At 67.1% G+C, this 112,472-nt stretch carries 104 protein-coding genes (1 of these 104 only partly in view); 55 read left to right on the forward strand and 49 right to left on the reverse strand.

Annotated elements, in window-relative coordinates; translation table 11 throughout:
• Nucleotides 1–24: 24 nt before the first annotated feature.
• The 3 genes from ftsA (at nt 25) to BM436_RS01305 (ending at nt 3,215) form a co-directional block, all read left to right on the forward strand.
• Nucleotides 25–1,257: a cell division protein FtsA gene (gene ftsA / locus BM436_RS01295; protein WP_093552653.1), complete on the forward strand. Its 1,233-nt coding sequence runs from the start codon at nt 25–27 to the stop codon at nt 1,255–1,257.
• A 111-nt stretch (nt 1,258–1,368) separates the two neighbouring features.
• Nucleotides 1,369–2,592 (forward strand): cell division protein FtsZ, encoded by a 1,224-nt coding sequence (gene ftsZ / locus BM436_RS01300; RefSeq protein ID WP_093552655.1) that lies wholly within the window; start codon nt 1,369–1,371, stop codon nt 2,590–2,592.
• Nucleotides 2,593–2,711: 119 nt separating this feature from the next.
• The gene (locus BM436_RS01305) at nt 2,712–3,215 is read left to right on the forward strand and encodes a peroxiredoxin (RefSeq protein WP_093552657.1); all 504 of its coding nucleotides are present in this window, start codon (nt 2,712–2,714) and stop codon (nt 3,213–3,215) included.
• A 106-nt stretch (nt 3,216–3,321) separates the two neighbouring features.
• Here the strand turns inward: BM436_RS01305 and BM436_RS01310 are convergent, their stop codons facing one another.
• The gene (locus BM436_RS01310; RefSeq protein WP_093552659.1) at nt 3,322–4,119 is read right to left on the reverse strand and encodes a hypothetical protein; all 798 of its coding nucleotides are present in this window, start codon (nt 4,117–4,119) and stop codon (nt 3,322–3,324) included.
• A gap of 188 nt (nt 4,120–4,307) precedes the next feature.
• Entirely contained in the window at nt 4,308–4,790 is a 483-nt protein-coding gene (locus BM436_RS01315; RefSeq protein WP_093552661.1) for an SET domain-containing protein, read from the reverse strand.
• 90 nt (nt 4,791–4,880) lie between these two features.
• Between BM436_RS01315 and BM436_RS01320 the strand changes: the two genes are divergently transcribed.
• Together BM436_RS01320 and BM436_RS01325 are read left to right on the forward strand one after the other, a co-directional pair.
• Complete coding sequence (locus BM436_RS01320) at nt 4,881–5,297, forward strand: hypothetical protein (protein ID WP_093552663.1); 417 nt, start codon at nt 4,881–4,883, stop codon at nt 5,295–5,297.
• A complete protein-coding gene (locus BM436_RS01325; RefSeq protein ID WP_143132885.1) occupies nt 5,276–5,683 on the forward strand; it encodes a hypothetical protein in 408 nt (135 codons plus the stop codon). The genes BM436_RS01320 and BM436_RS01325 overlap by 22 nt, the downstream gene beginning before the upstream one ends.
• On the opposite strand, the gene BM436_RS01330 is transcribed toward BM436_RS01325, so the two are convergent.
• Both BM436_RS01330 and BM436_RS01335 read right to left on the reverse strand, forming a co-directional pair.
• Complete coding sequence (locus tag BM436_RS01330; protein ID WP_093552667.1) at nt 5,680–6,876, reverse strand: DUF4214 domain-containing protein; 1,197 nt, start codon at nt 6,874–6,876, stop codon at nt 5,680–5,682. The genes BM436_RS01325 and BM436_RS01330 overlap by 4 nt on opposite strands.
• An 85-nt stretch (nt 6,877–6,961) precedes the next feature.
• Complete coding sequence (locus BM436_RS01335; RefSeq protein WP_093552669.1) at nt 6,962–7,447, reverse strand: DUF2628 domain-containing protein; 486 nt, start codon at nt 7,445–7,447, stop codon at nt 6,962–6,964.
• Nucleotides 7,448–7,642: 195 nt separating this feature from the next.
• Between BM436_RS01335 and BM436_RS01340 the strand changes: the two genes are divergently transcribed.
• Complete coding sequence (locus BM436_RS01340) at nt 7,643–8,485, forward strand: DMT family transporter (protein ID WP_093552671.1); 843 nt, start codon at nt 7,643–7,645, stop codon at nt 8,483–8,485.
• A gap of 52 nt (nt 8,486–8,537) precedes the next feature.
• Nucleotides 8,538–9,473, forward strand: a complete 936-nt coding sequence (lpxC, locus tag BM436_RS01345; protein WP_093552673.1) for a UDP-3-O-acyl-N-acetylglucosamine deacetylase — start codon at nt 8,538–8,540, stop codon at nt 9,471–9,473.
• A gap of 4 nt (nt 9,474–9,477) precedes the next feature.
• Here the strand turns inward: lpxC and BM436_RS01350 are convergent, their stop codons facing one another.
• Nucleotides 9,478–9,960: a DciA family protein gene (locus tag BM436_RS01350; RefSeq protein ID WP_093552675.1), complete on the reverse strand. Its 483-nt coding sequence runs from the start codon at nt 9,958–9,960 to the stop codon at nt 9,478–9,480.
• A 213-nt stretch (nt 9,961–10,173) separates the two neighbouring features.
• Between BM436_RS01350 and secA the strand changes: the two genes are divergently transcribed.
• Nucleotides 10,174–12,939, forward strand: coding sequence for a preprotein translocase subunit SecA (gene secA, locus BM436_RS01355; protein WP_093552677.1), 2,766 nt, complete (start codon nt 10,174–10,176; stop codon nt 12,937–12,939).
• Between the two features lie 42 nt (nt 12,940–12,981).
• Here the strand turns inward: secA and BM436_RS01360 are convergent, their stop codons facing one another.
• Nucleotides 12,982–13,917, reverse strand: a complete 936-nt coding sequence (locus BM436_RS01360; protein ID WP_093552679.1) for an HDOD domain-containing protein — start codon at nt 13,915–13,917, stop codon at nt 12,982–12,984.
• 188 nt (nt 13,918–14,105) lie between these two features.
• On the opposite strand from BM436_RS01360, the gene BM436_RS01365 reads away from it, so the two are divergent.
• Together BM436_RS01365 and BM436_RS01370 are read left to right on the forward strand one after the other, a co-directional pair.
• Nucleotides 14,106–14,714, forward strand: coding sequence for an excisionase family DNA-binding protein (locus tag BM436_RS01365; RefSeq protein WP_229488730.1), 609 nt, complete (start codon nt 14,106–14,108; stop codon nt 14,712–14,714).
• On the forward strand, nt 14,711–15,085 hold the full coding sequence (locus tag BM436_RS01370) for an Hpt domain-containing protein (RefSeq protein ID WP_093552683.1): 375 nt from the start codon (nt 14,711–14,713) through the stop codon (nt 15,083–15,085). The genes BM436_RS01365 and BM436_RS01370 overlap by 4 nt, the downstream gene beginning before the upstream one ends.
• Here the strand turns inward: BM436_RS01370 and BM436_RS01375 are convergent.
• The 3 genes from BM436_RS01375 to BM436_RS01385 all read right to left on the reverse strand — a co-directional run bounded on the left by BM436_RS01375 (nt 15,079) and on the right by BM436_RS01385 (nt 18,817).
• Nucleotides 15,079–17,061: an ATP-binding protein gene (locus BM436_RS01375; protein ID WP_093552685.1), complete on the reverse strand. Its 1,983-nt coding sequence runs from the start codon at nt 17,059–17,061 to the stop codon at nt 15,079–15,081. The genes BM436_RS01370 and BM436_RS01375 overlap by 7 nt on opposite strands.
• A 105-nt stretch (nt 17,062–17,166) precedes the next feature.
• Nucleotides 17,167–17,571, reverse strand: a complete 405-nt coding sequence (locus tag BM436_RS01380; protein ID WP_093553002.1) for a type 2 periplasmic-binding domain-containing protein — start codon at nt 17,569–17,571, stop codon at nt 17,167–17,169.
• A gap of 31 nt (nt 17,572–17,602) precedes the next feature.
• Nucleotides 17,603–18,817 (reverse strand): hypothetical protein, encoded by a 1,215-nt coding sequence (locus BM436_RS01385; RefSeq protein ID WP_093552687.1) that lies wholly within the window; start codon nt 18,815–18,817, stop codon nt 17,603–17,605.
• 243 nt (nt 18,818–19,060) lie between these two features.
• Between BM436_RS01385 and argJ the strand changes: the two genes are divergently transcribed.
• Genes argJ through BM436_RS01400 form a run of 3 tightly spaced genes read left to right on the forward strand, consistent with a single transcriptional unit; the run spans nt 19,061 to nt 21,610 of the window.
• On the forward strand, nt 19,061–20,296 hold the full coding sequence (argJ, locus tag BM436_RS01390; protein WP_093552689.1) for a bifunctional glutamate N-acetyltransferase/amino-acid acetyltransferase ArgJ: 1,236 nt from the start codon (nt 19,061–19,063) through the stop codon (nt 20,294–20,296).
• A gap of 1 nt (nt 20,297) precedes the next feature.
• Complete coding sequence (locus BM436_RS01395; protein ID WP_093552691.1) at nt 20,298–21,182, forward strand: ATP-binding protein; 885 nt, start codon at nt 20,298–20,300, stop codon at nt 21,180–21,182.
• Nucleotides 21,179–21,610 carry an NUDIX domain-containing protein gene (locus tag BM436_RS01400; protein WP_371859614.1) on the forward strand — a complete coding sequence of 144 codons (432 nt, stop codon included), beginning with the start codon at nt 21,179–21,181 and terminating at the stop codon, nt 21,608–21,610. Before BM436_RS01395 ends, BM436_RS01400 begins: the two co-directional genes overlap by 4 nt.
• 183 nt (nt 21,611–21,793) lie before the next feature.
• Here the strand turns inward: BM436_RS01400 and yacG are convergent, their stop codons facing one another.
• The 4 genes from yacG to BM436_RS01420 all read right to left on the reverse strand — a co-directional run bounded on the left by yacG (nt 21,794) and on the right by BM436_RS01420 (nt 24,307).
• Nucleotides 21,794–21,964: a DNA gyrase inhibitor YacG gene (gene yacG, locus BM436_RS01405; protein ID WP_093553006.1), complete on the reverse strand. Its 171-nt coding sequence runs from the start codon at nt 21,962–21,964 to the stop codon at nt 21,794–21,796.
• A gap of 10 nt (nt 21,965–21,974) precedes the next feature.
• Entirely contained in the window at nt 21,975–22,730 is a 756-nt protein-coding gene (zapD, locus tag BM436_RS01410; protein WP_093552693.1) for a cell division protein ZapD, read from the reverse strand.
• 63 nt (nt 22,731–22,793) lie between these two features.
• Nucleotides 22,794–23,438 carry a dephospho-CoA kinase gene (coaE, locus tag BM436_RS01415; protein WP_093552695.1) on the reverse strand — a complete coding sequence of 215 codons (645 nt, stop codon included), beginning with the start codon at nt 23,436–23,438 and terminating at the stop codon, nt 22,794–22,796.
• Nucleotides 23,438–24,307: a prepilin peptidase gene (locus BM436_RS01420; RefSeq protein WP_093552697.1), complete on the reverse strand. Its 870-nt coding sequence runs from the start codon at nt 24,305–24,307 to the stop codon at nt 23,438–23,440. Before BM436_RS01420 ends, coaE begins: the two co-directional genes overlap by 1 nt.
• A gap of 99 nt (nt 24,308–24,406) precedes the next feature.
• Here BM436_RS01420 and pcaC point away from each other — a divergent pair, with 99 nt between their 5' ends.
• The gene (gene pcaC, locus BM436_RS01425) at nt 24,407–24,778 is read left to right on the forward strand and encodes a 4-carboxymuconolactone decarboxylase (protein ID WP_093552699.1); all 372 of its coding nucleotides are present in this window, start codon (nt 24,407–24,409) and stop codon (nt 24,776–24,778) included.
• 6 nt (nt 24,779–24,784) lie between these two features.
• Here pcaC and BM436_RS01430 read toward each other — a convergent pair whose 3' ends face one another.
• From BM436_RS01430 to BM436_RS01440, 3 genes are all read right to left on the reverse strand, one after another.
• Nucleotides 24,785–25,501, reverse strand: coding sequence for a hypothetical protein (locus tag BM436_RS01430; RefSeq protein ID WP_093552701.1), 717 nt, complete (start codon nt 25,499–25,501; stop codon nt 24,785–24,787).
• Nucleotides 25,502–25,504: 3 nt separating this feature from the next.
• Entirely contained in the window at nt 25,505–26,467 is a 963-nt protein-coding gene (locus BM436_RS01435) for a hypothetical protein (protein WP_093552703.1), read from the reverse strand.
• A 95-nt stretch (nt 26,468–26,562) separates the two neighbouring features.
• Nucleotides 26,563–27,006 carry a hypothetical protein gene (locus BM436_RS01440; RefSeq protein ID WP_093552705.1) on the reverse strand — a complete coding sequence of 148 codons (444 nt, stop codon included), beginning with the start codon at nt 27,004–27,006 and terminating at the stop codon, nt 26,563–26,565.
• 222 nt (nt 27,007–27,228) lie between these two features.
• Between BM436_RS01440 and BM436_RS01445 the strand changes: the two genes are divergently transcribed.
• On the forward strand, nt 27,229–28,797 hold the full coding sequence (locus BM436_RS01445; RefSeq protein ID WP_093552707.1) for a sigma-54-dependent transcriptional regulator: 1,569 nt from the start codon (nt 27,229–27,231) through the stop codon (nt 28,795–28,797).
• A 21-nt stretch (nt 28,798–28,818) separates the two neighbouring features.
• On the opposite strand, the gene BM436_RS01450 is transcribed toward BM436_RS01445, so the two are convergent.
• Complete coding sequence (locus tag BM436_RS01450) at nt 28,819–29,427, reverse strand: hypothetical protein (protein ID WP_093552709.1); 609 nt, start codon at nt 29,425–29,427, stop codon at nt 28,819–28,821.
• The gene (locus tag BM436_RS01455; protein ID WP_093552711.1) at nt 29,424–31,676 is read right to left on the reverse strand and encodes a serine/threonine-protein kinase; all 2,253 of its coding nucleotides are present in this window, start codon (nt 31,674–31,676) and stop codon (nt 29,424–29,426) included. The genes BM436_RS01450 and BM436_RS01455 overlap by 4 nt, the downstream gene beginning before the upstream one ends.
• A gap of 194 nt (nt 31,677–31,870) precedes the next feature.
• Here BM436_RS01455 and cynS point away from each other — a divergent pair, with 194 nt between their 5' ends.
• Both cynS and BM436_RS37650 read left to right on the forward strand, forming a co-directional pair.
• The gene (gene cynS / locus BM436_RS01460) at nt 31,871–32,341 is read left to right on the forward strand and encodes a cyanase (protein WP_093552713.1); all 471 of its coding nucleotides are present in this window, start codon (nt 31,871–31,873) and stop codon (nt 32,339–32,341) included.
• 175 nt (nt 32,342–32,516) lie between these two features.
• Nucleotides 32,517–34,286 (forward strand): extracellular catalytic domain type 2 short-chain-length polyhydroxyalkanoate depolymerase, encoded by a 1,770-nt coding sequence (locus BM436_RS37650; RefSeq protein WP_093552715.1) that lies wholly within the window; start codon nt 32,517–32,519, stop codon nt 34,284–34,286.
• A 26-nt stretch (nt 34,287–34,312) separates the two neighbouring features.
• Here BM436_RS37650 and BM436_RS01470 read toward each other — a convergent pair whose 3' ends face one another.
• Nucleotides 34,313–35,728, reverse strand: a complete 1,416-nt coding sequence (locus BM436_RS01470) for a sigma-54 interaction domain-containing protein (protein ID WP_093552717.1) — start codon at nt 35,726–35,728, stop codon at nt 34,313–34,315.
• A gap of 19 nt (nt 35,729–35,747) precedes the next feature.
• Nucleotides 35,748–35,891 (reverse strand): hypothetical protein, encoded by a 144-nt coding sequence (locus BM436_RS36895; protein WP_177306876.1) that lies wholly within the window; start codon nt 35,889–35,891, stop codon nt 35,748–35,750.
• 118 nt (nt 35,892–36,009) lie between these two features.
• Here BM436_RS36895 and BM436_RS01475 point away from each other — a divergent pair, with 118 nt between their 5' ends.
• The 5 genes from BM436_RS01475 (at nt 36,010) to BM436_RS01495 (ending at nt 40,611) form a co-directional block, all read left to right on the forward strand.
• Complete coding sequence (locus tag BM436_RS01475; RefSeq protein WP_093552719.1) at nt 36,010–37,398, forward strand: GntP family permease; 1,389 nt, start codon at nt 36,010–36,012, stop codon at nt 37,396–37,398.
• 31 nt (nt 37,399–37,429) lie between these two features.
• Nucleotides 37,430–38,212: a 3-hydroxybutyrate dehydrogenase gene (locus BM436_RS01480; protein ID WP_093552721.1), complete on the forward strand. Its 783-nt coding sequence runs from the start codon at nt 37,430–37,432 to the stop codon at nt 38,210–38,212.
• A gap of 17 nt (nt 38,213–38,229) precedes the next feature.
• On the forward strand, nt 38,230–38,787 hold the full coding sequence (locus tag BM436_RS01485; protein ID WP_093552723.1) for a PAS and helix-turn-helix domain-containing protein: 558 nt from the start codon (nt 38,230–38,232) through the stop codon (nt 38,785–38,787).
• 33 nt (nt 38,788–38,820) lie between these two features.
• Nucleotides 38,821–39,282, forward strand: a complete 462-nt coding sequence (locus tag BM436_RS01490) for a cache domain-containing protein (protein ID WP_093552725.1) — start codon at nt 38,821–38,823, stop codon at nt 39,280–39,282.
• A gap of 99 nt (nt 39,283–39,381) precedes the next feature.
• Nucleotides 39,382–40,611, forward strand: coding sequence for an extracellular catalytic domain type 2 short-chain-length polyhydroxyalkanoate depolymerase (locus tag BM436_RS01495; RefSeq protein ID WP_093552727.1), 1,230 nt, complete (start codon nt 39,382–39,384; stop codon nt 40,609–40,611).
• Nucleotides 40,612–40,653: 42 nt separating this feature from the next.
• Here the strand turns inward: BM436_RS01495 and pdxR are convergent, their stop codons facing one another.
• The gene (gene pdxR / locus BM436_RS01500) at nt 40,654–42,222 is read right to left on the reverse strand and encodes a MocR-like pyridoxine biosynthesis transcription factor PdxR (RefSeq protein ID WP_093552729.1); all 1,569 of its coding nucleotides are present in this window, start codon (nt 42,220–42,222) and stop codon (nt 40,654–40,656) included.
• Between the two features lie 105 nt (nt 42,223–42,327).
• On the opposite strand from pdxR, the gene gabT reads away from it, so the two are divergent.
• The 8 genes from gabT (at nt 42,328) to BM436_RS01540 (ending at nt 52,290) form a co-directional block, all read left to right on the forward strand.
• On the forward strand, nt 42,328–43,596 hold the full coding sequence (gene gabT, locus BM436_RS01505) for a 4-aminobutyrate--2-oxoglutarate transaminase (protein WP_093552731.1): 1,269 nt from the start codon (nt 42,328–42,330) through the stop codon (nt 43,594–43,596).
• A gap of 52 nt (nt 43,597–43,648) precedes the next feature.
• Nucleotides 43,649–44,749, forward strand: a complete 1,101-nt coding sequence (locus BM436_RS01510) for an ABC transporter ATP-binding protein (protein WP_093552733.1) — start codon at nt 43,649–43,651, stop codon at nt 44,747–44,749.
• A gap of 35 nt (nt 44,750–44,784) precedes the next feature.
• Nucleotides 44,785–45,810 (forward strand): ABC transporter substrate-binding protein, encoded by a 1,026-nt coding sequence (locus BM436_RS01515; protein ID WP_093552735.1) that lies wholly within the window; start codon nt 44,785–44,787, stop codon nt 45,808–45,810.
• A 97-nt stretch (nt 45,811–45,907) separates the two neighbouring features.
• Nucleotides 45,908–47,188 (forward strand): ABC transporter permease, encoded by a 1,281-nt coding sequence (locus tag BM436_RS01520; protein WP_093552737.1) that lies wholly within the window; start codon nt 45,908–45,910, stop codon nt 47,186–47,188.
• A gap of 9 nt (nt 47,189–47,197) precedes the next feature.
• The gene (locus BM436_RS01525) at nt 47,198–48,034 is read left to right on the forward strand and encodes an ABC transporter permease (RefSeq protein WP_093552739.1); all 837 of its coding nucleotides are present in this window, start codon (nt 47,198–47,200) and stop codon (nt 48,032–48,034) included.
• A 55-nt stretch (nt 48,035–48,089) separates the two neighbouring features.
• Nucleotides 48,090–49,544: an NAD-dependent succinate-semialdehyde dehydrogenase gene (locus BM436_RS01530; RefSeq protein WP_093552741.1), complete on the forward strand. Its 1,455-nt coding sequence runs from the start codon at nt 48,090–48,092 to the stop codon at nt 49,542–49,544.
• 71 nt (nt 49,545–49,615) lie between these two features.
• Complete coding sequence (locus BM436_RS01535; protein ID WP_093552743.1) at nt 49,616–50,575, forward strand: porin; 960 nt, start codon at nt 49,616–49,618, stop codon at nt 50,573–50,575.
• Between the two features lie 104 nt (nt 50,576–50,679).
• Nucleotides 50,680–52,290 carry a methyl-accepting chemotaxis protein gene (locus BM436_RS01540; RefSeq protein ID WP_093552745.1) on the forward strand — a complete coding sequence of 537 codons (1,611 nt, stop codon included), beginning with the start codon at nt 50,680–50,682 and terminating at the stop codon, nt 52,288–52,290.
• Here BM436_RS01540 and BM436_RS01545 read toward each other — a convergent pair.
• From BM436_RS01545 to BM436_RS01555, 3 genes are all read right to left on the reverse strand, one after another.
• Nucleotides 52,287–53,507: a type II secretion system F family protein gene (locus BM436_RS01545; protein ID WP_093552747.1), complete on the reverse strand. Its 1,221-nt coding sequence runs from the start codon at nt 53,505–53,507 to the stop codon at nt 52,287–52,289. The genes BM436_RS01540 and BM436_RS01545 overlap by 4 nt on opposite strands.
• Nucleotides 53,508–53,533: 26 nt before the next feature.
• Nucleotides 53,534–55,273: a type IV-A pilus assembly ATPase PilB gene (gene pilB / locus BM436_RS01550; RefSeq protein ID WP_093552749.1), complete on the reverse strand. Its 1,740-nt coding sequence runs from the start codon at nt 55,271–55,273 to the stop codon at nt 53,534–53,536.
• Nucleotides 55,274–55,395: 122 nt separating this feature from the next.
• Nucleotides 55,396–56,673 (reverse strand): HlyC/CorC family transporter, encoded by a 1,278-nt coding sequence (locus BM436_RS01555; protein WP_093552751.1) that lies wholly within the window; start codon nt 56,671–56,673, stop codon nt 55,396–55,398.
• A 173-nt stretch (nt 56,674–56,846) separates the two neighbouring features.
• On the opposite strand from BM436_RS01555, the gene BM436_RS01560 reads away from it, so the two are divergent.
• Entirely contained in the window at nt 56,847–58,064 is a 1,218-nt protein-coding gene (locus BM436_RS01560) for a right-handed parallel beta-helix repeat-containing protein (protein WP_093552753.1), read from the forward strand.
• 94 nt (nt 58,065–58,158) lie between these two features.
• Here the strand turns inward: BM436_RS01560 and BM436_RS01565 are convergent, their stop codons facing one another.
• Complete coding sequence (locus BM436_RS01565; RefSeq protein ID WP_093552755.1) at nt 58,159–58,458, reverse strand: PsiF family protein; 300 nt, start codon at nt 58,456–58,458, stop codon at nt 58,159–58,161.
• A gap of 102 nt (nt 58,459–58,560) precedes the next feature.
• Nucleotides 58,561–58,914: a hydroxyisourate hydrolase gene (gene uraH, locus BM436_RS01570; RefSeq protein WP_093552757.1), complete on the reverse strand. Its 354-nt coding sequence runs from the start codon at nt 58,912–58,914 to the stop codon at nt 58,561–58,563.
• A gap of 120 nt (nt 58,915–59,034) precedes the next feature.
• Between uraH and puuE the strand changes: the two genes are divergently transcribed.
• From puuE to BM436_RS01620, 10 genes are all read left to right on the forward strand, one after another.
• Nucleotides 59,035–59,988 (forward strand): allantoinase PuuE, encoded by a 954-nt coding sequence (gene puuE, locus BM436_RS01575; RefSeq protein ID WP_093552759.1) that lies wholly within the window; start codon nt 59,035–59,037, stop codon nt 59,986–59,988.
• A gap of 118 nt (nt 59,989–60,106) precedes the next feature.
• Complete coding sequence (gene xdhA / locus BM436_RS01580) at nt 60,107–61,582, forward strand: xanthine dehydrogenase small subunit (protein WP_093552761.1); 1,476 nt, start codon at nt 60,107–60,109, stop codon at nt 61,580–61,582.
• Between the two features lie 11 nt (nt 61,583–61,593).
• The gene (xdhB, locus tag BM436_RS01585; protein WP_093552763.1) at nt 61,594–63,978 is read left to right on the forward strand and encodes a xanthine dehydrogenase molybdopterin binding subunit; all 2,385 of its coding nucleotides are present in this window, start codon (nt 61,594–61,596) and stop codon (nt 63,976–63,978) included.
• A gap of 89 nt (nt 63,979–64,067) precedes the next feature.
• A complete protein-coding gene (xdhC, locus tag BM436_RS01590) occupies nt 64,068–65,102 on the forward strand; it encodes a xanthine dehydrogenase accessory protein XdhC (RefSeq protein WP_093552765.1) in 1,035 nt (344 codons plus the stop codon).
• 25 nt (nt 65,103–65,127) lie between these two features.
• Nucleotides 65,128–66,432, forward strand: coding sequence for a guanine deaminase (gene guaD, locus BM436_RS01595; RefSeq protein WP_093552767.1), 1,305 nt, complete (start codon nt 65,128–65,130; stop codon nt 66,430–66,432).
• A 69-nt stretch (nt 66,433–66,501) separates the two neighbouring features.
• A complete protein-coding gene (locus tag BM436_RS01600; RefSeq protein WP_093552769.1) occupies nt 66,502–67,974 on the forward strand; it encodes an adenosine deaminase family protein in 1,473 nt (490 codons plus the stop codon).
• 509 nt (nt 67,975–68,483) lie between these two features.
• Complete coding sequence (locus BM436_RS01605; RefSeq protein ID WP_093552771.1) at nt 68,484–71,921, forward strand: TonB-dependent receptor; 3,438 nt, start codon at nt 68,484–68,486, stop codon at nt 71,919–71,921.
• 154 nt (nt 71,922–72,075) lie between these two features.
• Entirely contained in the window at nt 72,076–73,770 is a 1,695-nt protein-coding gene (locus BM436_RS01610) for a bifunctional metallophosphatase/5'-nucleotidase (protein WP_093552773.1), read from the forward strand.
• 13 nt (nt 73,771–73,783) lie between these two features.
• Nucleotides 73,784–75,022, forward strand: a complete 1,239-nt coding sequence (locus BM436_RS01615; RefSeq protein WP_093552775.1) for a phospholipase D-like domain-containing protein — start codon at nt 73,784–73,786, stop codon at nt 75,020–75,022.
• On the forward strand, nt 75,019–76,089 hold the full coding sequence (locus tag BM436_RS01620) for a S1/P1 nuclease (RefSeq protein WP_229488734.1): 1,071 nt from the start codon (nt 75,019–75,021) through the stop codon (nt 76,087–76,089). The genes BM436_RS01615 and BM436_RS01620 overlap by 4 nt, the downstream gene beginning before the upstream one ends.
• A 91-nt stretch (nt 76,090–76,180) precedes the next feature.
• On the opposite strand, the gene BM436_RS01625 is transcribed toward BM436_RS01620, so the two are convergent.
• Nucleotides 76,181–77,089, reverse strand: coding sequence for a hypothetical protein (locus tag BM436_RS01625; RefSeq protein WP_229488736.1), 909 nt, complete (start codon nt 77,087–77,089; stop codon nt 76,181–76,183).
• Between the two features lie 49 nt (nt 77,090–77,138).
• Complete coding sequence (locus BM436_RS01630) at nt 77,139–77,897, reverse strand: DeoR/GlpR family DNA-binding transcription regulator (protein WP_093552777.1); 759 nt, start codon at nt 77,895–77,897, stop codon at nt 77,139–77,141.
• Nucleotides 77,898–77,974: 77 nt separating this feature from the next.
• Between BM436_RS01630 and BM436_RS01635 the strand changes: the two genes are divergently transcribed.
• Nucleotides 77,975–78,565: an NUDIX domain-containing protein gene (locus BM436_RS01635; protein WP_093552779.1), complete on the forward strand. Its 591-nt coding sequence runs from the start codon at nt 77,975–77,977 to the stop codon at nt 78,563–78,565.
• Here BM436_RS01635 and BM436_RS01640 read toward each other — a convergent pair.
• The 12 genes from BM436_RS01640 to BM436_RS01695 all read right to left on the reverse strand — a co-directional run bounded on the left by BM436_RS01640 (nt 78,556) and on the right by BM436_RS01695 (nt 88,503).
• Nucleotides 78,556–79,737, reverse strand: a complete 1,182-nt coding sequence (locus BM436_RS01640; protein WP_093552781.1) for a DesA family fatty acid desaturase — start codon at nt 79,735–79,737, stop codon at nt 78,556–78,558. The genes BM436_RS01635 and BM436_RS01640 overlap by 10 nt on opposite strands.
• Before the next feature lie 59 nt (nt 79,738–79,796).
• Complete coding sequence (locus tag BM436_RS01645; protein ID WP_093552783.1) at nt 79,797–80,210, reverse strand: VOC family protein; 414 nt, start codon at nt 80,208–80,210, stop codon at nt 79,797–79,799.
• A gap of 46 nt (nt 80,211–80,256) precedes the next feature.
• Nucleotides 80,257–80,649: a DUF6713 family protein gene (locus BM436_RS01650; RefSeq protein ID WP_229488738.1), complete on the reverse strand. Its 393-nt coding sequence runs from the start codon at nt 80,647–80,649 to the stop codon at nt 80,257–80,259.
• Between the two features lie 56 nt (nt 80,650–80,705).
• Nucleotides 80,706–81,014 carry a hypothetical protein gene (locus BM436_RS01655; RefSeq protein ID WP_093552785.1) on the reverse strand — a complete coding sequence of 103 codons (309 nt, stop codon included), beginning with the start codon at nt 81,012–81,014 and terminating at the stop codon, nt 80,706–80,708.
• 108 nt (nt 81,015–81,122) lie between these two features.
• The gene (locus tag BM436_RS36900) at nt 81,123–81,827 is read right to left on the reverse strand and encodes a glycine-rich domain-containing protein (protein WP_093552787.1); all 705 of its coding nucleotides are present in this window, start codon (nt 81,825–81,827) and stop codon (nt 81,123–81,125) included.
• Nucleotides 81,828–81,862: 35 nt separating this feature from the next.
• Nucleotides 81,863–82,432, reverse strand: coding sequence for a DUF1569 domain-containing protein (locus BM436_RS01665; RefSeq protein ID WP_093552789.1), 570 nt, complete (start codon nt 82,430–82,432; stop codon nt 81,863–81,865).
• 85 nt (nt 82,433–82,517) lie between these two features.
• The gene (locus tag BM436_RS01670; RefSeq protein WP_093552791.1) at nt 82,518–82,991 is read right to left on the reverse strand and encodes a hypothetical protein; all 474 of its coding nucleotides are present in this window, start codon (nt 82,989–82,991) and stop codon (nt 82,518–82,520) included.
• 10 nt (nt 82,992–83,001) lie between these two features.
• A complete protein-coding gene (locus BM436_RS01675; protein ID WP_229488740.1) occupies nt 83,002–83,763 on the reverse strand; it encodes a transporter in 762 nt (253 codons plus the stop codon).
• Between the two features lie 69 nt (nt 83,764–83,832).
• The gene (locus BM436_RS01680; protein ID WP_093552793.1) at nt 83,833–84,804 is read right to left on the reverse strand and encodes an ABC transporter permease; all 972 of its coding nucleotides are present in this window, start codon (nt 84,802–84,804) and stop codon (nt 83,833–83,835) included.
• Between the two features lie 12 nt (nt 84,805–84,816).
• The gene (locus tag BM436_RS01685) at nt 84,817–85,896 is read right to left on the reverse strand and encodes an ABC transporter permease (RefSeq protein WP_093552795.1); all 1,080 of its coding nucleotides are present in this window, start codon (nt 85,894–85,896) and stop codon (nt 84,817–84,819) included.
• Nucleotides 85,893–87,422: an ABC transporter ATP-binding protein gene (locus tag BM436_RS01690; RefSeq protein WP_093552797.1), complete on the reverse strand. Its 1,530-nt coding sequence runs from the start codon at nt 87,420–87,422 to the stop codon at nt 85,893–85,895. Before BM436_RS01690 ends, BM436_RS01685 begins: the two co-directional genes overlap by 4 nt.
• Before the next feature lie 85 nt (nt 87,423–87,507).
• A complete protein-coding gene (locus BM436_RS01695; RefSeq protein ID WP_093552799.1) occupies nt 87,508–88,503 on the reverse strand; it encodes a BMP family lipoprotein in 996 nt (331 codons plus the stop codon).
• Nucleotides 88,504–89,033: 530 nt separating this feature from the next.
• Here BM436_RS01695 and BM436_RS01700 point away from each other — a divergent pair.
• From BM436_RS01700 to pcp, 4 genes are all read left to right on the forward strand, one after another.
• Nucleotides 89,034–91,301 carry a TonB-dependent receptor gene (locus BM436_RS01700; RefSeq protein ID WP_371859616.1) on the forward strand — a complete coding sequence of 756 codons (2,268 nt, stop codon included), beginning with the start codon at nt 89,034–89,036 and terminating at the stop codon, nt 91,299–91,301.
• A 102-nt stretch (nt 91,302–91,403) separates the two neighbouring features.
• Nucleotides 91,404–92,138, forward strand: a complete 735-nt coding sequence (locus BM436_RS01705) for a DUF969 domain-containing protein (protein ID WP_093552803.1) — start codon at nt 91,404–91,406, stop codon at nt 92,136–92,138.
• Nucleotides 92,135–93,091: a DUF979 domain-containing protein gene (locus BM436_RS01710; RefSeq protein ID WP_093552805.1), complete on the forward strand. Its 957-nt coding sequence runs from the start codon at nt 92,135–92,137 to the stop codon at nt 93,089–93,091. Before BM436_RS01705 ends, BM436_RS01710 begins: the two co-directional genes overlap by 4 nt.
• 13 nt (nt 93,092–93,104) lie before the next feature.
• The gene (gene pcp / locus BM436_RS01715; protein ID WP_093552807.1) at nt 93,105–93,773 is read left to right on the forward strand and encodes a pyroglutamyl-peptidase I; all 669 of its coding nucleotides are present in this window, start codon (nt 93,105–93,107) and stop codon (nt 93,771–93,773) included.
• 60 nt (nt 93,774–93,833) lie between these two features.
• Here pcp and BM436_RS01720 read toward each other — a convergent pair whose 3' ends face one another.
• Genes BM436_RS01720 through BM436_RS01730 form a run of 3 tightly spaced genes read right to left on the reverse strand, consistent with a single transcriptional unit; the run spans nt 93,834 to nt 96,827 of the window.
• The gene (locus tag BM436_RS01720) at nt 93,834–94,733 is read right to left on the reverse strand and encodes a LysR family transcriptional regulator (RefSeq protein WP_093552809.1); all 900 of its coding nucleotides are present in this window, start codon (nt 94,731–94,733) and stop codon (nt 93,834–93,836) included.
• A gap of 29 nt (nt 94,734–94,762) precedes the next feature.
• Nucleotides 94,763–95,683 carry a pseudouridine-5'-phosphate glycosidase gene (locus tag BM436_RS01725; protein ID WP_093552811.1) on the reverse strand — a complete coding sequence of 307 codons (921 nt, stop codon included), beginning with the start codon at nt 95,681–95,683 and terminating at the stop codon, nt 94,763–94,765.
• A 4-nt stretch (nt 95,684–95,687) separates the two neighbouring features.
• Nucleotides 95,688–96,827: a carbohydrate kinase gene (locus tag BM436_RS01730; protein WP_093552813.1), complete on the reverse strand. Its 1,140-nt coding sequence runs from the start codon at nt 96,825–96,827 to the stop codon at nt 95,688–95,690.
• A gap of 229 nt (nt 96,828–97,056) precedes the next feature.
• Here BM436_RS01730 and xapA point away from each other — a divergent pair, with 229 nt between their 5' ends.
• The 7 genes from xapA to BM436_RS01765 all read left to right on the forward strand — a co-directional run bounded on the left by xapA (nt 97,057) and on the right by BM436_RS01765 (nt 105,648).
• Nucleotides 97,057–97,896 carry a xanthosine phosphorylase gene (gene xapA, locus BM436_RS01735; RefSeq protein WP_093552815.1) on the forward strand — a complete coding sequence of 280 codons (840 nt, stop codon included), beginning with the start codon at nt 97,057–97,059 and terminating at the stop codon, nt 97,894–97,896.
• Between the two features lie 71 nt (nt 97,897–97,967).
• Nucleotides 97,968–99,161, forward strand: a complete 1,194-nt coding sequence (locus BM436_RS01740; protein WP_093552816.1) for a phosphopentomutase — start codon at nt 97,968–97,970, stop codon at nt 99,159–99,161.
• Nucleotides 99,158–100,114, forward strand: a complete 957-nt coding sequence (gene deoC, locus BM436_RS01745; RefSeq protein ID WP_093552818.1) for a deoxyribose-phosphate aldolase — start codon at nt 99,158–99,160, stop codon at nt 100,112–100,114. The genes BM436_RS01740 and deoC overlap by 4 nt, the downstream gene beginning before the upstream one ends.
• A 13-nt stretch (nt 100,115–100,127) precedes the next feature.
• Nucleotides 100,128–102,512: an aldehyde dehydrogenase family protein gene (locus tag BM436_RS01750; RefSeq protein WP_371859615.1), complete on the forward strand. Its 2,385-nt coding sequence runs from the start codon at nt 100,128–100,130 to the stop codon at nt 102,510–102,512.
• 120 nt (nt 102,513–102,632) lie between these two features.
• Nucleotides 102,633–103,955, forward strand: a complete 1,323-nt coding sequence (gene deoA, locus BM436_RS01755) for a thymidine phosphorylase (protein ID WP_093552820.1) — start codon at nt 102,633–102,635, stop codon at nt 103,953–103,955.
• 74 nt (nt 103,956–104,029) lie between these two features.
• Nucleotides 104,030–104,437: a cytidine deaminase gene (locus BM436_RS01760; RefSeq protein ID WP_093552822.1), complete on the forward strand. Its 408-nt coding sequence runs from the start codon at nt 104,030–104,032 to the stop codon at nt 104,435–104,437.
• Nucleotides 104,434–105,648 carry a cytidine/deoxycytidylate deaminase family protein gene (locus tag BM436_RS01765; RefSeq protein ID WP_093552824.1) on the forward strand — a complete coding sequence of 405 codons (1,215 nt, stop codon included), beginning with the start codon at nt 104,434–104,436 and terminating at the stop codon, nt 105,646–105,648. Before BM436_RS01760 ends, BM436_RS01765 begins: the two co-directional genes overlap by 4 nt.
• Before the next feature lie 84 nt (nt 105,649–105,732).
• Here the strand turns inward: BM436_RS01765 and BM436_RS01770 are convergent, their stop codons facing one another.
• The 6 genes from BM436_RS01770 to cuyB all read right to left on the reverse strand — a co-directional run bounded on the left by BM436_RS01770 (nt 105,733) and on the right by cuyB (nt 110,401).
• The gene (locus BM436_RS01770) at nt 105,733–106,161 is read right to left on the reverse strand and encodes a VOC family protein (protein WP_093552826.1); all 429 of its coding nucleotides are present in this window, start codon (nt 106,159–106,161) and stop codon (nt 105,733–105,735) included.
• A 93-nt stretch (nt 106,162–106,254) separates the two neighbouring features.
• Complete coding sequence (locus BM436_RS01775; RefSeq protein ID WP_093552828.1) at nt 106,255–107,031, reverse strand: LytR/AlgR family response regulator transcription factor; 777 nt, start codon at nt 107,029–107,031, stop codon at nt 106,255–106,257.
• Nucleotides 107,031–107,957, reverse strand: coding sequence for a sensor histidine kinase (locus BM436_RS01780; RefSeq protein WP_093552830.1), 927 nt, complete (start codon nt 107,955–107,957; stop codon nt 107,031–107,033). Before BM436_RS01780 ends, BM436_RS01775 begins: the two co-directional genes overlap by 1 nt.
• 1 nt (nt 107,958) lies before the next feature.
• Nucleotides 107,959–108,231, reverse strand: coding sequence for a hypothetical protein (locus BM436_RS01785; protein ID WP_093552832.1), 273 nt, complete (start codon nt 108,229–108,231; stop codon nt 107,959–107,961).
• Nucleotides 108,232–108,329: 98 nt separating this feature from the next.
• On the reverse strand, nt 108,330–108,893 hold the full coding sequence (locus BM436_RS01790; RefSeq protein WP_093552834.1) for a GNAT family N-acetyltransferase: 564 nt from the start codon (nt 108,891–108,893) through the stop codon (nt 108,330–108,332).
• Between the two features lie 59 nt (nt 108,894–108,952).
• Complete coding sequence (cuyB, locus tag BM436_RS01795; protein ID WP_093552836.1) at nt 108,953–110,401, reverse strand: cysteate racemase; 1,449 nt, start codon at nt 110,399–110,401, stop codon at nt 108,953–108,955.
• A 151-nt stretch (nt 110,402–110,552) separates the two neighbouring features.
• Here cuyB and BM436_RS01800 point away from each other — a divergent pair, with 151 nt between their 5' ends.
• Together BM436_RS01800 and BM436_RS01805 are read left to right on the forward strand one after the other, a co-directional pair.
• Nucleotides 110,553–111,443, forward strand: coding sequence for a LysR substrate-binding domain-containing protein (locus BM436_RS01800; protein ID WP_093552838.1), 891 nt, complete (start codon nt 110,553–110,555; stop codon nt 111,441–111,443).
• Between the two features lie 114 nt (nt 111,444–111,557).
• Nucleotides 111,558–112,472: the 5' portion of an aspartate ammonia-lyase gene (locus BM436_RS01805; protein ID WP_093552840.1), read on the forward strand. Its footprint extends 501 nt past the window's final position; only the first 915 of its 1,416 coding nucleotides appear in the window; the start codon lies at nt 111,558–111,560; the stop codon falls past the right edge of the window.

A 112,472-nucleotide genomic window follows, 5' to 3' on the forward strand; every position in this document is an offset into this window, starting at 1 on the left:
ACAGGCAAATACAGGCAAACAGAGATGACTAAAGACGCGAAAAACCTGATCGTCGGCCTCGACATCGGCACCTCCAAGGTGGTGGCCGTGGTGGCCGAAGTGATGGCGGACGGCCGCCACGAAGTGATCGGGCTGGGCCAGCACGAATCCAAGGGCCTGAAAAAAGGCGTGGTCGTCAACATCGAAGCCACCGTGGAATCGATCCAGCGCGCGCTGGAGGAAGCGGAGTTGATGGCCGACTGCAAGATCCGCAATGTCTACGCCGGCATCGCGGGCAGCCATATCCGCAGCTTCAATTCGAGCGGCATGGTGGCCATCAAGGACAAGGAAGTGACCGCCACCGACGTGGCGCGCGTCATCGAAACGGCGAAGGCGGTTAACATCCCGACCGACCAGCAATTGCTGCACACGGTGCCGCAGGAATTCATCGTCGACAGCCAGGAGGATGTGCGCGAGCCGATCGGCATGAGCGGCATCCGCCTGGAGGTCAAGGTGCACATCGTGACGGGGGCGGTGAGCGCGGTGCAGAACATCGTCAAGTGCGTGCGCCGCTGCGGGCTGGAGGTGTCGGACCTGATCCTGCAGCCGATGGCCTCGGCCGACGCGGTGCTGACGCCGGACGAGAAGGAGCTGGGCGTGGTGCTGATCGACATCGGCGGCGGCACCACCGACGTGGCGGTGTTCTCGGACGGCGCGATCCGCCACACGGCGGTGATCCCGATCGCCGGCGACCAGATCACCAACGACATCGCGATGGCGCTGCGCACGCCGACCTCGGAGGCGGAGGAGATCAAGATACGCTACGGCGTGGCCAAGCAGGTGCTGGCCGACCCGGGCGAACACCTGGAAGTGCCGGGACTGGGGGACCGCGGTCCCCGCAACCTGTCGCGCCAGGCGCTGGCGGCCGTCGTCGAGCCGCGTGTGGAAGAGCTGTTCGCCATGGTGCACCAGGTGGTGCGCGAATCCGGCTATGAAGGCGTCCTGTCGTCGGGCATCGTGCTCACCGGCGGCACCTCCATCATGCCGGGCATGGTCGAGATGGCGGAGGACATCTTCCTCAAACCGGCGCGCCTGGGCACGCCGGACTATCGCGGCCAGTTGGCGGACGTGGTGCGCTCCCCGCGCTACGCCACCGTGCTCGGTCTGCTGCTGGAGGCAAAAAAACAGTACCTGCGCGGCCACATCGTGACGCGACAGGACGGTTCGGTGAAGGCGGTGTGGCAACGCATGAAAGAGTGGTTCCTCGGGAACTTCTAGGGTCCGTTTTTCCAAGTACAGATTTTTTTAATTAAACCGCAGTTTTCAATCCCCAGTTCTCCCATGGACGAGGGTTGGCGATTGAAAACGGCATTCTGATAGGAGCACATCATGGAGTTTGATATGGTCGATAACGCATCTTTGGGTACTGTCATCAAGGTCGTCGGCGTCGGCGGAGCAGGTGGCAACGCGGTTCAACACATGATCAACAAGGGCATGAGCGGCGTCGAATTCATCGCCGCCAACACCGACGCCCAGGCCCTGTCGACGTCCAAGGCGCACAACATCATCCAGATCGGCGAGACCGGCCTGGGCGCGGGCATGAAGCCGGACGTCGGCCGCAAGCTGGCCGAGGAATCGCGCGCCCGCATCGAGGACGCGCTGCGCGGCGCGCACATGGTGTTCATCGCCGCCGGCATGGGCGGCGGCACCGGCACCGGCGCCGCGCCCATCGTGGCCGAGGTGGCCAAGGCGCAGGGCGCGCTGACCGTGGCCGTGGTCTCCAAGCCGTTCTCGCACGAGGGCCAGAAGTGCATGGACATCGCCGACGAGGGCCTGGAGCAGTTGTCGCAGAACGTCGACTCGCTGATCGTGATCCTGAACGAGAAGCTGGAGGAGATCTACGAGGACGAGTCGCTGCTGGAATGGCTGCAGCACGCCGACGACGTGTTGAACAACGCGGTGGCCGGCATCGCCGAGATCATCAACGTGCCGGGCCACATCAACGTCGACTTCAACGACGTCAAGACCATCATGGGCGAGCAGGGCAAGGCCATGATGGGCACCGCCACCGCCTCCGGCGTGGACCGCGCCCGCATCGCCGCCGAGCAGGCCGTGGCCTCGCCGCTGCTGGACGGCGTGGACCTGTCCGGCGCGCGCGGCGTGCTGGTCAACGTGACCGCCTCGCGCGGCCTGAAGGGCAAGGAGATCAAGGAAGTCATGGCCGCCGTGCGCGCCTTCGCCGCGCCGGACGCGTCGATCGCGCAGGGCATCGCCTACGACGAGACCATGGGCGATGCGATCCGCGTGACCGTGGTGGCGACCGGCCTGGGCAAGACCAAGAAGCACGTGCAACTGGTGCCGCAGCAGATGCTGCGCACCGGCACCCACAACAGCCCGCTGACGCCGTCGGCGGCGCTGGGCGGCGGCGCGGCCACCTCGACCGTGACGATGGGCGCCGGCGGCGTCGGCGGTGGCGGCGCGCAGGCCTTCGACGGCATGAAGGCGCCGGCCGTGTGGCGCCGCGAATCGGCCTCCGAGCAGGTGCGCGCGATGGAGAAGAACGGCATGGAGACCTACGACATCCCGGCCTTCCTGCGCAAACAAGCCGACTGAGGCCGCGTAAAAAACGGGCATCCGACATGTTCCCTTGACCTCTGGCATACTGCGTCTCTGTGCCAGGGGCATGCCGCGCTTAGCGCGGCTTTTTTTCAACCATACATAACGGAGTCATCATGACCATCAAGATTGGCGACAAACTGCCGGAAGGCACCCTGTCCGAATTCATCGAAACCGAAACCGAGGGCTGCTCCCTCGGCCCGAACACCTTCAAGGTGGAAGACCTGGTCAAGGGCAAGAAGATCGCGATCTTCGGCCTGCCGGGCGCCTACACCCCGACCTGCTCGGCGCAGCACGTGCCCGGCTACGTGAAAAACGCCGAGGCGCTGAAAGCCAAGGGCGTGGACGAGATCTGGTGCATCTCCGTGAACGACGCGTTCGTGATGGGCGCCTGGGGCCGCGACCAGAAAGCCACCGGCACCGTGCGCATGATGGCCGACGGCAATGCCGCCTACTCCAAGGCCCTGGGCCTGGACGCCGACTTCAGCAAGTTCGGCATGGGCACCCGCTCCCAGCGCTACTCGCTGCTGGTGGAAGACGGCGTGGTCACGCAGCTGAACATCGAGGAAGGCGGCAAGTTCGAGAAGTCGAACGCCGAGACGCTGCTGGGCCAGCTGTAATCCGCGGCCCCCTGCGGTAGGAGGAAACGGCGCCGAGTGCGCCGTTTTTCATGGTCTGGCGGCGCCGAAGGCCGCAGCGCCTGAGCGGCGGGTTATCGATCGGCGCTCATTTCGCGTCGAGATACTTCGTCAGGCGATCCGAGAACACGCGGGCCGTTGAATAGACGGGGCCGTTGCATGAAATGACCTTGATCTCACCGCAATACATTGAACAGTAATAGCCATCGGGCGTAGTGAGATGCACCTCGTCCTCGTTGCGCCTGCCAACGACATTGAGCTTGGTGGCCGCGTCCAGGGCCGCCGCTGTGCACTCCCCAAAACTCGTACGTCGAAGGTGCGCGTTGATGTAATACGTGTTCAGCGGGGCGGGTTGACGCACCTTCAGTGCGTTGACTTCGTTGGTGCAGGCCGTAAGCGCGCTCTGTGTCGCGCTTTCTTGGGCGGGAATGAACGGCGCGGCGGCCTTGGAAGGCATGTTTCGCTCCGTCCGCAAATCGACGAGGCAGGCGTTGAGCTTTTCATTGGCTTCGCGCGCTTTGCTGCTCAAGTCGGCGACCTTGTCGGCGCCGGGGCGTTGCGCATCAATAATCTCCTGTTTGCACAGGTCCCGCGTGGCGGGTGGGGTTCCCGGCCTCATCCCGATCAGCGTGGCGTTCGCCTTCTCCAATTCCTTGGTGCGCTTGCCGCAATCCTCCAGCAGCTCGGCCTTCTGCGCCGCCAGCGCGCTACCGCCGCTAATGCCGTTCAAATGGTAGCCGGCGGTGAACCCCGCCGCGATCATCGCGAGGACCGAGGCGAGGACCGCGAAAAGCTGTCCCAGCTTCGCTCTCTGCAGCAGCGCGACGAGAGAAAGATTCGCCAAATCGATGGGCTCGTGGTCGTTCGTGTTTCGCGCATTTGCCATTGATGCATCCTGAGTCCGGGTTGGTGATGACTGCTAACGGGTGCTGACGAAAACCGCCGGCGTCATGTCGTGCGGGGACGCGCGGGACCGACTGCCGTTCTATCGCGATGGTTTCCTCGGCTTCGGTCAGGCTGTCGAACCAGTGCGCGTTGCGGCGCGCCCACGCCGCACCGGATCGGCCGCCGATGTCAGGCCCCCGCCCTTGCGCGCGCCTTGCGGCCGCGCTTCTTCGGCGCCAGCATCACGCCGCTGCAGCTGGGCGCGCCGCAATGGCAGGCGAAGGCGCGCTTGACGGCCGGCGTGTGGCGCGCCTCGTAGACCAGCGCGTAGTTGTAGTTCAGTTCCTCGTCCTGTTCGATGTCGCGCAGCGCGTGGATGTAGACGCGGCCGTCCTCCTCGTAGGCCTCGCAGTTCGGCTCGCAGGCGTGGTTGATGAAGCGCGCGTCGTTGCCGCCGCTGCCGCCGTCGATCAGGTTGCCGTCGGCCAGGCTGAAGAAGAAGGTGTGGCCGATCGGCCCGCCGGACGCCTCCGCCCGCCGCGTCGACTCGTCGCCGCTGATGATCTCGCCGGTGTACTCGATGATGCGGCTGCCGGCCGGTATGGGCCGCCGCGCGAACACGCCGCGGCCGTGGATGGGGGATTCTTTAACGATGTAGGATGGCGTAGTCATACCGCAATATTACCGCGTCCCGCGCGCGGCGTTAATTCCTCCGGTGACGGGACACAAGGCGCCGGCCGTTGTTCCAGCTATTGTTTGCGGATGAATCGCTACGACTTCCAGAGATTATCCGACATTCGCATTCGCGAGGCTGGAGTCCTGCTCGACGCGGGTTGCTACGCGGGCAGCTACTATTTGGCTGGCTACGCGGTCGAGTGTGCGCTGAAAGCCTGTGTTGCGCAGACGACTCGACGTTATGAGTTTCCGAACAAGGCGCTTGCGAACCAGGTTCATACGCGCAAGCTGGAGGTCTTGCTCACCGCTGCGGGGCTGGCCGAATCCATGGAGCGGATGGCCTCCGTCAACAAGCCACTTTTTGCGAACTGGGAACGGACATTGGCGTGGAACGAGACCGCGCGCTATAGTTTGCATATCAAGGCGCCCGAAGCGCGCAAGCTCTATGACGCTTGCGGAATGACGGAGAATGGAGTTTTGCCATGGCTGAAGATTATGTGGTGACGCGAGAGCTAACACGGGACATGCGTGAGGCCGGTGCGCGGCTGCTGAGGGAACTGGACAAAGAGAATGTGCCGGTCACCGCCGCGTACGGGAGCTTTGACTACGAAAGCCATCGCTGGATGCTTTTTCTTGTCGGCCCGGGAATTATCGAACGGGACGATCCCGATACGTATCTTGAAATCCGCCGCGTCCTCGACAGGCTGGAGGAGGACGGCGTCGACACCTACGGCGTGAATTATCGATTGCTGGACGACAGCCGCGCGCAGTATCGCGAACTGCGCGACGATGTGAACTTTTTCCGCGACAAGTTTTCTGCCCCCCTCCCTCCACGGCCGCCGTTGGGCCGCAAGTTCAGGGATGACATCCATATCTATCGCATGCCTTAGCACTTGCGCCAATAGCCGCTGACATAGGTTCCATTGCTTCGCCTGTAGCCGTTGACCCAGCATTTGCCGGTGGTCGTCGGCGGCGTGACTGGCGCCGTGACCGGTGTCTCCGCCGTTTTGTCGGTCGCCTCGCAAGGTTTTCCGTCATGGTCGCGGTCAAGGTAGGTATGGCCCTGGCTGTACAGGGAAAGCGCCAGGTCGTGGTCAATGGCTGTGCACTTGTACACGCCGGTGTCCGCAATCGGCGCGACGGCCCTGGCCTTCGCCAGAACAAGATGCTGGAAAGGCTGGCTGACCAACTTGCCGTCGTTGGCAAGCAGCGTGACCGAGTAACTTCCAGCCATATCGGCGATGAATGTGGCCTTGCCGGCTGGTAGTGGCGTCACGATGGCCTTGCCGCCGTTGGGGTTGGTTACCGACCAGTCGTAGAGCAGCCTGTCCCCGTTGGCGTCCGAACTCGCACTGCCGTCCAGCATGACGGCTGCGCCCGCTGTCACGTCGCTTTGCGTGGCTGACTTGGCGACCGGCCGGTAGGCGACACCGGTTTCTGCATAGGCGATTCCCGCTTCGATGGCGGACGCGGTTTGCGTCCGATTCTCCGTGCTCGCCGCGAACGCGATCAGCACGGCGGGACGGCTCACCCCGGCTTGCAGCGATTTCATCCAGTAATCGAGCCCGCCGGCATCGGGAACCCGGTGCAGTACGTTCGCGTACAACGCGGTGATGAATTGCTGGTCGGTCGGTGTCGCGCCGTACAAACGGCTGAATTCTTCGCTGGCGACGAACGCGGCGGCAATCTGTTCCAGCTGGGTGCCGCCGTCGAATTGCCCAAGCCAATAGCCCAGACCCGCGACGTCCGGGGTACGGTTGAAGGCCGCCTGGTAGAGCCGATACACATTGCCCGCGACCTCGCCGTCCAGCGCGAGCGACACGTCCGCAAAGCGGATGCGTTTCACCGATGTGGCCGCCGCGATCGATTCTCCACCGGCGCCTGCGATGCGATATCCCGCGCCCGTGTTCGAGATTGCATAGCTGTCGCGGTCGCCCGCAAGCGTTAGGGGTTCAATTGCGCGCGCGGGCGCACCTAACGCTAGACGTTGCTGGACAGGAGAAGAAGTGTCGGTATAGTCGCCACCGCATCCTGCGATGACAGCGAAACAACACGCGGACAAGACGCGTGACAGCGAGCGCATATAAGCCTGGGATTTCTAAAAGGCAATAATTTTACACCTTATCGCCCCTTGGCATCGCGCAACTTGTCACTCGTTTGGAGGGCGGCTACAGCCAGCCGTCGTCCCGCAGCACCATCTTGGTGAAGTAGTCGACGTTCGCGCGGGTGGCGAACAGGGCGGGGGCGATCAGGTAGGCGGTGTGCACAAAGCCGCTGCCGCCCAGGCCGACGCCGGCCAGCAGCATACGGAACAGCAGCATCAAGACCAGCGACAGCGCGCACAAGGTCAGCGCCTTGCGCCACATGCCCTTGACGGCGTAATAGGCCGGACCGAACAGGAAGGCCAGCAGGTTGAAGCGCACCATCGCGCGCTCGCCCATCGTCAGTGCGATGGACTGCGGCATGTCCACGCCGCCCGCCTTTTGCAGCACCGCGAAGCGCGCTTTCCAGCCGGGCGAGATGCCGGGCAGGGCGATCGCGGTCGACGCGACGTCCGCGCCGCAGTTGAAACAGAAGTCCGCGGTGTCCGACGCCTGGGAACCGCATTGCTGGCAAAACGGCATGTCTTCCTCGCTAGGTGGTGATGACTCCATGATACCGGCGCCGACCCGCGCACAAACCCTCGCATTCTCACACTCATCAATAAATAGCGCGCCCGCGCCACAGTTTCGCGCGCCCGCCCGCCATTGCCGGGCTTGTCTATACGGGCTTGCTATAATTCAGCGCTCCCCATTCCGCCTGGAGCCGTTCTGAGCAAGCCTTCCGAAAACCTGCGCAGCATTTACGCGATGCTGATCGCCGTCGCCATGTTCGCCCTGATGGACACGGCGATGAAGCTGCTGTCCGCCACCTATCCCGCCATGCAGGTGACCGCCCTGCGCGCGCTGTCGTCGCTGCCGCTGGTGTGCGCCTACATGGCCTACCGCCGCAAGTTCGGCGCGTTGCTCAAGGTGCGCTGGCCGCTGCAACTGCTGCGCGGCGCCTTGGGCATCGGCATGCTGACCCTGTTCGCCTACGCGCTGAAAACGCTGCCGCTGGCCGACACCTACGCCATCTTCTTCATCGCGCCGGCGCTGATCACGGCGCTGTCGGTGTTCATCCTGAAGGAGCGGGTGGACGCGATGCAGTGGGTGGCGATCGTGGTCGGCCTGACCGGCGTGCTGGTGGTGCTGCGCCCGAGCGGCGCCAGCTTCATCTCGGTGGCCGGCCTGGCGGTGCTGGGCTCGGCCGTGTGTTACGCGGTGTCGGCCATCGCCAGCCGCATCCTGAGCCGCACGGACTCCAGCGAGCACATCATGTTTTGGCTGTTGGTGATGATGGCGCTCGGGTCCCTGGCGCTGGGGTGGCGGAACTGGGTGGCGGTGCGCCCGCAGGACGTGCTGGTGATCGTCTGGCTGGCCGTGTCCGGCTTCCTCGGCCAGCTCGCCATCACCGTCGCCTTCAGCACCGGCAAGGCCTCCACCGTGGCGCCGTTCGAATACTCGGCGCTGGCCTGGGGCGTGGCGATCGACTGGCTGCTGTGGCAGACCTTGCCGGACTTCTACACCCTGCTGGGCGCGGCCATCATCATCGGCAGCGGCATCTACCTGGTGCGGCGCGAAGCCGTCCACGCCGAGTCCGAGCATCCCTGACCAGCCGCGGGCCCGGCGGGAAGCGGCGGGCGTTCTCCGATATAATCGGGGGATGTTAAAACAGCGCACCATCAAAGAAAAAGTCTGCACCACCGGCGTCGGCCTGCACTCGGGCACCAAGGTCGTGCTGACCCTGCGGCCGGCCGCCATCGGCACCGGCATCGTGTTCCGCCGCGTGGACCTGGACCCGGTGGTCGAGTTCCCGTCCAGCGCGATGGCGGTCGGCGACACCCGCATGGCCTCGGTCCTGATCCAGGACGGCGCCCGCGTCTCCACCGTCGAGCACCTGATGTCGGCCTGCGCCGGCCTGGGTATCGACAACCTGTACGTGGATGTCAGCGCCGAGGAGATCCCCATCATGGACGGCTCGGCCTCGTCCTTCGTGTATTTGTTGCAACAGGCCGGCGTGCAGGAGCAGGACGCGGCCAAGAAGTTCATCCGCGTGGTCAAGCCGGTGGAGGTGCGCGACGGCAAGGGCGCCAACGAGAAGTGGGCGCGCCTGGTGCCGCACGACGGCTTCAAGCTGGACTTCTTCATCGAATTCAACCACCCGGCGGTCGACGGCACGGCGCAGCGCGCCACGGTCGACTTCGGCGACGTCACCTATGTGCAGGCGATCGCCCGCGCGCGCACCTTCGGCTTCATGCAGGACGTGGAAATGCTGCGCGGCATAGGCCTGGCGCGCGGCGGCTCGCTGGAAAACGCCATCGTGATGGACGAGTACCGCATCCTGAACGCGGACGGCCTGCGCTACGACGACGAGTTCGTGCGCCACAAGATCCTGGACGCGATCGGCGACCTGTACCTGGTCGGCCATCCGCTGGTGGCGGGCTACGAGGCGCACAAGTCCGGCCACGCGCTGAACAACCTGCTGCTGCGCGAGCTGCTGGCGCATCCGGACGCGTACGAGATCGTCACCTACGACAACCTGGCGTCGGCGCCGGAATCCTATGTGCGCCAGATGACCCACGAGTGGGCGTTGAATTAACTGATTAGTAATCCGGCCGGTCCCGGCGGCGCCGCACCATCAGCCGCAGCGCCTGGATCAGGTCGCTGTTCTGCTTGCTCTGCTCCAGCGACACGCTGAGCGCCTCGAACGCGTCCACCGCCGCCGGCGGCAGCGACAGCGCCCGCATCTCCTCCTTGATCTCGGCGGCCTTCATCATCTGCACCCGCAGCTTGATGTTGTGGATTTGCCAGCCTTTCCTTTGCAGCATCTCCTGCAGTTTCGGCAACTGCTGCTTCAGCTTGGCCGCCAGCGCCGCGCTGGGCGTGGACAGCAGCAACTGGCCGTCCTCGAAGGCCAGGATGTCGCAGTGGGCGAACATGGAGGGCAGGGCGGCGGCGCAGTCCTTTTGCAGGGCGGCCATGCGCTCCACCGCCGGCAGCAGGGCCGCCAGCTTGTGGTCTTTTTTGAGGAAGTCCGTGGCGCCGGCCGGGATCCGGCCATGGCTGTAGGATTTGAAGAAGCGCATGGCCGAAACATACCACAGGCCGCCAGGCCGTGCAGGCCGGAAATTCCGCGCCGCCGGGATTTTTCCAACTTAGTTACCGTACAGGCACTTGTTATACAAGCCAATAACCCAATCTTGGCCGGATCGCATGATAAAATCACCGGTCTTTTGCCCCTGGCAAGCTGTGCACCCAACGAAGTACCTACAGATAGCTTATTTTAACGGCGTTAACCAATGTCCTTACTGACCCAGATTTTCGGCAGCCGCAATCAGCGACTGCTCAAGCAATATCAAAAAACGGTACGCGAAATCAATGCGCTTGAGCCGGCGATGGAAAAGTTGTCGGATGCCGAGTTGCAAGCCAAGACCCCCGCCTTCAAGGAACGCATCGCCGCCGGCGAGGCGCTCGACGCGCTGCTGCCCGAGGCGTTCGCAGTGTGCCGCGAGGCGTCCAAGCGGGTGTTCAAGATGCGCCACTTCGATGTGCAGCTGATCGGCGGCATGGTGCTGCACTTCGGTAAGATCGCCGAAATGGGCACCGGCGAGGGCAAGACCCTGACCGCGACCCTGCCGGCCTACCTGAACGCGCTGTCCGGCAAGGGCGTGCACATCGTCACGGTCAACGACTACCTGGCCCAGCGCGACGCCGAGACCATGGGCAAGCTGTACAACTGGCTGGGCCTGTCGACCGGCATCAACCTGTCGCAGATGGAGCACGCCGCCAAGCAGGAGGCCTACGCCTCCGACATCACCTACGGCACCAACAACGAGTTCGGCTTCGACTACCTGCGCGACAACATGGTGTTCGAGGCCCGCGACCGCGTGCAGCGCGCGCTGAACTTCGGCATCGTCGACGAGGTCGACTCGATCCTGATCGACGAGGCCCGCACCCCGCTGATCATTTCCGGCCAGGCCGAGAACCACACCGACCTGTACCACAAGATCAACGAAGTGCCGAAGATGCTGATCCAGCAGATCGGCGAGGAAACCCCGGACGGCAAGGGCAAGATCGAGGTGCCGGGCGACTACACCAAGGACGAGAAGGCGCACTCGGTGCTGCTGACCGAGGCCGGCCACGAGAAGGCCGAGGGCATCCTGGTCAAGATGGGCCTGCTGCCCGAGGGCGCCTCGCTGTACGACTCGGCCAACATCACGCTGGTGCACCACCTGTACGCCGCGCTGCGCGCGCACGCGCTGTACTTCAAGGACCAGCACTACGTGGTGCAGAACAACGAGGTGGTGATCGTCGACGAATTCACCGGCCGCCTGATGACGGGCCGCCGCTGGTCGGACGGCCTGCACCAGGCCGTCGAGGCGAAAGAGGGCGTGAAGATCCAGAACGAGAACCAGACGCTGGCCTCGATCACCTTCCAGAACTACTTCCGCATGTACGCCAAGCTGGCCGGCATGACCGGCACCGCCGACACCGAGGCCTACGAGTTCCAGGAGATCTACGGCCTGGAAACGGTGGTGATCCCGCCCAACCGCCCGTCCCAGCGCAAGGACAAGCAGGACCAGGTCTACAAGACCAACGGCGAGAAGTACAACGCCATGGTGACCGACATCCGCGACTGCTACGACCGCGGCCAGCCGGTGCTGGTGGGCACCACCTCGATCGAGAATTCGGAACTGCTGTCGGGCATCCTGACCAAGGCCAAGCTGCCGCACAACGTGCTGAACGCCAAGCAGCACGCCCGCGAGGCGGAGATCATCGCCCAGGCCGGCAGCCCGCGGGCGATCACCATCGCCACCAACATGGCCGGCCGCGGCACCGACATCGTGTTGGGCGGCAACGTTGAAAACCAGATCAAGTTCATCGACGCCAACCCCGCGCTGAGCGACGCCGACAAGGCAGGCCAGGCCAAGGCGCTGCGCGACGGCTGGCAGGCGCTGCACGAGCAGGTGGTGGCGGCCGGCGGCCTGCACATCGTCGGCACCGAGCGCCACGAATCGCGCCGGGTCGACAACCAGCTGCGCGGCCGCGCCGCCCGCCAGGGCGACCCGGGCTCCTCGCGCTTCTACCTGTCGCTGGACGACCCCTTGCTGCGCATCTTCGCGGGCGACCGCGTGCGCGCCGTGATGGACCGCCTGAAGATGCCGGAAGGCGAGCCGATCGAGGCGGGCATCGTGTCCCGTTCGATCGAGTCGGCGCAGCGCAAGGTCGAGGCCCGCAACTTCGACATCCGCAAGCAGCTGCTGGAGTACGACGACGTCGCCAACGACCAGCGCAAGGTGATCTACCAGCAGCGCAACGAGCTGCTGGAAAGCACCGACATCTCGGAGATGATCCAGTCCCTGCGCCACGGCCTGTTCACCGACGTCGTGCGCGAGTACGTGCCGGAGGAATCGGTCGAGGAGCAATGGAACATCAAGGGCCTGGAAGCGGCGCTGGCCGGCGAATGGCAGGTCGAGGTGCCGCTGCGCGCCATGCTGGAGGCCGAACCGACGCTGAACGACGAGGACTTGCTGGAACGCGTGCTGGCCGCGGCCGACGCCGTGTACCAGGCCAAGATCGACGTCGTCGGCAAGGACGCCTTCGGCGGCTTCGAGCGCAACGTCATGCTGCAAAGCGTGGACAGCCACTGGCGCGAGCACCTGGCCGCGCTGGACCACCTGCGCCAGGGCATCCACCTGCGCGGCTACGCGCAGAAGAACCCGAAGCAGGAATACAAGCGCGAGGCGTTCGAGCTGTTCGGCCAGATGCTGGACATGATCAAGAACGAGGTCGTCAAGCTGGTCATGACGGTGCGCATCCAGTCGCGCGAGGAGATCGACGCGGCCGAGGCGGCGATGCAGGCCTCGCACGTGGAGAACGTGTCCTACCAGCACGCCGACTTCAACCCGAACGCGGCGCCGGAAGACCTGCTGTCGCCGGCCCCGCAGGGCGGCCTGAACGAGATCGAGGCGCAGCTCAGCATGGGCGTCAAGGTGGGCCGCAACGATCCATGCCCTTGCGGCAGCGGCAAGAAGTTCAAGGCTTGCCACGGCAAGCTGGCCTGAGCGGCCCGAACCAAAAAAAACCGGGCCGCGAGCCCGGTTTTTTTACGCCCGCGCCATGCTTTCCCGCGCGGCTTGCGGTTCCCGCGCCGGCGCGGCGTCCGCGGCATCCGCAGCGGCCGTCGGCGGCGCCGCGCTTGTGTCGAGCTCCAGCGCCTCGCACCACTGCCGCCAGTTCATATTGGCCTCGTCCACCAGGTCCAGCAGCGTGCGCATGTCGAGCGGCAGCCTGGAGCCCATCTCCGCCAGCGCGCGCAGCGCCGCGGCGCGCTGTTCCTGGCCCGCGAGGAACAGGTCGGCGACGCAGGACGCGGTCTGCAGGATGCGCGCCATCTGGCGCACGCGGCGCTCCACGGCCATGTGCGGCGCCTCCTGGCACTGCACCGCCTCGCTGTAATCGCGCCCGAGCTGCCAGCCGCGCGCCAGCGCCGCGCCCATGTTCAGGTGGCTGTAACCGTAGTGGACCGACTCGGCCCGCAGCAGCTGGCTCGCCGGCCGCTCGCCGCAATCGCGCAGCAGGCGGGCATAGGAACGGGGACGCGCGGTGGCCAGGGCCAGGCGTCCGACGTCGGCCAGCAGGGCGAGGGAGAATATCTCGGACGCGGACGCGACCGGCAGCTCGGCCGCCAGCACCTGCGCCGCGCAGGCCATCGCGAAGGAGTGCGACCAGTGACGGCCGTAGTCGAAGCCCGCGCACGCGCCGCGCTGGTGGCCCGCGTACAGGTCCAGCCCCAGCGCCATCTGGCGCACCACCAGCGGACCCGCCGCCGCGACCACGCTGGCCGCGCCGTCCTCCGCCGCGGCGCCGGCGAGGCGCCGCAACGCCAGCAGCAGCACGGGGTCGGCGGCGACCCGCTCGGCCACGGCGCCGGACGGGCTGTCCGGACGCTCGCACAGCAGCATCAGCGACTGCGCGGCGGGAGTGGGGGAGGGCAGCAGCCCGGCGGCTTTTAATTCGGCGAAATCGATCAATTCGAGCATGGTGGTCGGGGCGGTGGGAAGCGGAGACGCGGCTTTGCCGTCGGCCGTTTCGGGTTCATAATGGATGCGGTGGTTTCTGGTTGGAATTGATTTTAACCAAAATTCCTTAAATTTATTAAATTTGATTAATTTGATTTTTCTATCGATGCCATTGATTTCTATCTGGCAAATTTATGGCGAGGGCGCGGATGGCGGCTGAAGAGGTATGCACCACGCAAAAGGCGGCGGAATTGCTGGGGATTTCAGTCTCGTCCGTGCAACAGTTGGTGGAGGCCGGCGTCATCGAGGCGTGGAAGACCAAGGGCGGGCACCGCCGCATCCCGCTGGCGGCGGTGCAGGCCTACAAGAGCGCGCCCCAAGCGGGGACGCAGGCCGCGCAGGCCGCCTCCCCGCAGCGCCGCAACGACACCGTGCAGGTGCTGGTGGTGGAGGACAATCCCATGCAGCGCGCCCTGTACCAACGCCAGTTCGCCATGTGGGGGCTGCCCATCGCCGCGCGCTTCTGCGAGAACGGCTACCAGGCGCTGATCGAGATCTCGCGCCTGCATCCGCACGTGCTGCTGGCCGACATCGTGATGGAGGGCATGGACGGCTACGAGATGATCAAGACCATCTTCGGCTATCCGGAGCTGGCCGGCATGAACATCGCCATCCTGTCCGGCCTGTCGCCGGGGGAGCTGGAGGAGCGCGGCGGCGTGCCGCCCGGCGTGGTGTTCTTCGGCAAACCCGTCAATTTCGACGAATTGCGCGGCTATATGCGGGCCTGTTGCGCCCAGCAGGCGCGCCCGCCGGCATGAGCGGCCCGCGGGGCGGCGAGGCGGGCTACGGCCACATCGATCCGGCCGTGCTGATGCGCGCCGTCGGCGGCGACGCGGCCAGCTACCGCGCGCTGGCGGCCATCTACCTGGACAACACGCCGCGGCTGCACGCGGACCTGCAGCGGGCGCTGGCGGCGGGCGACTGCAAGGCCGCCGCGTTCTGCTGCCACGCGCTGAAATCGAACACGCTGCTGATCGGCGCCGTCGAGCTGACCGACCTGCTGAAGGCGCTCGAGGATTTCGCGCGCGACGGCGAGGACGCCGCGCTGCCGCTGGCGCGAGCCGAGCTGGCGCGGCTGTTCGCGCTGGTGGAGGCCGAGCTGCGCGCCAGCGTCGCGGCGCTTCAGTAGCCGGGCCGCGAGCCGTCCCGCTGCGGCGAACTGCGCGGCATGGTGATGCGCACCGTGGTGCCATGTTCCGGCCGCGAGGCGATCGACACGCGCCCGCCCAGCACCCCGGTGACGATGTTGTACACGATGTTCATGCCCAGCCCGGTGCCGCCCTTGCCCATCTTGGTGGTGAAGAAGGGATCGAACACGTGGCGCCGCACCTCCTCCGGCATGCCGACGCCGTTGTCGCTGAAGACGATCTCCACCATGCCATCCGGCAGCTCGGCCGCGCGCACCGTGATGGCGCCGCTCGCGCGGTGCTCGAAGGCGTGCGCCAGCGCGTTGTTGATGAGGTTGGTGAACACCTGGTACAGGCTGCCGGGATAGGAATCCAGCGCCAGCTCCGGCGGCACGTCGAAATCGGTGTCGCAGTTGGCGCGGCGCAGCCGGGGCAGGTAGGTGGCGACCGTGTCCGTCACCACCCCCAGCAGCATGAATTCGCGGCGCTGGTCGTTGGTCTGGTCGACCGCGATCTGCTTGAACGAGGCGATCAGGTTGGCCGCCTTTTGCAGCGAGCCGCTGATCAGCCCCGAGGCCAGCTTGACCTCCTCGTTGTAGCTCGACAGCGCCGAGCGGCGCAGCGTGGCGCCGCTCAGCATGGCCTCGAACTCGTTCACCTTGTCCGACAGCGCCGTGGCCGCCAGCAGGCTGTTGCCGATGGGCGTGTTCAGCTCGTGCGCGATGCCGGCCACCAGCGAGCCCAGCGAGGCCATCTTCTCCGCCGCGATCAGGTCGTGCTGGGTCTGCTGCAGCGTCTCCAGCGCGTGCTGCAGGTCGGCCGAGCGCTCGCGCACCCGGCTCTCCAGCGACGCGTTCAATTCCTCCAGTTGCTGTTTCGCCTTGACCTCGGCGGTCAGGTCCAGCAGCGCCCAGATCACGGCGTCCACGCCGTCCAGCGTCAGGCTGGACGACCAGATCGCCACCTTGCCCGGGATGCCGCCCTCGAGAACGATGCCGGCCACCTCGCCCCGCACCACGCCGTCGCGCATGAACATCTGCCAGACGCGCTCGCGCTCCCCGGGCGGCGACCAGAACGTGAAATCGCTGGAGCGGTGGCCCACCAGCTGGTGCTCGGCGTAGCCGAAATTGCGCATCAGCGCCTGGTTGGCGCCGATGATGCGGCCGGCCCGGTCGGTCACGGTGAGCGGCAGCGGCGCCATGTCGAACAGCGTCTTGAAGCGCGCCTCCGATTCGGACAGGCGGCGCTCGGACGCCTCCAGCTGCGCCACGCGCTCGCGCAGCGCGGCGCCCATGGTGTTCAGCGAGCGGGCGTAGACCTCGATCTCGTCGCCCGTCGTGTCCGGCAGGGGCTGGCCGAAGGCGCTCTTGAACATCTGCCGGGCCTGGGCGGTGAGGGTGCGCAGGCGCTTGCCTATGCCCTGGGTGAAGGCGTAGAACAGCAGCATGCCCATGCTCAGCCCGGCCAGCGAGATCACGCTCGACTGCAGCAGCACCTCGTCGCGCGCCTGCGCCAGTTCGCTGGTGGACAGGCCGAAGTTGAGCGAGCCGACCTGGTTGTCCTTGAGCAGCATGGGCGCGCGCGCGTGCAGCATGTCGTCCTTGCGCCAGGTGCGCACGCCGTTGCGCGTGCCCGTTTCCGGGCTGCGCAGCGCCTCCGGCAGCACGGCCGGACGCACGCCGACGGTGCTCACGGCCTGCTCGTGCTGGTCCAGCACCACGATGTAGCGCACGAAGCTGTCCTTGGGGTCGGACAGCATCTCGGCCCAGTAGTCGCTCAGTTCGTTGAGGCGGCCCGACATCGCGTAGGGGCTGAGCGACAGGTTCAGCGTCACCGCGTACTCGTGCGCGACGCGCTCGGCGTTCTTGCGCACGGCGTCGTCCATCACGCGCAGGCTGTTGCCGATCAACAGCGCCACCAGCAGCAATTGGACGAAGGCGCTCAGCACCAGAAACTTCGCGCGCAGCGATAGGCTCACTTGCTCTCCTTGCGGGCGGGGGGAAAACAGCAATATAACCGATGCAACTTTCGGATAGAAAGAAAAACGCCGGCTGGGGCCGGCGTCTGGGGGAGGGGAGGGGGCTTAGGGCAGGGTCAGGATGACCTTGACGGTGTCGTCCACCGCCGACTTGTCGATGTAGCCGATGGCCTTGGGATCGTCCGCCACCGCCTTCTTGACGTCGGCGTTGGATTTGTACTCCCTGGGCGGCGTGGCCTTGCCGGTGAACACCAGCTTGGACCAGATGGCCTTGACCTGGGCCGCGTCCTTGTCCGTGACCTTCTGGTAGAAGTCGTTGCGGATGGCCGAGCCCTCGGCCTGGTCCACCGGCGTGAACATGGTCGATTTGCCGAGGAAGAACTGGGCGGCCTGCTCGGAGAACATGCGGGTGGCCGGGTTTTTCGGGCTGACGATGACCACCGTCTCGGCCATGGCCGGCACGGTGGCCGCGATCAGCGCTGCCAACGAGAAGCGCAGCAGGGACGTCATCGGTTTGTTCTGTATTTTCATGTCGGTCACCTTAGAAAACGAAGTCCAGGCCGGCGGCCACGACAGTCACGCCGTCCTTCTGGCCGGTCGCGGGAGGGAAGATCAGCGAGCCCGATTTGACCTTGGGCTTGACGCGGTCGACCTGCACCTTCAGGGCCAGCGACTTGGCGAAGTCCCAGCGCACGCCGACCAGGTCGGACGACTGCTCGGCCGACAGCAGCACATTGGCGACGGCCGCGTTCAGCGGCGGGATGCGGCCCAGCGCGGCGGGCACCGTCACGCTGCCGCCCGCGCCCCGGTAGGCGGCGTGGCTGTAGTAGGGCAGCACCTTGCCGAAGCGGTAGCCGGCCATCACGTACCAGGAATCGGTCTGCGGGATGTAGACCGCCTCCTTGGCGCGGCGCTGCGCGTACTCGGACTGCACCAGCACGTTGTTCCAGTCCACCGTCAGGCCCAGCGAGGTGAAGGTCATTTTCTTGCCGCCCACCAGGCCCAGGTCCTGGCCCAGCTGGGCGAAGCCCACCGAGCGCAGGGTGGCGGCCAGCGCGTTCAGCGGCGCCAAGTCGTCGCTGTGCATATTGGCGCGCACATGGCTGAAGCGCAGCATCACCGGGCCGTGCTCGCCGGACACGCTGACACCCTGCACCGGCGCGCGGTACTTGGCGACGGAGCCGCCGCCGGTCGGCACGAACAGCTTGCCGCGGCTGGTGCCGGCGAAGGCCTGCACGGTGAGGTTGGTGTCGCCGAAGGCGTGCTGGTAGTTCACGTCCGCGCCGTCCATGTTCTCGATCGGCGCCTGGCCGTACATCTCGATCGGCGGCCGTATCATGGTGTTGGCGTAGCCCACGTTCTGGTAGTCCGAGATCAGGAAGCCGGGCAGCACCACGCGGCCCACGCGCACGTTGACCTCGTCGTTGATCTTGGCCTTCAGGAAGCCCCAGGTCAGGTCGGTGGTGAAGCTGGGGCTGGTGTTCTTGCGGGTCAGCACTTGCGCGGTGCCGGACAGCCAGTCGTTGAGTTTGTAGGTCGCCTGCAGGCCCAGGTTGGAATCGAGGCCGATGCGCGGGCTATCCTTCACGCCCACGGCCTGGTTGTAGCGCGCGAACTGGACGGTGTCGGTGTCGCTTCGCGCCACGCCCAGGGTGCCGAAGCCGCTGACGCTCAGGTTGCCATCGGCCAGCGCGCCGGCCTGCGCCAGCGAGCCGCAGGCCGCCAGCACGGATGCTGCCAAAAGATGCTTTTTCATTAAGAAGTCCATTCCCGTTATTGTTTTATCGAGGCGGCGTCCCCTCCGGTACCGCGCGGACATCACCTTAGTGGAAATTGCTGTCGAGTAAAACGGGAGGGAGGGGAAACCGAACGAACGTTCTAATTTATGTGGCTTTTTGGCCGCAAAAGCGTGGCGGAAAAGCAAGGGCGTCGCGTGGCCGCGGACGGGGGCCAGTGGTATTACAATAACGCCTCCTCTACCCTTGCACGAGAACAAAAAATGGCCGTCAATTCCCCCATCCCAGTCGCAGCCGACCTGAAGCCCGTCGCCGGTATCGAAATCGGCTTCGCCGAAGCCGGCATCAAGAAGCCGAACCGCAAGGATCTGCTGGTGCTGCGCCTGGCGCCCGGCGCCACCGTGTCCGGCGTGTTCACGCTGAACCGCTTCTGCGCCGCGCCGGTGCAGATCTCCAAGGCCAACCTGGCCAAGGTGAACGCCGGCGGCGAGCCGATCCGCGCGCTGCTGGTCAACACCGGCAACGCCAACGCGGGCACGGGGGAGGCCGGCATGGCCAACGCGTTGAAAACCTGCGGCGCGCTGGCCGACCTGCTGGGCTGCCAGCCGGAACAGATCCTGCCGTTCTCGACCGGCGTGATCCTGGAGCCGCTGCCGGTGGACCGCATCACGGCCGGCCTGCCGCAAGCGGTGGCCAACCTGACGGTGGACAACTGGTTCAACGCCGCCGAGGCCATCATGACCACCGACACCCAGCCGAAGGCGGGATCGCGCACGGTCGACATCGCCGGCCATCGCGTGACGCTGACCGGCATCAGCAAGGGCGCCGGCATGATCAAGCCCAACATGGCCACCATGCTGGGCTACCTGGCCTTCGACGCCAAGGTCGCGCAGCCGGTGCTGGACGTGCTGGTCAAGCAGGCCGCCGACCAGTCCTTCAACTGCATCACCATCGACGGCGACACCTCCACCAACGACTCCTTCATGCTGATCGCCACCGGCGCCGGCACGCTGGAGGTGAACTCGGTGGACTCGCCCGAATACAAGGCGCTGGCCGCCGCCGTCACCGAGCTGTCCGTGTTCCTCGCGCAAGCCATCGTGCGGGACGGCGAGGGCGCCACCAAGTTCATGACGATCACCGTGGAGGACGGCGCGGACGTGGAGGAATGCCGCAAGATCGCGTACTCCATCGGCCACTCGCCGCTGGTCAAGACGGCCTTCTTCGCCTCCGACCCCAACCTGGGCCGCATCCTGGCCGCGGTCGGCTACGCGGGCGTGGACCTGGACGTCAGCAAGATCAACCTCTACCTGGACGACGTGTGGGTGGCCAAGGACGGCGGCCGCAACCCGGACTACAAGGAGGAGGACGGCCAGCGCGTGATGAAGCAGAGCGAGATCACGGTGCGCGTGAAACTGGCGCGCGGCGCCGCGGCGGCCACCGTGTACACCTGCGACCTGTCGCACGACTACGTCAGCATCAACGCCGACTACCGTTCCTGACATGGCGACCCCACTCGAACATTTCCTGGTGCGCGCCGAGGCCCTGCTGCAGCGCGTGGAGGCCATCCTGCCGCAGGCGCCGCGCGAGCCGGACTGGAAACTGGGCCACGCCTACCGCTGGCGCAAGCGCGCCGGCGGCGTCAGCCACCTGCAGGCGGTGACGCACGTGTCGAGGATCGCGCTGGACGACCTGCACAACATCGCGCCGCAAAAGCTGGCGATCGAGCAGAACACGCGCCAGTTCGTGCAGGGGCGCCCGGCCAACAACGTGCTGTTGACGGGCGCGCGCGGCACCGGCAAGAGCTCGCTGATCAAGGCTTGCCTGAACCAGTTCGCCGATGACGGGCTGCGCCTGATCGAGGTCGACAAGGCCGACCTGGCCGAGCTGCCCGACATCGTCGACCTGGTGGCGGGGCGTCCCGAGCGTTTCATCATCTTCTGCGACGACCTGTCGTTCGAGGAGGGCGAGAGCGGCTACAAGGCGCTGAAGGTGGCGCTGGACGGCTCGATCTCGGCGCAGTCCAACAACGTGCTGATCTATGCCACCTCCAACCGGCGCCACCTGATGCCGGAGCGCATGTCCGACAACGCCACCTACACGCACGACGAGGACGGCGACCTGCATCCGGGCGAAACGGTGGAGGAAAAGATCTCGCTGTCCGAGCGTTTCGGGCTGTGGCTGTCGTTCTACGCCTTCAAGCAGGACGACTACCTGAACATCGTCGGCCACTGGCTGCGCAGCTTCGGCTGCACGGACGCGCAGGTGGCCGAGGCGCGCGGCGACGCGCTGCGCTGGGCGCTGTCGCGCGGCTCGCGCTCCGGCCGGGTCGCCTGGCAGTTCGCCAAGGACTATGCCGGCAAGCTGCCGGACGGAAGCGCCGCGTGAGCGTGGGCGAGGTGAAAGTCAAACCGGTGGACGTCGCGGTGGGCATCCTGATCAAGCCCAACGGCGACGTGCTGCTGGGCCAGCGCCCGGCGGGCAAGCCCTACGACGGCTACTGGGAATTCCCCGGCGGCAAAGTCGATCCCGGCGAAACGGTGCTGGAGGCGCTGAAGCGCGAATTCGTCGAAGAGTTGGGGATGAACATCCACAGCGCGCAGGAATGGTGCGGCGTCGAATATGTCTACCCGCACGCCCACGTCCGGCTGCACTTCTACATCAGCCGCGACTGGAGCGGCGAAGCGCAGAGCCTCGAAGGTCAAGCGTTCGCGTGGCAAGGCACGGTCGGCGTCGAGCCGCTGCTGCCGGCCACGATCCCGCTGCTCGAATGGCTGGACCAGATCCGCCACGACCCCACGGCCCTGCCCGCCTAAAAAAGCGCCCAGGGCTATTTTTCCCGTCAAGCAATAATAGCCCAGGGCGCTTTTCGCCGCGCGGCAACGCCTTCCCAGTGGGACGCGGCTGTCCGCGGCGGAAAAACGCCCTGGGCTTTTATTGCCGCATGGGAAAAATAGCCCTGGGCGCTTATTGGGGCGCCTAGTGGGCGGGGCGGTGGCTTATTCTTCGTCGAGAGGATCGACGGGGGGCGGGACGGGGATGGCGTATTTTTCCTCGGCCCAGGCGCCCAGGTCGATTTGCTTGCAGCGCTCGGAACAGAAGGGGCGGTATTTGTTCTTTTCGGTCCACTCCACCTTGGCGGAGCAGGTCGGGCATTCAACTACGGTCATGGCGTTCACTTCAAAAATTGCAGAGCGTGAGCTCGAACGGGACATCCTCTTCCAGCGGCTTGGGCTTCAGGTCGCCGCCTTGCGTGGTGAACCTCACCCACAGCATGTATTTGTTGGCGGAGATCTCCGGGATCGCCCCCGTCGCCTCGTCCAGCGTCAGCCTCAGCATTTGATAGACCTTGCCTTGGAGCATTTGCTGGTAGCTGCCGGTGTTGGCGATCATTTTCACAGGACCGCCGGAATCGCGCAATAGCCGCAGCACCAGCGCCAGCGCGTCGAACAGCGGCGCCAGCGGACCGAACCAGCCGGCGATGTCGTTGAAGCGCTGCTCGGCGCCGCGCTTTTGCCAGGCGTAGTAGGACGGCAGGTCGAATTCGCAGGCGCCGCCGGGGATGATGGTGCGGCCCCGTATGCTCATCAGCCATTCGTTGTCGCGGATGTTTTGCCCAGTCTTGCCTTGCGCCGCCACCAGCGCGCCGCTGACGGCGTCCAGCTCGGACAGGATGGCGTCCAAGGTCTCGGCCTGCACATTGGGATTGGAGCGGTAGCCCAGCAGGCTTTGCCGCTGGCGCTCCAGCTCCTGCAGCAGGTCCGACTTCAGGTCGGCGCGGCCGGCCACTTCGAGCATGTCGAAGATCGTCGCCAGGGCGACGTGATGCTGCATCGGATGTTCTTGATGGACAAAGAACTTGAATTTCTCATACAGGTCTTCCAGCCGCAACAACGTGCGTATGCGCTCGTTGAAAGGGTATTCGTAGACAATCAAAATGACTTCCCTCTAAAGATGGGCCTGAAAGAATTCCGTGATTCTGAACCAAGCGAAGCAAAATTACAAACGTTGCGCAGGTATTGTTATCGTTCCTGCGGAAATTGCCAGGTATAAATCGTGTAATCGCGCAATTTGCGGTGCCAATGCCGCGATTTCGCCGCCATTGTCTATGACATCGTCCGCCGCCGCCAGGCGCGTCGGGCGCGTTACCTGGGCCGCCATGATGGCCAGCACCTGGCTTTCCGGCAGGCCGTTGCGCGCCATCACGCGCGCCACTTGCACTTCTTCCGGGCAATCTACCACCAGCACGCGGTTTACCCGCGCACGCCAGTTGCCGGACTCGACCAGCAGCGGCACCGCGAAGATCACGTAGGGACCGGTGGCCGCCGCGCCGGCCGCGTCGGTGGCCTCGCGGATGCGCGGGTGCAGGATGGCCTCCAGCCGCGCCTTGGCGCCGCTGTCGGAGAACACCAGCGCGCGCATTTTCGCACGGTCCATGGCGCCATGCGCGTCCGCGTAGCCGGGGCCGAACTCGGCCAGGATGGCCGGCATGGCTGGACCGTTCGGGCCGGTCAGCGCGTGGGCGATGCGGTCGGTGTCGACGATGCTGGCGCCGCGCTCGGCGAACATGTCGGCCACCAGGCTTTTGCCGCTGCCGATGCCGCCGGTCAGGCCGATGTGAAGTTTACCCGCCCCGCTGGCCATCAGTGCCCCAGCAGGCTTTGCGTGAACCCGGCCAGCGGGCCGCCGAACAGCAGCGCGATCATGCCGGCGGCCGCCAGGTAGGGGCCGAAGGGGATCGGGTTGTTGCGTCCGCGCTTGGCGAACACCATCAGGCAGATGCCGACCACGGCGCCCACGATCGAGGACAGCAGGATGATGGTCGGCAGCATGGTCCAGCCCAGCCAGGCGCCCAGCGCGGCCAGCAGTTTGAAGTCGCCGTAGCCCATGCCCTCCTTGCCGGTCACCAGCTTGAACAGCCAGTAGACGCTCCACAGCGCCAGGTAGCCGGCCGCCGCGCCGATCACGGCGTCCTGCAGCGGCACGAACAGGCCGTTGATGTTGAGCAGCAGGCCGGCCCACAGCAGGGGCAGCGTGAGGTCGTCCGGCAGCAGCTGGGTGTCGGCGTCGATGAAGGTCATGGCGATCAGCATATAGGCGAAGCACAGCGAGGCCAGCCCCATCCAGCCGCTGCCGAAGTGCCACACCAGCACCGCCGACAGCGCGCCCGTCAGCGCCTCGATGACGGGGTAGCGCGGCGAGATCTTCGCCTTGCAGTTGCTGCACTTGCCGCCCAGGACCAGGTAGCTCACCACGGGGATGTTTTCCAGCGCCGTGATCTGGTGCTGGCAATGCGGGCAGGCCGAGCGCGGCGCCACCAGGTTGTAGCGCGTCGTGTGCGGCAACTCCTTGCCCGATTCGGAGGCGACATAGTTGTCCGACTCGCGCTGCATCATGATGGGGATGCGGTGGATCACCACGTTCAGGAAACTGCCGATCAGCAGACCGAATATGCCGGCCACGATGGCCGGAAGCAGGGACGCGGGCGGGGCGAACAACAGGATGTCTTGCATCGATCAGGTTCCGTTTGGGGATGGTTGCAGTAGTATAAGGCAGTGCCTGCCGCCAAGGGAGGCTTACTCGCAACTAACACGACCAAGAGGGGAGCCAGGATGGATCAGCAGTATGAAGAGGGTTTGAAGACGCGCCAGCGGGTGATGGGCGAGCCCTTCGTCGAGCGCGCGTTCGCCGCCGCCACCGATTTCACGCGGCCGCTGCAGGACTACATCACGCGCGAGGCCTGGGGCACGGTGTGGCAGCGCGACGGCCTGGACCTGAAGACGCGCAGCATCGTCACCGTCTCCATGCTGGTGGCGATGGGCCGCGCCCACGAGCTGAAAGGCCATGTGCGCGGCGCCCTGAACAACGGGGTGACGGTGGCGGAACTGCAGGAGATCCTGCTGCACGCCACCGTGTATTGCGGGGTGCCGGTGGCGGCCGAGGCCTTCCGCGCCGCGCAGGAGGTGCTGGAACAGGCGGCTTGAGCGTCCTCAGCCGTTGTTGATCAGCAGCGGCGCCAGCTCGTCTCCCGCGCCCACGCCCTGGCCCCACGCCCAGCAGCCCCAGTCCCAGCCTTGGTTGATGTCGAAGCCCACGGCGTGGGCCGTTTCGCCGTCGGCCATGCGCACCAACAGGCCGGCCGACGAGCCCGGCGCTCCGCCCGCCGGCGCGGTGCCGGCCAGCTTGGGCACCGCCTGGCCGGGTTGCCACGCCTCGGTCGAGAAGGCCAGCAACACGAGCCCGGACGGCCGCAGCGCCTGCGACGTTTCGCCGTACAGGTGGAAGCGCGCCAGCCGCCGGTAGCCGCCATCCCCGGCCGGCTCCGCCAGCCCGGTGTACAGCGAGCTGGTGGTGTAGTTCAGGACGCTGATGGCGTCCGCCGCGCCGGCCCGGGCGACGCTGCCATCCCCGTCGTCTTGGGTGACGCTGACCGTGTCGCCGGGCGCCGTGTCGAAATAGAACACGGACGGCGCGTCGTCGCCGGCCACGCAAGTCCAGGCGGCCAGCCCGGCCCCCCAGGTGATGACCATCTCCTGGGCGAGCTCGGCGAAGGCGCGCCAGACCAGCACCTGCCCTTCCGGGCCGCCGGCGTCCGCGCCCCGGAAGGCGTAGAGGCGGAAGTCCGACTGCCGCAGCGCGGCGACGGTGGCGTCGGACAGCTGGAGGGAGATCTGGTACACGCTGGCCTCGCCGTCAAGGACCGGCATGGCTCAGGCCGCCAGCGCCAGGCGGCGGCCGGGCAGGGCGCGCACCTCGGACTGGGAGGTGTCCACCAGCAGCGGCGCCAGCGCATAGTTGGCCGGGAACTGTTGGCCCCAGCTGAAACCGCCCCAGCTCCAGCCGTTGTTGCTGTCGTAGCTGATGCCGGCGCGGCTTTCCACGCCCGTCAGGTCGACCAGGATGCCGCGGCTGAGCGAGCGCTCCAGCACCACGCCGGTGTCGACGGTGCCGCTGGCGAACATCAGGAACACCTTTTCCTCGGGGATGATGATGTCCAGCATGCCGCCCATCAGATTGAAGGCGCAGATGGGCTGGGCCGCGCCGCCGATGTCGGGCGCTTGCGAAATGCCGCAGGTGAACGAACGGTTGCTCATGTTCTGGACCGAAATGGCGTTGGGCTGGCCGCTGGACACCACGGTCCCGATGCCCGAATCGGCCACCTGCATGGACTCGCCGATCGTGATGGGCTGGGAGTTGCTGCTGTCGATCTGGCCCTTGGGAACGAAGGCTTGCAGCGAGGCGTAGGCCTCGTAGTCCTCGGTCCAGTTCAGCGTGTTGGTGGTGATGAAGTCGGTGGTGCTGAACCAGGTGACCGGCACCGCGCCCCCGGGCGGCGTGCCGGGCGACTTCACGCCCTTGAACGCCACCAGCGAATAGCCCTGCATGGCGTTCACCGTGGCCTCGCTCATGGTGAAGCTGAGGCTGTAGGGCGTGCCGTCGTCGCGGACGCTGAGCGCGCCGTTGGGCGACGAGATCCGCACCTTGATTTTCAGTTTGGTGGCGGCCCGTTGCAGGTTCAGCAGGTACATGGCTGTGTCGCCGTCGGCGCGGTAGCCGCCGTTGCCGGCCAGGCGGTCGTAGACGAAGGCGTTGTCGTGGTAGCCCGCCGTCTGGATGATGAGCTTGACCTGGTTCAGTTCGATGGTGTTGGAAAAGAAATCATAGGTGTGCATGATGTGCTCCTTCAGTGTGGTTGTTGGTCGGCCGGCTGTGGGGCGCCGGTGAACACATGGTGCGCCGCGCCCGGCCGGCGAGCCATGACGGCCGCTTACGCCGCATTACAGGCGATGACGTCGGGCCCGCACACGCCCTCCAGGCGCGAGCCGCGCAGGATCTGGAACGGCACCGAGCCCAGCCGCAGCTCGCCGCGGCGGCGCTCGACCACGTCCGGCAGCGTGGCGCCGTCGGGCAGGGCGCGCGCGATCTGGCTGCGCGCGCGGTGGATCTGGATGTTCAGGTGGGACGGGTCGAGGCCCAGCATGCGCGACAGCTGGTCCAGCTGTATCCAGCCCTGGCTGCTGGGGTCCAGGCCCTGGCGCGCGTCGTCCATGCGGCGCCGCGCCAGCGTGAGCAGGCTGTAGTGGTGGGCGCGCTCGCCCAGGTCCAGCTCGGCGCGGGCGCCCAGCGCGATCCTGAGGTAGGCGTGTTCTTCGTTGAGGCTGACCTGGAAGCGCAGCAGCGGCTGCGCGGTGGTGCTGTCGTCGGTGTTCATGGCGAGCTCCTGTAATGGGAAGGGAACCGGGCGGGCCGGGCTTGCCCTTGTCGCTACAAGTTCCATGCCAGGCCGTCCACGCCGGCGCGCACGGGCTCGCGGGGCGCGGCGGGCCTGGGCGAGGGCGCACGGCGTGTCAGCGGGCGTGTCAACCGCGGGCCGTTGACACGCCCGCTGACACGCGTGCCATAATCGAAAGACCAGCCCCTTTCCCATGCGCGCATGCCGATTCCCGACGATCCGGACGACACCCTGACCCAGCCGCTGTGGACGGCCGCGCCCGCCGCCGCGCCGCTGCTGGGCGTGACGGTGTTGTGGCATCCGGAATGGACGCGCGTGGGCGAGCAGTTTGTCGGCCTGGGCGGCGCGGGCGAACTGGAGCTCAGCCGCTACGCGCCCGTGTTCTCCCGGCCCGGCGCGCCGGGCTTGCCGCTGGGGCACCGCGGTGTCACGCGCGAGCCGCTCACGCTGCGCCGCGACCGCGCCGGCAATGTCACCCTGGTTCCGCCGCCGTCCGCGCGCATGCTGATCGAATTGAACGGCGCTCCGCTGGCCGGACCGCGCGTGCTGGCCGAGGCCGATATCGGGGCGGGCGTCGTGCTTTGCCTGGGCGGCGCGGTGCTGCTGTGCCTGCATTGGATGCCGGCGCTGCCGCGCGCCGGCGGCGTGCCCGGCATGCTGGGCGTCGGCGGGTGCGCGCTGCGCGTGCGCGCCCAGATCGCGCAGGCGGCGGCCACCGACCTGCCGGTGCTGCTGCTGGGGGAAACCGGCAGCGGCAAGGAGGTGGCCGCGCGCGCCATCCACGCCGCCAGCGCGCGCCGGGGCGGGCCGCTGGTGGCGGTCAACATGGCGACGCTGCAGGAGACGCTGGCCGCCGCCGAGCTGTTCGGCGCCAGCAAGGGCGCCTATACCGGCGCGCAGCAGGCGCGCGGCGGCCTGTTCGGCGCGGCGGCTGGCGGCACCCTGTTCCTGGACGAGATCGGCGCGACGCCGGCGGCGGTGCAGCCCATGCTGCTGCGGGTGCTGGAAAGCGGCGAGTACCGCGCGGTCGGCAGCGCCCAGGCGCAACGCTCGTCGGCGCGGCTGGTGGCGGCCACCGACCTGCGGCTCGACGCGGAGGAGGGCGCGGGCTTCAGCCAGCCCTTGCTGCGCAGGCTGGAGGGCTATGTGCTGCACATGCCGCCGTTGCGGCGGCGGCGCGAGGACATCGGCTTGCTGGTCGCGCATTTCGCGGCCGCGCGCCTGGAGCGCCACGGGGTCGCGGGCTTGCCGCTGCAAGCGGTGGGCGCGTGGTGCCTGGCGGACTGGCCCGGCAATGTGCGCCAGCTGGAGAACGTGGTGCGGCGCGCGCTGCTGGCGCTGGACGCGGGCGAGGCGCTGCCGCCGGAGCTGCTGCCGGCGCCGCGCGGCCCGGGAGCCGCGCCGGAATCGACGCCGCAATCGACGCGGGAGCCGGTCGCGGAATCGGCGCCGGCATCGGCCGCGGCGCCGTCGCGCACGGTGCTGGAGGAGGTCAGCGAACAGGCGGTGCTGGAGGCGATGCGCCGGGGCGGCTGGCAGATACGGGCCGCCGCGCAGGCGCTGGGCGTGTCGCGCCCGTCCATGTACAAGCTGCTGGCGCGCCATCCGCAGATCCGTCCGGCGCACGCCATCCCGCGCGCGGAACTGGAGCAGGCCCTGCTGCGCAACGGCCAGGACCTGGCGCGCTGCGCGGCCGAACTGCAGACGCCCGGCGAGCCGCTGCGCCGGCACCTTCGCGCACAGGGACTGGCCGCCCGGGGCCGTGGCTGAAGCCGCCCCCGCCCCCGCTTTCTACTTGCGCGGCTGCGTGCGGCGCCCGCCGCCGTCGGTGGGATGGCCGCCGTCGCCGACCTCGCTCTCGGGATCGAAGTAATACACCCGCCGCACCGGCTCCCGTCCCGCGAAGGCCAGCTCCACCGTCAGGTAGAACGACAGGTCCCAGCGGCCCGGCGCCTTCGCCACCGTCAGGAAGCCGTCCGATTGCAGCCCGTACATGCTGTAGCCGGGCTGCCGCAGGCGCTCGGCGAACGCGGACTGGCCCAGCGCGGGTTCGGGGCTGAAGCCCTCCATCAGCACGCAGGCGCCGGTGGCGCCGTCGAACGGCGAAGGCGAGGCGAAGCGGACCGCCTCGCCGGGCGTCAGCCGCGTGATCTGCGGCCGGGTCAGGATGGCGCACTCGATCACCTTGAAGCCATCGAAGCCGGACGCCTTGCTGCCGAAGGCCAGTATCTCCACCGACAGCTGCTCCTTGGGATTGAACAGGATGGCGCCGGCGTTGCCGCCATACCAGGGCAGCGAATTCGGCTCGAATTGCCAGTTCAGTTGGCTGCTGAGCTGCTGCGCGTCGAACGACACGCTCAGGGTGCATTGCTCGGGATCTTGGCTCGATTCTTGGGTCATTTTGCGCTTTCCAGTAGGTGTGACAGGTAACGGGCATCGCGCCGCGGCGCGATGAGGTCGGGTTCGGCGTCGATCAGCTTGCCGGGATATCCAAGCGTCCGCGCGCGCACCAGGCAGGCGACGGCGGCGTCGCGCCGGCCCGCCAGCTCGTACGCGACGGCCGCCCGAAACTGGATGTCGGCGCTGGCCGGGGCGCGTTCGAGCGCGCCGTCGGTCCACGCCAGCGCCGCCGCCGGCGGCGGCAAATGGGCCAGGTACAGTCCCATGCGCGACAGCAGCACGGCGTCGGCCCGCGGCCTGGACGCCTCCGGCGCCAGCAGCGCCACCGCGCGCCGGTACGCCTGTTGCGAATCGGCCTGGCGTCCCGGCAGCCAGCGCAGCGCGTCGGCCAGGTTGGCCCATTTCAGGTAGTCGCCCGGATTGCCCTTGGCGCCGGAGGCCGCGTGCTGGAAGGCCTGCGCGGCGCCGGCGTAGTCGCCGCGCGCGAACAGCGTCGTGCCCAGGTTGCTGTAGAGGCGGCCGTTCGGACGCAGCTGCAGGCCCTGCTGCAGCACTTGCAGCGCCTCCTCGTCGCGGCCCAGGCGCAACAGGGCCGCGTTCAGGTTGGCGTAGGCGTACACGGCGTCCGGCTCGAGCCGCAGGCTGTGGCGGAAGGCCGCCTCCGCGCGGGCATAGTCGCCCTGCTGGAAATACAGCGTGCCCAGCTGGTCGGCGAAGCGGCGCTCGCGCGGCCAGCGCCGCTGCGCCTCCAGCAGCAACTCCTCCGCCTCGCCGTGGCGCCGCATGGCCAGCAGCAGGTTGCCCTGGCCGGCCAGCGCGTGCGGCGCGCCGGGATCGAGCTTCAGCGCGCGCGCGTAGCTGGCGGCGGCGGCCTGGTGCTCGCCGGCCAGCCGGGCCGCGTCGCCCGCCGCGGCGTGGGCCAGCGCCAGCTGGTCGTCCAGCAGCAAGGCCTGTTGCGCGCCGGCGCGCGCCAGTTGCAGCCAGGCCGGGTCGCGCCCGTCGCCGCTGTAGCGCAGGCTGTGGGCCAGCGACAGCGCGGCCGCGGCGGCGGCGTGCCTGGGATTGTGCCGCAGCACGGACGAGAACGATGCGACGGCGGTGTCGAGGCTGCCGTCGCGGTCGAAGCCGTGCAGCGCCGCCATGCCCGCCCGCATGGCGGCCGTTTCGCTGAACGGCGCCGCCGCCGGTCGCTCCGGCGCAGACGGCGCGCGCCACGGCGCCAACGCCAGCAGGCCCGCCGTCAACGCGACCGCCGCCAGCGCCAGCGCGGCGCGCGGCGGCCAGGACCGCCGCCCTTGTAAAGCGGCCAGGAATGCGGCCGGCGCGGTGGCCAGGGCGGTGGCCGGCGAGGGGGCGAGGGGGGAGGCAAGGGGACCTGCGAGGGGGACTGCGAGGGGGCCTCCGAAAGCGGCCCGGCCCCGCAGCGCCGCGATGCGCGACCACGCCTCCCGCATCGTCGGGGGACGGTGGGCGGGATCGTGCGCAGTCAGTTCGCGTATCAGGCGCGCCAGCGCGGGATCGGCGCCGTCCGGTATGGGCCAGGCGTCCGGCGCCGGCTGCATCAGCGCGGCCGCGAGGGCCAGGCCCTGCAGCTCGGGATAGGGGCGGGCGCCGGTGGCCAGTTCGTACAGCACCACGCCCAGCGCGTAGATGTCGGACCGCACGCTGGACGGTTTGCCGGCCAGCCGCTCCGGCGCCATGTAGGCGATGGTGCCTTGCGGGTCGGCGCCGGCGGTGGAGCCGGTCGCCAGCGGGTCGAGGTGGCGGGCCAAGCCGAAGTCGAGGATGCGCGGCGCGCCGCCCGGCTCGAGGATGATGTTGGAGGGTTTGAGGTCGCCATGGATCAGGCCGGACGCGTGCGCCACCGCCATGGCCTCGGCGATCTGCGCCGCCACGGCCAGCGGGTCGGCGCCGTCCAGCGTGCGCTCGCGCAGGCACTGGCGCAGCGTTTTGCCGCGCACCAGCTCCATCACGATATAGGGATTGTCCTCCTGCCCGCCCACGTCGAACACGTGCACGAAGGCGCGGTGCGCCAGCGACGCGCTGAGCCTGGCCTCGCGCAGCAGCGCGCCGGGCGGCAGCGCCGCGGCCTGCTTGAGCCGCTTGATCGCCACGCAGCGCTGCAGGCGCTCGTCCCAGGCCTCGAACACCTGGCCATAGCCCCCTTCGCCGAGCGGCCGGCGCAGCTGGTAGTGACCCAGCATGACCGCGTCCGGCAACTCTTGGGTCGTAAGGTTGGCAGGCTGCATGGCTGGTCCGGCGGGTGGGGGGCTGGCAGCAATTTAACCATAGATGCGATTGCAAATATATAACTTTGTCGTTTTTCTATCTCAACAATATTGGGCACGCGGCTTGCTAATCCTCATCCTGAACGCGGTTTTTTCCGCGCGGGGCCGCGCCGGCCCCGGCGGATGCACCAATCCACCACCCAAAAGGAGGCATCATGCACCAATCCCAGCATTCCCCGGACGCCCGCCAGCAACTGACCGAGGCCATCGTGATCGCCAAGCTGCGCAAGAAGCTGAGCTGGCAGGACCTGGCCGAGGGCACCGGCCTCAGCCTGCCGTACGTGACGGCCGCGCTGCTGGGCCAGCATCCGCTGCCGCCAGAGGCGGCCATGATGGTGGCCGACCGCCTGCAGCTCAGCGAGGACGCCGCGCTGCTGCTGCAGACGATACCGCTGCGCGGCAGCATCCCCGGCGGCGTGCCCACCGATCCCACCATCTACCGCTTTTACGAGATGGTGCAGGTGTACGGCTCGACCCTGAAGGCGCTGGTGCACGAGCAGTTCGGCGACGGCATCATCAGCGCCATCAACTTCAAGCTTGATATCCAAAAAGTGGAGGACCCGGAGGGCGGGTCGCGCGCGGTGATCACGCTGGACGGCAAGTTCCTGCCCTATAAACCGTTCTGACGGGGACGGGAACACCGTAGAACTACGAGGTTCGCGGCGTGCGCTGATTTCCCCTCTACTATCGAATTTCCCTGCGGGAGCAGGGTCCAAGGGATAGCCCGACCCCTTGTCCCGGCTCCCGCCGGCCGCGTGGCAGCCGCCGCGACGGACAGAAAACGATAACCGGAGATCACCCATGAACCATCGCTTCAGGTATGCCCGCGTCCGCCGTTTCCCCCGCGGTTTTCCCAGCCTCGCCATCCTCGCCTGTTCCCTGCTGGCCGCCAGCCTGCAGGCGCGGGCCGCGCCGGTGGCGCTGCCGTCGTACAACGTCGACATCGGCAAGAGCTCGGTCTCCGGCCTGTCCTCGGGCGGCTTCATGGCGGTGCAGTTGCACGTCGCCTTTTCCGCCACCTTCAAGGCCGGCGCCGGCGTCGTCGCGGGCGGTCCCTACTACTGCGCGCAGGGCGCCGTGGGCACCGCGACCGGTCCCTGCATGGCGGCCACGGCCGCCAGCAAGCCCGCCACCGCCACGCTGGTCTCCACCACCAACAGCTGGGCCAGCCAGGGGCTGATCGACCCCACCAGCAACCTGGCCGCCTCCAAGGTCTACCTGTACTCGGGCACCGTGGACAGCACCGTCAAGCAGCTGGTGATGAACGAGGCGGAGACCTACTACAAGAACTACATCGGCAGCGCCAACATCTTCTACAAGAAGGACCTGGCGTCCGAGCACGCGATGGTGACCGACTACTTCGGCAGCGCCTGCAGCGTCAAGGCCAGCCCCTACATCAACAACTGCAATTTCGACCTGGCCGGCGAAATCCTCAAATGGATCTACGGTCCGCTGAACCCCAGGAACACCGGCGCGCTGGGCGGCAGCTTCGTGGAATTCAACCAGGCCGAGTTCATCGCCAGTCCCGCCAGCCACGGCATGGCCGCCAGCGGCTGGGCCTATGTGCCGGCCAGCTGCGGCGCCAACCAGCAGTGCAAGGTCCACGTGGCCGTGCACGGCTGCCAGCAGGACCCGACCAAGATCCAGGACAAGTACTACCGCAACACCGGCTACAACAAGTGGGCGGACACCAACGACATCATCGTGCTGTATCCGCAGACCGCGCCCAGCAGCACCGGCAATCCGAACGGCTGCTGGGACTGGTGGGGCTACGACGACGCGAGCTACGCCAAGAAGAGCGGGCGCCAGATGGTGGCGATCAAGGCCATGGTCGAGCGCGTTGCGGCGGGCTATACCGCGCTGCCGGCGCCCACCGGCCTGAACGTCACCGGCGTCGGCGACAGCACGGTGTCGCTGGGCTGGAGCGCCGTGTCCGGCGCGGCCGGCTACAACGTCTACCGTTCGGGCACCAAGGTCAACGCCGCCACCGTGGCCGGGCTGGCCTACACCGACACCGGCCTGGCCTCCGGCAGCGCCTACAGCTACACGGTGAAGGCGGTCACGGCGGGCGGTTCGACGGGCGCCGAGTCGGCGCCGGTCAACGCCACCACCACCGGCAGTCCGCCGCCGCTGGCGGTCCCGGCCAACCTCGCCGTCACCGGCCAGACCGGCAACGCCGTGTCGCTGTCCTGGAGCGCCGCCAGCGGGGCCACCGGCTACCACGTGTACCGCGACGGGACCAAGCTCAACGCCAGCCCGACCGCGGCCACCAGCTACACCGACACCGGCCTCGTCCCGTCCACCAGCTACGGCTACGCGGTGACCGCGTACGCGGCGGGCAGGGAAAGCGCCCTGTCGGCGCCGGTGACGGCCACCACCACGTCCGGCTTCGTATGCGCCGCCACCACCTCCAGCAATTACGCGCACGTGACGGCGGGCAGGGCGGTCAACAGCGGCGGCTACGCGCTGGCCAAGGGCTCGAACCAGAACATGGGGCTGAACAACACGTTCTACACCACCACGCTGGCGCAGACCTCGGCGGGCTACTACGTGATCGGCAATTGCCCGTGACGTCGGCGCGCCGCGCTTAGGCGGGCCTAGTCCTGCAGCTTGAGCTGGGCCAGCTTCTCGTACAGCGTGGCGCGCGAAATGCCCAGCAACTGGGCGGCGGCGGTCTTCTTGCCGCCCGCCGCCCGCAGCGCGGCCACGATGGCCTTGCGCTCGGCCTCGGCCACCGCCTGCGACAGCGGCAGCACCGCGTGCGCCAGGGCCTGGAGCTGCGTGGTGGCCTGCGGCAGGATGGTGGCGAAGTCCTCCGCCACCAGGCGCTTGCTGTCGCTGTGCAGCACCGCCTTCTCCAGCACGTTGCGCAGCTCGCGCACATTGCCCGGCCAGTCGTAGGCCGCCAGCCGCTGCAGCGCCGATTGCGTGATCTCGCGCCGCGGCATGCCGGTGCGCTCGTTGATCTGCTCCAGCGCGCTGTCGCACAGGGCCTCCAGGTCCGAACTGCGGTCGCGCAGCGGCGGCAGCGTGATCGACAGCACGTTGAGGCGGTAGTACAGGTCCGAGCGGAAGCGGCCCCGCGCCACTGACTCCTGCAGCGCGATGCTGGTGGCGGCGATGATGCGCACGTCCACCTTGATGACCTTGTTCGCCCCCAGCGGTTCGATCTCCTGTTCCTGCAGCACCCGCAGCAGCTTGGCCTGGATCTGCAGCGGCATGTCGCCCACCTCGTCGAGGAACAGCGTGCCGCCGTGGGCCAGCTTGAACTTGCCCTCGCGCCCGCGCTTGTCGGCGCCGGTGTAGGCGCCGGGCGCGACGCCGAAGAATTCCGCCTCCAGCAGCGACTCCGGTATCGCCGCCGCGTTCACGGCGATGAACGATTGCGAGGCGCGGTCGGAACTGGCGTGGATGGCCTGCGCCAGCAATTCCTTGCCGGTGCCGGTCTCGCCCAGCAGCAGCACCGTGGTGTCGAGCTGCGCGGCGCGGCGGGCCTGGCGTTTCACCTCCAGGCTGGCCGGGCTGTTGCCGACGTAGCTGGCCAGCGTGTAGCGCGGACGGCGGTTTTCGCCCAGCTGGCGGCGCGTCTCCGCGAGCTCCTGCTGCAGCCGCGAGAACTTGCTCAGCAGGGGCTTCAGGTGGTGCAGCTTCTCGTACAGGCAAAAGCCGACGGCGCCGATGATCTTGCCGGCGCGGTCGGTCAGCGGCAGGCGCGACACCACGAAGGTTTCGCTGCCGAAGGCCATCAGGTCCAGCAGGATGGGCTCGCCCGTGTTCACCACCTGCCTCAGCAGGCTGTGCGGGATGAATTCCTCGATGTCGTGCCCCAGCAGGGCTTGCGGGTCGCTGTAGCCGAGCATGTGCAGATACTTCTTGTTGATCCAGACGATGCGCGCGCGGGCGTCCACCGCGATCGTGCCTTCGCAGATGTCATCCAGCCTTTGCAGCAGGGCCGGCGTGGCCAGATGCTTCAGGCCGTCCGGGTTCTGCGTGAATAACTCGGTGAGGTCCATAGCGGGCTCGTCCTTTCAGTCAGGGCGCAAGAATGCCGCGCTTTTCGCCGTCTGTCCAGCGTTCCGGCACTGTCCGGATTCCCGGACTTTGTAAAAACTTAATTAATTCAAGCACTTGAATAAAATTCATGGAAATCGTGTCTGGATTGCCGGACATTTGCATGTTGCAACGCCGCACGAAAGGCCATTCCGTGAAGCTAAGTTATTGAAAATACTGATGTTTTATATCATTGGCATGAATAGTGCTCTTATGTTGATTTTACTCAAAACGGAACCCGCATATGAGCTTTTTGATCGTTCTACTTTCGCTGGCCCTGCTGATGTTCGTCGCCTACCGCGGCTTCAGCGTGATTTTGTTCGCCCCCGTGGCGGCGCTGCTGGCCGTGCTGCTGACCGACCCGTCGCTGGTGCCGCCCATGTTCAGCAGCGTGTTCATGGACAAGATGGTCGGCTTCATCAAACTGTATTTCCCCGTTTTCCTGCTGGGCGCGGTGTTCGGCAAGGTCATCGAGCTGTCCGGCTTTTCCAAGTCCATCGTCGCGCTGGTGATCGGGCTGGTCGGCCGCGAGCGCGCGATGCTGGCCATCGTGATGGTGTGCGCGGTGCTGACCTACGGCGGCGTGTCGCTGTTCGTCGTGGTGTTCGCGGTCTACCCCTTCGCGGCCGAGATGTTCCGCCAGGGCGACATTCCCAAGCGCCTGATCCCCGGCACCATCGCGCTGGGCGCCTTCACCTTCACCATGGACGCCTTGCCCGGCAGCCCGCAGATCCAGAACATCATCCCCACGGCCTTCTTCCAGACCGACACCTGGGCCGCGCCCTGGCTGGGCGTGACCGGTTCCATCTTCATCCTGGCCACCGGCATGAGCTACCTGGAATGGCGCCGCCGCCAGGCCGCCGCGCGCGGCGAGGGCTATGGCGCCGGCCACAGCAACGAGCCGGAGCAGTTCACCCAGGAGAAGCTGCCGAGCCCGCTGCTGGCCCTGGTGCCGCTGGTGCTGGTGGGCGTGCTGAACAAGGTGTTCACCGTGCTGATCCCCGAGTTCTACGGCAAGACCCATAGCATGACCCTGGCCGGCGCCACCAAGCCGGTGGCCACCGAGGTGTCCAAGGTCGCCGCGATCTGGGCGGTGGAGGCGGCCCTGCTGATCGGCATCCTGAGCGTGCTGGCGCTGGCTTACCGGCCCATCCGCAAGCGCTTCGCCGAGGGCAGCAAGACCGCCATCTCCGGTTCGCTGCTGGCCTCGATGAACACCGCGTCCGAGTACGGCTTCGGCGCCGTGATCGCCGGCCTGCCCGGCTTCCTCGTGGTGGCCGACGCCCTCAAGCACGTGCCCAATCCGCTGGTCAACGAGGCCATCGCCGTGACCACGCTGGCCGGCATCACCGGTTCCGCCTCGGGCGGCATGAGTATCGCGCTGGCCGCCATGTCGGACACCTTCATCCAGGCCGCCCACGCCGCCGACATCCCGCTAGAGGTGCTGCACCGGGTGGCCTCCATGGCCAGCGGCGGCATGGACACGCTGCCGCACAACGGCGCCGTCATCACGCTGCTGGCGGTGTGCGGCCTGAGCCACCGCGTGTCCTACGGCGACATTTTCGCGGTGACCTGCATCAAGACGATGGCGGTGTTCGTCGTCATCGGCACCTATTACCTGTTCGCCGCCTGAGCCACCAACCACCAGAGCAAGAGGAGACAGCATGTTGAAAAACAAGTCAGCCATCGTCACCGGGTCCACCAGCGGCATCGGCCTCGGCATCGCCCGCGCGCTGGCCGCGCAGGGCGCCAACGTCATGCTCAACGGCTTCGGCGACGCGGGCGCCATCGCCGACCTGGCCGCGAGCCTGCGCGCCGAGCACGGCGTGGCCGTGGCGCACAGCGCGGCCGACATGGCGCGCCCGGAACAGATCGAGGCCATGGTGGCCGAGGCCGCCGCCCTGTTCGGCGCGGTCGACATCCTGGTCAACAACGCCGGCATCCAGCACACGGCGCGCGTCGAGGACTTCCCGGCGGAGCGCTGGGAACAGATCATGGCGATCAACCTGTCGTCCAACTTCTACGCCACCCGCGCCGCGCTGCCCGGCATGCAGCGGCGCGGCTGGGGCCGCATCATCAACATCGCCTCGGTGCACGGCCTGGTGGCGTCCGCCAACAAGGCCGCCTATGTCGCCGCCAAGCACGGCGTGATCGGGCTGACCAAGACGGTGGCGCTGGAGAACGCGCGCGGCGGCGTCACCTGCAACGCGATCTGCCCCGGCTGGGTGCTGACGCCGCTGGTGCAGAGGCAGATCGACGACCTGGCCGCGCGCGAGGGACTGTCGCCGGAGGCGGCGCGCGCGCGCCTGCTGGGCGAGAAGCAGCCCTCGCAGGAATTCGCCACGCCCGAACAGATCGGCGCGCTGGCCGTGTTCCTGTGCTCGCCCGGCGCCAACCAGATCCGCGGCGCCGCCCTCAACGTCGACGGCGGCTGGGCCGCGCAATAAGCACAGGGAGCCCACGGATGAGCGCATTTTCCGTCATCAACTACGAGGATATTTTCCAGCTGGCGTCGATCGGCATGTGCGTGTCGCGCCAGCGCGTCATCTATTCGGTGAACGACTCGCTGGCGGCCATGTTCGGCTACGAACCAGGCGAACTGGCCGGACGCTCGCTGGAGCTGCTGTACCCCAGCCTCGACGAGTTCGAGCGCACCGGGGAGCGCGTCGCGGCCGGCCTGGCGGGCGGCGCCATCTACGCCGACGAGCGCATCATGCGGCGCGCCGGCGGCGAACTGTTCTGGTGCCACGTGAGCGGCCGCGCGCTGACGGCGCGCAATCCGCACGCGGTGGGCGTGTGGACCTTCGAGGATCTGAGCGCGCGGCGGCCGGTGCACATCGGCATGACCCCGCGCGAGCGGGAGGTGGCCGCGCTGCTGCTCGAGGGCAAGACCAGCAAGCTGATCGCGCGCCAGATCGACCTCAGCCCGCGCACGGTGGAAATGCACCGCGCCAACCTGATGCGCAAGTTCGGCGCCGCCACGTCGCACGAGCTGGTGCACAAACTGAGCGGCCTGACGTAGGCCGTTTTCCAATCTTTTTTTACGAGACCCCACATGCTCCACATCCTGAAACGCGCCGCGCTTGGTTTTCTTCTCCTGGCCCTGGGCGGCGCGGCGCTGGCCGACCGTCCCGGCACCGCCGGGGAGGCGTCCGCCCTCGTCAAGAAAACCATCGTCCACCTGAAAAAGCATGGCAGGGACAAGACGCTGCAGGCGGCCAGCCACCCCAGCGCCACCTTCGTCGACCGCGACCTGTACGTGAGCGTGTACGACCTGGACGGCAAGGTGCTGGCGCACGGCAGCAATCCCAAGCTGGTCGGCGTCAACGTCGCCAACTTGCGCGACGCCAACGACAAGTACTTCATCAAGGATATCCTGGCCAAGGCCGCCGGCGCCGGCAGCGGCTGGGTCGACTACAAGTGGGTCGATCCGGTGACGCGGACGCTGCGCGACAAATCCGTGTATGTTGAGAAGGCGGACGGCCTGATCATCGCGGCGGGCTACTACAAGGACTAGGCGCGCGGCGTTATTCCGTCACTATCGAATTTCTCTGCGGTGGCGCGGTCCAAGACAAGCCGGAACCCCCGGCCGACCAACGACTACAGGAGAACAATAATGACGAACCGCCTTACGCACCATCATCGCCTGGCCCTGCTCATGCTGTGCGCGGGCTGGCAGGCGCACGCGGCGCCTGTCGCGCTGCCGTCCTATAACATCGACACCAGTGGGAGCTCGGTCTCCGGCCTGTCGTCCGGCGGCTTCATGGCGGCGCAACTGCACGTCGCCTTCTCGGACACGTTCAAGGCCGGCGCCGGCATCGTCGCCGGCGGTCCCTACTTCTGCGCCCAGGGCCTGCTGTCCACCGCCTTCGGCCCCTGCATGGCCGCCAGCGCCTCCAGCAAGCCGGCCACCGCGGCGCTGATCGCCACCACCGACAGCTGGGCCAGCCAGGGCCTGATCGACGCCACCGGCAACCTCGCCGCCGGGCGGGTCTATCTCTATTCGGGTTCCATCGACAGCACGGTCAAGCCGCTGGTGATGCACGAGGCCAACGCCTACTACCAGCACTACATCGGCGGCGCCAATATTTTCTTCAAGAAAAACCTGCCGTCCGAGCACGCCATGGTGACCGACGACTTCGGCAACGGCTGCGGCGTCAAGGCCAGCCCCTACATCAGCGACTGCGATTTCGACCTGGCCGGCGAAATGCTGAAATGGATCTACGGCGGCCTGAATCCCCGCAACAACGGCGCGCTGGGCGGCAGCTTCGTCGAATACAAGCAGGCCGAATTCATCGCCGATCCGGCCAGCCACGGCATGGCGTCCAGCGGCTGGGCCTATGTGCCGGCAGCCTGCGGCGCCGGCCGGGTGTGCAAGCTGCACGTGGTGCTGCACGGCTGCCAGCAGGACCCGACCAGGATCCAGGACCAGTACGTGCGCGGCACCGGCTACAACCGCTGGGCCGACAGCAACGGCATCGTGGTGCTGTATCCGCAGGCGGCGGCCAGCAGCGCGGGCAATCCCAACGGCTGCTGGGACTGGTGGGGGTACGACGATCCCGACTATGCGAAGAAGAGCGGACGGCAGATGGCCGCCATCAAGGCCATGGTCGACCGCGTCAGCGGCGCCCCGGCGCCGCCCACGCCGCCCACGCCGCCGGGCTTCGTGTGCACGGCGACGCTGGCGAGCAATTTCGCGCACTGGGCGGCGGACAGGGCGGTCAACCAGGGGCCGTTCGCGCTGGCCAGGGGCTCGAACCAGAACATGGGCTGGCTGAGCACCTTCGTCAAGACCAGGCTGGCGCAGACCGCGCAGGACTATTACGTGGTCGGCGATTGCCCGTAGCCTGGGCGATTGCGCGCGGGGGGCGCGGCACCGCCGCCGCGTTCATCCAAGAGCGGGCTCCAGGGCGGGGACGCCGCGCCCGGCCTGCGCCTGCCATTCCGGCCAGTGCGCCTTGATCACGCTGGCGAGAATGTCGAAGGCGGGCCGTATCCGCTCGTCGGGTACGCTGCCGTAGCCCAGCATCAGGCCGCGCCGCGCCGTCTCTGGCCGAAGGTAGTAGCGCGACAGCGGCCGCACTACGATGCCCTCCTTGCCGGCGGCGTGGCAGAGCGCGATGTCGTCGCAATGGTCGGGCAGGCCGAGCGCCAGATGCAGTCCGGCCTCGCCACCGGTGAGGATGATGCGGTCGCCGAAATGGAAGCTGATCGCCTCGCGCAGCAGGCGCAGGCGCTCCGCGTACACCAGCCGCATGCGCCGGATGTGCGAGGCGAAATGGCCCTCGGTCATGAAGTCGGTCAGGATCGCCTGAGTGTAGGTGTGGCCGCAGCGGTACAGCTCCGACAGGCCGGTGGCGAACGATTCGGCCAGCGTTCCCGGCACCACCAGATAGCCGATCCGCAAACCCGGAAACAGGGTCTTGCTGAAGGTGCCGAGATACAGCACCCGGTCGTGCGCGTCGAGCCCCTGCAAGGAGGCGATCGGCCGGCTGCCGTAGCGGAATTCGCTGTCGTAGTCGTCCTCCACGATCCAGGCCTTGTGGGCCGCCGCGTATTCGAGCAGCGCGCGGCGGCGCGCCAGGCTCATCACCATGCCGAGCGGATACTGGTGCGAGGGCGTGGCGACAATCAGGCGCGGCGGATGGCGCGAGTCCTCCAGGGGCAGTTGCATGCCTTCGCCATCCACGGGTATCGCCACGGTGTGCACGCCGACCGAACGCAGCACGCTGCGCGTACCCCAGTAGCAGGGGTCTTCGACCCAGGCGTGGTCGCCATGGTCGCACACCATGCGCGCCACCAGATCGATCGACTGGTGTATGCCGGTGGTGATCAGGATCTGGCTGGCGTCGCAGTTGACCGAGCGCGCGACCCGCAGGTAGTCGGCGATCGCCTCGCGCAGCGGCAGATAGCCGCCGCCGCAGGAATAGGTCAGCAGGTCGGCGCGCGAGCGGCGCCAGTATTTGTTTTGCAGCCGGCTCCAGATTCGATTGGGGAATTGCGTCACGTCCGGGACGCCCGGCATGAAGGCGCCCCATTGGGTTTCGCCCACCCCGGCCAGGCCGACCAGCTGGCTGCCGCGCGCCGACAGGCCGGTGTGGATGCGCTGCCCGGCGTCGCGCTCCGGCGTCGCCCCGGCCCGGTCCGGCGTGGCGGCCGCGGCGATCCGTTCCGGCTCGGTGTCGGCCACGAAGGTGCCGGCTCCCATGCGCGATTCCAGGAAGCCCTCGGCCAGCAACTGGTCGTAGGCGTAGGTCACCGTGTTGCGCGACACGCCCAGTTCGAGCGCCAGATAGCGGGAGGACGGCAATTGCAGCCCGGCCGGCAGCGACTGGTCCAGGATCGCCTCGCGGATCACCTGGTAGATCTGGCGGTTGACCGCCTTGCGCGGGGTGCCGGCCTTGCCGCCGCGGTCTATGCGCTGCAGCAAAAAATCGGATAGGGAGGCGATGCGCAAAGTGGCTCCGTCAGAAAAATCAAAGTGGCTCTACATTGTAGCGCCACTTCAACCTTAGTATTCACCGTCGCGTAACACTCCTGTAATAAATTTCGAGGTGAATGTATGACGAATGCGAAGTTGCAACAAAGGAAAGAGGCCGCCACCCCGCGCGGCGTCGGCGTCATGTGCCAGTTCTACGCCGGGCGTGCCCGCAACGCCGAGATCTGGGACGTGGAAAACCGCCGCTACATCGATTTCGCGGCCGGCATCGCCGTCCTCAACACCGGCCACTGCCATCCCAGGCTGCTCGCCGCCATCGAAGGGCAAATGGCCAAGTTCACCCACACCTGCTACCAGGTGGTGCCGTACGAGGGCTACGTCGAACTGGCCGAGCGCCTGAACGCGCTGACCCCGGGCGGGCACGCCAAGAAGACCGCGCTGTTCTCGACCGGCGCCGAGGCGGTGGAAAACGCGGTCAAGGTGGCGCGCGCCGCCACCGGCCGCTCCGCCGTGGTCGCCTTCACGGGCGGCTTCCACGGCCGCACCATGATGGGCATGGCGCTGACCGGCAAGGTGGTGCCCTACAAGGTCGGCTTCGGGCCGTTCCCGGGGGAGGTCTATCACGTGCCGTACCCGGTTGAACTGCACGGCGTCAGCGGCGACGCGTCGCTGGCCGCGCTGCAGTCGCTGTTCAAGGCCGACGTCGATCCGAAGCGCGTGGCCGCCATCATATTGGAGCCGGTCCAGGGCGAGGGGGGCTTTTACGCGGCGCCGGCGGACTTCATGCTGGCGCTGCGCGCGCTGTGCGACGAGCACGGCATCCTGCTGATCGTGGACGAGGTGCAAACCGGCTTCGCCCGCACCGGCAAACTGTTCGCCACCGAGCACTTCGGCGTGGTGCCGGACCTGATGACGGTGGCCAAGAGCCTGGCCGGCGGCATGCCGCTGTCGGCCCTGATCGGCCGCGCCGAGATCATGGACGCGCCCTTGCCGGGCGGCCTGGGCGGCACCTACGCCGGCAACCCGCTGGCGGTCGCCTCCGCGTTGGCGGTGCTGGACGTGATCCGCGACGAGAACCTGGTCGAGCGTGCCAACGTGCTGGGCCGGCGCCTGAAGGAGCGCCTGAACGGCTTGCGCGAGGCGGTGCCGCGGATCGCCGACGTGCGCGGCCTGGGCGCGATGGTGGCGGTGGAGTTCGCCAATCCCGGCAGCGGCGCGCCGGACCCGGAGTTCACCAGGCGGGTCCAGGCGCGCGCGCTGGCCCGGGGCCTGATTCTGCTCACCTGCGGCTCCTACGGCAACGTGGTGCGCTTCCTGTTCCCGCTGACGATAGAGGATGCCGTGATGGAGGAGGGCATGGCGATCCTGGCCGACGCGCTGCGGGGCGAGTGACCGTGTTCCGCCGGCCCGCCGGCCGGCATATTGACAAAGTGGAGAAGAAATTTTGGAAAGCACAACGGCCAAGCGCGACACTCTGGTGGAGTTTCGGGGCGTGCAAAAAACATACGACGGTGAAAACCTGGTCGTCAAAAGCCTCGACCTGAACATCGAGCGTGGCGAGTTCCTCACCTTGCTCGGCCCTTCGGGGTCCGGCAAAACCACCTGCCTGATGATGTTGGCCGGATTCGAGTTTCCCACCGGCGGCGAGATCCGCCTGGACGGCAAGCTGCTCAACAAGGTGCCGCCGCACAAGCGCGACATCGGCATGGTGTTTCAGAACTATGCGCTGTTCCCGCACATGACGGTGGGCCAGAACGTGGCCTACCCGCTGCAGGTGCGCAAGGTCGATGCTGGCGCGCGCGCCGAGAAGGTCAAGCGCGCCCTCGACATGGTGCAGATGGGCCGCTTCGCCGACCGCTATCCGGCCCAGTTGTCCGGCGGCCAGCAGCAGCGCATCGCCCTGGCGCGGGCGCTGGTGTTCGATCCGAAGCTGGTGCTGATGGACGAGCCGCTCGGCGCACTGGACAAGCAGCTGCGCGAGCGCATGCAGATCGAACTGAAGGACTTGCACCAGCGCCTGGGCGTCACCTTCGTCTACGTGACGCACGACCAGAGCGAAGCGCTGACCATGTCGGACCGGGTCGCCGTGTTCGAACACGGCGTCATCCAGCAACTGGCGCCGGTCGACCGCCTGTATGAAATACCCGACAACCAGTTCGTGGCCGGCTTCATCGGCGACAACAACCGCTTCCGCGGCGTGATCGAGGCGCCCGAGGGCGGCGGCTGCCGCCTGCGCCTGCGCGACGGTTCGCTGCTGGCGGGCGTGAACGTGGACCGCCTGGCCGCCGGCCACGCGGCGGTCGGCTGCATCCGGCCCGAGCGCATCCGGCTGGTGGCGCGCGACGCGCCGGCCGCCAACGGGGTCGCCGTCGCCGTCACCAGCCTGATGTACTTCGGCGACCACGTGCGCGTGCGCTGCGCGTTGCCGGACGGCGACGAATGCTTCGTCAAGCTGACCTTGCAGGATCCCGCCTTGCCCGGCCTGTCCGAGGGGACGCTGGCCAGGCTCGAACTCGATCCCGCGCACCTGCGCGTCTTCATTTAACCGTTGTCCCATTCCCCACCTATCGAAGGACTGAAATGAAAAAGCTGATTACCCCTGTCTTGATGAGCACCGCCCTGGCGGCCGGTTTCGCGCACGCCGATATCACGCTGGTCAACTTCGGCGGCGCCAACGGCGCGGCGCAGAAGGCGGCGTACATCGAGCCGTTCCAGAAGACCGGCGGCAAGGTGGTCATGGCCGAGTACAACGGCGAACTGGCGAAGATCAAGGCCATGGTCGAGGCCAAAAACGTCACCTGGGACGTGGTCGAGGTGGAGTCGGGCCTGGTCGGCCGCGCCTGCGAGGAGGGCTTGATCGAGAAGATCGACCTGGGCAAGATCGGCAGGAAGGCCGACTTCATGCCGGAGGCGGTGCACGAGTGCGGGGTCGGCGCCTTCGTCTGGTCGACCGTGCTGGCCTACAACGCCGACAAGCTCAAGACGGCGCCGGCGAGCTGGGCCGATTTCTGGAACGTGGCCAAGTTCCCCGGCAAGCGCGGCATGCGCAAGGGCGCCCGCTACAACCTCGAATTCGCCCTGATGGCCGACGGCGTGCCGACCAGGGACGTCTACAAGGCGCTGTCGACCAAGGCCGGCGTCGATCGCGCCTTCAAGAAGCTCGAGCAGCTGCGGCCGCACATCCAGTGGTGGGAAGCCGGCGCGCAGCCGCCGCAGTTCCTGGTCGCCGGCGATGTCGTGATGTCGACCGCCTACAACGGCCGCATCGACTCGGCCCAGCGCGAGGGCAAGAACCTGCAAGTGAGCTGGGCCGGCAGCATCTACGACCTCGACTACTGGGTGATCCCGAAAGGCACGCCGAACAAGGACGCGGCCGAGAAATTCATCGCCTTCGCCAGCACGCCGGAAGCGCAGAAGAACTACGCCGGCCGGATCGCCTACGGCCCGACCAACATCGGCGCGCTCAAGCTGCTGGACGCGAAAACCCTGGCGGGCTTGCCGACCTCGGCCGCCAACGCCAGGGACGCGGTGCAAAACAACCTCAAGTTCTGGACCGACCACGGCGAAGACCTGGAGCAGCGCTTCACCGCCTGGGCCGTCAAGTAAGCGGCCGCGCCGGCGCCTCTTAGCGGGGCGCCCCGCTGGCCCGCGGCGCTCCGCTGCCGCGCCTTGCCATTCACTTTTTCGAGATGTTTCCGCCGTTATGACTTCTATGGCCCATGCCGCCCAGCTTTCCCAGCCTCCCGCCGAGGCGTCCCCGGCCCGGCTCAAGCGCGACCTGCACCGGGCGCTGCTGCGCAAGCGCGTCGCGGCCCTGGCCCTGATCGCACCGCTGGCGATCTTCCTGATGCTCACCTTCGTGGTGCCGATCGCCGCGCTGCTGATGCGCGCGGTGGAAAATCCCGAGATCGCGGCCACCCTGCCGCGCACGGTCGCCGCCCTGTCGGCATGGGACCGCCTGGGCGCGCCGTCCGACGCGGCCTACGCCGCGCTGGCCGCCGACCTGGACGCGGCGCGGCGCGACAACACCGGCGGCGCCCTGGCGCGCCGCATCAACGCCGAGCTGCCGGGTGCCCGCTCGGTGGTCATGAAGACCATGCGCGCCATGCCGCTGCTGGACGCCGAGGGCCGGCCGCTGGCCGGGACCGCCGTCAGGCCGGCCCTGGTCGCGCTCGACGAGGAGTGGGGCCGGCCGGCGTTCTGGCAGGTCATCGCCAAGAACGCTTCGCCCTATTCGCCGCACTACCTGCTGGCGTCGGTCGACCTGAGGCAGGACGCCTTCGGCCACGTCTACCGGGCCGATCCCGAGCAATCGGTGTACACGCAGATCTTCGGCCGCACCTTCTGGATCAGCCTGGTCGTCACCGTGTGCGCGCTGCTGACCGCCTATCCGCTGGCCTACTGGCTGTCGACCATGACGGAGCGGCGCGCCAACCTGTTGATGATCCTGGTGCTGATTCCGTTCTGGACCTCGATCCTGGTGCGCATCGCGGCCTGGATCGTGCTGCTGCAATCGGAGGGCCTGGTCAACCAGGCGCTGATGGCGCTCGGCCTCACGCGGGCGCCGCTGGAACTGCTGTTCAACCGGCTGGGCGTGTACATCTCGATGACCCACATCCTGCTGCCGTTCATGATATTGCCGCTGTACAGCGTGATGAAATCGATCCCGCCCACCTACGTGCGGGCCGCCGTCTCGCTCGGCAGCCATCCGTTCGCCGCCTTCTGGCGCGTGTACGTGCCGCAGACCTACCCCGGCATCGGCGCCGGCGCCTTGCTGGTGTTCATCCTGGCGCTTGGCTACTACATCACGCCGGCGCTGCTGGGCGGCCCGAACGAGCAGATGGTCAGCTACTACGTCGCCTATTTCACCAACGTGACGATCAACTGGGGCATGGCCTGCGCCCTCGGCGCGCTGCTGTTCTGCGCCACCCTGGCGTTGTACGGCGTGTACCGCCGTTTCGCCAAAATCGATGTGAGCATGTAAGGACGACCCATGAAAACCTCTTTGCCATTGTTCCCCCCCTACCTGTCGCTCGCCGAGCGGGCCTGGTTTTTCCTGCTGCGCGGTTTCAACACGCTGGTGCTGGTGTTCCTGATGCTGCCCATCCTGGTCATCATCCCGCTCTCGTTCTCCGACAGCACCTTCCTGTCGTATCCGATGCCGGGCCTGTCGCTGCGCTGGTACCAGAACCTGTTCCAGTCGGAGGAGTGGATGCGCGCCGCGCGCAACAGCTTCATCGTCGCGCCGTTGGCGACGCTGATCGCCACCGTGCTGGGCACGCTGGCCGCGCTGGGCCTGAACAAGGCCGACTTCGCCGGCAAGGGCCTGCTGATGGCGGTGCTGATTTCACCGATGGTGGTGCCGGTGGTGGTGGTCGGCGTCGGCGTCTATCTGCTGTTCGCGCGGATCGGCCTGACCGACAGCTACACCGGCCTGATCCTGGTGCACGCCGCGCTCGGCGCGCCGTTCGTCGTCACCACCGTGCTGGCGACGCTGCAGGGCTTCAACCACAACCTGGTGCGCGCCAGCCTGAGCATGGGCGCCACGCCGCTGACGACGTTTTTCCGTGTCACGCTGCCGGTCATCGCGCCTGGCCTGATCTCGGGCGCGCTGTTCGCCTTCGCCACCTCGTTCGACGAGGTGGTGATCACCAAATTCCTGGCCGGCCCCGGCCAGGCGACCCTGCCGCACCAGATGTTCACCGGCATCCGCGAAAACATCAGCCCGACCATCGCGGCGCTGGCGACCATCCTGATCGTGTTCTCGACCGGCCTGCTGTTGACCCTTGAATGGCTGCGCGGCCGCAACAAGGCCGCCGTCCGCCTCTAGCGCCGCCTTGCCAGCCCGGGGCTTGCCGGCCCCGCCTTTTTTTCCTGGAGACTTTATGTTGCAACTTGCAGATACGACGCTGCTGCGTCAGCACGCCTATTTGAACGGCGTCTGGTGCGACGCCGACGACGGCGCCACCCTGGACGTCGGCGATCCCGCCACCGGCGCCGCGCTGGGCACGGTGCCCTTGATGGGCGCGGCGGAAACCGCGCGCGCCATCGCCGCCGCCAAGGCCGCCTTCCCGGCCTGGCGCGCCAAGACCGGCAAGGAGCGCGGCGCCATCCTGCGCCGCTGGCACGACCTGATGCTGGCCAACGCCGCCGACCTGGCCCTGATCATGACGGCCGAGCAGGGCAAGCCGCTGGCCGAGGCCAGGGGCGAGGTCGCCTACGCGGCCTCGTTCATCGAATGGTTCGCCGAGGAGGCCAAGCGCGTCGCCGGCGACACGCTGGCCTCGCCGTGGGCCGACAAGCGCCTGGTCGTGACCAGGGAGCCGGTCGGCGTGTGCGCCGCGATCACGCCGTGGAACTTCCCGGCCGCGATGATCACCCGCAAGGCCGGCCCGGCGCTCGCCGCCGGCTGCCCGATGATCGTCAAGCCGGCCGAGGCGACGCCGTTCTCGGCGCTGGCGCTGGCCGTCCTGGCCGAGCGCGCCGGCGTGCCGCCCGGCGTGTTCAGCGTGCTGACCGGTTCCTCGCGCGCCATCGGCGGCGAGATGACCGCCAACCCGGACGTGCGCAAGCTGTCCTTCACGGGCTCGACCGAAGTGGGGCGCGTGCTGATGGCGCAATGCGCGCCCACCATCAAGAAGCTGTCGCTCGAACTGGGGGGCAACGCGCCCTTCATCGTGTTCGACGACGCCGACCTGGACGCCGCCGTGGAGGGCGCGATGGTGGCGAAATTCCGCAACGCGGGCCAGACCTGCGTGTGCGCCAACCGCATCTACGTGCAGCACGGCGTCTACGACGCCTTCGCCGCCAAGCTGGCGGCGGCGGTGGCCGGCTTGACGGTGGGCGACGGCCGGGAGGCCGGCGTCACCCAGGGGCCGATGATCGACGTGAAGGCGGTGCGCAAGGTGGAGCGGCATGTCGCCGACGCGATCGCCCAGGGCGGCCGTCTGCTGGCGGGCGGCAAGCGCCATGCGCTCGGCCACGGCTTCTTCGAGCCGACCGTGATCGCCGACGCCACGCCCGCGATGCTGGTCGCCAGGGAGGAGACCTTCGGCCCGCTGGCGCCGCTGTTCCGATTCCGGACCGAGGCCGAGGCGCTGGCGCTGGCGAACGACACCGAATTCGGCCTGGCCGCCTATTTCTACACGCGCGACGTCGGCCGCGTGTGGCGCGTCGCCGAGGGGCTGGAGACCGGCATGGTGGGCGTGAACACCGGCCTCATCTCCAACGAGATCGCGCCGTTCGGCGGGGTCAAGCAGTCCGGCCTCGGCCGAGAAGGATCGAAGTACGGCATGGATGACTACCTGGTCATGAAGTACATGTGCGTCGGCGGCATCTAGGCGGTAATCAAGCAGCACTTAATCGGCAGCACTTAATCGGCAGCACCAACCCACCCATGAAGGAACACACAATGAAAACAAGCGCACTCGCCCTCGCCCTCGCCGTCCTGACCGCCTGCGCGGGCATGGCCCAGGCGGAATCGAACGTCACCATTTACGGCGTGCTGGACGCCGGCCTGATCAAGAACAGCGGCGGCACGCTGCAAGTGGGCAAGGGCGATTTCAACCGTCTCGGCTTCAAGGGCGTCGAGGACCTGGGCGGCGGGCTGAAAGCCACCTTCCGTCTGGAGTCGCGTTTCCAGCCCGACACCGGCACCACCGAGGCCAACGGCCAGCGCCCCCTGTTCCAGGGCCGGTCGGTGGTGGGCCTGTCGGGCGCCTTCGGCGCGGTCAAGATCGGCCGCGACCTGACCGCCGTGCAGGATCCGGCCTCGGACTTCGATCCCTTCGGCTTCCAGACCGTCGGCACGCTGGACGCCGTCACCGGCAACTACATGTCCGACACCTCGACCGCGTCGTCGGGCAACCGCTTTTCGAACGCGGTGTTCTATAGCACGCCGGTGGTGCATGGCTTCCAGCTCAATATCTCGGTCGCCTCGAAGGAGCCGCTGAACGGCGTGCCGATCGTCAAATCGAACCCGTACTCGGTCGCCGCCACCTACGGCGGCGGCCCGCTGTCGGCCATGCTGGGCTACGAGCGCGCGACCAACGAGGACACCTTCCTGACCCTGAACGGCGCCTACCAGATCGGCGCGGCCAAGCTGTTGACGTCCTACTCGCGCTTCCAGCGCGTCAACCGCGTGCATGACACCAACTGGCTGGTCGGCGCCGACATCGCCGTCGCCACCGGCGCGGTCAAGCTCGGCTACGGCCAGGTCAAGCCGGAGAACGCCGGCGCCAGCAGGCAGGCATCGCTGGGTTATTGGCACGCGCTGTCCAAGCGCACCATGCTCTACACCGACGCGTCGCGCCGCACCGGCGCCGGCTCGAGCGGCACCGCGGTCGACCTGGGTATCCACCACACGTTCTGATTGACCGCGCGGGCGGCCCGGCCGCCCCGCCGACGAGGACAGTGCCCGCCTCCGCAGGGAATCGCGGGCACTGTCGTTTTTCGCGCCGATTTTAGGAAACAGCCATGAACCTTGCTCGCTTTACCATCAGAACACGCCTGGTCGCCACGTATGCCGTGTTGCTTGCCGTGTCGGTCGCCGTGGCCGGATTCGGCATTTACGCGATGTCGAGGACGAACGACGCGATGCGCAAAGTGGTGGATGTGAATATGGCCAATATCAGCCGGTTGGAGCGGATGGCCGACGCGGTGCATATCGAGTCCCGCGTGATCCGGACCATTGCGCTGCTGGAGGATGCGGACGCCGCCGACCAGGAGTTCGGGAAGATCGTGCTGGCGAGGAGGCAATACAGCGTGGCGGAGCAGCAGCTGCGGGCGTTCTTGGCCGGGGAGGCCTTGTGGAACAAGGTCTCGGAGGGCAAGGACCTCGCGGGCGAACTGAATGACAACTTCCTGGAGATGAACAAGGCCTACAAGCATTCCGCCGTGAAGTACCTGTTAAGCGAGGCCATTCCCGCGAACGCGCGCTGGCTGACCGGCATCGAGGCGTTCTCCTCGGCGCTGAGAGAGCGCAACAAGAGGGACCAGGAGGCGGCCAACGCGATCTTCGTCGGCGCCCGCTTGATCATGGTGTCCGTCGTCGCGGCCGCGGTATGCGCCGGCATGCTCGTCGCCTGGGCCACCGTGAACTCCATCACCAGGCCCATCGCCTTGGCGGTGCGGATGGCGGAGGACGTGGCGGCGGGCGATCTGACCACCAGCTTCGACGCGACCAGCGGGGACGAGGCTGGAAAACTGTTCGAGGCGCTGAAACGGATGATGTCCAACCTGACCGGCATCGTTCGGGAGATGCGCGCGGGCGCCGGCACCATCGCGGGTGAATCGCTGCGTATTTCCAATGGCAACCGGGATTTATCCGAGAGGACGGAGAAGCAGGCCGGCTCGCTCAGGGCCACGGCGCTCTCGATGGAGCGGTTGGCGTTGACCGTCCGGCGCAACTCCGACAATGCGCGGCGCGCCGATCAGTTGGCCCAGTCGGCCTCGCTGGTGGCGGAGAGGAATGGCGCGATCATCGGCGAGGTGATCGACACCATGCGCTCCATCAACGAGTCGGCCAAACACATGGGCGACATCATCGGGGAAATCGAGGGCATCGCGTTTCAAACGAATATCCTCGCCCTGAACGCGGCGGTCGAGGCCGCTCGGGCCGGCCAGCACGGGCGCGGCTTCGCCGTGGTGGCGTCGGAGGTTGGACAACTGGCGCAGCGCAGCGCGACCGCCGCGAAGGCGATCAAGGCCTTGATCAGCCGCTCCATCGAGAAGGTGGACCGGGGATGCGAACTGGTCGACCTGGCGGGCAGCACCATGGGGGACGTTGTCGGCGGCGCCAGGCGGGTCGCCGACGTGCTCGGCGAGATCACGCTGGCGAGCCAGGAACAGGCGTCCGGCATCGAACGGGTCAAGCAGGCCATCATCCTGATGGACGAGTCGACGCGAAAAAATTCGGGATTGGTGGAACGGTCGGCGGCGTCAACGGAATCGTTGTCCGATCTCGCGAAGAAAATGGTCGATGTCGTGAGCGCCTTGAAAATCGCCGACACCGGCATGCCGGATCCCCCGCGCCGCCGGGACGGCGGGGAGGGGGCCGGCCCCGGCGGGCCGGCCGCGGGCCGCTAGACCACCGAACCGAGCTTGAAGATCGGCAGGTACATGGCCACCACCAGGCCGCCGATCAGCACGCCCAGGATCACCATGATCATCGGTTCCATCAGGCTGGACAGGGCGCCCACCGCCTCGTCCACCTCCTCCTCGTAGAAGTCGGCCACCTTGCCCAGCATGGAATCGAGCGCGCCCGACTCCTCGCCGATGGACACCATCTGCGTCACCATGCTGGGGAACACGTCGGCGTTCTGCATGGCCACCGTCAGGCTGGTGCCGGTGCTGACCTCGTTCTGGATGCGGCGCGTGGCCTCGTAGTACAGGATGTTGCCGGAGGCGCCGCCCACCGAGTCCAGCGATTCCACCAGCGGCACGCCGGCCGCGAACATGGTCGACAGGGTGCGCGTCCAGCGCGCGATGGTGGCCTTGCGGATCACGTCGCCGAACACGGGCAGCTTGAGCAGCAGCACGTCCATGAAGCGCTGCACCTTGGGCGAGCGCTGCCAGGCCTGGAAGAAGAAGTAGATCGCGCCGAACAGGCCGCCGAAGATGAGCCACCAGTACTGCACGAAGTATTCGGATATCGCCATCACGAACAGCGTGGGGGCGGGCAGGTCGGCGCCGAAGCTCTTGAACACCTCCTTGAACGCCGGCACCACCCAGATCATGATGACGGCCGTGACCACGAAGGCCACCGCCAGGATCGAGATCGGGTAGGTCAGCGCGGACTTGATCTTGGCCTTCATGGCCAGCGTCTTTTCCTTGTAGATCGCCAGCCGCGTCAGCAGGTCCTCCAGGATGCCGGCCTGTTCGCCGGCGCCCACCAGGTTGCAGAACAGCGGGTCGAAATACAGCGGGAACTTGCGGAACGCCTGGTTCAGGCTGGTGCCGGTCTCGATGTCGGCGCGCAGGTCCAGGATCAGCTTGGACACCGAGGGGTTCGAATGGCCCTTGCCGACGATGTCGAACGATTGCAGCAGCGGCACGCCGGCCTTCATCATGGTGGCCAGCTGGCGGGTGAACAGCGTGATGTCCTTGTCGGTGACCTTCTTGCCGGCGCGGTAGGTCTTTTTCTTGACCTTGGTGACCATGATGCCCTGGCGCCGCAGGGTCACGTTGACCACCGCCTCGCCGCCGGCGCGCAGCTCGCCCCGCACGGTCTTGCCGCTCTTGTCCTTGCCTTCCCAGGCGAAGATGGATTCCTTGACCGGGCTGTTTGCGTTCGATGTCGCCATAATGTGATTTTCCGATTACCGTATTACTACTCGTTGGTGCAGCCTAGCACTTCTTCGAGGCTGGTCAGTCCGTTTTTCACTTTCACCAGCCCGGACTGTCGCAGCGATTTGACACCCTCGGCCTCCGACTGCGCCGCGATCTGCATGGAATTGCCGTGCGCCAGGATGATGGCCTCGATGGCCGGCGTGATCGGCATGATCTGGTAGATGCCGACCCGGCCCTTGTAGCCGCCGCCGTTGCAGCGCTCGCAGCCGACCGGGCCGTAGGGTTTCCAGCTGCCGTCCAGCTCCTCCTCCTTGTAGCCGGCCTTGAGCAGCAGGTCGCGCGAAATGTCCACCGGTTGCTTGCAGGTGCATAGCCGCCGCGCCAGCCGCTGCGCCGTGATCAAGATCACCGACGAGGCGATGTTGAACGGCGCCACGCCCATGTTCATCAAGCGCGTCAAGGTCGACGGCGCGTCGTTGGTGTGCAGCGTGGAAAACACCATGTGGCCGGTCTGCGCCGCCTTGATGGCGATGTCGCCCGTTTCCAGGTCGCGGATCTCGCCCACCATGATGATGTCCGGATCCTGCCGCAGGAAGGACTTCAGCGCCACCGGAAAGGTCAGGCCGGCGCGGTCGTTCACGTTGACCTGGTTCACGCCGGGCAGGTTGATCTCGGCCGGGTCTTCCGCCGTCGAGATGTTGATGCCGGGCTTGTTCAGGATGTTCAGGCAGGTATACAAGGACACGGTCTTGCCCGATCCGGTCGGGCCCGTCACCAGCACCATGCCGTAGGGGCGGTGGATGGCGTCCATCAGCATCGCCTTCTGGTCCGGGTCGTAGCCCAGCGAGTCGATGCCCATCTGCGCCTGCGTGGCGTCCAGGATACGCATCACGGTCTTTTCGCCGAACAGCGTGGGCAAGGTCGACACGCGCAGGTCGATGGTCTTGGTGGGCGACACGATCAGGCGCATGCGGCCGTCCTGCGGCACGCGCTTCTCCGAGATGTCCAGCTTGGCCAGCACCTTGATGCGCGACACCAGTTTTTCCTTGATGGACACGGGCGGCTGCGCGTGCTCCATCAGCACGCCGTCCACCCGGAAGCGGATGCGGTAAAACTTCTCGAAGGGCTCGAAATGCAGGTCGGAGGCGCCCAGGTTGACGGCGTCCATCAGCATCTTGTTCAGGAAGCGCACGATGGGCGCGTCCTCCACGTCGGCCGCGCCGGCCTCGGCCGCCGCCGCGTTGGACGAGGCGGCTTCCTCCTCCTCGGCGAACTGGATGTCCTGGTCGTCGCCGGCCAGGTCGTTCAGGCTCTGCTCGGTGCTGCGGTTGATGTTGGCCAGCAGCTGCAGCAGCGCGTCGTGGGCCACGATCACCGGTTCCACCGACGACTCGGTCTGGAACTTGATCTGGTCCAGCGCCTGCATGTTGGTGGGGTCGGAAATCGCCACCGACATCTTGTTGCCGCGCTTGGCCAGCGCCACCACGCGCTGCGCCTGCATCAGCCTGGCGTCGATGATCTTGGCCGGCAACTGTTCCACGCTGAAGGCCTGCAGGTCCATCAGCGGGTAGGCGAAGGTTTCGGAACAGAACAGCGCCAGGTCGCGCGCGTGGATGGCGTTGCTGGCCAGCAGGGTGTCGATGAAGGGGAGCTTGTCGGCCAGCGACTTTTTTTGCAGCGCGTCCGCCTGCGCCGGCGTCAACCGGCCGGCCTGCATCAATGCCCGGGCCAGGCCGGGCATGGGCGGGCCGGACACTGGATTGGGTTGGACTGCAGCCATAGCGCGCGCCGTTAGGTAAACTACAAGATCGATAGCCAGCCCTGGGGCCAACCACCGGATGATGCCTGCGGGCATCATTTTTGTAAAGCGGGATGCCTATCGTGCGCGCGCCTGGCTTGCGCTCAGTCGCGCGGACGTATCAATTTCACGACTTTGATGGACTGGTTTTGCACCTGCACCACTTCGATCACGCAACCGGCGGTTTTCACGCTGATCGCCGCCTCCGGGATTTCCTGCAGATATTCCAGCAGCATCCCGTTCAAGGTTTTCGGCCCGTCCAGGGGGAAGTTTAATCCCAGACGCTTATTGATGTCACGCAAGGCGGTGGTGCCCTCCAGCAGGCACTCGCCCAGCTCGGTCCAGCCGAAGCTGTCGGCGCGCGCCGCGCCCGGGGTGGAGGTGGTGAACTCGCCTATCATCTCCTCGATGATGTCGTCCAGCGTCACCAGGCCCTGCACCTCGCCGTACTCGTCGACGATGATGCCCAGCCTTTCCTTGTTTTCCTGGAAGTACTGCAGCTGGGCGAACACGCCCGTGTCCTGCGGGATGAAATAGGGTTCGGTCAGCAGGGCGCGGAAGTGCTCGGTGGTCAATTCCTCGTCCTGGGTCAGCAGCGCCATCGCCTTGCGCACGTGCAGGATGCCGGCGATGCGGTTGATCTCGCCCTCGTAGACGGGCAGCTTGTTGTGGTAGCAGGTGGTCAGCTGGCGCTTGATCTCGTCCACCGGGTCGGACAGGTCCAGCGCCTCGATCTGGGCGCGCGGCGTCATCACGTCCTCCACCGAGATCGCCTCCAGGTCGAACAGGTTGAGCAGGATGCTCTTGTGCTTTTGCGGGATGAAGTTGCCGCCCTCCAGCACCAGCGAGCGCAGCTCCTCCGGCGACATCCGGGTGTCGCGCAGCGGCGCGCCCATCGGGATGCGGAACAGGCGCAGCACCACGCCGGTGAACAGGTTGATGAACCACAGCAGGGGCTTGGCGGCCGACATCAGCGGCCGCAGGATGGTGGCGGTGGGCAGCGCGATCTGTTCCGGGTAGGTGGCCCCTATCATCTTGGGCGAGATCTCGGCGAACACCACCAGCAGGAAGGTCATGCAGGCGGTGGAGGCCACGATCAGCCACTCGTCGTAGCCGAAGGTGTGGATGACGATGGCGGTGACCAGCGCGATGGCGGTGGCGTTGATCAGTGTGTTGGCGATCAGCACCAGCGACAGCAGCTTGTCGGTGCGCTCAAGCAGCCACAGGGTGGCGGCCGCGCGCCGGCTGCCGCGCTTGGCCTGGTGGCGCAGACGGAAGCGGTTGGCCGCCATCAACGCGGTTTCGGCCATGGCGAAGAACGCCGAACAAAGAATCAGGAAAGCGAGCGCAAGGAATTGCGCCCATATGGGAACGGTATCCAATGGGTCACCGTGAAGAAGCTGGCATGGGGATTAGGTTGCGGCCTGGAAGTTGTGGAGTGTAAGGCAAGCTTGGCCGGGGTGCAAGCAAAGCGGCTTGGGCCGGTTTGCGCGCATTCGCGACTAGAATAGGCGTAGATTAACAGATTCCCCTCGTCCCCCGTCAGGAGTGCAGCATGAGAACCTTGCAATTGGCTGGCGCGCCGCTGGCCGCCCTGTTGTGCCTCGCCCCGCTGTCCACCGCGCTGGCCGCCGTGCTGGCGGTCGGCCCGGGCAAGACCTACGCGCGGCCTTGCGCCGCCATCGCCGCCGCCCGCGCCGGCGACATCATCGAAATCGAAGGCAACACCACCTACATCGGCGATGTCTGCTATATCGCGCCCAGCAACCTGACCATCCGCGGCGTGCGCGGCCGTCCCAAGATCGACGCCGGCGGCAAGAACGCCCAGGGCAAGGGCGTGTACGTGGTGGGCGGTAGCAATGTGACGGTGGAAAACGTGGAGATCTACGGCGCCAAGGTGCCGGACCGCAATGGCGCGGCCTTCCGCGTCGAGGGCGCGAATTTCACGTTGCGCAACAGCTTCCTCCACGATAATGAAAACGGCATCCTGTCCGGCGCGAACCTGAATAGCCAAATGTTGCTTGAAAACAACGAATTCGGCCGCAACGGCGACGGCAGCGGCATGACGCACAGCATCTACATCGGCGCCATCGGCAGCTTGGTGTTCCGCTACAACTATTCGCACGACGCCTATATCGGCCATAACCTGAAGTCGCGCGCCAAGACCAACACCGTGCTGTACAACCGCTTCTCCACGCTGCGCCCCGGCGAGACCGGGTCCACGTCGGTGGGCAAGCCCAGCTACGAGGTGGACTTGCCCAATGGCGGCATCGCCTATGTGATCGGCAATGTGATCCAGCAGCCGGCCGCGTACGAAAACAGCGCCATGCTGTCGTTCGGCGCCGAGGCGGGCGGCGGCGCGGACGACGCGCTGTATCTCATCAACAACACCTTCGTCAACGATGGCGCGAACGGCGTGTTCGTCAGCGTGCCGTCGCGGGTCAAGAACGCGGCGCTGATACAGAACAACCTGTTCTCGGGCAAGGGGACGCTGACCAACCAGACCTTCGCCGTGCTGAAGACCAATTACAAGGCGGACAGCGTGGCCTTCGTGAACCGCGCCGCCTACGACCTGCATCCGGTGGCGAACGCGCAGATCGTGGGCGCCGGCAGCGAGCCGGGCGTGGCGCCGTCCGGCGTGGCGCTGCGGCCGGTGATGGAGTACAAGCACGTGGCCGGCTCGCAGGCGCGGCCGGTGGGAGCGAAGCTCGATATCGGGGCCTACCAGAACCCCGTTGTGCTGACGGTGTTGCCGGCCGGCACCCGGCCTTGATCGTGGCCATGGGGGACAGACCCGCGTTCCACGGCGCTTGCCCTCTGTGAAGGCCCGTGGCGCGGCGGCCTGTCCCCGGTTTTGAGCCGGCGGCTTACTTCTTCGCGCTCAGGCATTCCTTCATGAAGGCCTTGCGCTCGTCGCCTTTCTTGCCGGCCGCGTCGGCGTTGCAGGTCTTCATCTTGTCCTGCTGCGTGACCGGCGCGGCGGGTTTGGCGCTCAGGCACTCCTTCATGAAGGCCTTGCGCTCGTCGCCTTTCTTGCCGGCGGCCTCGGTGTTGCAGGTCGCCATCTTGGATTGCTGCGAGTTCTTCGGCGCGGACGCCGCCTCGGGCGCGGCATGGGCGGCGGCGGCGAAACCAAGGGCGGCAAATACGGCGATCAGTTTTTTCATGGCGTATCCTAATGTGGGTGGAGGGTGCTGCGTGATTACTATACGATAATCTTCCGTCTTGTTAACGTGCGCCGTCGCGGCGGCGTTGACAGGCCGCCGGCCTCAGCTGCCGCGATAGGTCGAGTAGGCCCACGGCGACACCACCAGCGGCACGTGGTAGTTCTGCGCCGGGTCCGCGATGCCGAAGGCGATCGTCACCTCGTCGATGAAGCGCGGCGAGGGCAGGGCGGCGCCCTGCGCGGCGAAGTAGTCGCCGGCGCCGAACACCAGTTCGTAGCGCCCGGCCCGCATGGTGCCGCCCTCCAGCAGCGGCGCGGCGCAGCGTCCGTCGGCGTTGGTCACATCCTCCTTCAGCAGCACGCGGCCCGCCGGCTGGATCTCGTACAGCGCCACCTTCACGCCGGCGCCCGGCTTGCCGGCGGTGGTGTCGAGCACGTGGGTGCTTAGCTTGCCCATGGTCTGGTCCTATATAGGTTGAGAGAGGGCCGTTATCGCAGGAAACCTATACCGATGTCGGCCACGCCATATATTATTGGTTTAATGCATTCCTCCGCCAGTGATAAACGAAACCAGACGATGAGCACTTACGACAACTACCCGCGCGACATGATCGGCTACGGCCGCACCCCGCCGCACCCGCAATGGCCGAACGGCGCCCGCGTGGCGCTGCAGTTCGTGCTCAACTATGAAGAGGGCGGCGAAAACAACGTGCTGCACGGCGATCCGGCCTCGGAAACCTTCCTGTCCGAGATCATCGGCGCGGCCGCCTTCCCGGCGCGCCACCTGAGCATGGAAACCATCTACGAGTACGGTTCCCGCGCCGGCCTGTGGCGGCTGCTGCGCATGTTCGAGGACCGCAAGCTGCCGCTGACCATCTTCGGCGTGTCGATGGCGCTCAAGCGCAATCCCGAGGCGGTGGCCGCCTTCCTGGAGCTGAACCACGAGATCGCCTGCCACGGCCTGCGCTGGATCTCCTACCAGAACGTGGACGAGGCCACCGAGCGCGCCCACATGAAGGAGGCGGTCGAGATCATCAAGGAGCTGACCGGCAGCGCGCCGCAGGGCTGGTACACCGGCCGCGATTCCGTCAACACCCACAAGCTGGTGATGGAGCATGGCGGCTTCCGCTACGACGCCGACCACTACGGCGACGACCTGCCGTTCTGGCTGCCCGTGGAGCACCAGGACGCGAGCGGCTTGACTGTTGTGAAGCAGCAACTGATCGTGCCCTACACGCTGGACACCAACGACATGCGCTTCGCCGCCATGCAGGGCTTCAATTCCGGCACCCAGTTCTTCGACTACCTGAAGGACGCGTTCGACACGCTGTACGCCGAGGGCGACCCGAACGGCCTGAACCAGCCGAAGATGCTGTCCATCGGCCTGCATTGCCGCCTGGTGGGCCGTCCGGCCCGGGCCGCCGCGCTGGCGCGCTTCCTCGATTACGTGCAGAGCCACGACAAGGTCTGGATCACGCGCCGCATCGACATCGCCGAGCACTGGCATCAAAACCACGCCTATGTAGAATGAAGTGAACCAGCCTGGCCCTCATATGGATTTTTTCGCATGAGCGAGATAAGCGAAATCGTATAAGGGCCCAGTCAGGGAACTGATAGTCTTGAATCCTGGGACAAACGCCGAGGTTACGATGTCAGAACCGATACACTTTTACTATCGCGGGACCGTGCATGAAGTGAACGCCGCGTCCCCCACGCAGACCGTGCTGCAGCATCTGCGCGAAGACCTGCACTGCACCGGCACCAAGGAAGGCTGCGCCGAAGGCGACTGCGGCGCCTGCACCGTGGTGGTCGGCTCCCTGGTCGACGGCCGGGTCGAGCTGAAAACCGTCAATTCCTGCATCCAGTTCACCCCCACCCTCGACGGCAAGGCCCTGTTCACGGTCGAAGACCTGCAACAGCCGGACGGCGCGCTGCATCCCGTGCAGCAGGCCATGGTCGAATGCCACGGCTCGCAGTGCGGCTTCTGCACGCCGGGTTTCGTCATGTCGCTGTGGGGCATGTACCTCAAAAACGACGCCCAGCCCTGCGCCCGCAAGGAGGTCGACGACGCCCTGTCCGGCAACCTGTGCCGCTGCACCGGCTACCGTCCCATCATCGAGGCGGCCCGGCGCATGACGGAACTGCCCAAGGTCGAATTCGACCGCGAGGCCGTGGTTCAGCAGTTGCAAGCGCTCAAGCGCGACAAGCTGGCCACCTACAGCGTGGGCGGGCGCCACTTCCACGCGCCCCGCACGCTGGATGAACTGGTCGAGCTGCGCGCCAGCCGCCCGCAGGCGCTGGTGCTGGCCGGCTCCACCGACGTGGGCCTGTGGGTCACCAAGCAGATGCGCGAACTGAACGACATCATCTACCTCGGCCACGTGGACGCGTTGAAGCAAATGACGGAGGACGGCGGCATGCTGGAGATCGGCGCCGGCGTCTCGCTGAACGACGCCTACGAGGCCGTGTGCCGCCACTACCCCGAACAGCTGTCCGAGATGTGGCAGCGCTTCGCCTCGCTCCCCATCCGCAACGCCGGCACCCTGGGCGGCAATGTCGCCAACGGCTCGCCCATCGGCGACTCCATGCCGTGGATGATCGCGCTGGGCAGCGAAGTGGTGCTGCGCGGCGCCGGCGGCCGCCGCGTGCTGGCCATGGAGGCGTTCTACCTCGACTACCAGAAGAAGGATATGCAGCCCGGCGAATTCGTCGAGGCCGTGCGCGTGCCGCTGCCGCGCGCCGGCGTGCAATTCCGCACCTACAAGCTGGCCAAGCGCTTCGACCAGGACATCTCCGCCGTCTGCGCCGCGTTCGCGTTCACGCTGGACGGCGGCACCGTGAAGGAGGCTCGCATCGCCTTCGGCGGCATGGCCGCCACGCCCAGGCGCGCGCCGCTGGCCGAAGCCGCGTTGAACGGCAAGGCCTGGGACGAGGCCAACCTGGCCGCCGCGATGGCCGCGCTGGCGCGGGACTACCAGCCGCTGAGCGACATGCGCGCCTCCAGCGAGTACCGCATGAAAACGGCGCAGAACCTGCTGCGCCGCTACTGGTTCGAAACCCGGGTTGACGCGCCGCTCGCGGCCAGCGCCGTCAACGCGTTCGCCGCCACCCCTTGCCGCGCCTGAAAGGACCCGCCATGAACCATCCCGGCGCAACCGAACTGAAAGCCATGGCGTGGACCGGCGTGGGTGTCGGCCGTCCGCACGAATCGGCCGAGCTGCACGTGCTGGGCCAGGCCACCTACACCGACGACATCCCCGAATTGCGCGGCACCCTGCACGCCGCGCTGGGCACCTCGTCCAAGCCGCACGCCAACATCACCGCCATCGACTTCGCGCAGGTGCTGGCCTCGCCCGGCGTGGTGGCGGTGTACACCGCCAGGGACATCCCCGGCACCAACGACTGCGGCCCCATCATCCACGACGACCCCATCTTCGCCGATGGCAAGGTGGAATACGTGGGCCAGCCCATCTTCGTGGTGGTGGCGGACTCGCACGACAACGCCCGCCGCGCCGCGCGCCGCGCTCAGGTCACCTACGAGGAGCTGCCCGCCATCCTGACGCCGCAGGCCGCGCACGCCGCGAAATCGTATGTGCTGCCGCCCATGCACTTGCGGCGCGGCGATTGCCAGGCCGCGTTCGAGCGCGCGCCGCGCAAGCTGAAAGGCACGCTGTACGTGGGCGGCCAGGAGCAGTTCTACCTGGAAGGCCAGATCGCCTACGCCATCCCGAGAGAGGCGGACGGCATGCACGTCTACTGCTCGACCCAGCACCCGAGCGAGATGCAGCACGTGATCGCGCACGCCTTGAAGCTGCATTCGCACCATGTGCTGGTCGAATGCCGCCGCATGGGCGGGGGCTTCGGCGGCAAGGAATCGCAGTCCGCGCTGTGGGCCGCCGCCGCCGCCATCGCGGCGAAGAAGACCAACCGCCCCGTCAAGCTGCGCGCCGACCGCGACGACGACATGATGGTGACCGGCAAGCGCCACTGCTTCTGGTACGAGTACGAGGTGGGCTACGGCGACGACGGCAGGATCGTCGCCGCCAAGGTGGACATGGTGTCGCGCGCCGGCTATTCGGCCGACCTGTCCGGCCCCGTCGCCACGCGCGCCGTCTGCCACTTCGACAACACCTACTACCTGAGCGACGTCGACATCCGCGCCGCCTGCGGCAAGACCAACACGCAATCGAACACCGCCTTCCGCGGCTTCGGCGGCCCGCAGGGCGCGATCGCCATCGAATACATCGTCGACGAGATCGCGCGCGAGCTGGGGCGGGATGCCTACGACATCCGCAAGCTGAACTTCTACGGCAAGGACGAGCGCAACGTCACGCCCTACGGCCAGGTCATCGTCGACAATGTGATCCACGAGCTGTGCGACCAGCTGGAGGAGAGCAGCGAGTACCGCGCGCGCCGCCAGGCGATCGACGCCTACAACGCGGGCAGCCCGGTGATCAAGAAGGGCCTGGCCTTCACGCCGCTCAAGTTCGGCATCGCCTTCAACGTCACGCACCTGAACCAGGCCGGCGCGCTGGTGCACGTGTACGTGGACGGCTCCATCCTGGTCAACCACGGCGGCACGGAAATGGGGCAGGGCATCAACACCAAGGTGGCGCAGGTGGTCGCGCATGAACTGGGGCGCGACCTGCGCCACGTGCGCGTGACCGCCACCGACACCAGCAAGGTCGCCAACACCTCCGCCACCGCCGCTTCCACCGGCGCGGACCTGAACGGCAAGGCAGCGCAGGACGCCGCCCGCCAGATCCGCGACCGTCTGGCCGCCTACGCGCTGCGCCTGTATGGCGGCGTTCCGGGCGTGCTGGCCGGCGGCGCGTCCGGCGCCGCCTCCGAGGCCGATGCCGCGGCCGTCGAAGAGGTGCTGTTCTATGACGACACCGTGCACGTGAACGGCCACGCCATCCCGTTCGCGGAACTGGTGCAGAAGGCCTACCTGGCGCGCGTGCAGCTGTGGTCCGACGGTTACTACGCCACGCCGCACCTGCACTGGGATCCGAAGGCCATGACCGGCCATCCCTTCTCCTACTACGCCTACGGCGCCGCCGTGTCCGAGGTGGCGGTCGACACCTTGACCGGCGAATGGAAGCTGCTGCGCGCGGACGCGCTGTACGACGCCGGCGATTCGCTGAACCCTGCCATCGACCTGGGCCAGGTGGAGGGCGCCTTCATCCAGGGCATGGGCTGGCTCACCACCGAGGAGCTGTGGTGGAACGCGGGCGGCAAGCTGATGACGCACGCGCCGTCCACCTACAAGATACCCGGCGTGTCCGACTGCCCGGAGGACTTCCGCGCGGCCCTGTTCAAGAACCGCAACGTGGAGGACAGCATCCACCGCTCCAAGGCGGTGGGCGAGCCGCCGCTGCTGCTGCCGTTCTCGGTGTTCTTCGCCATCCGCGACGCGATCTCCGCGGTGGCCGGACACAAGGTGAACCCGCCGCTGCAGGCGCCCGCCACCAGCGAGGCGATATTGAAGGCGATCACCGCCATCGAAGCGAGCCGATAACACGTACAAAAACCAGGGGCGCACACCCGGGGTCAGACCCCCAAGGGTCTGACCCCGGATTCTGCCTTAGGGTTTGAAGAGAGACAAAAATGATAGACTGGCTGACCGACCCCGCCGCACCCGCAGTGCTGATCACCGTGGCGAAAGTGGAGGGCTCCGGCCCCCGCGAAGCCGGCGCCAAGATGCTGGTGACGGCCGAACACGAATTCGACACCATCGGCGGCGGCCACCTGGAAATGCGCGCCATCGACATCGCCCGCGAGATGCTCAACGGCCCCGCCGTGCGCTACGAGCGCTTCGCCCTCGGCCCCAGCCTGGGCCAGTGCTGCGGTGGCGTGGTCTACCTGCTGTTCGAACGCGTCGACGCGCGCCTGGCGCCCGTGCTGGCCGAATTGCGCGCGCGCCGCCGCGAGGACTGCTGGCGCGTGACCGCGTTGGACGGCCCCGCCGCCGTCGCCCTGTTCGACGGCCACGGCAAGCCGCTCACGGTGGCCGACTTCGGCGCCCCCGCCTTCGACCGAAAGCAGGCCGCCCACTTGGCGACCGACGCATCCGGCCGCCGCTGGCTGGTCGATCCCTGCCTGGCGCCGCGCGCCCACCTGACGCTGTTCGGCGCCGGCCACGTCGGCGCCGCCATCGTGCGCGCGCTGGCCGAGCTGCCGTGCACCGTCACCTGGGTCGACGAGCGCGAGGACATGTTCCCCGCCGACATCCCCGCCAATGTCACGGTGGAGGCCAGCGAAGTGCCGGAGGCCTGCGTGGCCGAGGCGCCGCCGCACGGCAGCTACCTGGTGATGACGCACAACCACGCGCTGGACCAGCGCCTGACCGAGGCCATCATGGCGCGCGACGACGTGTACTGGTTCGGCCTGATCGGCTCCAAGACCAAGCGCATGCAGTTCGAGCACCGCCTGCGGGCGCGCGGCTTCGACCAGGGCCGCATCGACGCCATGGTTTGCCCGATCGGCATCGCTGGCATCACGAACAAGGCGCCCGCCGTCATCGCCGCCTCCGTGTGCGCCCAGTTGCTGGGCGTGTGGGAGGAGCAGGAAATGGAACGCATGCCCAAGCCGCTCAGCCAGACGTGCAGATTGCTGCGCGTGGCCGGTTCGCCCCACAACTAGGCGGCACCCCGCCAGAAAGCCGCCCATGACCAACGCCACCGTGCAAGCCTACCGCGCCAGCCTGCTGCACTTCCACGCCGATCCGGCCTTCACGCCGGACGCCCATCACTGGCACGAGGACGGCCTGCTGGTCGTCGCCGACGGCAAGGTCCGGGCGGCGGGCGACTATGCCACGCTGCGCGCCACGCTGCCGCCGGGCACCGCGGTGCACGACCATCGCGGCAAGTTGATCACGCCGGGCTTCATCGACACCCACATCCACTACCCGCAGACCGACATGATCGGTTCGCCCGCGCCCGGCCTGCTGCCCTGGCTGGACACCTACACCTTCCCCACCGAGCGCCGGTTCGAGGACCCGGCCCACGCCGAACGCGTGGCCGAGTTCTTCCTCGACGAGCTGCTGCGCTGCGGCACCACCACGGCGCTGGTCTACTGCACGGTGCATCCGCAATCGGTGGACGCCTTCTTCACCGCCAGCGAAAAGCGCGGCCTGCGCATGGCCGCCGGCAAGGTGCTGATGGACCGCCACTGCCCGGACTTCCTGCGCGACTGCGCCGAGTCCGGCGGGAGGGACAGCGAAGCGCTGATCCAGCGCTGGCACAAGCGCGGCCGCGCCCTGTACGCGCTCACGCCGCGCTTCGCGCCCACCTCCACCGAGGCGCAACTGGTGGTGGCGGGGGAGCTGGCGCGCAAGTACCCGGACATCTACATCCAGAGCCACGTGGCCGAGAACGAGGACGAATGCCGCTGGGCGCTGGAACTGTTCCCCTCCGCGCGCAGCTACCTGGACGTGTACGACAAATACGGCCTGCTGCGTCCGCGCGCCGTGTATGGCCACTGCATCTGGCTGGACGAGCGCGATCGCGCGCGCATGGCCGAGACGCAGGCCGCCGTCGCGGTGTGCCCCACCTCCAACCTGTTCCTCGGCAGCGGCCTGTTCGATTTCGAGCGCGCCGACCAGGCGGGCATGCTGCTGTCGCTGGCGACCGACGTGGGCGGGGGCACCTCGTTCTCCATGTTGCAAACGATGAACGAAGCCTATAAAGTAGCGCGCTTGAAGGGCAGTTACCTGCCGGCCTTGCGCATGTTCTACCTGGCCACCCTGGGCGCGGCGCGCAGCCTGCGGCTGGAGGGCACGATAGGCGGTTTCGCGGCGGGCGCCGAGGCGGATTTCATCGTCCTCGACCCGCAAGCGACGCCGCTGCTGGCGCGCCGCACCGCGCACTGCGACAGCCTGGAAGAGCTGTTGTTCGCGCTGGCGCTGCTGGGCGACGACCGCGCCATCGCCGCCACCTACGCCGCCGGCCGCGAAGTGCACCGCAGGGCGTAGGGCGCGACGCCGGGGCGCGCATGCGGGGGGAGGCTGCCCTTTCCACAATTCACAGAAAGGCGCCAGCCCATGCACAAGCACATCCCGAAACTGCTCATCGCTGTCGCGATGGCGTCCGCCTTCAACGCCGGCGCCGCCAGCAACGAGGACATCACCAGGCGCCATTTCGCGTCCCTGGTGTCGGGAGGCCAGCCGAGGACCGCCGAGCTGACCATGTTCTTCACCCTGATGCCCAAGGGCGGCGACCTGCACCACCACTACTCCGGCGCGATCTATGCCGAGCAGTTCCTGGAGTGGGTGGACAAGCAGAACTACTGCGTCAACAAGGGCAGCTACCAGATCGAGACCAACGCCGCCGCCGTGGCCGCCCAGCGCGCCAGGGCCGCCGCCGACCGGACCTGCCTGTCCGGCGAGGCCGTCATGCAGGACAACGCCATGCTGGCCGAGCTGCTGCAGCGCTGGGCCACCAAGGACTTCCACAACCACGGCGGCCAGCAAACGCCGCCGGACCGCACCTTCTTCGACACCTTCGGCTACTTCAACCCGGTGGCGTCCACCAACACCGCCGACGGCCTGCGCCGCCTGAAGCAGCGCGCCATCAACGAGAACCTGGGCTACATCGAGACCGTGTTCGAACTGGCGCCGATGGCGTCGTATCCGGACTTCGACCAGGCCGTGCTGGCCGCCGGCGCCGACTCCGCGCGCCTGAACGACCATTTCGAAACCCTGATGGCTGCGCTGGACAAGGACGCCGCCTGGAAGGGCTGGACCGCCGCCTACAACGCCAACGTGGACAGCGCCAGCGCCGGCATCGACGACGAGCGCTTCACCATGCGCTACCAGCCCTTCGTGCTGCGCTTCCTGTCGCCGTCGCAGGTGTTCTCGTCCATGGTGTCGAGCTTCAAGCTGGCCCTCCAGAACCCGAAAGTGGTCGGCGTGAACATCGTGGGCCAGGAGAGCACCATGGTGTCCATGCGCGACTACACGCTGCACATGCGGATGTTCAAATTCCTGAAGGCGAAACACCCGGAAGTGAAGCTGGCGCTGCACGCGGGCGAGCTGTCCCTGGGCATGGTGCCGCCGGAGGGCCTGCAGTCGCACATCGCCGAGGCGGTGGAGGTGGCCGGCGCCAGCCGCATCGGCCACGGCATGGACATCGCCCACGAGCGCGATCCGGTGGCGCTGATGAAGAAAATGCGCGCGCGCGGCGTCCCGGTCGAGGTCAACCTCACCAGCAACGAATTCATCCTCGGCGTCAAGGGCGACGCCCACCCGGTCACGCTGTACCGCAAATACGGCGTGCCCTTCGTGCTGGCCACGGACGACGCCGGCGTGTCGCGCAACAACCTGTCGAACGAGTACGTGCTGTACGCCAGCCGCTACAAGACCGACTACGCCGAGGTCAAGAAGCTGTCCTACGACAGCATCCGTTACTCCTTCCTGGCCGAGCAGGACAAGCGGCGCCTGCTGAAGGCGCTGGACGGCAAATTCGCCCGATTCGAGGCCGATGTTGCGTCTTCGCTGCATTCATCTAGGAAATAACGTCTTAATCGGCCTGCATTCCGCGGAAAAACGACTATAGGATATATCTCCGCAACAATGTTTCCAATGCACTTATGTGGCCTATTTGCCACATCGAGGACGCGCCCCGGCGTCCTTTTTGCGTTCTTCACATGAAGTGAATTCAGTCAACTTTATAATTTCGGCCCACTCCCCTGACGGCCAGCCCGTCGTTCGACTAAAACTGGCCGATTTATATATTTTTCATATAAATCCGATTGGAAAATCGAATTTGTCATGCTTTTTTGCTTCATGCATAGTGGGATCAGCGTCTTTAAGCTGCTTCCTTGCAATAGTTTCCGTCATCGCGGTTCAGCCGGTGTCACGTTCTTGAAATATTGCAAACATAGACTTATTCGTTGCACAGTGGAATAAAGATCGTTCGGCGCGTCGCGCCGCAAAGTTTGCAGCGCAGTAAAAGAGGAAGCTGGCGCCGTCCGCCAGGCGGCTACCAGCGTTCGATAATAATTGTCTTTTTTTGGGGTACCACAATGATCAAGCATAAACGGCTCCGGTTGACGCAACTCGCGCTCAGCCTGTCTATTGCGCTAGCGGCAGCGCCGTCGTTCGCCCAGAACACCACCTCCGCGATCGGCGGCCGCATTTCCGGAGCCGATGGCAAGCCGGCGGGCGGCGCCACCGTCACCATCGTGCACACGGAATCCGGTTCCGCCAGCAACGTGGTGACCGACGCGGAAGGCCGCTACGTCGCGCGCGGCCTGCGCGTCGGCGGTCCGTACACGATCACCATCACCAAGAACGGCGTCAGCGAAACCCGCAAGGACGTCTACGTGCAGCTGGCCGAGACGGCCAACGTGGACGCGACCCTGGGCGCGGGCATGCAGACCGTGACCGTCACCGGCGTCTCCGGCGGCCGTTCGGACAAGTTCTCGAAATCGACCATGGGTTCGGGCACCAGCATCAGCTCCACCGAGCTGGCGATCCAGGGCTCGATCAACCGCAACCTGCAGGACTACGCCCGCACCGACCCGCGCGTGTCGCAGACCGACAAGGAACGCGGCGAAATGTCCGTCGCGGGCCAGAACTCGCGCTACAACTCGCTGACCATCGACGGCGTGGCGGTGAACGACACCTTCGGCCTGGAGGCGAGCGGCTCCCCGACCTCCAAGCAGCCGATCTCGATCGAGGCGATCCAGTCGGTGCAGGTCAACGTCGCCAACTACGACGTGACCCAGAAGGGCTACACCGGCGGCAACATCAACGCCGTCACCAAGTCCGGCACCAACAAGGTCAAGGGCAGCGTCTACTACGTGTTCCGCAACGACGGCCTGGCCGGCGAGCGCTTCAACGCCACCAACGGCACTTACGCCGATCCGGCGCCGTTCAAGGAAACCACCAAGGGCTTCACCATCGGCGCGCCGCTGATCAAGGACAAGCTGTTCATCTTCGCCAACTACGAGAAGTTGGAATCGACCCGCACCGCGCCGGCCTTCGGCCCGATCGGCAGCGACAAGACCAACGTCGGCGTGACCGCCGCCGCCATCGCGCAGGCGACCGCGATCGCCAAGGACCGCTACGGCCTGGACGCGGGCACCTCCGAGGTGCCGAGCGGCACCAAGCTGAACGTCGAGGACCGCCTGCTGAAACTGGACTGGAACATCACGGACGACCACCGCGCCATGTTCCGCTACTCGAAAACCGAGCAGGCCGAGCCGATCTTCCCGCTGCTCAGCGCGACCGGCATCTCGCTGAACTCGACCTGGTACAGCCAGGAAAAGGCCATCGAAACCATGGTGGCCCAGCTGACCTCGGACTGGACCCCGAACTTCTCCACCGAGCTGAAACTGTCCTCGCGCGACTATGACTCGGTGCCGAAGGTGAACTCGCAGATGCCGCTGGTCGGTCTGCAGTTCTCCGGCGCGCTGCCGGCCGGCGCGCCCGCCGCGCTGTCGACCGCCAACCGCTTCATCAACTTCGGCACGGAGAACAGCCGCCAGCGCAACGTGCTGGGCACCAAGACCAAGGACGTCTACCTGGGCGGCAACTGGTCGCTGGGCGACCACGAGCTGAAGTTCGGCGGCGACTACCAGGACAACAAGGTGTACAACGCCTTCCTGCAGAACGTGTACGGCAACTACACCTTCGCCTGCATCAACAACATCAGCTACAGCGGCGTGACCGGCGTGTCGCCGACCGCGACCAACGTCAGCTGCTCGAGCCTGTCGGCGGCGCAGCTGGAACAGGCCGTGCTGGAGAACTTCAGCCGCGGCCGTCCACTGTCCTACCAGACCCAGATCGCCAATCCCGGCCGCACGCTGGAGGACGCGGTGGCCCGGTTCAGCATGAAGAACACCGGCGTGTTCATCCAGGACACCTGGACCGTCAGCCCGCGCCTGACCGTGAGCGGCGGCGTGCGCGTGGACGCCAACAGCATGGACGACCGTCCGCCGGTCAACACCGCTGTGGCCGCGGCCACCATCGCCCGCATCTCGCCGACCGGCCGCCAGACCGGCGGTTTCGGCCTGGACAACACCAACACCTTCGACGGCCAGAAACTGGTGCAGCCGCGCGCCGGCTTCAACTACAGCTTCGACAGCGAGCGCCCGATGCAGGTGCGCGGCGGCGTCGGCCTGTTCCAGGGTTCGGCGGCCACCGTGTGGGTGTCGAACGCCTTCTCCAACCCGGGCGTCGTGACCCGCACCGTCGGTTGCGGCATCAGCGGCTACGCGGCCTGCCCGACCACCGGCGGCGTGTTCAGCGCGGACATCAACAACCAGCCGACCTTCACCGGCACGCCGCCGGCGGCCAACGTGGACATCCTGGCGCCCGGCCTGCGCCAGCCTTCGGTGTGGAAAGCCAACATCGCCTTCGACCATGAACTGCCATGGGCCGGCGTGACCTTCGGCGCCGAGTACCTGAAGATCGACGTCAAGGACGGCATCTACTACCAGAACCTGAACATCGGCGCGCCCACCCGCACCGGCACCGACGGCCGCGAGCTGTACTACACCGAGCAGGCCTACAACACCGCGTGCTGGAACGCCACCGGCGGCTCGATCGCCACCGGCGCCACCTGCACCGGCCTGCGCACCCGCTCCGGCGCCAACTCCTCGTTCGGCAACGTGATCCTGGCCGCCAAGACCAAGCAGGGCGGCTCCAACCTGCTGACCTTGTCGCTGACCCGCCCGATGACGGCCGGCTTCGGCTGGTCCGCGTCCTACACCTACACCGAGGCGAAGGAAGTGTCGCCGCTGACGTCGTCGACCTCGAACTCGAACTGGTCGGGCCGTTCGGTCTTCAACCCGAACGAGCAAGTCAACGCCAACTCGAGCTACCTGGTGAAGGACCGCCTGAACGCCTACGTGAACTTCCAGAAGCGCTTCTTCGGCACCTACCGCACCACCTTCGGCATGTTCTATGAGGGCCGTTCGGGCAAGCCGTTCAGCTGGACCGTCAACAACGACTTGAACGGCGACGGCCTGGCCGGCAACGACCTGATGTACATCCCGTCGGCCTTCGGCTCGGGCGAGGTGATCTTCAAGGGCGACACCGCGACCAACAAGGCCAACGAGACCAAGTTCTGGAACATCGTCGACACCAACGGCGCGCTGAAGAAGGCCGCCGGCGGCGTGATCAGCCGCAACAGCGACTTCGCGCCATGGACCAACAGCTTCGACATGCGCGTCAGCCAGGAGATCCCGAGCTTCATCAGCGGCCACAAAGCCACGTTCACGTTCGACATCTTCAATGTGGGCAACCTGATCAACAAGAAGTGGGGCCGTATCAACGAGGTGGGCTTCCAGTCCGCCGGCGCCCAGGCGCGCAGCTTCGTGGACTACGCCGGTCTGGACCCCGCCACCGGCAAGTACATCTACCAACTGCGCGACAAGGTGGAAGACCTGGACGTGCGCCAGGCCAAGGGCGAGTCCCAGTGGGCCATCCAGGCCACCGTCAAGTACGAGTTCTAAGCCTGTCCGGGTAGCCGCGTAAAAAGGCTGGTGGCGACACCAGCCTTTTTTTTCGCGCGGCGGCTCTGTAACGTAACGTTTCCGCCGTCCCGGCGCGCGCCGGGGAGCGGCCATCCAACAGTACAATAAGCCATTACCGGCACCATCTTTCGCAATGAAGACCATCCAGACCCACCGCGCCATGGCGCTGGCCTTGGCGGCCCTGCTCGCGGGCTGCGCCGGCGCGCCGCCGCGGCCCCCCGGCGTCGTCGACATCAACCTGGCCACGCTGAACGACTTCCACGGCAACCTCGAGCCGAGCAGGCTCACCTACACCGACGCGGCCGGCAAGACGCGCACCGTCACCGCCGGCGGCATCGACACCATCGCCGCCGCGCTGCAGGCCTGGCGCAAGGAGGACCGCGAGCTGCTGCTGGTGGGCGCGGGCGACCTGATAGGCGCCAGCCCCGCCATCTCGGCGATGTGGGCCGACGAGACCACGCTGGGCGCGATGAACCGCCTGGGCCTGCGCGCCACCTCCGTGGGCAACCACGAATTCGGCTCGGGCCGCCTGGAGCTGCTGCGCCAGCAGAAGGGCGGTTGCGTGTCGCCCCGCCCGGAAAAGGCCTGCAAGTTCGAGCCGGTGTGGCCCGGCGCGAACTTCCAGTACCTGGCCGCCAACGTGATCGACATGGTCACCAACAAGCCCTTCCTGCCGGCCTACAAGATCGAACAGGCGCACGGCGTGAAGATCGCCTTCATCGGCGCCGTGGTGAAGGACACGCCGTCGGCGGTGCTGGCCTCCGGCGTGGCCGGCCTGCAGTTCACCGACGAGGCGCAGGCCATCAACCGCGTGCTGCCGGAGCTGCGCGCGCAGGGCGTGCACGCCTACGTGGTGCTGATCCACCAAGGCGGGCGCACCGCCTCCGCGCTGGACCGGCCGGACTGCCCGGACCTGCGGGGCGACGTGGTGGACATCGTCAAGAAGCTGGACCCGGCCATCCGCGTGGTCGTCAGCGGGCACTCGCACAAGGGCTACCTGTGCCGCGTGGACGGGCGCCTGGTGACGCAGGCCGAGATGGGCGGCCACGTGATGTCGCGCATCAAGCTGAGCGTCGACCGGGCCAGCGGCAAGGTGGTGGGCGAGAGCGCCCGCAACGTGGTGCTGGAGCAGGGCAAACACCCGGCCGATCCGGCCATGGATGCCTACCTGCGGACGGTGCGCGAGCGCAGCGGCCAGGTGCTGGCCAGGCCGGTGGCGCGCGTGGCCGTCGCCGCCATGGAGCTGAGCGAGGACAAGGCCGACGAATTCGCGCTGGGCGACGTGGTGGCCGACTCCCAGCTGTACGCCGCGCGCGGCTACGGCGCGCAGATCGCGTTCGTGAACCGGGGCGGCATCCGCCTGGCGCTGAGCACCGGCGCGGACAAGGTCGCCACGCTGGGACAGCTGCAGGCGGTGCTGCCGTTCGGGAACGATCTGGAAGTGCTGAACCTGACCGGCGCGCAGATATACGCGCTGCTGGAGGAGCAATTCATGGGCGGCAGGGCCGGCTCGCGCGGCGTGCTGCAGGTGTCCGAGGGCTTCGGCTACCAGTGGGATGAAAAGCGGCCCGAGGGCGCGCGCGTGGTGCCGGGCAGCGTGCTGCTGCACGGCGTGCCGCTGGAGCCGGACAGCAGTTACCGCGTCGTCACCAACCACTTCCTGGCCGAGGGCGGGGACAGCTACCCGACCTTCACGCGCGGCGCGAGCCGCGCGCCCACCGCCATCCGCGACATCGACGCGCTGGCGGCCTACCTCGCCAGGCGCGACCAGGACGGCAAGCCGGCCGGCGCCGCCGTCGCGGCGGGCCGCATCCAACGCATCAAATAAGAAAGGAAGCACCATGCGTATTTCCCCATCCAGGCTCGCGCTGGCCACCCTGCTGGCGGCCGCCGTCGGCGGCGCCCACGCCGACTTCGCCATTCCCGGCTACGAGCTGGTGCTGACCAACCCGGTGGAAACGGCGCTGCCCAATCCGGACTTGCGCGATCCCGTCGCCGTGTGGTCCGAGCTGTTCGACAACGCGAGGAAGGAAATCGTGATCGGCCAGTTCTACGCCGTCGTCAAGCCGGGCAGCGCCTTCGAGAAGGTGTTCGAGCGGCTGGAGGCGGCCGGCAAGCGCGGCGTGAAGATCCGCTTCCTGATGGACAAGAAGGGCGTCAACCTGTCCGAGGCGCCCACCATCGAGCGCCTGAAGGCGATCCCGAATCTGGAACTGCGCATCCTCGATTACAGCCAGCTGACGGGCAACGGCATCATCCACGCCAAGTACCTGGTGGTGGACAAGGCGGTGGCCTTCATGGGCAGCCAGAACTTCGACTGGCGCGCGTTCGCGCACATCCACGAGACCGGCCTGCGCATCAGCGACGACAGGGTGGTCAAGCAGATCCAGGCCGTCTTCGAGCAGGACTGGCGCGCGCAGGTGCTGCAGGAGCGCGGCCTGAACGCGCCGCAGGTCGGCACCGGCGCCGGTGGGGCGAACTACGCCAACTACGCGCAGGACGCCTTCCTGCTGTCCAGCCCCTACGCCTACAACCCGCCCGGCGTGATCGATTCCGAGCGCGGCCTGCCGGCCATGCTGGCCGAGGCGCAAAGCGAAGTGCGGGTGCAGCTGCTGGACTACGCTCCCCTGAGCTACGGCGCGAAAGGCGCTCGTCCGTATTACGCGGTGGTGGACAACGCCGTGCGCGAGGCCGCCCAGCGCGGCGTGAAGATCAAGCTGATGGTCTCCAACTGGAACACCGAAATGCCGGCGCTGGCCTACCTGAAAAGCCTGGCCATGGTGCCCAACGTGGAGATCCGGATCGTGACCCTGCCGGCCGCGTCGACCGGCTTCATCCCGTTCGCGCGCGTCATCCACAGCAAGACCATGACGGTGGACGGCAAGCTGGCGTGGGTCGGCACCAGCAACTGGGCGGGCGGCTATTTCGACCTGTCGCGCAACCTGGAAATCGTGCTGCGCAACGAGAAGATGGCGCAGCGCCTGGGCGCGCTGCACGAGCAGTTGTGGAGCTCGCAGTACGCGGCGCCGCTGGACGTGAACAAGAACTACCCGAAACCGAACAAGGGCAAAGAAGAGTGAAAAAACTGTTATCCGTGGCGGCGCTGGGCGCCGCGCTGGGCGTCGGCGTGGCGTCCAACGCCATGGCGTGGGGCAGCGACGGCCACCGCGCCGTGGGCGCCATCGCCGACCAGCTGATCAAGGGCAGCAACGCGGAGAAGCAGGTGCGCGCCCTGCTGCTGCCGGGCGAGAGCCTGGAGAAGGTGTCCACCTGGATGGACTGCGTGAAGGGCAGCTTCTGCGGCCCGCAGACGCCGGAGATGAACGACTACACCAAGGCCAATCCCAAGCACAGCGAGTACCACTACGTGAACGTGCCGTTCCAGCTGCACGCCTACCACGACCACGGCGTGGGCACGATGGAGCACGACATCGTGCAGTCGCTGCGGCAGGCGATCTGGGTCCTGCAGGGCAAGGACGGCGCGGCCGTCAACCCGCACCGCTTCACCAGGCGCCAGGCCTTGCTGCTGCTGGCGCACCTGGCCGGCGACGTGCACCAGCCGCTGCACGTGGGCGCGACCTATGTGGGCAAGGACGGCGCCTTCGTGGTGCCGACCCGCCAGGAGCAGGTGGACGGCGTCACCATCTACAACTCGCTGGGCGGCAACGCGCTGCTGCTGGACGAGGCGAAGCTGGCCGCCAGCAGCGGCCAGCTGATACCGGCCGCGCCGCCGCGGGAGGACGCCGAGGGCAAGCCGGCGACGGCGCCCAGGCCCACCCGTCCGCTGCACTCGTACTGGGACACCACGGTGGTGGATTACGCGATGCGGCGCGTGAGCGCGCGCACGCCGGAACAGTTCGCGCAGATCGCCATCGGCGGCAAGCCGGTGGTGGCGGCGAACACCGGCGATCCGGCCGAATGGCCCTACCAGTGGGCCGAGGACGCGCTGGCGGCGGCCAAGCTGGCGCACGCCGACGTGAAGGCCGGCGCCGCCGGCCAGCAAACGCGCAGCAACGGCGAAAAGGAAACCGTGTGGACGCTGACGGTGCCGGACAACTACCCGGTGCCCTCGTCGGCCCTGGCCAAGGAACAGCTGATCAAGGGTGGCTACCACCTGGCCGCCGTGCTGCAGGCGATCTGGCCGTAGACCGTGCCGTAACCCGAGGGACGGACCCACCGCGCCGCCTGCCAACAACCTGGATGGCGCCGCCGGTCGCGGGTCTGTCCCCGGTTTGAGTTTACCGTTCAGCCTGCGGGTTGTACCAGAGCTCCGGGCGGTTGAGCGGCGTCTCGGGCGTGGCCAGCGTGGCGGGCAGGGCGATCAGCCTGCGCTTCTCCAGGTTCAGTTGCTCGATGACGGGGCCCTTGTGCTGCCTGAACAGGGCGTTCAGGGTGCCGTCCTGCACCATCGTCTCCAGCCCGGCCCTGAGCCGTTTGGCCAGCCGCTCGCCCTCCGCGTCGCGCCGCACGAACAGGTAGCGCGGCAGCGGATAGTGCAGCAGCAGCGTCGGCTCGATCACCATGTGCGGATACCGGGCGCGCCGCTCCTCCAGCTCCAGCACCACCTCGTCCACGCCGCGCGAAAAGAAGTCGAAGCGGCCCACCATCAGCATCGAGAACAGGCCGTCGAAGTAGGAGCCCTCCACCACCGGTATGCCGGCCGCGTGCAGGATGTCGATGTCCACCCAGTCCTTGCCCTGTCCGGCGCGGAAGCGGCGCAGGTCCTGCAGCGTGCGCACGGCGGCGAAGCGGGGCAAGTCGGCGGCCCGTATCAGGAACACGCGAAAGCCCAGCAAGCCCTTGTCGATGGGGATGCGGACAGGCAGGAAGTCCCTTTCCAGTTCGCGCGAGGTGCCGCGCGCGAGCACGTTGATGCGCCCCCGCGGCAGCGCCAGCTCCTGCGTCACGCGCCGGGGCGACATGGCCTCGTCCAGCTGCGACATCGTGAACGGCCCGAGCGCGGCGGACGACTTCTCCAGCGCGGTGCGCAGCACCAGCCAGTCGTACTCGTAGCGGCTGTTGGTGACGCCCATGTGGCGCGGATAGACCACCCGCACAGGCTCGGCCGCCAGCGCGCCACCCAGCGCCGAGCAGGCCGCCAGCGAACCGAGAATGAAACTCCTGCGTGGGAGGGGAGCGGGCTTCATCCGGCCAGTTTGCCATCTGCGTCGCCGGCCAGCAAGCGCTACACCGCCATCATGTTGCGATTGTGATGGCGATGCCCATCGCCCTGTAGGGCGCCAGCAGCGCCTCGTCGACGCCGGCGTTGGCGATGATGCCGCCCACCCGCGCCAGCGGCACGGTCTGGAAGGGCGAGGCCGTGTCCAGTTTCTCCGGCGACGCCAGCACGATGGTGCGCTGCGACGCCGCCCCGATCGCGCGCTTCACGCAGGCCTCCTCGTAGTCGCCCGTCGTCACGCCCGCCTCCGGGTGCACGCTGCACACGCCCATGAAGTAGATGTCGGTGCGGATCTGGGCGATCGCCTCCAGCGCCGCGGCGCCCACGCTGACGATGGAGTGCTTGAACAGGCGGCCGCCGATCAGGATCACCTCCACCGTCGGATGCTCCACCAGCTCCACCGCCACCGAGGGGCTGTGCGTGACCACGGTGGCCCTCAGGTCGCGCGGCAGGTGGCGCGCCACCTGGACCGCCGTGGTGCCGCCGTCGACGAACACCACCTGCCCGGCTTGCACCATCGCGGCGGCGGCGCGGCCCAGGGCCGGCTTGTGGTCGGCCGAAATGGCCTGGCGCTCGGCGAAGTTGCCAATGGCCGGCGAGGCGGGCAGGGCGCCGCCGTGGACCCGCTCCAGCAGGCCTTCCCTGGCCAAGTCGCGCAGGTCGCGGCGTATCGTGTCCTCGGACAGGCCGAGCTGCTCGCTCAGCGTCCTGGCGACGATCTGCCCGTCCTCGCGGAGGATTTTCAGCAGCAGTTCTTTTCTTTGGCGTGTCAGCATGGTTGCACGAATTTTCTTGATATTGCACGATACTGCATGATATCGTGAAAAAACGCAAACACATCGAGGAGCGAGCCATGCCGGAGGAACGCGTGAGGATACGAGAGGTGCAAACCCTGTCCGACGACTGGTACCTGCTGCGCAAGACCACGTTCGACTACCGCCGCGCCGACGGCCGCTGGCAGACGCTCACGCGCGAAACCTACGACCGCGGCCACGGCGCCGTGATCCTGCTGTACAACCGCGCGCGGCGCGGCGTGATCCTGGTGCGCCAGTTCCGCTACGCCACCTTCGGCGACGGCCACGACGGCTTCCTGGTCGAGGCGCCCGCCGGCCTGCTGGACCGGGCCAGCCCGGAGGACCGCATCCGCGCCGAGGCTGAGGAGGAAACCGGCCACCGCGTCACGGACGTGCGCAAGGTGTTCGAGGCCTTCATGAGCCCCGGTTCGGTGACGGAGCGGGTGCACTTCTTCGTCGCCGAATACGACGCCGCGTCGCGCGCCGGCGAGGGCGGCGGGCTGGAGGAGGAGGGCGAGGATATCGAGGTGCTGGAGCTGTCGATCGACGACGCGGTGGGCATGATGGCCAGCGGCGCCATCCGCGACGGCAAGACCATCATGCTGCTGCAGTACGCGCAGCTGCACCTGTTCCCGCGGGATCAGGCGTAGGCGCGCAGGGTGCGGGCGAAGCGCCGCATCGGCTCGCAGGCGGACAGCTCGGCGCGCGCGCACCAGGCCTTCAGGCTGTCCAGCAGCTGGTCCGGCGTCGCGTGCGAGCGGCGCCACAGCTGGACCAGTTCCGCGCGCAGTTCCTGCACGTGGCGCAGCACCTCGCTGTGCGCGAGCAGGCGGTTCAACTGGTCCAGGTGCTCGGTGCTGAGATTGTCCGGATCGCGCCGCAGCAAGCGCCGCGCCGCCTTCCAGTCCGGCGCGTCCACGCCGCGCAGCGCCTCCAGTTCCCTGCGCCAGACGCCGCGCAGCGACACCGCCATGTCGGCCATCACGCGCGCGCGGTTGGCCAGCACGGCGAGCAGGGTTTGCATGTCCACCTCGTTGTGGTCGGGCCGCAGGCGCGGCACGCGCGGCAGCTCGCGCACCCGCGCCAGGCCCAGCGCGCGGAACAGGCAGATATACATCCAGCCGGCGTCGAACTCGTACCACTTGACCGACATCTTGGCCGAGCGCGCGTAGGTGTGGTGGTTGTTGTGCAGCTCCTCGCCGCCGATCAGCAAGCCGACGGGGGAGATGTTGGTGGCCGCCTCCTTGCAGTCGAAATTGCGGTAGCCCCAGAAGTGGCCGATGCCATTCACCACGCCGGCCGCCAGGAACGGTATCCACAGCATCTGCACCGCCCACACGGTCGCGCCGATGGCGCCGAACAGGACCAGGTCCGCCACCAGCAGCACGCCCACGCCCTGCCAGGTGTAGCGGCTGTAGAGATGGCGTTCGATCCAGTCGTCCGGCGTGCCGAAGCCGTAGCGCCGGATTTCGGCGTCGTCCCTGGCCGCCGCGCGGTACAGCTCCGCGCCGCGCCACAGCACCGTGTCAAGGCCCAGCACCACGGGGCTGTGCGGATCGCCCGCGGTTTCGCAGTGCGCGTGGTGCTTGCGGTGGATGGCCACCCATTCCCGCGTCACCATGCCGGTGCTCAGCCACAGCCACAGGCGGAAAAAATGGCTGAGGGCGGGATGCAGCGTGAGCGCGCGGTGCGCCTGCGCGCGGTGCAGGAACACGGTGACCGAAATGATGGTGACGTGGGTGGCCACCAGCGTGTAGATCAGGATGGCCCCGTAGCCGGCGTCGGTGACGCCGCGGGAGAGTAAAGACAGCAATGCGTCCATGGGTGCACTCCGCTCCGGTGAATGCACCCAGTCTACTCCACTTGGCGGGGGAGGCCGGATTAGGGCCCGGCCGGGGTGATCACCACCGAATCGGCGGAGCGCCGCGAGGCGCCGTGGAACACCGCCTCGATGTTGTTGCCATCCGGGTCGAACACGAAGGCGCCGTAATAGCCTGGATGGTAGGCCCGCTCGCCCGGCGCGCCGTTGTCGCGTCCCCCCGCCGCCAGGGCGGCCTTGTGGAAGGCCTGGACGGCCTCCCGGTCGGCGGCCTGGAAGGCCAGGTGCACGCGGGAAGTGTAGTCGTCCGCCTTGTTTACGAACAGCTCGTCGGCGTAGAAAAAGTCCGGTCCCTCGACGATGACGTCCGGGCGGCCCAGGGACGCGAACACCGCCTGGTAAAAGCGTTTGCTGGTGGCCAGGTCGGCCACGCGCAAGTGGATATGGTCAACCAGTCTGCCTCGATGGAGTTCCATGCGATTCTCCTTGATTTCAGTCCGGCTGAAATTATAGAACCGCTGGCTAACGGGGCTCGCCCGCTTGAAGGCGCCGCAGGGCGACGAGCTGCCACAGCGAGAGCGCGCCGGTCGTCGCCATCAGGGCGATGGACATGGGCTGGCGGAAGGCGTCGGTGCCGTGGGCGAAGAAAAAGGCGTGGATGCCCACGGTGAGGAAACCCAGCGCGGCCAGCAGCCTGTGATACGCCAGGCCGCCGGGCGGGTCGGCCACGACGCGGCTGTGCGCATAGAGCACGAGCGCGATGATGGGCAGGTTGAGCAGCAGGTTCACTTGGTTGCCGCCGGGGATCAGGAACAGCTCCCACTCGCGCCAGTACGCCGCGTCGATCTGATGGGTGATCAGGACCGTGGCGTTGGCCAGGAACAGCCGGCGCAGGAGTCGATGCGGCGCGCTCAAGCCGCTCCGCCGGAAAAGATGCGCGCGCCGGCGGCCAGGTGGATGGCATGCATGGCTTACATCCCGAAGCCGGAGCGCAGTATCATGCCGAGAAACACGCAGGCCACGGCGCCCAGCAGCAGCTTGGTGCGCAGTCCGTCGGAGCCCAGGGCCGCCTCGCGCTTCTTGTCGAAGCCCACGCCATTGGCCCTGCCGATGATGAGCGGGCTGAGGAACCACAACACGCCCAGCAGCAGCCAGCCCGAGGCCGAGACCAGCATGCCGACCGATCCGTGCTGCACCCCCTCGATCATCCGGTAACCGCCCATCAGGATGCCAAACGAAAGCCAGCAAAGACGCGCGCCCAGGTGGGAAATCTTGTTCATGAAAGCCTAGTCAGATATTTGAAGTGCCGGGCTGGCGCCCAGGATTGCCGGAATTATAAGGGATGGGCTTCGTCGGCAGGCCATTCCCCAAGACGCGGGGCGTGACGCCTAATCGCCGCCACCGCCGCATCCTCCGCCGCCACAGCCGCCGTCGCCGCCACCGCCGTCGCTGCCGCTGCCGCTACCCGAGTCGCCATCGCCGCCGCCACCACCGCCGCAACCCGAACTGCCGATTTCAGCGCCGCAGTAGGCGCCGCCGCCGCTGGCGCTGTCGCCCTGGCGCTGCACGCCGCGGCAGTCGGCCACGTAGACGAAGCCGTTCGGTATGCCCAGCTTGCTGTCCAGCGCGAACAGCAGCGGCAGCTGCGTTGGCTGCTTCGGATTGATGTTTTCCTCGTGGCAGGCGTAGTACCAGCTTCGGCGGATGCCCGCGTTGCCCTGCTGATCCTTGCTCAGCACCACGGCCGGCGTGTGGTGCAGGAAGCGTCCAAACGCCTGCTGGCAGAAATGCTGGTAATTCTTCGTGTACAAGATGAACTCGTGCCACAAATCGTCCGCGACCTGGGACGGCATCGACACATATTTGCGGCCGCTTTTCAGGTGCGCCAGGAAGAACTGGCGCAAGCCCTGCGCGACCAGCTGGCAATCCTTCATCGTCAGATTCGGATGCCGCTCGCGCAGCTTTTCAAACAGGCCCTTGGGCAGGACGAAGCTGCGGATATGGGCTTCGCGCCGCAGCTTGACCTGGCGCCGCCACAGGAAGGTCGAAACGCCGGCAAGCGAAACGCACGCGACGGAGATGATGATGGACATGGGCGGGCCCTGAAGAAGAATGTGGACGGACTGGCTCAGCTTTTCGCGCGGAAGGCGGACAAATGGTTGGCGAGGTGCATGGCGTGGGCGAGTTCGTACTCCTTTTTATCGAGCGGCCCGTAGGCGAAGTGCGGCCGCAAGGGGCCGGACCAGGCGCGAAACGCGAGGATCGCGGCGCGCAGGCGCTCCAGCGCCGGGGCGGGATCGGCCACCGCCTCCAGCGACGGCGCGCCCGGTATCGGTTCGGCCAGATCGTGCGTCATGCGGCCGCGCCACGCGAACACGCCCAACGCGGCCGCGCCGACGCTCCGCTGGAACAGCTCGGATTTCGATTGCGGGTAGCCAGACATCGAGAACTCTATGCTCTGCGCGCAATGCGCCAGCGTCCGCGCCCAGGTCCACACGGCGCTCGAAGCGAGCTCCCCGGCTTGGGCCAGCCGCGCCAGTTCGTCCTCCGCCGCGGCGAGCGTGGCGAACCGCAATTGACGGTCCGCCCCGGAATCCGCCTGGCAGCCGGACGTGGCGCCAGCCACCGTCAGCGCCGTGGTGACGCCCGCTGCCGCGATGACGAACGAGCGCCGTGTTGGATCGATTTTCTTTTGCATGCGGGAAGGTGGAAAAAGAGTGGATGCAAGTGATGATTGCACAAGCGCAATATCGAGTCAAACCGCGGAACTACATGCAATCAGCTTATGTTCGGGTACTTCGTGTTTCCAAGGATGGATTATGCGGGCGGCACCAGCCAGCCGCGCGCAATATATGCTGGTTTCCCAAGTCGTCGACGAGTGTCAACGTGCAAGTGTAGGCGGCGGCGTCCCTGCCGATTTTCAGGTATGTCGGGGCGGCGGTTTTGCTTTCAAACTCGATCGACATCAGCGCGCCGGAAAGCCAAGTCTTGGGCACGGCGCGTCGCGCCAGCAACTCGTCAAGCATCGACTGGTAGCGGGCATTGATCAGCGCGAAATCGTGCGTCTTGTATAGGTGTGTAAGAGATGGAAGCGTGGTCTCCCGCAAGAGGTCCAGCGTGATGCTGGTCTTGCCAACCCGCTTCGCATGGAGATAAAGCTTTCCAAGCGCCCAGTACCCGACAAGGTCGTTGTTGCGGCTAACGAAGGAATGAAGCAGGCCGCTTCCAATGCATCGGAGTTCATTTCGGCGGGGCATCGCAGGCTTCTCACCAAAGTCTGGCCAAGGGCAGCACCACGCCGCCGAATAGCGATCTATCCGGGCTGGCGGAATTCAAGCCCTTGGCGACACCGAAATCGATGGTAAGGCGCTTGTTAGGGCTGTACGCGGCGGCCAACAGCAGCTGGGCGGTGCTGGATTGACCGCGCCGGCGTGTCCCCGACACCTCGGTGGTCACGCCCCACTTGTCCGACACTGGCGTGGAAAACGAGGCGGACCATCCGGTCTGGATGCGTCCGGTACCGGCCTCATAGGCGCCCAGCCGTGTCGCGTTCAGATTCGCGTCCATGTGGACCGCGCCGATGTCCCGGCTGTAGATGCCGTTGATGGTGTAATCGCTTCGGCCGCTGCCGATGGTGTCTTTGGCGGTGGGGAGCTTCACGCCCAATTCGAGGCCGAACGCGGTGGCGCTGTCGACCAGGAACGCGCGCTTGAGCACCAGCGAAGTGTCGCCTATGCCGCGCTGGCGCCGGCCGCCCTCGCGCGACGAGACGTGGGCTTCGCCGCCGAGCAGCAAGCCCCATTGCTCGTCGAACGCCAGTTTGAATGTATAGGGCAGGCTTGCGCGCCTGTCGTTGTCCGATCTGGTGCTCAAGCCGCCAATCTCGAATTCAAGCTGCCCCGCCGCCGGCAATTGGGCCGGACTCGACACCGACGGCCGATAGGGGAGGACGCCGTCTTCGTCCTGCGCGTGAAGGGAACCGGCCATGGCGCTGAGCGTGAGGAGCGCAAGCAGTTTGCATGTGTTCAAAGGCACCTCCTATGGGTTGGCCCGCAGCTTGGCGCGGGGACGAGGCGGACGCCCCGTCCCCCGGTCAAATCACCGCGATTTGACGAACGGCACGCCGATCGCCTTGGGCGCCACCGACTTGGCCATCAGGCCGGCCAGCACGATCACGGTCACCACGTACGGCACCATCTGGATCAGCGAGCCTGGCAGGCGGCCCACCACCGGCAGGTCCACGCCCTCGATCTGGATCTGCACCGCGCCGAAGAAGCCGAACATCAAACAGCCCAGGAAAGTGTACACCGGACGCCAGTTGCCGAACACCATGGCGGTCAGCGCCAGGTAGCCGGCGCCGGCGGACATGTCGCGCAGGAAGAAGCCGCTCTGCACGATGGCGAGATACGCGCCCGAGAAGGAGCACAGCACGCCGGCGATGATCATCGCCTTGTAGCGGGTCCATTCCACCGAGACGCCGGCGGCGTCGGCGGCGTGCGGGTTCTCGCCGCAGGCGCGCAGGCGCAGGCCGAAGCGGGTGTGGTACAGCACCCAGTGCACCAGCGGCACCAGCGCGAACGCGAGGTACACCAGCACCGAGTGGCCGCCGATCAGCTTCGTGTACAGCCAGCCGATGAAGGGCAGGTCGGCCACGGCGGCGGATCCGGGCAGCACCACGTCGAACAGGCGCGCCTGGCCCAGGTCCGGCGTGCGGCCGCCCTGCTGGAAGAAGAACTGGGCGACCACGAAGGTCAGCCCGCTCATGGCGATGTTGATGGCGATGCCGCCCACCAGCTGGTTGCCCTTTTGCGTGATGCTCACATAGCCTTGCAGCGTCGCCAGCGCGACCGAGATGGCGACGCCGGCCGCCACCCCGTACCACGGGTTCTGCGTGGCGAAGGCCACCGCCGCCGAGACGAAGGCGGAAGCCAGGATCTTGCCCTCCAGGCCGATGTCGATCACGCCTGAACGTTCGGCGAACAGGCCGGCCATGGCGGCGAAAATCAGCACCGGCGCGTTGCGCACGGTCGATACCAGGATGCTGCCGAGATGCAGGTCTTCAAAGTTCATATCGATGTCCCCTTAGCCCTTGGCCCTGAGCAGCTTGCCGATGACCGGCGCGTAGAAGTTCTCCATCGCGCCGCAGAACAGGATGATCAAGCCCTGGATGAAGATGAAGGTCTCGGTCGGGATGTTCGGTTTTTCCAGCGACAGGTCGAAGCCGCCCTGGATCAGCGCGCCGAACAGCACGGCGGACAGGAAGATGCCGACCGGGTGCTGGCGCCCCATCAGCGCGATGGCGATGCCGACGAAGCCCGCGCCGCCGACGAAGTTGAGCGACAGGTAGTGGGTCGAGCCCATGATGGAGTTCACCGAGCCCAGGCCCGCCAGCGCGCCCGAGATCAGCATCACGATGATGATCATGGAGCTGATCTTCACGCCCGCGTAGTGGGCGGCGTGCTTGTTCAGGCCCGTGGCGCGCAGCTTGTAGCCCCACGCCGAGCGCCACACCATGACGCCGTACACGGCCAGCGCCGCGATGGCCAGCAGGAAGCTGACGTTGAGCGGCGTGTCGCCCAGCACCGGGAACCAGGTGTTCAGGCGCGGCATCTCGGCGGCGGCGGAGAACACGCGGCTGGCGGTGTTTTGCTCGCCCGGCGGTATCAGGTACTTGACGATGATGAAGTTCATCAGCGAGGCGCAGATGAAGTTGAACATGATGGTGGTCACCACCACGTGGCTGCCGCGCTTGGCCTGCAGGTAGCCGGGCAGGAAGGCCCACAGCGCCCCGAACAGCGCTGCGCCGGCGATTCCGCACGGGATCAAGAGCCACCAGGGCAGGGACGCGTCGAGCGCCAGCATGGCCAGGGTCAGCCCCAGGCCGCCGAAGTACATCTGCCCCTCTGAGCCGATGTTGAACAGGCCGGCCTGCATCGCGATCGAGACCGACAGGCCGGTGAAGATGAAGGTGGAGGCGTAGAACAGCGTGTAGCTCAGGCCCTCGGGATTGACGATGGCGCTGTTGATCAGGATGCGCATGGAGTCCACCGGGTCCTCGCCCAGCAGGTGGATCACCAGCGCGGCCACCAGCAGCGCGGACATCAGGTTCAGTACGGGCAGCACAAAGGCTGTGGCCCAGCGTGGCAGGTCGTTATTGTTCATGATTTATGCATGCCGCCCATCAGCAGGCCGATACGGGTGGTGTCGAATTCCTCGATTTTCAGTTCGCCGGTGATGCTGCCGCCGCACATGACCAGGATGCGGTCCGCCAGCGCGCGCACCTCCTCCAGTTCCACGGACACCAGCAGAATCGCCACGCCCTTGTCGCGCAGGGCCAGCAGCTGGGTGTGGATGGACTCGATGGTGCCGATGTCCACGCCGCGCGTGGGCTGGCCCACCAGCATCAGCTTGGGGCCCGCCAGCACTTCGCGCGCGATCACCACCTTTTGCTGGTTGCCGCCCGAGAGCAGGCCTATGCGCAGGTCCGGATTGGCGGGGCGCACGTCGAACTCCCGCAGCAGCCCGGCGCAGCGCGCGGCGATGCCCTTGAAGTCGATCAGGCCCCAGCGGTTCTTCACCTTGTCCTGGTAGCCGAAGAAGGTGTTCTGCATGACGGAGAAGTTCTTCACCACGCCGTCGCGCAAGCGGTCCTCCGGCACGTGGCCGATGCCCAGTTCACGGAATTCGCGCGGCAGGCCGTCCGGGTCGTGCCGTTTGCCGTAGGGCAGGGGCTTGCCCTGGAAGTCGGCCTGGCCGGACGTGGGCAGCCGCATGCCGGACAGGATCTCCATCAACTCGCTCTGGCCGTTGCCGGACACGCCGGCGATGGCGACGATCTCGCCCGCGCGCAGCGTGAAATTGAGCTTGTTCAGCAAGGTGACGCCGTTGTCGTCCTTCAGCTCCAGGTCGCGCACCTCCAGCACCGGCGCGCCCGGCTTGTAGGGCGCGCGCGGCAGGTTGTTCTCGATGGGGCGGCCCACCATCATGTTGGCCAGTTCCTCCTTGGAGGTGCGCGCCGTTTCCACCGCGCCCACCACGCGGCCTCCGCGCATCACGGTCACGGTGTCGGTGATGTCCAGGATCTCCTGCAGCTTGTGCGTGATCAGGATGATGGTTTTGCCCTGTTCCTTGAACAGGCGCAGGATCTCGAACAGCGACGCGGTCTCCTGCGCGGTCAGCACGGCGGTCGGCTCGTCCAGGATCAGGATGTTGGCGCTGCGGTAGATTTGCTTGAGGATCTCGACGCGCTGCTGCGCGCCCACCGACAGGTCGTGGATGGTGGCCAGCGGGTCGACGTCGAGGCGGTAGCGGGCGCAGATCTCGCGCAGCCTGGCCTCCACGCCGGCGCGCTGGGAGGCCAGCTGGAAGCCGCCCTCCGCGCCCAGCATCACGTTGTCGAGCACAGTCATGTTCTCCACCAGCATGAAGTGCTGGTGCACCATGCCGATGCCGAGGCGGATCGCCTCGTGGCTGCTGTGGATGGGCTGGACCTGGCCGTCGAGCAGGATGTCGCCGCTGTCGGCCCGGTAATAGCCGTACAGGATGCTCATCAGGGTCGATTTGCCGGCGCCGTTCTCGCCCACCAGGCCGTGGATGGCGCCCTTGGCGATGGCGAAGCTGACGTCCGTGTTCGCCTTGACCGCCCCGAACTGCTTGGAGATGCCGCGAAATTCTACTGCTGGGTGCATAGGGTCGCTGGAAGTTGGTTGTCTATGACTAAAAAACGCGCCTAACGGGGACGACCCGCCGGCGCGTTCTCTTGAAGGTACACGATTAAACCGGGCAGCTGTTGCTGACGCGATAGTCGATGACCTTGGTCTTGCCGTCGATGATGTCCTTGCGCACGCCCAGCACCTTCTTCTCGATCTCCGGGGTGATCAGCTTGCGGTTATGCTCGTCCAGCGCCCAGTCCACGCCGCCTTCCTTCAAGCCCTTGGCGGTCACGCCGGCCTGCCATTTGCCGTCCTTCACCTGCATGAAGGCGTCGTACACGGCGTTGTCCACGCGCTTGACCATGGAGGTCAGCACGCTGCCCGGGTACAGGCTGTTCTGGTTGGAATCGACGCCGATCGACAGCTTGCCCTTTTCCTTGGCGGTCTGCAGCGTGCCCATGCCGGAGCCGCCGGCCACGGCGAACACCACGTCCACGCCGCGCTCGAACTGCGAGCGGGCCAGTTCACCGCCCTTGGCGGGATCGTTCCACGCGGCGGCGGTGGTGCCCACCATGTTCTGGAACACTTCCGATTTCTTGTCGACCGCCTTCGCGCCCTGGGCGTAGCCGCAGGCGAAGGTGCGGATCAGCGGAATGTCGATGCCTCCGATGAAGCCCAGCTTCTTGGTCTTGGACGCCATGGCCGCGGCCACGCCCACCAGGTAGGAGCCTTCCTCTTCCTTGAAGGTGATGGAGTTGACGTTGGCGCCCTGCGCCACGCCGTCGATCAGCACGAAGCGCACCTTCGGGAATTCCTTGGCGACCTTGGCCACGGCCTGGGTCTGCGCGAAGCCGATCGAGGCGATCAGGTCCAGGTTCTTGCGGGCCAGGCCGCGCAGCACCTGCTCGGCCTGCGTGTCGCTGCTGGCCTGCACTTCGATGAAGCCGATGTTGGTCTCTTTCTTGAAGCGCGAGGCGCCCTCGAAGGCGGATTGGTTGAACGACTTGTCGAACTTACCGCCCGCGTCGTAGACGATGCCCAGCTTGGGGGCTGCCGCGCTGGCGCTGGCTGCCACGCACAAGGCGGCGATCGTCATACTGAGTTGTTTGATTTTCATGATGAGTAGGCTCCTGGAAGTTCGGTATTGTATATTTTTGCCGCCGAAACATCTCGCATAAGGAATGCGAGGACATCGCGCTTTGTTGACAGTTGGTAATCAAAATTTCCCGCACTGTCGTGCTAAAGCAACATCCACTATTTATTCGTTTAACATATCGACTGTGGTTTTTTTGTAAGATTTGCCAAAGTCTGATAGCAGATCGACATCTACCCGCCGAATTCCGCCGCCGTGCCGCCGCGCCATCGCTTCCATTCCCAGGGGCGCTCCCTCTATCTAGGGCTCATCTAGCATTTTCGCACTTGCGTGCCTAGCGCTTAGACAGTCGCTTACTATGCATGAGGGCATATATGTATGGCAAATACGTTTTTTGTTGCTTATTTATATGTTGTTTGAATAAATACAAAAGGTGTTTTCCGTAATTTCCTGTCAAAACAATTCATGCTACGATCCGCCCTTATTTCGATTTTCTTTGCAATTTGCAAAGCTTGGCCGACACATATTTACCCCCACAAACGGAGCCGTTCATGATGATGAAAACGAAGTACGCTGGTCGTACGCTGATCGCCCTGGCCATCGCCGGCGCGTTCCCGCTGCATAACGCGATGGCGGACGAGCAGGCGGCGCAGGAGGCCAGCGCGCCAGCGGCCAAGCCGAAGGCCGCGGGTGAGTCCACCTCTGGGCAGCTGGAGCAGGTGATCGTGACGGCGCAGCGCCGCGCGGAAAACATCAAGGACGTGCCGATGTCCATCGCCAGCATCAAGGGCGAGAAGCTGGACGTGCTGACCTCCGGCGGCCAGGACATCCGTTTCCTGTCCGGCCGCTCGCCCAGCCTGACCGTCGAATCCGACTACGGCCGCACCTTCCCGCGCTTCTACATCCGCGGCCTGGGCAACACCGACTTCGACCTGAACGCCTCCCAGCCGGTGGGCCTGGTGATGGACGACATCGTCATGGAAAACCCGATGCTGAAGGGCTTCCCGGTGTTCGACGTGGACCAGGTTGAAGTGCTGCGCGGCCCGCAGGGCACGCTGTTCGGCCGCAATTCCCCGGCCGGCGTCATCAAGTTCGACTCCGCCAAGCCGGTCTTCAAGACCGAGGGCTACGCCAGCGTGGGCTTCGGCAAGGACGGCGTGCGCAACCTGGAAGGCGCGTACAACCTGCCGATCAGCGACACCGTGGCGGCCCGCTTCTCCGGCCAGAGCCAGAACCGCGACGACCGCGTGACCAATCCGCGCCCCACCGGCACCAAGAATTTCGAAGGCTACGGCGACGACGCCGCGCGCCTGCAGTTGCTGGTCAAGCCGACCAGGGACTTCAGCGCCCTGTTCAACGTCCACGCCCGCAACATGGAGGCCAGCGCCACGCTGTTCCGCGCCAACATCCTGAAGCAGGGCACCAACGACCTGGTCGACAACTTCGACTACGGCTCCTACCCGACCGACGGCGTCAACGAGCAATGGCTGCGCACCCGCGGCGGCAGCGCGCGCCTGCGCTGGGAGCTGCCGGGCGTGACGCTGCACTCGATCACCGGCTACGACACGCTCAAGCTGTTCAGCCGCGCCGACGTGGACGGCGGCTATGGCGCCTCGTACGCGCCGCCGATGGGCCCCGGCTTCATCCCGTTCACGGTTGAAACGGCCGACCTGGTTCCGCACCACCGCCAGTTCACCCAGGAGTTCCGCGCCGAGTCCACCAACGCCGGGCCGCTGCAGTGGATCGCCGGCGCCTACTACTTCAACGAGGACATCCAGATCGATTCGATCAGCTTCAACTCGCTGGCCCCGGGCAACCCGCAGAACAAGGAATACGCGCGCCAGTTCCAGAGCGCCGAGTCGTTCGCGCTGTTCGGCACGCTGAACTACGCCGTGTCCGACCGCCTGAAGCTGCGCGGCGGCCTGCGCTACACCAAGGACAAGAAGGACTTCCTGGCCACCCGCGTGGAGGCCACCAGCTCGGCGCACCGCCTGAACAGCGACACCTCCAACGTGAGCTGGGACGCGAGCGGCACCTACACCTTGGACAAGGACACCAACGTGTTCGGCCGCGTCGCCACCGGCTACCGCGCGCCCAGCATGCAGGGCCGCCTGTTCGGCCTGGCCGACCTGCCGACCCAGGCCGAGGCGGAGAAGGCCCTGTCGTTCGAGGCCGGCATCAAGCAGGACCTGTTCAACCGCCGCGCGCGCATGAGCGCCACCGTGTTCCACTACACGATGAAGGACAAGCAGCTGACCGCCGGCAGCGGCACCGTCAACATGAACCGCCTGATCAACGCGGACGAGGTGACCGGCCAGGGCGTGGAGCTGGACTTCCAGGCCAACCTGGGCGGCGGGTTCAGCACCACCTTCGGCACCAGCTACAACGACACCGAGATCAAGGACGCGTCCCTGTTCGTGTCCAGCTGCGGCGCGCCTTGCACCGTGACCGATCCACGCGGCCCGTTCGCCGGCACCGCCAGCATCAACGGCAACCCGCTGCCGCGCGCGCCGAAGTGGCAGCACAACTTCTCGCTGAAGTACAGCATGGCGCTGGGCGACGGCGAGCTGTACGCCTACACCGACTGGACCTACCGCACCAAGTACAACTTCTTCCTGTACGAGGCGAAGGAGTACACCGCCAAGCCGCTGACCGAGGGCGGCCTGCGCGTGGGCTACAAGTGGGACAAGTATGAAGTGGCCGCCTACGGCCGCAACATCACCAACCGCGTGCAGTCCCTGGGCGCCATCGATTTCAACAACCTGACCGGCATCGTCAACGATCCACGCACTTACGGCATGCAGTTCAAAGCCAACTTCTGACACCAATAGAAGCAGATCAGGAAACCTTGGGCCCCGCGCGTCGATGATGCGCGGGGTTTTTTTTATGTAACATATGCGCAAAACTCATAAGGGAGGCTGATCATGCAGGCAGCAGTAAACCTCTGGCCACTGTTGGGCGTGGCCGTCATCGTGGCCGGCTTCCTGATGCGCGCGCACCCGGTGCTGGTGGTGGCCGCCGCGTGCTTCACCACCGGCCTCGCGGCGTCCATGCCGCTGGAAGGGCTGCTGGCGTCGCTGGGCACGGCCTTCGTCAAGACGCGCAACCTGCCGCTGATCTACCTGCTGCCGCTGGCCGCCATCGGCCTGCTGGAGCGCTTCGGCCTGCGCGAGCACGCGCAAGCCTCCATCGCCCGCGTGAAGTCGGCCACGGCGGGCCGCATCCTCATCGTCTACCTGACGGTGCGCGAAGCCTCCGCCGCGCTCGGCCTCACCAGCCTGGGCGGGCATCCCAACATGGTGCGGCCGCTGGTCGCGCCGATGGCCGAGGGCGCGGCCGAACTGCGCCACCCCGGCATCAGCGAACGGCTGCGGCACAAGGTGCGCGCCATGTCCGCCGCCACCGACAACGTCGGCCTGTTCTTCGGCGAGGACATCTTCGTCGCCTTCGGCGCCATCGTGCTGATGCAAACCATCCTGCGCGGCGAGGGCATCGAGGTCAATCCGCTGCACATCGCGCTGTGGGGCATACCGACCGCCATCACCGCCTACATCATCCACGCCTGGCGCCTGCGTCGATTGGACGCCGAGATCGAGCGCGAACTGCTGGCCGCCCATCAAGCCACCGCGGCCGCCACGGACAAGGACGCCCGGCCATGATCTTCAAGCTCGATTATTTCTACCTGCTGCTGGGCGCCATGCTGGCCTTGCTCGCCTTGCTGACGGTGAGCGACAAGAGCAATCCCAAACGCTGGACCACGGCGCTGTTCTGGGCCCTGTATGCGCTGGTCTACCTGGCCGGCGACGTGCTGCCGCCGGCCATGGCCGGGCTGACGATGATCGCCATGGCCCTGCTGGCCGGCTTCGGCGGCGTGCGCATGGGGGCGCCGAAAATGCTGCCCGAGTCCGAGCGCCGGAGCAGCGCCCGGCGGCTGGGCCACAAGCTGTTCATCCCGGCCCTGGTGATCCCGGCCGTGACCATGTTCGCCTCCACGGCGCTCAAGGACGTCAAGATCGCCGGCCTGTTCCTGTTCGACCAGAAGCACCTGACCCTGGCCGCGCTGGGCGTGGCGTCGGTGATCGCCGTGGCGGTGGCCTGCGCCATGCTGCGCGCCACGCCGCTGCAGGGCGCGCGCGAGTTCCGCCGCCTGGTCGACGCCATGGGCTGGGCCATCGTGCTGCCGCACATGCTGGCCGTGCTGGGCCTGCTGTTCAGCGAGGCGGGCGTGGGCAAGGCCGTGGCGCACGTCAGCACCTCCTACATCAATATGGACTGGAAGCTGGTCGCCGTGGCCGTGTATTGCGGCGGCATGGCGCTGTTCACCATCGTCATGGGCAACGGCTTCGCCGCCTTCCCCGTGATGGCGGGCGGCGTCGGCATCCCGGTGCTGGTGGGCGTGTACCACGCCAATCCCGCCGTCATGGCCGCCATCGGCATGTTCAGCGGCTATTGCGGCACCCTGATGACGCCCATGGCCGCCAACTTCAACATCGTCCCCACGGCGCTGCTGGACCTGCCGGACCGCAACGCCGTCATCAAGGCCCAGATTCCGACCGCGCTGCCGCTATTGGGAGCGAATATACTGTTGTTGTACTTCCTGATGAATTATTGAATCGTCATACGCCATGAGCAAAAAAACCGTCCTGCTGACCGGCTTCGAGCCCTTCAACAAAGAAACCATCAATCCCGCCTGGGAGGCGGTGCGCGCGCTGGACGGCTGGAGCGAGGAGGGCTTCACGGTCGCCGCGCGGCAGCTGCCCTGCGTGTTCGTGCTGGCCAACGAGGTGATGGCGCGGGCCATCGAGGAGCTGAACCCCAGCATCGTGATCGCGGTGGGGCAGGCGGGCGGGCGCTGCGACCTGTCCGTCGAGCGCGTGGCCATCAACATCGACGACGCGCCGATACTCGACAACCAGCAGCAGCAACTGGTGGACCAGGCGGTGGTGGAGGGCGGCCCGGCGGCCTACTTCTCCACCTTGCCCGTGAAGGCCATCGCGCGCGAGTTGCGCGCGGCGGGGCTGCCGGCGTCGGTGTCGCAGACGGCGGGCACCTTCGTGTGCAACCACGTGTTCTATGGCCTGATGCATGTGGCGGCCGAGCGCATGGAGCGTGGCGGCGTGGCGCCGATGCGGGCGGGCTTCATCCACATCCCCTACCTGCCGCGGCAGGCGGCCGCGCATCCGGGCGCGCCCAGCATGGCCCTGGCCGACATGGTGGAGGGATTGCGCGTGGCGGTGCGCACCGCGCTGGAGGTCGAATCCGACGTCCGCTACGCCGGCGGCGCCACGCACTAAAACCAGGGGCAGAATCTGGGGTCAGACCCAGCGGGTCTGACCCCGGCAGTTGCTTTTGGTTTATGCCGCGGGTTTCAGGATGTTCAGGAACGCGCGCACCACGGGCGCGTCGTCCAGGGTGGTGTAGGTGATGTACAGGTTCGCCGACGGCGGATTGGTGCGGATCGGCACGAACACCACGCCCGGCCAGCCGATGCGGCTCGTGGTCTCGGGCAGCAGGGTCACGCCCAGCCCGGCGCCCACCATGGCCAGCAGCGTTTGCGGCTCGTTGGCCTCCTGGAAGATCTGCGGCTCGAAGCCGGCCTTCACGCAGCACTGGAGCAGGTAGCGCGGGAAGGGCGACTTGTCGAGCGCCAGCGTCAGCATCGGCTCGTGGGCGATGTCCATCAGCTCGATCGCCTCCTGCTTGGCCAGCGGATGGTGCTCGTTGATCGCCACGCACACGTTCTCGCGGAAGCATAGTTCCTGGCGCAGGTTGTCGTGCCGCAGCTCGTCGTCGCTCAGCTTGGGCTCGCGCCAGAAACCGACGTCGATCTGCTTGGAGCGCAGCGCCTCGTATTGCACCGTGGGGCCGAATTCGTGGATGGTCCACGTCACGCGCGGGAACTTGCTCTGGAATTCCTCCAGCATGCTGGGGATGGGCCCCCACATCGCCGAACCCACGATGCCCACCCGCAGCCGGCCCACCTCGCCGCGGTCGATCTGGCGGATGGTGTCGATCGTCATGCGCATCTTCGCCAGCAGGTCCGAGGCCTCGACCATCAGCGCCTTGCCCGCCACGGTCAGTTCGAAGGTGCGCGTGGTGCGCGCGAACAGGCGCACACCCAGTTCGCTCTCCAGCTTCATGATCTGCTGGCTCAGGGGCGGCTGCGAGATGTGCAGCCGCTCGGCGGCGCGGCTGAAACTCTTTTCCTCGGCGACGGCGAGGAAGTACTTTAACTGCTTGAGGTCGATGGACATGGCAACGCTCTTCGGTCGATACGGCGGCTTCAGGTAATCGGGTGCTCCAGCAGGGCCCGCGCCAGTTCCGCGCCCACCCTCGCGTTGTTCTTCACCAGCGCGATGTTGGTCGCCAGGCTGCGCCCGGACGTCAACTGCTTGATGCGCGCCAGCAGGTAGGGCGTGACCTTCTTGCCGGTCACGCCGTCGTCGGCCGCTTCGCGCAGCGCCTGGTCGGTGATCATGTCGATCTCGGACTTGGGCATCGCCTCCGCCTCCGGCACCGGCGCGCTGACCACCACGCCGCCCTTCAGGCCCAGCTTCCACTTGGTGTGGATGAAGGCGGCCTGCTCGGCCGGCGTGTCGAGCTGGAAGTCGGCGTTGAAGCCGCTGTCGCGCGTGAAGAAGGCGGGGAAGCCGGGCTGGCCCACGCTCACCACCGGCACGCCGTGGGTTTCCAGGTATTCCAGCGTGAGGCCGATGTCGAGGATGGATTTCACGCCCGCGCACACCACGGCCACCGAGGTGCGCGCCAGTTCCTGCAGGTCGGCCGAGATGTCGAAGCTGGTCTCGGCGCCGCGGTGCACGCCGCCGATGCCGCCGGTGACGAACACGGGGATCCCGGCCAGCTCGGCGCAGATCATGGTGGCCGCCACGGTGGTGGCGCCCAGCCTCCCTTGCGACAGCACGTAGGGCAGGTCGCGCCGGCTGACCTTCATCGCGTCCGGCGACTTGCCCAGCAATTCCAGCTCCTCGCCGGACAGGCCGATGCGGATCTTGCCGCCCATGACGGCGATGGTGGCCGGCACGGCGCCCGCGTCGCGGATGATCTGTTCCACCTCCCTGGCCGTCTCCACGTTTTGCGGGTAGGGCATGCCGTGCGAAATGATGGTCGATTCCAGCGCCACCACGGGCTTGCCCGTGGCGCGCGCGTTGGCCACTTCTTGCGAGTAGGAGAGGAATTGGTGCATGGCGTCAGTCCTGCGGAATGGGGGAGGAGGCGAGGTCGGAGAATTCGTTGATCTCGTCGAGGATGTCGGCCGCCAGCAGCGGCGACACGGTGTCCGGGCTTTCCAGCGTCATGGCCGCCACCTTCAGGCCGCGCCGGCAGGCCAGCGTCATGTCGCCGTTGCCCTGGTATAGCGACCAGCAGACGCCGGCCGCGAAGGCGTCGCCGGCGCCGGTCACGTCCACCACGTCCACCCGCGGCGCGGGCAGCCAGGCCAGGCCGTCGGCGCTGGAGGCGGTGGTGTAGTACACGCCCTCGCCGCCGCAGGTGATGATCAGGTCCTGCGCGCCCTGGGCCCGCACTTCGCGGCAGGCGGACGCCATCTCGGCCTGCGTCACCAGCTTGCGGCCGACGCGGGTTTCGAGTTCGCCCTGGTTCAGTATCAGCAGGCGCAGGCCGCGCAGGTCGGCCGGCAGGCGCGCCATCTTCGGCTGCGACACGGCCACCACCACCAGCGGCGCGGCGCCCATGCGGGCCTCCTCCAGCAGCGCCGCCATGCTGGCCAGCGGCAGGTTCATGTCCGCCACCACCATGGAGGCGGCGATGCGCTGCGGCGCGCGGCTGGACAGGAATTCGGGCGTGAGCTGGTCGTACAGGGCCATGTCGGCCAAGGCCAGCACCATCTCGCCGCGCTCGTCCAGCACGGCGGTGTAGGTGCCGCTGTAGGTGTTGGGCAGTTTCAGGCTGCCGCGCGTGTCCACGCCGGCCGCCTCCGCGTGCCGCTGCAGCGCCACGCCGGACGCGTCGTCGCCCACGGCGGTCAGCAGGGCGGCGGCGATGCCGAGGCGGGAGAGGTTTTCAGCGATGTTGCGTGCCACGCCGCCATGGACTTCCTCGGCGGTGGCGGGATTGGAGGTGCCCATCTGCATGGGGTGGAGCGTGCGCAGCTTGCGGTCCAGGTTCGCAGCGCCTATACACATGATAGGGCGCTTGATCGGCAACACGTAGGCGCGGCCCAGCAGGCGGCGTTCCCTGATGAGACTGGCGATGTGGCCTGCCACGGCGGACCGTGACAGGCGCAGTTCTACCGCGAGGTCTTGCTGTGAAACAAAGGGGTTGGCCCGTATCAGTTCGTACAGCTGTTCTTTTTTGGAGAGGTCTGTCACGGTGTATGCCTTGTAAACATATGTCCGTCATCGTAAACATATGTTCGTCCAGTGTCAATCGTGTGCTAATCGTCTAGAGTGCCCCCTCGATTTATATCACACTCGTATAAATACGCAAGAAAAATGGTATTTGCCATACATATAAACCATCATGCATAGTTACGGCTCCCTTAGTACGACATATCCCCAACAGCTCGTATACACCACCCCATATAAAACGAGGATAACCATGTCTAACAACGCTCCCTTCCAGGCCGCCGCACTCGTCCGTTCCCGCATGCCGGCGAACTTCGCGCCGCGCGTGGCGATGATCCTCGGTTCCGGCCTAGGCGTCCTGGCGGAGCAGATGGCGGACGCGGTGACCATCCCCTTCGACGAACTGCCCGGCTTCCCGATCAGCACCGTGCACGGCCACGCCGGCGCCATGGTGATCGGCACGCTGGCGGGCGTGCAGGTGGTGTGCCTGAAGGGCCGCGGCCACTTCTACGAGGGCTACGGCCTGGGCGTGATGACCTCCGCCGTGCGCACGCTGAAGCTGCTGGGCGTGGACTTCCTGTTCGTCACCAACGCCGCCGGTTCGCTGCGTCCGGAGGTGGACGCCGGTTCGCTGGTGGCGCTGACCGACCATATTAACTTCCTGCCCGGCACGCCGATGATAGGCCCGAACGACGAGCGTTTCGGCCCGCGCTTCTTCAGCATGGCCAACGCCTACGACGCCGAGCTGCGCCAGCTGCTGAAGGACACCGCCGCCGGGAAGAACATCACCATCCACGAGGGCGTCTACATCGCCTACTCGGGCCCGAACTTCGAGACCCCGGCCGAGATCCGCGCCTTCAAGACGCTGGGCGCCGATGTGGTGGGCATGTCGGTGGTGCCGGAAGTGGTGCCGGCGCGCCACTGCGGCTTGAAGGTGGTGGGCGTGTCCGTCATCACCAACTTGGCCGAGGGCCTGTCGCCGTTCCCGCTGTCCCACGAGCAGACGCTGAAATACGCGGCGGTGGGCGCCGAAAGCCTGATCAAGCTGATTCTGGGCTTCCTGGAAAACGTGGCCAAAACGCCGAAGGCGTAAAGAATAAGGGGCGGCTGGACCGCCCTTGCGCTTTATTCGGCCTACACTATCTTTTTTGAGCGAGCCTGATCATGTCACGCGCATTCATCCTCCTGCTGGACTCCTTCGGCCTGGGCGCGACCCCGGACGCAGGCAAATACGGCGACGCCGCCACCAACACCTTCGGCCACATCGCCGCCTGGGCCGCCAGGGAGGGCAAGCCCATGGACCTGCCCAATATGGAAAAGCTGGGCCTCGCGGCCGCCGCGCACACCGCCTGCGGCCAGTGGGCCGAGGGCTTCGCGCTGCGCGAGGGCTTCACCGCCGCCTACGGCGCGGCGCGCGAACAGTCCACCGGCAAGGACACGCAGAGCGGCCACTGGGAAATCGCCGGCGTGCCGGTGCTGTTCGACTGGGGCTACTTCCCCAAGACCGCGCCGTCCTTCCCGCAAGAGCTGACCGACAAGCTGCAAGCGTTGACCGGCGTGCCCGGCTTCCTGGGCAACCGCCACGCCTCCGGCACCACCGTCATCAACCAGCTGGGCGACGAACACGTGGCGACCGGCAAGCCGATTCTCTACACCTCCGCCGACTCGGTGCTGCAGATCGCCGCGCACGAAGAGCACTTCGGCCTGGAGCGCCTGTACGACATGTGCGAGAAGGCCTATGAGCTGGTCAAGCCCTACAACATCGGCCGCATCATCGCGCGTCCCTTCGTGGGGGCCAACGGCGACTACAAGCGCACGGCCAACCGCCACGACTACGCCGTTCCGCCGCACGCTCCCACGCTGCTGGACCACGTGAAGGACGCTGGCGGCGAGGTGATCGCGCTGGGCAAGATCAGCGACATCTACGCCGGCAAGGGCGTGAGCCGCGTGGTCAAGGGCGTGGACAACATGGCCTTGTTCGACGCGCTGTTGAAGGTGGAGGGCGAGGCGGGCGACAAGTCGCTGACCTTCGTGAACTTCGTCGACTTCGACCAGTCCTTCGGCCACCGCCGCGACGTGGCCGGCTATTCGAACGCGCTGCACGAGATGGACGCGCGCCTGCCAGAATTCATGGCCAGGCTGAAGCCGGGCGACCTGTGCGTGATCACCGCCGACCATGGCTGCGATCCGACCTCGCCCGGTTCCGACCACACGCGCGAGCACATCCCCGTGATCTTCTTCGGTCCCGGCGTGCAAGGCCGCGCGCTCGGCGTCTCCGACACCTTCTCGGACATCGGCCAGACCATCGCGCACCACCTCGGCGTGCAACCCCTTTCCAACGGAACCAACCTGCTATGACCATCGTGACCGATTTCAAACGCAACGAGGCGATGCCGCTCGACCTGGGCTGGCTGAACCACATCCATGTGAACAAGGCAGCGGCCGACCGCCGCGCCGCGTCGCTGGCGAACCGCCGCACCGTGAAGAAAGAGTACCAGGCCGCGTGGCTGGTGAAGGCCATCGGCCTGATCGACCTGACCACGCTGTCCGGCGACGACACGCCGGGCCGCGTCGAGCGCCTGTGCATGAAGGCCATGCGCCCGCTGCGTTCGGATCTGGTGGAGGCGCTGGGCATCGCCAACGTGAGCACCGGCGCGGTCTGCGTCTACCACGAGATGATCACGCCGGCCGTCAAGGTGCTGCAGGGCCGCCTGCCCATCGCCGCCGTGTCCACCGGCTTCCCGGCCGGCCTGACCAGCATGGAAACCAAGGTGCGCGAGATCGAGCTGAGCGTGGCCGCCGGCGCCTCCGAGATCGACATCGTCATCACCCGCCAGCACGTGTTGACCGGCAACTGGCAGGCGCTGTACGACGAGATGGTGGCCTACCGCCAGGCCTGCGGCGACGCGCACGTGAAGGCCATCCTGGCCACCGGCGAGCTGACGACGCTGGAGAACGTGGCCAAGGCCTCGTGGGTGTGCATGATGGCGGGCGCGGACTTCATCAAGACCTCGACCGGCAAGGAGGGCGTGAACGCCACCATTCCCGTGTCGCTGGTGATGGTGCGCGCCATCCGCGAGTACTACGAGCGGACCGGCTTCATGATCGGCTACAAGCCGGCCGGCGGCGTGGGCACGGCCAAGGCCGCGCTGCAGTACATGACCGTGATGAAGGAGGAACTGGGCAACGAGTGGCTGGAGCCGCACCTGTTCCGCATCGGCGCATCGAGCCTGCTGACGGACATCGAGCGCCAGCTCGAGCACTACGTCACCGGCAACTACTCGGCCGCCCACCGTCACGCGCAACCTTAATCACGGATTCGTCATGCCAACTATCAACGAGATTCTCAACACCATGGAATACGGCCCGGCACCAGAAAGCCAGAAAGAAGCGCAAGCGTGGCTGGAACAGAAGGGCCGCGCCTTCGGCCTGTTCATCGACAACGCCTGGAGCGAGGCCGGCGAGCTGTTCGCGTCGAACAACCCGGCCGACGGCAAGCAACTGGCCGAACTGACCCAGGCCACGGCCGCCGACGTGGACCGCGCCGTGCGGGCCGCGCGCCGCGCGCAGCCGGGCTGGCAGGGCCTGGGCGGCCATGGCCGCGCCAAGATCCTGTACGCCATCGCGCGCCTGATGCAAAAGCACGCGCGCCTGTTCGCCGTGCTGGAGACGCTGGACAACGGCAAGACCATCCGCGAAACCCGCGACGCCGACCTGCCGCTGGTGGCGCGCCACTTCTACTACCACGCCGGCTGGGCCCAGCTGCAGGAAGAGGAGTTCGCCAACCACCGTCCGGTGGGCGTGGTCGGCCAGATCGTGCCATGGAACTTCCCGCTGCTGATGCTGGCGTGGAAAATCGCGCCGGCGCTGGCCGCCGGTAACACGGTCGTCTTCAAGCCCGCCGAATTCACCTCGCTGAGCGCCATGCTGTTCGCCGACATCTGCGTGCAAGCCGGCGTGCCGGCCGGCGTGGTCAACATCGTCACCGGCGACGGCCGCGTGGGCGAGGCCATCGTCAACCACGCGGGCATCGACAAGCTGGCCTTCACCGGCTCCACCGAAGTGGGCCGCCTGATCCGCCAGGCCACCGCCGGCAGCGGCAAGAAGCTGTCGCTGGAATTGGGCGGCAAGTCGCCCTTCATCGTGTTCGAGGACGCCGACCTGGACGCCGCCGTCGAGGGCCTGGTCGATTCGATCTGGTTCAACCAGGGCCAGGTCTGCTGCGCCGGTTCGCGCCTGCTGGTGCAGGAATCGGTGGAGGAGCGCTTCCTGGCCAAGCTGCGCGCGCGCATGGACAACCTGCGCCTCGGCTCGCCGCTGGACAAGTCGATGGACATCGGCGCCCTGGTCGATCCGGTGCAGCGCCAGCGCATCCACGGCTTGGTGGAATCGGCGCGCGCCGAGGGCTGCTCCGTGTATCAGCCGGCCGGCTGCGAATTGCCGGCCGACGGCTCATGGTTCCCGCCCACGCTGATCACCGGCGCGTCCACTTCCGCCGCCGTGGCGCAGGCCGAGATCTTCGGCCCGGTGCTGGTGGCGATGAGCTTCCGCACCCCGCCCGAGGCGGTGCAGCTGGCCAACAACACCGTGTACGGCCTGGCCTCCTGCGTGTGGACCGAGAACATCTCGCTGGCGCTGGACGTGGCGCCGCAGATCAAGGCCGGCGTGGTGTGGATCAACACCGCCAACCAGTTCGACGCGGCCTGCGGCTTCGGCGGCTACCGCGAATCCGGCTACGGCCGCGAGGGCGGCCGCGAAGGCATGTATGAATACCTGGTGCCCGTGTCGGAGGACGCGCGTCCCGCCGCGCCGGTGCCGACGGCGCCGGCCAAGGCCAAATCGGCCGCGCCGGCCGGCGACGTGTTCGCGATCGACCGCACCGCCAAGCTGTACATCGGCGGCAAGCAGGCCCGCCCGGACGGTGCCTACAGCCGCGCCGTGCACGGCGCGGACGGCGGCTTCCTCGGCGAAGTGGGCGAGGGCAACCGCAAGGACATCCGCAACGCCGTGGAAGCGGCGCACAAGGCCACCGGCTGGACCAAGGCCACCGCGCACAACCGCGCGCAGGTGCTGTACTACATCGCCGAGAACCTGGCGGCGCGCGGCGGCGAGTTCGCGGCGCGTATCGCGGCCATGACGGGCGCCGGGAATCCCGAGAAAGAGGTACAAGCTTCCGTCGAGCGCCTGTTCTACTGGGCGGCGTGGGCCGACAAGTACGACGGCCTGGCGCACCAGCCGCCGATGCACGGGATCACCGTGGCGCTGAACGAGGCGATCGGCGTGATCGGCATCGTGGCGCCGAACGAGAACCCGCTGCTGGGCCTGGTCTCGCTGGTGGCGCCGGCCATCGCCGTGGGCAACCGGGTGGTGGTGGTGCCGTCCGAGGCGCATCCGCTGTCGGCGACGGACCTGTACCAGGTGTTCGACACCTCGGATCTGCCGGACGGCGTGGTCAACATCGTCACCGGTTCGGCGGACGAACTGGCGCGCACGCTGGCCTCGCACTCGGACGTGGACGCCGTGTGGCGCCACGACGGTTCGGCCGAGGGCTGCGCGGAAGTGGAGCGGTTGTCGGCGGCGTCGCTGAAGCGCACCTGGACCGGCGGCGCCAAGGGGCGCGACTGGTACAGCACCGCGCAGGCGGGCGGCCGCGCCGTGCTGGCGCACGCGTCGCAGGTGAAGAACATCTGGATTCCGTACGGCGTGTAAACCAACGGCAAATGCCGGGGTCGGACCCGTTGGGTCCGACCCCGCACCCGGGCCGCAGCTCAGTCGCGCAAGCGATTTGGGTTCGCGGCCCAAGTACCTTACAAAACCGAGAAAAAAACCATGTTCCTTACCCAAGAGATCATCCGCAAGAAGCGCGACAAGGGCGCGCTGTCCGCCGAGGAGATACAGTTCTTCGTGCGCGGCATCACCGACGGCAGCGTCAGCGAGGGCCAGATCGCCGCGCTGGCCATGGCCGTCTACTTCAACGACATGAACATGGACGAGCGCGTGGCCTTCACGCTGGCCATGCGCGACTCCGGCCACGTGCTGGACTGGCGCTCGCTGAACCTGCCCGGCCCCGTGGTCGACAAGCACTCCACCGGCGGCGTGGGCGACGTGGTGTCGCTGCTGCTGGGCCCCATGGTGGCGGCCTGTGGTGGCTACGTGCCGATGATCTCGGGCCGCGGCCTGGGCCACACCGGCGGCACGCTGGACAAGTTCGACTCCATCCCCGGCTACTGCACGGTGCCGGACAACGAGCTGTTCCGCAAGGTGGTGAGGGAAGTGGGCGTGGCCATCATCGGCCAGACCGCGCAGCTCGCGCCGTCGGACAAGCGCTTCTACAGCATCCGCGACGTGACGGCGACGGTGGAATCGGTGGCCATGATCACCGGCTCCATCCTGTCGAAGAAACTGTCGGCGGGCCTGGACGCGCTGGCCATGGACGTCAAGGTGGGCAGCGGCGCCTTCATGCCGAGCTACGACAAATCGGTGGAACTGGCCGAGAGCATCGTCAAGGTCGGCAACGGCGCCGGCATGATGACCTCCGCCATCCTGACCGACATGAGCGAGTCGCTGGCGCCGTACGCCGGCAACGCGCTGGAGGTGCGCGGCGCGCTGGACTACCTGACCGGCAAGTCGCGCCCGGCGCGCCTGCACGAGGTGACGATGGCGCTGTGCGCCGAGATGCTGGTGCTGGGCAAGGTGGCCACCACCGAGACCGAGGCGCGCATGAAGCTGCAGGCCGCGCTGGACACCGGCGCGGCCACCGAGCGCTTCGCCCGCATGGTGGCCGCGCTGGGCGGCCCGGCGGACCTGGTCGAGAACCCGGACAAGCACCTGGAAACGGCGCCCGTGGTGGTGCCGGCGCCGGCGCCGAGGTCCGGCCACGCCGCCGCGACCGACTGCCGCGGCATCGGCCTGGCGGTGGTAAGCCTGGGCGGCGGCCGCCGCCGGCCGACCGACAGCATCGACTTCGCGGTCGGCCTGACCGGCCTGGCCGAGCTGGGCGACAAGGTGGAGGAGGGCCAGCCGCTGGCCATGGTGCACGCGCGCAGCGAGGCCGCCGCCGCGCAGGCGGTGGCCGAGATCCAGGCCGCCTACGTCATCGCCGACGACAAGCCCGCCGCCAACCCCGTCATCTACCGCACCATCCGCCCATAACCCAAAACGAAGGGCCGGGGTCAGACCCAACGGGTCTGACCCCGGGTTCTGCCTCTGGTTTTGAAGGAGCCAACATGAACAACGAACAATTGATCGCCCAGGCCGCGCAAGCGCGCCTGAAGGCCTACACGCCGTACTCCAACTTCAAGGTGGGCGCCGCGCTGCTGTGCGGCGACGGCCGCGTCTTCCACGGCTGTAACGTGGAGAACGCGTCCTACGGCCTGTGCAACTGCGCCGAGCGCACCGCCTTCTTCAGCGCCTTCGCCCACGGCTACCAGCCGGGCGACTTCGACAAGCTGGCCGTGATCGGCGACACCGACGGCCCCATCGCCCCCTGCGGCGCCTGCCGCCAGGTGATCCTGGAACTGGGCGGCAACGAGCTGCCGGTGGTGCTGTCCAACCTCAAGGGCGACATCCTCGAGACCACCGCCGCAGCCCAGCTGCCGAACGCCTTCGGCGGCGCGGACCTGAAAAAGAAGTGAAGAAGGTCGTCGATGTGCAGGCCGCCGTCGCCGTCGCGGCGAACGAGGCCATCGCGGCGAAAACCCAGGGCACTTTCGGGGTCGGCGGCGCCATGCTGGACGCCTCCGGCAACGTGCTCAAGGCGCTGCACAACAACGTGATCCGGCAGGGCCTGGTGTTCGATCCCACCGCGCACGGCGAGCGCCAGTTGATCGACTGGTACCACGCCGAGCTGGCCGGGGGCGCGGAATTGCCGCCGCCGCGGGAGATCACCATCGTCACCTCGCTGGACCCGTGCTGCATGTGCACGGGCGCCATCCTGGCCGGCGGTTTCAACGTGCTGGTGGCCGCCACGGACGCCGACGCCGGCATCAATTACGACGGCAGCGCGCGCTTCGACGCGCTGCCGGCCGGCCTGCGCGCGCGGGCCCAGGCCACCTTCGCCTACCCGGCGGTGCTGGGCGAGTCGCAGTACGCGCGCGAGGCCAGCGGCGCGGCGCCCAAGCCCTTCTTCATCGGCAAGAACATCGCCGAGCCCACGCAGGCCCTGTGCTCGCTGGTGTTCGAAGCCACGTCCAAGGACGCGATGGCGCTGTTCGACAAGGACCCGCCGCCGGAGCGGATGCGGGACCCGGCCACGCTGTCGTCCAAGCACGCCATCGTGATGGCCCTGCGCAAGACGTATCCGGAGGCGCTGTCGGCGCGCTGCGATCCGCACCTGCCGGACGCCAGCCTGGCCCCCGCGCTGCTGCAAGCCATGGCGCGCGACCGCGTCATGGGCGGCGACGGCGACGCGGTGGCGCTGCTCGATTCCTTCGGCAACCTGCTGCTGTGCATGCCGGGCCGGCGCAACAAGTCGGACATCCGCACCGCCTTCATGGAGTGCACGCGCGAGTACGCGCAGCTGCGCTACAAGCTGATGGAGGACGCCGGCGAGGCGCAGCGCGCGGAGGTGCGCCAGTACCTCGGCCATCCCAAGGACGGCACCTTCGTCTTCGCGCGGGGGCCGGACGCGGGCGCGCTGAGCTTCATGGAGCTGGGCGCCTACGGGTCGACGATGGAGGGGGAGTTGTCGAGTTCGAACGCGGCCCAGTTCCAGTACGTGCTGCCATCCGTGCCGCAAGAGGAGCTGGACGCGATCTGCCGGGCGATGCCGCCGCTGTACCGGCACCTGATACGGATACGGCCGACGCAAGTGGCCGATGTCGAACTGGTTGCCGCTCTGAGTTGAGAGCGTAGGGCGGAGTCCTAGTCCGCCGCATGCGTGCGGGTCTGCGCTAATCCGGCGGACTGGGAGTCCGCCCTACGGGATTGATCAGTTTGCCCACGGATCGTAGGTGCCGATGCTCCAGATGTTGCCCTCGGGGTCGCGGCAGGTGAAGCCGCGGCCGCCGTAATCCTCGTCCTGCAGCGCCATCTCGATCGGCGCGCCGGCCTCGACCGCGCGCGCGTGCACGTGGTCGGCGTCGTTCACCACCAGGTAGCAGCTTTGCGTGACGCGCATGCCGGTCTTCGAGGGCTGCGTCATCAGCCGCCCGAATTCCGTGTCGAAAATGGAACTCAGCAGGACCATTCCGTTACCGTAGGTAAGCTGCGCGTGGGCGATGGTGCCATCCTCGTTGGGCACGACCAGTGAACGTTCGAACCCCAGCGTGTCGCATAGCCAGGCGATGGCCGCCGGGGCGTCGCGGTAGCGCAGACAGGGCAGGACGGTGGCGCGGGTACCCTTCGGTATACTGGTCATGCTTGCTCTCCCTTGGTCAGGTGTGACGTTCAAAACAATATAGACCAGCTAACAAGGGCCAGCAAGCTGTAGAGGCGCGGGTTTTCGAGGTGTTTACATCTGTTGGAACAGGTGCGCGTTCCCGCGGCTAACTTCCAATTCCTCGTCGAAATTGCGCACGCGTACCATCTGCCTGCCGCGCAGGTCGCGCTTCACCTCGGCGATGGCGTCCACCCGCACCAAGGTGGAGCGGTGGATGCGCCAGAACTCGTTCGGATCGAGCTCGTCCTCCAGTTCCTTCAGCGTCTTGCGGATCAGGACCTCGCCCTGCAGCGTCTGCACGCGCGTGTATTTTTCGTCGGCGCGGAAAAACAACACCTCGCGCGTGCTGATCATGCGCAGGTTGCTGCCCACCATGGCCTGGATCCAGCGCAGGTACTCGACCGGCTTTTTCGCGGCGGCGGCCGGGGCGCCGGAGCGTTGCAGCAGTTCGCTCAGCTGGCGTTCGATATTGGCCGGCGTTTTGCCGAGCCGCTCCCGCAGCCGCGCGACGGTGGTGCGCAGGCGCTCGCCGCCGGCCGGTTTCAGCAGGTAGTCCAGCGCGCCCTGCTCGAAGGCCTCGATGGCGTACTGGTCGTAGGCGGTGACGAACACGATGTGGCAGCGGTTGAACAGCATGCGCGCCGCCTCGATGCCGGACAGGCCGGGCATGCGAATGTCGAGGAACACGATGTCCGGCTGGTGCAGCCCGGTGAGCGCGATGGCCTCGATGCCGTTGACCGCCTCGGCCACGATCTCCAGTTCCGGCCAGGCCTCGTGCAGGCGGCTGCGCAGCAGCTGGCGCATGGGCTCCTCGTCGTCGGCGATCAGCGCGGTGGGCTTGCGGTCCATCACGGTTTGCTCCCGGCGAAGATGTCCGGCGTGAACGGCAGGCGCACGATGGCGCGGGCGCCGCCGTCGTGCGGCGCCTCCAGGATCAGCTGGGCGCGCGCGCCGTACAGCAGGCGCAGGCGCTCGCGCACGTTGTTCAGGCCCAGGCCGTCGCCGGCGTGCAGGTCGAAGCCCACGCCGTCGTCCTGCACCTCCACCTGCAGCACGTTGCCGGCGGCGGTGGACGACGCCGAGGCGCGGATGTCGATGCGGCCGCCCTCGATCTTCGGCTCCAGGCCGTGCTTGATGGCGTTTTCGATCAGCGTCTGCAACATCATGGGCGGGAAGGACGCGCTCAGCAGGTCGGGCGTGACGTCGATGGACACCGCCAGCCGCTCCTTCATGCGCGCCTGCATGATGGCGAGGTAGGCGCGCGACATCTCGATCTGGCGGCCCAGCGTGCCGTTGCCCTTGGCGCGCATCTGCGGCAGCGTGGCGCGCAGGTAGTCGATTAGGTGGGTGTGGATTTTCGCCGCCTGCGGCGGGTCGGTTTCGATCAGCTGGCCGATCAGGGCCAGCGTGTTGAACAGGAAGTGCGGCTCCACCTGCGCCTGCAGCGCCGCCATCTGCGCCTCCACCAGGCGCCGTTCCAGCGTCTCGGTGTCGGCCTGCTCGGTGGCCACGCGCGCCTCGGTCTCGGCGCGGCGCTTGCCGCCGGCCAGCACCTTCAGGCCGATGGACACGAGCATGAACATGCTGGCCTGTTCGCCCATGCGCAAGGGCGCGGCGACCAGGATGATCAGGAGGCAGATGATGATCAGCTGGCGCCACTCCACCTGCGCCAGCCAGTCGAAAAAGGCCCACCACAGCGTGCGCGCGGTCTCGCCGAGTTCGCGGATGAAGGCGAACACGCTGCGGGTGCCCTTTTTCGTGCGGCTGAAGGCCATGTCAGTGTTCCTTGTGCGGGGTGTAGCGGCCGTTGCGCTTCTTATCGTGGTAGGCCGCGATCATGGACACGGCGATCTTCAGCAGCAGGAACACGGCGAACAGGGTCAGCGCCAGCGGCAGGATGGTCAGCAGCAGGGCCAGCATGACGCAGCTGGCCAGCAGCGCCGGCCACGACATGCGCGACAGCGTGCGCATGAAGAAATGGCCGATGTGGGTGGCCGCTTTGCCAACCTCGCGCAGCACGTCGGTGAAAGAGCGGTTGATGGTTTTCATGAAATGCCTCCGGGGTGTCGATGGTGTAACTGTACCAAGGAGGCGCGGCCGCCGGGGCGGATTCCGACGAATGGGCGATTAAGCGGGTTAAGCCGCGGCTAGGCGGCGTGGGCGGCTTCCCAGTCGGAGCGCAGCAGGCCGTAGAAGTCGGTGTCGCAGACCTGGCCGTCGACGATCCAGCGCTCGCGCATATGGCCCTCGTGGCGAAAATGCAAACGTTCCAGCAGCCTGGCCGAGCCGCTGTTGCGCGGGTCGATGTCGGCCTCGATGCGGCGCAGCTCCAGCGGCCCGAAGGCGTGCCGTATCAGCGCCGGCAGCGCTTCCTGCATATAGCCCTTGCCCCAGTGCGCGCGGCCGAGCATGTAGCCGATATCGCAACGGCGGTTCTGCCGGCTGAAGGCGTACAGCTTGCACACCCCCACCAGTTCGCCCGTTTCGGCCAGCGTGATGGCCAGGCACAGCGCCGTGCCCTTGTCGTAGTTCGCCAGGGTGTCGGCGACGAAGGCGGCCGCCTGCGCCGGATCGGTCCAGGGCGCCGTGCTCCAGTACGCCATGGCCTCGGTGTCCGAATAGATGGGGTACAGCGCCGCCGCGTCCGCGTCGCGCAGGAAGCGCAGCGCCAGTCGGGCGGTGGTCAGGGTGAAGGGTGAAAAAATGGTCATCTCGCGTCGGCTCCTCGCTTGCACAATTGCTAATAATACAGCGCGCCGCGCGTTCCGGTCTAGCCGCCCGCCCCGGCCGAGAGGGCCACGCAGCGGCGCGCCAGGATGGCGGTGGGGTCGAGCAGCACGACGGCGCGCCCGCCGGCCTCGTAGGCCGGATGCTCCGGCAGCAGCAGGGGCAGCTCGGTGCAGCCGAGTATGACCACGGTGGCGCCGCGTTCGGCCAGGTGGGCCAGCGCGCGCAGCAGCTGCTCCCTGCACGCGCCGTCGACGTGGCCGGCCTTGACGCCGAGCTTGCCGTAGATGGCCTCCATCACCAGCGCCTGGTGGGCGGCGTCCGGCACGATCAGCTCGAAGGCGGCGCCGCGCGCGGCCTCGTGGTAGACGCCACTGTCCACGGTGCCCGTGGTGGCCAGCAGGCCCACCGTGGCGTGGCCCGCGCAATGCTCGCCGATGTGGCGCACGGTCTCCGACAGCATGTTGACGATGGGGACGGACAGGCCGGGCTGCAGCCGCGCCACGTAGGCGTGCGCGGTGTTGCAGGGCATGGCGATGAGCGCCGCGCCGTTAGCCTCCAGGCGCTTGCAGGCGGAGTAGAGCGCCAGCGTGGGATCGGCGCCCTGGCCGACCAGGTTGGCCGTGCGGTCCGGGATCTGCGGGTTGTGGTCGACGATCAGGCGGATGTGGTCCTGGTCGCGCTCGGCGCTGGTGTTGCGGATGATCTTCTGCATGAAATCGACGGTGGCGGCCGGGCCGATGCCGCCGATGATGCCCAGCTTGAACGCCGGCGGGCGCTGGCCCTCGTGGTGCGCCAGCGCGTGGTCCACATAGACTTGGTGGCTGTCGACGACGGGCAGGCCGCGCTCGCGCAGCGCCCCAGCCAGCACGGCGATTTCGCTGGCGCCGGGCACGATCAGCTCGGCCCCCTGCGCCAGCAAGTCCTCGCAGGCCCGGTGCAGCCGCTCCAGCGCGGCGCCGCCGGCGTGGCCGGCCAGCACGCCGTCGTCGCCGTACATGGCGGGCAGCACGCAGCCGGCCTGCGTCTCGTCCGACGGATAGAGCAGTGTGGCGGCGCCGAAATACCGCTCGAACAAGCCCCGCTCCCGCACGTAGCTGGTGCACAGCACGCCCAGCCTGCGCGGCCCGGCGTCGTCCAGGTGCCGGGCCAGCGCCGTCATCATGTTCAGCACGGGAACGTGCAGTTCGGCCTGCAGTTCGTCCAGGAAGGTGTGGCTGATGAAGCAGGGCAGCAGCACGCCGTCGGCCCGGCATTGCTCGAGCAGCTCCATGCTATCGTAGAGATACAGCTTGCGTCCGCCGATCAGGGCCGGCTCGGCGCCGGTGCCCGCGCCCCGCTCGTAGCGGCTTTGCTCGAACGTCACGCGGTAGCGCCCGGTGGCGCCGCGCGCGGCCAGGGTCCGCAGCAGCTTGCCGTGCAGGTCGGCGCCGGCCAGGCGGCCGAGGCCGCCGATGATGGCGAGGTGGCGGGGGGCGGAGCTGTGGGTCATGGGGAAAGTCCTTGCGTCTATCATTGGCGCAACGATACCGGAGCCTGGCCCGCGCGATTATGCAAGTTTGTGATGGCTTCATGCTTTTACGGCATAAACCCCGGCGCGGCGCGGCCCTACAATACGCGTCGGCACTATGGAGAGCGGACCGATGGACATCAAATGGCTGGAAGATTTCTTGAGCCTGGCGCAGACGCGCAATTTCTCGCGCTCGGCCGAGGACCGCAGCGTGACGCAGTCGGCCCTGAGCCGGCGCATCCAGTCGCTCGAGGCCTGGGTGGGCGCGGACCTGGTGGACCGCAGCACCTATCCGCTGGTGCTCACGCCGGCCGGCAAGATGTTCAGCGTGGCCGCCACCGAGGCGATGCGGCTGCTGAACGACACGCGCGCCGTGCTGCGCGTGCAGGAAACCAGCGACCAGGTGCTGCGCGTGTCCGCCGGCCACGCCCTGGCGCTGAACTTCTTCCCCAACTGGCTGAACTCGGCGCAGGCGCGGCACGGGCCGCTGCGCGCCCGCATCTTGCCGGCCAACATCCACGATTCCGTGCTGTCGCTGGTGGAGGGCAATTGCGACCTGCTGTTGTGCTACCACCACGCCGAGCTGCCCATCGAGCTGGACCCGAAGCGTTTCGAATACCTGCACCTGGGCGACGAGACGGTGATGCCGGTGTCGGTGCCCAACCGGGCCGGCTCGCCCGCCTACTGCCTGCCCGGCGGCAAGGCCGCGCCCCTGCCTTACCTGGCCTACACGGCCACCTCCTACTTCGGCCGCGTGGTGCAGCGCATCCAGACCCGCGCCGGCCAGCCGGGCTGCCTGCAAAACTGCTACGAGAGCGACCTGGCCGAGCTGCTGAAGACCATGGCCCTGTCCGGGCACGGCCTGGCCTGGCTGCCGGAGAGCTGCATCGCGCGCGAGCTGGCCGAGGGCAAGCTGGTGCGCGCCGGCGGCGACCAGTGGACCATGCGACTGGAAATCCGCCTGTTCCGCGCCATCGACCGGCGCAAGCCCATGCTGGACGAGTTGTGGGCCAAGCTGGGATAGCGGGGCATTCCCGGCCGGCATCAATCTATGTCCGATCGGAATAGTTAGGGCGGGGCCCGTCCCTAGAATGAGTTCGTCGATTTCCCGACGCGTGCCATTCTAAAAGGACCCAGCATGTCATCCACCGAACACCGCACCGAGCGCGACCTTCTCGGCGAACGCGCCATACCGCAACAGGCCTACTACGGCATCCACACGCTGCGCGCCGTGGAAAACTTCCCCATCAGCGGCACGCCCATCGGCCGCAACGCCGACCTGGTCGCGGCGCTGGCCACCGTCAAGCAGGCGGCGGCAGTCGCCAACCGCCAGCTCGGCCTGCTCGAGCCGGAGCTGGCGGACGCCATCATCGCCGCCTGCCAGGAGATCCGCGACGGCCGGCTGCACGGCGAGTTCGTGGTGGACATGATCCAGGGCGGCGCGGGAACGTCCACCAACATGAACGCCAACGAGGTCATCGCCAACCGCGCGCTTGAGCTGCTGGGACAGCCGCGCGGCGCCTACAAGGTGCTGCATCCCAACGAGCACGTCAACCTCGGCCAGAGCACCAACGACGTGTACCCGACCGCGCTGCGGCTGGCCGCCCACGCCGGCGCGCTCCGCCTGCTGGCCGCCATGGAACAGTTGCGCCGCTCGTTCGGCGCCAAGGCCGACGAGTTCGCCGACGTGCTGAAGATGGGCCGCACCCAGCTGCAGGACGCGGTGCCGATGACCTTGGGCCAGGAGTTCCGCACCTACGCCGTGATGCTGGCGGACGACCAGGCCAGGCTGGCCGAGGCGGCCGCGCTGCTGGGCGAGATCAACCTGGGTGCGACCGCCATCGGCACCGGCATCAACAGCCATCCCGAGTACGCGCGGCTGGTGTGCGAGGCCTTGTCCCAACTGAGCGGCGTGGCGCTGACCACGGCGCCGGACCTGATCGCCGCCACGCAGGACGTGGGCGCCTTCGTCCAGCTGTCCGGCGTGCTCAAGCGCGCGGCGCTCAAGCTGTCCAAGATTTGCAACGACCTGCGCCTGCTGTCCAGCGGCCCG

It is taken from the genome of Pseudoduganella namucuonensis, from assembly GCF_900116645.1.
GTDB classification, from domain to species: domain Bacteria; phylum Pseudomonadota; class Gammaproteobacteria; order Burkholderiales; family Burkholderiaceae_D; genus Rugamonas; species Rugamonas namucuonensis.

What these genes read in the sequence shown, in the direction of transcription:
- ftsA (WP_093552653.1), top strand. Translation starts at nt 25, where the DNA reads ATGACTAAAGACGCGAAAAACCTGATCGTCGGCCTCGACATCGGCACC.
- ftsZ (WP_093552655.1), top strand. Translation starts at nt 1,369, where the DNA reads ATGGAGTTTGATATGGTCGATAACGCATCTTTGGGTACTGTCATCAAG.
- BM436_RS01305 (WP_093552657.1), top strand. Translation starts at nt 2,712, where the DNA reads ATGACCATCAAGATTGGCGACAAACTGCCGGAAGGCACCCTGTCCGAA.
- BM436_RS01310 (WP_093552659.1), bottom strand. Translation starts at nt 4,119, where the DNA reads ATGGCAAATGCGCGAAACACGAACGACCACGAGCCCATCGATTTGGCG.
- BM436_RS01315 (WP_093552661.1), bottom strand. Translation starts at nt 4,790, where the DNA reads ATGACTACGCCATCCTACATCGTTAAAGAATCCCCCATCCACGGCCGC.
- BM436_RS01320 (WP_093552663.1), top strand. Translation starts at nt 4,881, where the DNA reads ATGAATCGCTACGACTTCCAGAGATTATCCGACATTCGCATTCGCGAG.
- BM436_RS01325 (WP_143132885.1), top strand. Translation starts at nt 5,276, where the DNA reads ATGGCTGAAGATTATGTGGTGACGCGAGAGCTAACACGGGACATGCGT.
- BM436_RS01330 (WP_093552667.1), bottom strand. Translation starts at nt 6,876, where the DNA reads ATGCGCTCGCTGTCACGCGTCTTGTCCGCGTGTTGTTTCGCTGTCATC.
- BM436_RS01335 (WP_093552669.1), bottom strand. Translation starts at nt 7,447, where the DNA reads ATGGAGTCATCACCACCTAGCGAGGAAGACATGCCGTTTTGCCAGCAA.
- BM436_RS01340 (WP_093552671.1), top strand. Translation starts at nt 7,643, where the DNA reads ATGCTGATCGCCGTCGCCATGTTCGCCCTGATGGACACGGCGATGAAG.
- lpxC (WP_093552673.1), top strand. Translation starts at nt 8,538, where the DNA reads ATGTTAAAACAGCGCACCATCAAAGAAAAAGTCTGCACCACCGGCGTC.
- BM436_RS01350 (WP_093552675.1), bottom strand. Translation starts at nt 9,960, where the DNA reads ATGCGCTTCTTCAAATCCTACAGCCATGGCCGGATCCCGGCCGGCGCC.
- secA (WP_093552677.1), top strand. Translation starts at nt 10,174, where the DNA reads ATGTCCTTACTGACCCAGATTTTCGGCAGCCGCAATCAGCGACTGCTC.
- BM436_RS01360 (WP_093552679.1), bottom strand. Translation starts at nt 13,917, where the DNA reads ATGCTCGAATTGATCGATTTCGCCGAATTAAAAGCCGCCGGGCTGCTG.
- BM436_RS01365 (WP_229488730.1), top strand. Translation starts at nt 14,106, where the DNA reads ATGGCGGCTGAAGAGGTATGCACCACGCAAAAGGCGGCGGAATTGCTG.
- BM436_RS01370 (WP_093552683.1), top strand. Translation starts at nt 14,711, where the DNA reads ATGAGCGGCCCGCGGGGCGGCGAGGCGGGCTACGGCCACATCGATCCG.
- BM436_RS01380 (WP_093553002.1), bottom strand. Translation starts at nt 17,571, where the DNA reads ATGACGTCCCTGCTGCGCTTCTCGTTGGCAGCGCTGATCGCGGCCACC.
- BM436_RS01385 (WP_093552687.1), bottom strand. Translation starts at nt 18,817, where the DNA reads ATGAAAAAGCATCTTTTGGCAGCATCCGTGCTGGCGGCCTGCGGCTCG.
- argJ (WP_093552689.1), top strand. Translation starts at nt 19,061, where the DNA reads ATGGCCGTCAATTCCCCCATCCCAGTCGCAGCCGACCTGAAGCCCGTC.
- BM436_RS01395 (WP_093552691.1), top strand. Translation starts at nt 20,298, where the DNA reads ATGGCGACCCCACTCGAACATTTCCTGGTGCGCGCCGAGGCCCTGCTG.
- yacG (WP_093553006.1), bottom strand. Translation starts at nt 21,964, where the DNA reads ATGACCGTAGTTGAATGCCCGACCTGCTCCGCCAAGGTGGAGTGGACC.
- coaE (WP_093552695.1), bottom strand. Translation starts at nt 23,438, where the DNA reads ATGGCCAGCGGGGCGGGTAAACTTCACATCGGCCTGACCGGCGGCATC.
- BM436_RS01420 (WP_093552697.1), bottom strand. Translation starts at nt 24,307, where the DNA reads ATGCAAGACATCCTGTTGTTCGCCCCGCCCGCGTCCCTGCTTCCGGCC.
- pcaC (WP_093552699.1), top strand. Translation starts at nt 24,407, where the DNA reads ATGGATCAGCAGTATGAAGAGGGTTTGAAGACGCGCCAGCGGGTGATG.
- BM436_RS01430 (WP_093552701.1), bottom strand. Translation starts at nt 25,501, where the DNA reads ATGCCGGTCCTTGACGGCGAGGCCAGCGTGTACCAGATCTCCCTCCAG.
- BM436_RS01435 (WP_093552703.1), bottom strand. Translation starts at nt 26,467, where the DNA reads ATGCACACCTATGATTTCTTTTCCAACACCATCGAACTGAACCAGGTC.
- BM436_RS01440 (WP_093552705.1), bottom strand. Translation starts at nt 27,006, where the DNA reads ATGAACACCGACGACAGCACCACCGCGCAGCCGCTGCTGCGCTTCCAG.
- BM436_RS01445 (WP_093552707.1), top strand. Translation starts at nt 27,229, where the DNA reads ATGCCGATTCCCGACGATCCGGACGACACCCTGACCCAGCCGCTGTGG.
- BM436_RS01450 (WP_093552709.1), bottom strand. Translation starts at nt 29,427, where the DNA reads ATGACCCAAGAATCGAGCCAAGATCCCGAGCAATGCACCCTGAGCGTG.
- BM436_RS01455 (WP_093552711.1), bottom strand. Translation starts at nt 31,676, where the DNA reads ATGCAGCCTGCCAACCTTACGACCCAAGAGTTGCCGGACGCGGTCATG.
- cynS (WP_093552713.1), top strand. Translation starts at nt 31,871, where the DNA reads ATGCACCAATCCCAGCATTCCCCGGACGCCCGCCAGCAACTGACCGAG.
- BM436_RS37650 (WP_093552715.1), top strand. Translation starts at nt 32,517, where the DNA reads ATGAACCATCGCTTCAGGTATGCCCGCGTCCGCCGTTTCCCCCGCGGT.
- BM436_RS01470 (WP_093552717.1), bottom strand. Translation starts at nt 35,728, where the DNA reads ATGGACCTCACCGAGTTATTCACGCAGAACCCGGACGGCCTGAAGCAT.
- BM436_RS36895 (WP_177306876.1), bottom strand. Translation starts at nt 35,891, where the DNA reads ATGCAAATGTCCGGCAATCCAGACACGATTTCCATGAATTTTATTCAA.
- BM436_RS01475 (WP_093552719.1), top strand. Translation starts at nt 36,010, where the DNA reads ATGAGCTTTTTGATCGTTCTACTTTCGCTGGCCCTGCTGATGTTCGTC.
- BM436_RS01480 (WP_093552721.1), top strand. Translation starts at nt 37,430, where the DNA reads ATGTTGAAAAACAAGTCAGCCATCGTCACCGGGTCCACCAGCGGCATC.
- BM436_RS01485 (WP_093552723.1), top strand. Translation starts at nt 38,230, where the DNA reads ATGAGCGCATTTTCCGTCATCAACTACGAGGATATTTTCCAGCTGGCG.
- BM436_RS01490 (WP_093552725.1), top strand. Translation starts at nt 38,821, where the DNA reads ATGCTCCACATCCTGAAACGCGCCGCGCTTGGTTTTCTTCTCCTGGCC.
- BM436_RS01495 (WP_093552727.1), top strand. Translation starts at nt 39,382, where the DNA reads ATGACGAACCGCCTTACGCACCATCATCGCCTGGCCCTGCTCATGCTG.
- gabT (WP_093552731.1), top strand. Translation starts at nt 42,328, where the DNA reads ATGACGAATGCGAAGTTGCAACAAAGGAAAGAGGCCGCCACCCCGCGC.
- BM436_RS01515 (WP_093552735.1), top strand. Translation starts at nt 44,785, where the DNA reads ATGAAAAAGCTGATTACCCCTGTCTTGATGAGCACCGCCCTGGCGGCC.
- BM436_RS01520 (WP_093552737.1), top strand. Translation starts at nt 45,908, where the DNA reads ATGACTTCTATGGCCCATGCCGCCCAGCTTTCCCAGCCTCCCGCCGAG.
- BM436_RS01525 (WP_093552739.1), top strand. Translation starts at nt 47,198, where the DNA reads ATGAAAACCTCTTTGCCATTGTTCCCCCCCTACCTGTCGCTCGCCGAG.
- BM436_RS01530 (WP_093552741.1), top strand. Translation starts at nt 48,090, where the DNA reads ATGTTGCAACTTGCAGATACGACGCTGCTGCGTCAGCACGCCTATTTG.
- BM436_RS01535 (WP_093552743.1), top strand. Translation starts at nt 49,616, where the DNA reads ATGAAAACAAGCGCACTCGCCCTCGCCCTCGCCGTCCTGACCGCCTGC.
- BM436_RS01540 (WP_093552745.1), top strand. Translation starts at nt 50,680, where the DNA reads ATGAACCTTGCTCGCTTTACCATCAGAACACGCCTGGTCGCCACGTAT.
- BM436_RS01545 (WP_093552747.1), bottom strand. Translation starts at nt 53,507, where the DNA reads ATGGCGACATCGAACGCAAACAGCCCGGTCAAGGAATCCATCTTCGCC.
- pilB (WP_093552749.1), bottom strand. Translation starts at nt 55,273, where the DNA reads ATGGCTGCAGTCCAACCCAATCCAGTGTCCGGCCCGCCCATGCCCGGC.
- BM436_RS01560 (WP_093552753.1), top strand. Translation starts at nt 56,847, where the DNA reads ATGAGAACCTTGCAATTGGCTGGCGCGCCGCTGGCCGCCCTGTTGTGC.
- BM436_RS01565 (WP_093552755.1), bottom strand. Translation starts at nt 58,458, where the DNA reads ATGAAAAAACTGATCGCCGTATTTGCCGCCCTTGGTTTCGCCGCCGCC.
- uraH (WP_093552757.1), bottom strand. Translation starts at nt 58,914, where the DNA reads ATGGGCAAGCTAAGCACCCACGTGCTCGACACCACCGCCGGCAAGCCG.
- puuE (WP_093552759.1), top strand. Translation starts at nt 59,035, where the DNA reads ATGAGCACTTACGACAACTACCCGCGCGACATGATCGGCTACGGCCGC.
- xdhA (WP_093552761.1), top strand. Translation starts at nt 60,107, where the DNA reads ATGTCAGAACCGATACACTTTTACTATCGCGGGACCGTGCATGAAGTG.
- xdhB (WP_093552763.1), top strand. Translation starts at nt 61,594, where the DNA reads ATGAACCATCCCGGCGCAACCGAACTGAAAGCCATGGCGTGGACCGGC.
- xdhC (WP_093552765.1), top strand. Translation starts at nt 64,068, where the DNA reads ATGATAGACTGGCTGACCGACCCCGCCGCACCCGCAGTGCTGATCACC.
- guaD (WP_093552767.1), top strand. Translation starts at nt 65,128, where the DNA reads ATGACCAACGCCACCGTGCAAGCCTACCGCGCCAGCCTGCTGCACTTC.
- BM436_RS01600 (WP_093552769.1), top strand. Translation starts at nt 66,502, where the DNA reads ATGCACAAGCACATCCCGAAACTGCTCATCGCTGTCGCGATGGCGTCC.
- BM436_RS01605 (WP_093552771.1), top strand. Translation starts at nt 68,484, where the DNA reads ATGATCAAGCATAAACGGCTCCGGTTGACGCAACTCGCGCTCAGCCTG.
- BM436_RS01610 (WP_093552773.1), top strand. Translation starts at nt 72,076, where the DNA reads ATGAAGACCATCCAGACCCACCGCGCCATGGCGCTGGCCTTGGCGGCC.
- BM436_RS01615 (WP_093552775.1), top strand. Translation starts at nt 73,784, where the DNA reads ATGCGTATTTCCCCATCCAGGCTCGCGCTGGCCACCCTGCTGGCGGCC.
- BM436_RS01625 (WP_229488736.1), bottom strand. Translation starts at nt 77,089, where the DNA reads ATGAAGCCCGCTCCCCTCCCACGCAGGAGTTTCATTCTCGGTTCGCTG.
- BM436_RS01630 (WP_093552777.1), bottom strand. Translation starts at nt 77,897, where the DNA reads ATGCTGACACGCCAAAGAAAAGAACTGCTGCTGAAAATCCTCCGCGAG.
- BM436_RS01635 (WP_093552779.1), top strand. Translation starts at nt 77,975, where the DNA reads ATGCCGGAGGAACGCGTGAGGATACGAGAGGTGCAAACCCTGTCCGAC.
- BM436_RS01640 (WP_093552781.1), bottom strand. Translation starts at nt 79,737, where the DNA reads ATGGACGCATTGCTGTCTTTACTCTCCCGCGGCGTCACCGACGCCGGC.
- BM436_RS01645 (WP_093552783.1), bottom strand. Translation starts at nt 80,210, where the DNA reads ATGGAACTCCATCGAGGCAGACTGGTTGACCATATCCACTTGCGCGTG.
- BM436_RS01655 (WP_093552785.1), bottom strand. Translation starts at nt 81,014, where the DNA reads ATGAACAAGATTTCCCACCTGGGCGCGCGTCTTTGCTGGCTTTCGTTT.
- BM436_RS36900 (WP_093552787.1), bottom strand. Translation starts at nt 81,827, where the DNA reads ATGTCCATCATCATCTCCGTCGCGTGCGTTTCGCTTGCCGGCGTTTCG.
- BM436_RS01665 (WP_093552789.1), bottom strand. Translation starts at nt 82,432, where the DNA reads ATGCAAAAGAAAATCGATCCAACACGGCGCTCGTTCGTCATCGCGGCA.
- BM436_RS01670 (WP_093552791.1), bottom strand. Translation starts at nt 82,991, where the DNA reads ATGCCCCGCCGAAATGAACTCCGATGCATTGGAAGCGGCCTGCTTCAT.
- BM436_RS01680 (WP_093552793.1), bottom strand. Translation starts at nt 84,804, where the DNA reads ATGAACTTTGAAGACCTGCATCTCGGCAGCATCCTGGTATCGACCGTG.
- BM436_RS01685 (WP_093552795.1), bottom strand. Translation starts at nt 85,896, where the DNA reads ATGAACAATAACGACCTGCCACGCTGGGCCACAGCCTTTGTGCTGCCC.
- BM436_RS01690 (WP_093552797.1), bottom strand. Translation starts at nt 87,422, where the DNA reads ATGCACCCAGCAGTAGAATTTCGCGGCATCTCCAAGCAGTTCGGGGCG.
- BM436_RS01695 (WP_093552799.1), bottom strand. Translation starts at nt 88,503, where the DNA reads ATGAAAATCAAACAACTCAGTATGACGATCGCCGCCTTGTGCGTGGCA.
- BM436_RS01700 (WP_371859616.1), top strand. Translation starts at nt 89,034, where the DNA reads ATGATGAAAACGAAGTACGCTGGTCGTACGCTGATCGCCCTGGCCATC.
- BM436_RS01705 (WP_093552803.1), top strand. Translation starts at nt 91,404, where the DNA reads ATGCAGGCAGCAGTAAACCTCTGGCCACTGTTGGGCGTGGCCGTCATC.
- BM436_RS01710 (WP_093552805.1), top strand. Translation starts at nt 92,135, where the DNA reads ATGATCTTCAAGCTCGATTATTTCTACCTGCTGCTGGGCGCCATGCTG.
- pcp (WP_093552807.1), top strand. Translation starts at nt 93,105, where the DNA reads ATGAGCAAAAAAACCGTCCTGCTGACCGGCTTCGAGCCCTTCAACAAA.
- BM436_RS01720 (WP_093552809.1), bottom strand. Translation starts at nt 94,733, where the DNA reads ATGTCCATCGACCTCAAGCAGTTAAAGTACTTCCTCGCCGTCGCCGAG.
- BM436_RS01725 (WP_093552811.1), bottom strand. Translation starts at nt 95,683, where the DNA reads ATGCACCAATTCCTCTCCTACTCGCAAGAAGTGGCCAACGCGCGCGCC.
- xapA (WP_093552815.1), top strand. Translation starts at nt 97,057, where the DNA reads ATGTCTAACAACGCTCCCTTCCAGGCCGCCGCACTCGTCCGTTCCCGC.
- BM436_RS01740 (WP_093552816.1), top strand. Translation starts at nt 97,968, where the DNA reads ATGTCACGCGCATTCATCCTCCTGCTGGACTCCTTCGGCCTGGGCGCG.
- deoC (WP_093552818.1), top strand. Translation starts at nt 99,158, where the DNA reads ATGACCATCGTGACCGATTTCAAACGCAACGAGGCGATGCCGCTCGAC.
- BM436_RS01750 (WP_371859615.1), top strand. Translation starts at nt 100,128, where the DNA reads ATGCCAACTATCAACGAGATTCTCAACACCATGGAATACGGCCCGGCA.
- deoA (WP_093552820.1), top strand. Translation starts at nt 102,633, where the DNA reads ATGTTCCTTACCCAAGAGATCATCCGCAAGAAGCGCGACAAGGGCGCG.
- BM436_RS01760 (WP_093552822.1), top strand. Translation starts at nt 104,030, where the DNA reads ATGAACAACGAACAATTGATCGCCCAGGCCGCGCAAGCGCGCCTGAAG.
- BM436_RS01770 (WP_093552826.1), bottom strand. Translation starts at nt 106,161, where the DNA reads ATGACCAGTATACCGAAGGGTACCCGCGCCACCGTCCTGCCCTGTCTG.
- BM436_RS01775 (WP_093552828.1), bottom strand. Translation starts at nt 107,031, where the DNA reads ATGGACCGCAAGCCCACCGCGCTGATCGCCGACGACGAGGAGCCCATG.
- BM436_RS01780 (WP_093552830.1), bottom strand. Translation starts at nt 107,957, where the DNA reads ATGGCCTTCAGCCGCACGAAAAAGGGCACCCGCAGCGTGTTCGCCTTC.
- BM436_RS01785 (WP_093552832.1), bottom strand. Translation starts at nt 108,231, where the DNA reads ATGAAAACCATCAACCGCTCTTTCACCGACGTGCTGCGCGAGGTTGGC.
- BM436_RS01790 (WP_093552834.1), bottom strand. Translation starts at nt 108,893, where the DNA reads ATGACCATTTTTTCACCCTTCACCCTGACCACCGCCCGACTGGCGCTG.
- cuyB (WP_093552836.1), bottom strand. Translation starts at nt 110,401, where the DNA reads ATGACCCACAGCTCCGCCCCCCGCCACCTCGCCATCATCGGCGGCCTC.
- BM436_RS01800 (WP_093552838.1), top strand. Translation starts at nt 110,553, where the DNA reads ATGGACATCAAATGGCTGGAAGATTTCTTGAGCCTGGCGCAGACGCGC.